The following is a 114,455-nucleotide window of genomic DNA, read 5'->3' as shown; positions in this document are numbered from 1 at the left end:
GGTTGACGCGGCTGCGCCGATTGCGCGGATTGAGCCGTTTCAGAGGACCGAAGGCGCGCGCTGAAGCCCGGGAACCTTTCACCACATTCGGTCGACAGAGCCGCCGGGTTAGGCCGGCCGCGCCTCGGTGTGACCCTGCTCAGCGGCAGCCGGGGGATCGACGCGCTGCGATTGCACCGGCGTGGGGGTCTCGATGGCCGCGTCGGTCTTGTTCTCGCTCTGCATCTCGCGGACCTCGGATTTGAAGATCCGCAACGACTTGCCCAGCGAACGCGCCGCATCAGGGAGCCGCTTGGCACCGAACAGCACGATCACCACAACGGCCAGGATCAGCCAGTGCCACGGTTGAAGACTGCCCACTTTGATTACCTCCAGACGTTCGCCCCGATGTTACCGCAGGACAGGCCGCCCACCGGACCACGCGCACCGCGCGCCGCCGGCCACGGCGCTGTCAGCCCAGTTCAGCGGCCTGGTAGGCGTCCAGCGCCGCTGCCGCGGCCGCACGCACCCGCTGCGCGAGCGACTCGGGCGCCAGCACCGTCACCTCCGACCCGAATCCGAGCACCAACCGCGTCATCCAGTCGTCGGAGGCATAGGTCATCGTCGCCTCGCAGGACCCGTCGGGCAGTTCACGCACCTCACGCATCGGGTAGTACTCGAACATCCACGACACCGACGGCGCCACCAGCAGCGTCGCCGACGGCAACGACGGATCCCCGTCGAACAGCGACGTGTCCGGCGGCGACTGCAACGCCGGTTCGGGCGCGCGGGCGGCTTCGCCCAGGTCGGTGGCGTCGACGATGCGGTCGAACCGGAACAGCCGGACTCCCTCGGCTTCGCGTGACCACGCCTCCAGGTAGCTGTGGCCGCCGATCAGCAGGACCCGGATCGGGTCGACGACCCGCTGGGTCAGTGAATCGTGGGAGGCGGCGTAATAGTCGATGGTCAGCGCGTGCTGGTCGCGCACGGCGGCCCGCACCGCAGCCGCAGCGCGGCTCTCGATCGGTGCCGGTTCGTCGACGGCGGCGACGTTGGGTTCGTGCCCGACGGCTCCGGCGCCGGCCGCCGCCGCGATCTTGGCGATCGCGCTGCGCGCGGCCTGCGGATCGACCACACCGGGAATGTCGGCCAGCGCACGCAGCGCCACCAGCAAACCGGTCGCCTCGGGCGAGGTCAGCTTCAACGGCCGGTCGATGCCCGCCGAGAACGTCACTTTGACTGTGTCACCGGAGAACTCGAAGTCGATGAGATCGCCGGGAAGGTAGCCGGGCAGCCCGCACATCCAGAGTTGGTCGAGGTCAGTCTGGAGTTGCTTCTCGGACACACCGAGCTGGGCGGCGGCGTCGGCTTTGGTGATGCGCGGGTTGGCCAGCAGGTAGGGCACCATGTTGAGCAGCCGGATCAGGCGTTCGGAGATGGCCGTCATTCGTCGCCACCCCTCCCGGTCTGCGCCCGCAACCGGACCAGCACGTCTTCGCGCAACGACGCCGGCTCCAACACGATCGCGTCGGCTCCGTAGCCGGTGATGTCGCGCGCCAACCGGTCGCTGAACACGATGTCGATCTCGATCACGTCGCCGTCGCGGCCGGCCAAGCGGCGCTGCCCCACCAACCTGCCGGCGCGGCGCAACGCGGTGGCGCGGCCGTCGGCAACCCAGACGGTGGCGTGCGCGCCGGTCGGCGCTTCGGCGACGGCGGCGGCGACGATCCCGGGGAGGTCGACACCGTCGGGCACGGCCACGTCGCCTGGTTGCCCGATGGTCGTGACGCCGGGGCCGATGCGCGACAGTCGAAAGGTCCGGGTGGCGTCGCGGTCGCGGTCATGGCCGACGAGATACCAGCGGCCCCTGTCGGTGACGACGCCCCACGGTTCGACGGTGCGGGTGGCGTAGGGTTCGGCGCGCGACGGCCGGTGCGGGAATTGGACAGCCTGCCGAGATTCGATGGCGGACAACAGGATTCCGAGCACATCCTCCGAGCCGCGAAGTCCGGTGACGCCGGCCGGGCTGGCGATCGCCACCGGCACTCCCTTGTCTACGGGGTCGACGTCGACGCCGGCTGCACGCAGCTTGAGCAGCGCGCCCTGGGTGGCGGTGACCAGTTCCGGCGACTCCCACAGCTGCGTGGCCACCGCGACCGCGGCCGCCTCGGCGGGGGTCAGTTCGACTTCGGGCAGTGCGTAGGCCTCGCGGTTGATCCGGTACCCCTCGGTGGGGTCCAGGTTGGATACCCGGCCCACTTCGAGTGGGATGCCGAGGTCGCGCAGTTCGTTCTTGTCGCGCTCGAACATCCGGGAGAACGCCTCAGCGGTGGGGCTGTCGGAGTAGCCGGCGACGCTTGACCTGATCTTTTCGGCGGTGATGTACCCGCGCGTGGACAGCAGGGCGATGACGAGATTGACCAGGCGCTCGACTTTGGAAGTGGGCATCCGGTTAAGGGTTACATACTCGCGATCAGCCGCTTGACCCGCTCGTCGACCGCCCGGAACGGGTCCTTGCACAACACCGTGCGTTGCGCTTGGTCATTGAGCTTGAGATGCACCCAGTCCACGGTGAAGTCACGCCCGGCGGCCTGTGCTGCGCTGATGAACTCGCCGCGCAACCTGGCGCGGGTGGTCTGCGGCGGATGGTCGACGGCGTCGGCGATCTCCTCGTCGGTGGTCACCCGCGCGGCCAGACCCTTGCGCTGCAACAGGTCGAACACGCCGCGGCCGCGTTTGATGTCGTGGTAGGCCAGGTCCAGCTGCGCGATCTTGGGGTCGGACAGCTCCATGTTGTAGCGGTCCTGGTAGCGCTGGAAGAGCTTGCGCTTGATCACCCAGTCGATCTCGGTGTCCACCTTGGCGAAATCCTGGCTCTCGACGGCGTCGAGTTGGCGACCCCACAGGTCCACGACCTGCTCGATCTGCGCGTTGGGCTCGCGGGTCTGCAGGTGCTCGACGGCGCGGCTGTAGTACTCGCGCTGGATGTCCAGCGCACTGGCCTGACGGCCACCGGCCAGCCGGACCGGTCGCCGCCCGGTGACGTCGTGACTGACCTCGCGGATCGCGCGGATCGGGTTGTCCAACGAGAAGTCACGGAACGCCACGCCGGCTTCGATCATCTCCAGCACCAATGCGGCGGTGCCGACCTTGAGCATCGTGGTGGTCTCGGACATGTTGGAGTCGCCCACGATGACGTGTAGCCGTCGGTACTTCTCGGCGTCGGCGTGCGGCTCGTCGCGGGTGTTGATGATCGGACGGGATCGGGTCGTCGCGCTGGAGACGCCCTCCCAAATGTGTTCGGCGCGTTGGGAAAGGCAGAAGGTGGCCGCCTTCGGCGTCTGCAGCACCTTGCCGGCCCCGCAGATCAGCTGACGGGTGACCAGGAACGGCAGCAGCACATCGGAGATGCGCGAGAACTCGCCGGCGCGCACGATCAGATAGTTCTCGTGGCAGCCGTAGGAGTTGCCCGCCGAGTCGGTGTTGTTCTTGAACAGGTAGATGTCGCCACCGATGCCTTCGTCGGCGAGGCGCTGCTCGGCGTCGACCAGTAGGTCTTCGAGCACCCATTCCCCCGCGCGGTCGTGGGTGACAAGTTGCACCAAGCTGTCGCATTCGGCGGTGGCGTACTCGGGATGGCTTCCCACGTCGAGGTAGAGACGGGCGCCGTTGCGGAGGAACACGTTGGAGCTGCGCCCCCACGACACCACCCGGCGGAACAGATAGCGGGCCACCTCGTCCGGGCTGAGTCGACGATGCCCGTGGAAGGTGCAGGTGACACCGAACTCGGTCTCGATGCCCATGATTCGTCGCTGCACAGTTCGAGGGTACTTGCTGTCCGACAGCGACGGTGAGCAAGCCGCGCAGTGCAGCCACGGGTTTTGTCTTGCCCGGCGCAAATTGCCGCGGTTTCCGGTGGCGGTAGGTATCGTGATGCCGAATCGAAAAGTTCGGCTCCTCGAAAAATCTCCGTCCACGGCCCGGTCGGGAGGTGCTGTTTGATTGTCAGCACCGGGTGCCCGGTGACTGCCCCGTTGTTCATATCCGCGCCGCCGGAGGTGCACTCAGCGCTGCTGAGCGAGGGCCCGGGGCCCGCGGCGTTGCTGGCGGCGGCGGCGGCATGGAATTCGCTGAGCGTCGAATACGCCACGGCCGCCGAAGAACTGACCGGGCTGATCGCATCGCTTGCCTGGGATGGGGCGGGCGCCCAATCCTGCGTGGCGGCTCACGTGCCCTATGCGGCGTGGTTGCTGGACGCGAGCGTCGACAGCGCAGCGATCGCCGCGCAGCACGAGACGGCGGCCACGGCCTACGTCGCCGCGCTGGCAACGATGCCGACCCTGGCCGAGTTGGCCGCCAACCACGTCACCCATGCCGCGCTGGTCGCGACGAATTTCTTCGGGATCAACACGATCCCGATCGCGTTCAACGAGGCCGACTACGTGCGGATGTGGATCCAGGCCGCCACCACGATGACCGTCTACCAGGCCAGCGCGGAGGCGGCGCTCACCTCGACTCCGCAGCCGGTCCCGGCGCCGCGAATCCTGGCAGCACCGGCAGCGACGCTGGATCCCGGGCGAATGTTCTTCAACGCGTTCCAATCGTTCCTGCTCGACCTCGGAGTCAACCCGCTGTTCCGTAACCCGTTGGTTTCCAACGCACTTACCGATCTCATCGCGGACCTGCTGGAGAACTTCGGCATCTACTGGGACCCCGCGACCGGCATGCTCAACGGTCTGGGCTACGAGTACTACGCCGACGCGACCCAGCCGATGTGGTACGTCGCCCGGGGACTCGAACTCATCGGGGACTCGATGCAGATGACGCAGAACCCCGCCCAGGCGCTGCAGTATTTCGTCGCCCTGTCCGTGTTCGACTGGCCCACTCACATCGCCCAACTCGGAAACGCGCTGACCCAAGCCCCGCTGCTGCTGGCAGCTGTCGGGGGTGCGATGACGGTCCCCGCGACGGGCGCGGGCGCGCTCACGGGTCTCGCCGGGCTGGCGGGCTTATCGCACCCGGCCACCGCGGCCGCGCCGGTGCCCATCAGCACGGCGCCGGACTCCTGGCCGGTCGCAGGCATGAACTCTCCCGTGACGGCATTCGCGTCGGCTCCTGGAACCGCGCCCACACCCGGTCCGGCCCCTTCGACCGTGTCGACCGCCGCTTCCCCACCGCCGGCGCCGCCGTCGCCTCCGGCGGGTTTCATGGCGCCCTATGCAGTGGGTCCGCCCGGCATCGGCTTTGATTCCGGGATGGCCTCTGGCCTGAGCGCTCAGGCCAAGAGGAAGGCACCCGAGCCCGACACCGCAGCCGTCGCGGCGCAGTCACCGGCCGCGAGTCGCCGGCAGGCCCGGGCGCGACAGCGCAAGCGGACAACGCAGCGTCATTACGGCGACGAGTTCATGGATATGGATGTCCCGGTCGATCCCGATTGGGCGGGGCCAGAGCGCGACGAACCCGACACACCCACGGCCTCACACCAGGGTGTCGGCCACCTCGGATTGGCTGGGACAGTAAGCCGTGATACCGGGGCCGACGTCGCGGGATTGACGACGTTGACCGGCGACGGATTCGGCGGCGGGCCCACTGAGCCGATGGTGCCGAGCACTTGGCGGTGACGGCGGTTGCGCGGCGTCCGGCCGTCAGTTGCGGGGAACTCAGTCCGCCGAATCGCCCTCGGACTCGGATCCCTCTGCTGGCCCATCCGAATCGTCCGAAGCGGGTTCCTGCAGCAGTGATTCCAGCGTCGAACGGTTGATCCGGCGGAACGCGCGCCGAGGCCGGTTGGCGTCCAGGATCGCCACTTCCAGGCTGGCCACGCCGACGCTGGACTGGCCGTTGCTGCTGGCGTCCGCGCTGCCCGCGCGCAACGCCTCGACCGCGATCCGCAGCGCGTCGGGCAGGTCGGCGTTCTCGGTGAAAGACTCCTTGAGCGCGTTGGTGATCGGCTCGGTGGTGCCGCCCATCACCACGAAGTGCGGCTCGTCGGCGATCGACCCGTCGTAGGTGATCCGGTAGAGCTCGGGGGCCTTCGTCTCGCCGTAGTGCGCCACCTCGGCCACACACAACTCGACCTCGTAGGGCTTGGCCTGCTCGGTGAAGATGCTGCCCAGTGTCTGGGCGTAGACGTTGGCGAGCTGGCGGCCGGTGACGTCGCGACGGTCGTAGGCGTAGCCGCGGGTGTCGGCGAACTGGATTCCGCCGCGGCGCAGGTTGTCGAACTCGTTGAATTTGCCGGCGGCGGCGAACCCCACCCGATCGTATAGTTCGCTGATCTTCTGCAGTGAGCGTGACGGGTTTTCCGCGACGAACAGCACGCCGTCGGCGTAGGCGAGCGCGACCACGCTGCGCCCCCGGGCGATACCTTTGCGCGCGAGCTCGCTGCGCTCGCGCATCGCCTGTTCCGGCGAGATGAAATACGGAAAGCTCACTTCTCACCACCATCGGGGCCGAAAGTGTCGGCGCGCGAGCGGCTCTCGATGACCTCGCGGGCCAACTCGGCGATGCGTCGCTCCGGGATGTCCAGCGCACCGTCGGCGTCGATGGTGACCGCGGTCGGATAGATACCGCGCACCAGATCCGGTCCGCCGGTGGCCGAGTCGTCGTCGGCTGCGTCGTAAAGCGCTTCCACGGCCACCCGCAACGCCGAATCGGCGTCGGCGACTTGCGAATACAGCTTCTTGATCGACGACTTGGCGAAGATCGAGCCCGAGCCCACCGACTGATAGCCCTCTTCCTCGATGTTCCAGCCGCCGGCGGCGTCGAAGGAGACGATGCGACCTGCCGATTCGGGGTCGCCGGCGTGGATGTCGTAGCCGACCAGCAGCGGCAGGGCCACCAGACCCTGCATCGCGGCGGGCAGGTTGCCGCGCACCATGATCGCCAGCCGGTTGACCTTGCCGGCGAACGTCAGCGGCACCCCTTCGAGCTTCTCGTAGTGTTCGAGTTCGACGGCGTAAAGACGGGCGAACTCGACGGCGATCGCCGCGGTGCCCGCGATGCCGGTGGCGGTGTAGTCGTCGGTGATGTAGACCTTGCGCACGTCACGGCCGGCGATCATGTTGCCCTGCGTCGAGCGGCGGTCACCGGCGATCAGGACGCCGCCGGGGTATTTCAGGGCGACGATGGTGGTGCCGTGCGGCAGCTGGTCGCCGACGGTCGCGCCGCTGATGCTGGCCGGAAGCAACTCCGGAGCCTGGCGCCGTAGGAAGTCGGCGAAAGACGACAGGTCTACACCTGATGTACCGGAGAGTGCTGGGTTGATGGGTAGGCGGTCGGGCAACTGCCAGGTCACTGGCCGCCCTTTTGGACGTATGCCCGCACGAAGTCCTCGGCGTTCTCTTCCAGGACGTCGTCGATCTCGTCGAGCAGATCGTCGGTGTCTTCAGTCAGCTTCTCCCGGCGCTCCTGGCCCGCGGCCGCCGCGCCGGTGATGTCGTCGTCATCGCCGCCGCCACCGCCACGTTTGGTCTGCTCCTGCGCCATCGCCGCCTCCTGCTCCCTCACGGGCAGTCGCCCGTTGGCTTTTTTCTACCCTACCGGTCACGACCGACATCTCGTCGGCCTAACAACCCTCAGCTGGTCAGTTGTTCCACCAGTTCCGCGGCGCTGTCCACCGAATCCAGCAGTGCGCCCACGTGCGCTTTACTGCCTCGCAGCGGCTCCAAGGTCGGGATCCGCACCAGCGAATCACCACCCAGATCGAAAATCACCGAATCCCAGCTGGCCGCGGCGATGTCGGCGCCGAACCGGCGCAGGCATTCGCCACGGAAGTACGCGCGGGTGTCGGTCGGCGGGTTGTCGACCGCTTCGAGCACCTGGTGCTCGCTGACCAGACGCTTCATCGATCCTCGCGCCACCAGGCGGTTGTACAGGCCTTTGTCGAGTCGCACGTCGGAGTACTGCAGGTCCACCAGGTGCAGGCGGGGTGCCGACCAGCTCAGGTTTTCGCGCTGCCGGAAACCTTCCAGCAGCCGCAGCTTGGCCGGCCAATCCAGCAACTCGGCGCACTCCATCGGGTCACGCTCGAGCAGGTCCAGGGCGTGCGCCCAGGTCTCCACGACATGCGAGGCGCGCGGATCCGGGTCGCGGCTGTCGACCAGTTTGGCCACCCGGTCGAGGTAAATCCGTTGCAGCGCAAGGCCGGTGAGTTCCCTGCCATCGACCAGCGCCACGGTTTGACGCAGCGACGGGTCCCGGCTGATCGCGTGCACCGCATGCACCGGGCGCGCCAGCGCGAGGTCGCTGAGGTCGACACCTTCCTCGATCAGGTCGAGCGCCAGCGCGGTGGTGCCCAACTTCAGATAGGTCGAGGTCTCGGCGAGGTTGGCGTCGCCGATGATGACGTGCAGTCGCCGGTACCGGTCGGCGTCGGCGTGCGGTTCGTCGCGGGTGTTGATGATGCCGCGTTTGAGGGTGGTCTCCAGGCCCACCTCGACCTCGATGTAGTCCGAGCGCTGCGAGAGCTGGAAACCGGGCTCGTCGCCGGACGGGCCGACGCCGACGCGACCGGATCCGGTCACCACCTGCCTGGAAACCAGGAACGGGGTCAGGCCCGCGATGATCGCCGAGAACGGTGTCTGGCGGCTCATCAGGTAGTTTTCGTGCGACCCGTACGAGGCGCCCTTGCCGTCGACGTTGTTCTTGTACAGCTGCAGTTTCGCGGCGCCGGGCACGCTTGCGACATGCCGGGCGGCGGCCTCCATCACCCGCTCGCCCGCCTTGTCCCAGATCACCGCGTCCATCGGATCGGTGCATTCGGGCGCGGAGTACTCCGGATGCGCGTGGTCGACGTAGAGCCGCGCTCCGTTGGTCAGGATCATGTTGGCCGCGCCGACCTCGTCGGCGTCGACCACCGGCGGGGGGCCGGCCGAGCGGCTCAGGTCGAAGCCGCGGGCGTCGCGCAGCGGCGACTCGACCTCGTAGTCCCAGCGGGTCCGCTTGGCGCGCTGGATGCCGGCGGCCGCGGCATAGGCCAGAACGGCCTGCGTCGATGTGAGGATCGGGTTGGCGGTCGGGTCCGACGGCGAGGAGATGCCGTATTCGACCTCCGTCCCGATAATCCGTTGCATGCCTTGAGCTTAGGCGGGTCGACGATGCAGCCCCGGCCGGGGCTGCTGAGGAGGCCGCGGCTGGGGTGCTCGATTAGCGGGCTGGGCGCTCGATTAGCGGGCTGGGCGCTCGGTTAGCGGGCTGGGCGTCGAGTGTGAACTCAGGGACTCGAGCGTGAACTCAGGGACTTGAGCGTGAACTCAGGGACTTGAGCGTGAACTCAGGGACTTGAGAGTGCAGCTACGGTGGCCTGGGGGGCGAAATCCCGCCCAGGCTTCACCCGCAAAGCCTGGGCTTCACCCGCAACGCCCAGGCTTCACCCGCGGAAGCCCCGCGTTCAAACTGGAGACGCTGAGCGCCACACTCCACCGGACTAATTCGCGGATCGGCGAGCGTCCCGAGGTTAAGGTGAGCCGTCATGGGCCCCTCATCGGCCACGGACGAGGCGGAAAGCTGGTTCTTGGCGCGCGGTCTGCCGTCGGTGCTCACGACACGCGGCCGGTGGCGCCGACTGTGGTCGCGGTCGGCCCCGATGTTGACTGCCAACGCGACGCTGCACTGCTGGACCGTGCCGGTCCTGCTTGTCACCGAAGGCAAAGACGTCGTGATCGACGGCGCGCCGTCACCGCGGGAATGGGTCCTCCTGCTGCTCATCGTGCTCGCTCCGATAGCAATGACGACCATCGGGTGGCTGGTATCCCGCATATCGAACGGTCGTTATCGGGCATTGGCGTCCACGGTGGCGATGACGATCATCGGTGTCGTCATCGTCGTCGGAGCGAACCCTGCACACCTTTTGAATGCCGTCGGCGCCGCGGGGGTCCTGATGCTGCTGACCGGCTGCGGCGTCGGGTCGGTGGCGGGCTGGTCGGCGCGCATGACGCTCAGTCACTTCGCGACCATCGGGGGTCTTGCCGTCCGGGCATTACCGGTGGTGCTGTTGACCACGTTGGTGTTCTTCAACGGCAACGTCTGGCTGATGTCGGCCACGATCAGCGCCGAACGCCTGGCGTTGGCGATGCTGTTCCTGGTCGGTATCGCGGCCGCGTTCGTCGTGTCGGCGACGGCCGAGCGGGTCAGACCGATGCTGCGGACGCATGCGGCGGGTCCTACCGCATCGGAGTACCTGGTCGACACACCTTTCGAGACCATGCCGGACCCGCCGAGCAGTCCCCCGCTGAGCCGCACAGAGCGCGCCAATGTGGTCTTCGTGCTGGCGGCCTCACAGCTGGCGCAGATCACGGTCGTTGCGGTGCTGACTGCGGCAATATACGTGACACTCGGGCTCATCGTGCTCACGCCACAGCTGTTGAAGGAATGGGCGCACACCGCCTCGGACAACGCCACCATCTTGGGCCTGACCGTCCCCGTCCCGGACGCCTTGATCCATCTGTGCCTGTTCCTGGGCGCGCTGACGTTCATGTACATCAGCGCCCGCTCGGCCGGTGACGACGATTATCGCTCCACGTTCGTCGACCCGCTGATCGACGATCTGCGCGCGACGCTGACGGCCCGCAATCGCTACCGTAGCCGCGTGCGAACGCGCCGGTGACCATTGTTGACGCCGCTGACCTGGGTGATTAGGTTCACCCTGGTGTCAGCCCCTCAGTCGAGCTCCCCCCGCCACCAGAAGGCGGACGATTTGTCCGGGAAACGTTATGGCGAAGTACTTCTCGTCACTCCCGGCGAGGCGGGGCCCCAAGCCACCGTCTACAACAGCTACCCCCTCAACGACTGTCCGGCCGAGTTGTGGTCGGCCCTCGACGCCCACACCATCGCGACCGAAAACGGCGCTGCCACAGCGCTTCTCAACGGTCCGCGCTACTGGCTGATGAACCGGATCGAAAAGACTCCGAAGGGCCCGCAGATCGTCAAGAATTTCGGCGGCATCGACATGTTGCTGCAGGCCACCGTGCTGCTGTCGTCGATGAATCCGACGCCCTACACCGTCAACCAGGTGAGCCGGAACACCGTCTTCATCTTCGACGCCGGCGAGGAGATCTACGAACTTCAGGACCCCCACGGCCGGCAATGGGTCATGCAGACCTGGAGCCAGGTCACCGATCCCGCCCTGTCGCGGGCCGACCTGCCAGGGCTCGGCGACCGGCTCAACCTGCCAACCGGATGGGCCTACCGCTCGCGCGTGCTGACCGAAGAGTTGCGCGTCGACACCACGACTCAGGCGGCCCAGGTGCTGCAGGACGACCTGACGAACAGCTATTCGCTGGCAACCTAGTCCCTGCGGTTCGCCATCCAGCTGCGATGCTTGATGGCCGCCTTACGCGCGGCCTTCGAAAGCGCCTTGTCCGACAGGTGATGCCCTAGCGCATCGAGCACCACGGCGGTCTCGGGCGCGGCATGACGCCACAGGTCCTCGAGCACCTGCAACGGTTCGTCCAGTTTGGCGAAAAAGCTGCGGAGTTTCTCCGGGTTGTCCACCTCGATTGCCAGCGAGTCAACCAATACCGTGACGTCGATGAAGCTGCCGAGGGTCGCCGCGTCGGCGCGCTCGCGGGAGATCAACCACAGCGCCGCATGTCCGGCGACCGCAGTGTCCAAGAGTTGACGAATGATCGGCTCGGATGTCTCTACGTCGAACGAATCCAGCGCCGCGAAGCCCGTAATCCGACTCGCCGCGTCATCGGAAGCCACGATGGCCTGGGTAAGCATCTGCACCCGCTCGGCCGGCGACCGGGACGGTTGCCAACCGGCCATCAAGGCGTCGCAGCTGTCCGGCATCGACACCATCGCGGCGAGCAATGTGCTGGCGTCGCTATCGGCTACGTCCTCCGCCTGCCGCAGGACGTAGCCGGCCTGGTCGAGAAAGTCGGGCAACACATGACGACCAAGCGCGGTCAGTGACACGGTGCCATCAGTCCAATAGCCCCCATACCGATGCGGTACCTCCACGCGGTCGGCCCACCGCACTGCGCCGGTTTGCTCGAGAATCTCGAAAATGCGGCTCATACAGTCCCCGACGAACCTGTCCATCAGGTTTGCATCGTCCTGCAACTGATCGTCGGTGACGGAACGGGCCCACTGCAGAATCGAATCGAACGAAAGTTGGGAGTTCCCAGGTGCGAGCAGCGGGGCCAGCCAATGCACGACCCCGTCGTCGAGCAACTCGTGGAGGTCGTCGAAATACGGATAACCGCCGGCATAGCGCAACTGCAGGGGCCCGAACTCGATGATCGTCGCAACGAGTGTCTTCGCTCGCTGCAGGATCGAGTGGGCGTTCCACGCCTTGACTGGAACCAAACGGCGCTGATGCACCCGGACCGCCCCGACGACTTTCGCGATGTCCAGGACGAAATTCAACCCGGGCAAATTGGCCGTAGTGTGTGTCCGCCAGGTCTTGTCGCCGATCTGCGGGTCCATCTCGTCGCCGGTGTCGAGCAGTTCTATCAACGCCCGACCATCGGCTAACTTCAGATTTCCTTTGGCCGTCAAGGCTTTTCCGCCCGGGCCGAGATAGTCGCGCAGCGCATCGAGCTTGGCCATCAGTGGCGCCGCCGCGGCAGCAGCCTCCACGTCGGCCATTGGCGGCGCGACGTAGACGAACGGCAACTCGTATGGCTCGGCCGGAGCCGCTTCGGGCTCTTCGCCCTCGAAGAATCTGTCGGTGAGCGCTCTGCGCTGCTCGAACGGCAGCGCGTTGAACTCGTTCATCCGCGCGTCCAGCGCGGCCTGCACCTCGGACTCGGACAGTTCGGACAGATCCAAACCATCCAGTAATGATTTGCCCATGCCGAAGTTGGCGGGATCGCTCATCTCTTCTCGCATACTCGCGACGAGATCTACGGCCAAGCGCCCGAGTCGGTTCGCCCGATCCACACCGCCGACCAACCGGCCACTGCGGGCCATGAAGTCGAAGTAGACAGAGACCGCTTCGCACAACTCGTGGGCGCTGTCGGCTGCACGAGCGACCTTGCGGGGACACCACTCGAGCAGAAATTCAGTGACGTCGCTGGCGGAGAACTCGTCGAGCTTGCGGTTGGAGTAGTGGTAGCGCCAATCCAGGAAGAGCTGGATGTCGGACGTCAGTCCGTCCGGCACGTCTCCAGAACCGCCGAGTTCATAGAGCAACTCGTCCCGGACCGCGTAATAGGCATCGTCGTCCCCGGCCTCGAAACGCAATCGCACCGCTGCGACATTAGTCGCACAGGCCGCCGGATGCTTAAAGGTACTGACCCAAGTTCGACTCGGTGTCGATGGCCCGCGACGCGCTCGACGACTTACCCGTGACCAGCGTGCGGATGTAGACGATCCGCTCGCCCTTCTTGCCCGAGATCCGTGCCCAGTCATCCGGGTTGGTGGTGTTGGGCAGGTCCTCGTTCTCGGCGAACTCGTCGACGATCGAGTCGAGCAGGTGCTGGATGCGCAGACCCGGCTGCCCGGTCTCCAGCACAGATTTGATCGCGTTCTTCTTCGCGCGGTCGACCACGTTCTGGATCATCGCCCCGGAGTTGAAGTCTTTGAAGTACATGACCTCCTTGTCACCGTTGGCGTAGGTGACCTCCAGGAACCGGTTGTCGTCGATCTCGGCGTACATCCGCTCGACGACCTTTTCGATCATCGCGGCAATGCAGGCCGACCGGTCGCCGTCGAACTCGGCCAGATCGTCGGCGTGCACCGGCAACGTCTCCACCAGGTACTTGGAGTAGATGTCCTGTGCCGCTTCGGCATCCGGGCGTTCGATCTTGATCTTGACGTCGAGACGGCCGGGCCGCAGGATCGCGGGGTCGATCATGTCCTCCCGGTTGGAGGCGCCGATCACGATGACGTTCTCGAGCCCCTCCACGCCGTCGATCTCAGACAGCAGCTGCGGGACCACGGTGGTCTCGACGTCCGACGAAACGCCGGTGCCGCGGGTGCGGAAGATCGAGTCCATCTCGTCGAAGAACACGATGACGGGTGTGCCCTCCGAAGCCTTCTCCCGCGCACGCTGGAAGATCAGCCGGATGTGGCGCTCGGTCTCACCGACGAACTTGTTCAGCAGCTCGGGACCCTTGATGTTGAGGAAGTAGGACTTCGCCTCGCGGGCGTCGTCGCCGCGCAAATCAGCCATCTTCTTGGCCAGCGAGTTGGCAACGGCCTTGGCGATCAGCGTCTTACCGCAACCGGGCGGGCCGTAGAGCAGCACACCTTTGGGCGGCCGCAGCGCGTACTCCCGGTACAGATCCTTGTGCAGGAACGGCAGCTCGACGGCGTCGCGGATCTGCTCGATCTGGCGGGTCAGGCCGCCGATGTCGGAGTAGCTGACGTCGGGAACTTCTTCGAGCACCAGGTCCTCGACCTCGGCCTTGGGGATGCGCTCGAACGCATAGCCGGCTTTGGTGTCGACCAGCAACGAGTCGCCGGGCCGCAGCCGGCGCGGCCGGCTGTCGTCGTTGAGGGCGTCGGGGTGGCCTTCTGGCAGATCCTCGGCGACGAGCGGCTCGGCCAGCCACACGATGCGCTCCTCGTCGGCGTGACCGACCACCAACGCGCGGTGACCGTCGGCGAGCACCTCGCGCAGCGTGGAGATCTCGCCGACGGATTCGAACGTCCCGGCCTCGACGACGGTGAGGGCTTCGTTGAGCCGGACCGTCTGCCCCTTCCGCAGCACGGTGGTGTCGATGTTCGGCGAGCAGGTCAGGCGCATCTTGCGACCCGAGGTGAACACGTCGACGGTTTCGTCCTCGTGAGTGCCGAGCAGGACGCCGTAGCCGCTGGGCGGCTGCCCCAACCGGTCGACTTCCTCCCGCAACGCCAACAGTTGTTGGCGGGCCTCTTTAAGAGTTTCCATTAATTTGGAATTGCGCGCGGCAAGGGAGTCGATTCGGGCTTCGAGTTGGTGCACATCGCGGGCAGAACGCGCCGAGCCTTGATGCGCGACCGCGTTGTCCAACTGTTCGCGCAGAACGGCGGCCTCGCGGCGCAGCTGTTCTAGTTCGGCAGCATCGTCGCTGGACAGGGGAATATCGCGGGATGTCTTGAAGGCTTCAGAACGCTCTGAGTCACCCATGTTGCGCTCCTTTCCCGCACCAGGAATGGCGTGGCGGATACATCCAAGCTACCGGCCAACGGCGTTCGATGTGCGCAGTCAAATGCCGTTGAAAAGTTACAAGTTGGGTCACGCTGGTAATCTCTGCTTCTACTCGGGCCGAGCGAAAGGACTTCTGTGACCGTGAAATCCCTAGCCACAGGCATTCTGATCGGCACGGCACCGGGCGTTGCGGGCCCGGGTGTGACTTACGTTGCATTCCGCTGTTTACCCACTTTTTGCGGCTAATCGCGACGGTCGCCGGGATGTCCCGAAACGTCTGCGTAACAGTAGGTGCCGCGATCGTCGTGGCCGCGCTGGGGGTCGTTGGATGCTCACGTGACACGGCGAAGACGATGGACTCGGCAAACACGCCGCCTCCGCCCCCGATGTCGAGCACCGCGGCAGCCCAGCCCAACGCCCCCCTGCCGACGCCCGAGAACCTCTCCGACGTGTTGTCCCGCCTGGCCGACCCGGCGGTGCCGGGCAGCAACAAACTGGACTTGGTGCAGGGGTCGGGCCCGGAGACCGTCGGCGCCCTCGACCGGTTCACCAACGCCGCCCGTGACGGCGGCTACCTGCCGATGACGTTTGTCGCGAACAACATCGCCTGGTCGAGTCAGAACCCATCCAACGTCATGGCCACCGTCGTGGTCACGACCGCCAATCCGCAGCACCGCGAGTTCACCTTCCCGATGGAGTTCACCGCCTTCCAGGGGGGTTGGCAGCTGTCCCGCAAGACCGCCGAGATGTTGCTGGCGATGCAGAATGCGGGGACGTTGCCACCGACGTCACCGCCGCCACCGACGTCACCGCCGCCGCCGACGTCACCGCCGCCGCCCAGCCCAGAACCTAGCCCGTCGCCGACGCCCTGATCCTCGGATGTGGATCGGGTGGCTGGAATTCGACCTGTTGCTTGGTGACGTGCGCTCGCTCAAGCAGAAGCGCTCGGTCATCCGTCCAGTGGTCGCAGAACTGCAACGCAAGTTCAGTGTGTCGGCCGCCGAGATCGGAACGCAGGATCTGCACCGGCGGGCGGGCATCGGCGTGGGCTTGGTGTCGGGCGACCGGTCTCATGTGGTCGACGTGCTCGATCGGGCCGAGCGGTTGGTGGCGGGGCATCCGGAGTTCGAGTTGCTGTCGGTGCGGCGGGGATTGAACCGCAGCGACGATTAGCCGTCGCGCCCAACCCGTTTGCGCCCCAACGGAGCCGGGGCCACCGCACCGGGCGCCAACCGGCGCATGGCGATCAGGAACGCGGTGTGCCCACGCATCGAATGCTGGGGCCGCACCGCCAACCCGACCACGTTCCAGCCGCGCTGCAACGTCTCCCAGGACCGGGGTTCGGTCCAGCACTGCTGGGCCCGCACCGCTTCCACCACTTTTGAGAGCTGGGTGACGGTGGCGACGTAGATGATCAGCACACCGCCGGCGACGACCAACCGCGCCACGGCGTCCAACACCTCCCACGGCGCCAGCATGTCCAGCACCGCCCGGTCGAAGGAGCCGTCGGGCAGGTCGGAGTCGGCCAGGTCGCTGATGACCAGTTCCCAGTTGTCCGGGGGTTGGCCATAGAACGTGTTGACGTTGCGGCGGGCATGTTCGGCATGGTCGGCGCGCTGCTCATAGGAGACGACCCGTCCCTGCGGCCCGACCGCCCGCAACAACGACAATGTCAACGCACCGGAACCGGCGCCGGCTTCCAGCACCCGTGCTCCGGGGAAGATGTCGCCTTCGTGCACGATCTGCGCGGCGTCCTTGGGGTAGATCACTTGCGGGCCGCGGGGCATGGACATGACGTAGTCGACCAGCAGCGGCCGTAGCACCAGGAACAGCGCGCCGTTGCTGGATTTGACCACGCTGCCCTGGTCCAGTCCGATGATCGCGTCGTGGGCGATGCGGCCCCGATGCGTGTGGAATTCGCCGCCCGGGGTCAGCGACATCGTGTAGTGACGGCCCTTGGCATCGGTGAGCTGGACGCGCTCGCCGGCGGTGAACGGACCGGTTGCTGACACGCCGTCCAGCGTGCCAGTCGACTCGCCGACGCGAGTGCTCGGGGCCATTTGTCGGTGTCCGGTCTTAAGCTGCGGATATGACCGAACAGCTGGCGGTGGCACCACCGGTTGCGCACAGCCCGCGACCGGCGTTGTCGCCGTCGCGGGCCGCGGATTTCAAGCAGTGCCCGCTGCTGTACCGCTTCCGGGCGATCGACCGGTTGCCCGAAGCGCCGTCGACGCCACAGCTGCGCGGTTCGGTGGTGCACGTCGCGTTGGAGCAGCTCTACGGGCTGCCCGCCGGTCAGCGCGGCCCGGACACCGCATGTTCGCTGGTAGAGCCGGCGTGGGAGCAGGTGTGCGGTCGCGACCCTGCCCTGGCCGGTGATCTGGACGCCGAGCAGCGAGCGCAGCTGCTCGACGAAGCACGCGCGCTGTTGTCGGGCTACTACCGTCTGGAGGACCCGACCCGCTTCGATCCGCAATGCTGCGAGCAGCGGGTCGAGGTCGAGCTGGCCGACGGCACCTTGTTGCGCGGCTACATCGACCGGATCGACGTCGCGGCCACCGGTGAGCTGCGCGTCGTGGACTACAAGACCGGCAAAGCCCCGCCGGAGGCGCGCGCGCTGGCCGAGTTCAAGGCCATGTTTCAGATGAAGTTCTATGCGGTGGCGCTGCTGCGCTCACGCGGGGTGCTGCCCACCCGGCTGCGGCTGATCTACCTCGCCGACGGTCAGCTGCTGGATTACACACCCGACCATGACGAGTTGCTGCGGTTCGAGAAGACCTTGATGGCCATCTGGCGGGCTATCCAATCCGCCGGCCAGACAGGCGATTTCCGACCCAGCCCGTCGCGGTTGTGCGACTGGTGTTCCCATCGGGCGCTGTGCCCGGCGTTCGGCGGCACGCCACCGCCGTACCCGGGTTGGCCGACCGAACCGGCGGCATGAGCGGAAGCTTCTATCGTCGTCTGCCCGCGGCCGGCGACGGTTACCAGCGGTTCGATTCGACCGAGTTCACCCGCAGCAACTGGGGGCCCGACCTGCAGCACGGCTCCCCGCCGTTGGCGCTGCTGACCAAAATGATCGAGGAACTCGCAGCCGGGACTGGTTTGCGGATCGGCCGGCTCAGCCTGGACATCTTGGGCGCAATCCCGGTCGCGCCGGTACAGGCCCGAGCCTGGGTGGAACGACCGGGATCGCGGGTGGCGATGATGTCCGCCGAGATGCACGCCGAACGCGCCGACGGCTCCACCCGCGCCGTGGCGCGGATGTCCGCCTGGCTGATCGCGGTCTCCGACACCTCCGACGCTTCCTCCGACCGCTATCAACCGTTGCGGGAAGGCCCGGCCCAGCCGGTCCCGGACGTCTTCGCCGACGCCGGCGGCTATTTCGACGCGATCAACTGGCGGCCGCAACGCGTCGACGACGGCGCCCCGGCGGTGTCCTGGTTCAGCCCGACGGGATTCATCGTCGACGCCGAGGAGACGACGCCGCTGCAGCGGCTGGCCGCGGTGGTGGACTGCGCGAACGGCGTCGGCAAGATCCTGGACCCGAACGAATTCGCCTTCATGAACACCGACACCGTCGTGCATCTGCATCGACTGCCCGTCGGCAACGACTTCGCGCTGCGCGCCCGCGCATCCGTCGGCCCGGACGGTGCCGGGGTGACGACGGGCGAAGTCTTCGACACCGACGGCTTCGTCGGAACCTCGGCGCAGACGCTATTGATCCAGCGGCGCTAACTCCTGAAGCACAGTCGGAATCAGCTCGCTGACCGTCGGATGGATGTGCATCGTCCGCGACAGTGTCGGGTACGGAGCTTTGGCCGACATGACGTCCAGAATGCAGTGCACGGACTCGTCGCCGCCGACACCGAAGATCGCAGCGCCGAGGATCTCCTTCGTGTCGGCGTCGACCACGACCTTCATGAAGCCTTGCGTCTCACCCTTTTCCACGGCACGACCGACCCTGGTCATCGGCCGCTTGCCGACCAGCACTGTGCGGCCGGAGTCGCGGGCCTCCTTGACCGTCATGCCGGCCCGCCCCAGCGGCGGATCGATGTAGAGCGCGTAGGTGGTGATGCGGTCACTGACCCGGCGCGGGTCCCCGTCCAGCAGGTTGGCTGCCACGATTTCGAAGTCGTTGTAGGAGGTGTGGGTGAACGCGCCTTTGCCGTTGCAGTCCCCCAACGCCCAGATGTGGTCGACGTTGGTTCTGAGCTGGTCGTCGACCTCGATGAACCCTCGGGAGTTGGTCTGCACTCCGGCCGCTTCTAAGCCCAGGTCGTCGGTGTTGGGTTGCCGCCCGACCGCGATCAGCAGGTGGCTGCCGGTCACCGGGTCGGCACCGGCACTGGGAGTCAGTTGAATGTTGTTGTCGCGCTTGGCAACTCGTACATCGTCGGCGCCGGTGACGATGTCGATCCCCTCGCCTTCCAGGATCTCGCGGATGGTCGTCGAAACGTCTTCGTCCTCACGCGACGCCAGTCGCGGTCCACGCTCGACGACGGTCACACCGGCGCCGAAGCGGCGATACATCTGCGCGAACTCCAGCGCGATGTAGCTGCCGCCGACGATGATCAGATGCTCGGGCACCGTGTCGAGATCCAGGATCGACACGTTGGTCAGGTAGTCGACCTCGGACAGACCCGGAATATCGGGGACCACGGCACGGCCACCGACGTTGAGGAAGATCCGGTCGGCTTGCAGCACGTCGTCGCCCACCCGGATGGTGTGCGGATCCTCGAAACGTGCGTGCCCACGATAGAGGGTGCAGCCGTCCATGCCGTTCAGCCAGGATTGGACGCCGCTGCGGTCTTTGAGCATGATCTCGTCTTTGCGGGCCTTGACCTTGCCCATGTCGACGCTGACGTCGCCGGTACCCACGCCGTACTCGGCGCCGCGGCGCGCCAGGTGAGCGGCGTGGGCGCTGGCCACCAGCGTCTTGGTGGGGATGCATCCGTAGTTGACGCAGGTACCGCCGACGTGCTGACGCTCGATGACCGCGACCCGCTGCCCGGCGGCGGTCAGGCGCCCCGCCAGTGGTGGTCCGGCCTGGCCGGCGCCGACGACGATCGCGTCGAAGCGTTGGGTCACAAAGCCGCTGCCGCGGCGACGATCGCGAACGCGCCCAGCACCGCGACGGCGTCTTCGAGCAGGGCGATCGGCAAATCATGACCGCCGTTCTTGGCCACCAACGCCCGTCGTGCCTGGTAGCCGCCGATAGTGCCCAGCACCGCGCCGATGACACCGGCTCCGAGTGCCTCCCATTTGTGGCCCCACGCGGTGCCGATGACCGCGCCGGCGAATCCGCCCATGATCAGCCGGACCAGGAACACCGGCGTCGCGGTGCGCGGCGGGGTCTTGGGAAGCTTGTCGTTGACCAGTTCTGCGACCGCCAGCAAACTCAAGATCACCACGGTCACCAGGTTGCCCACCCAGGACGCCCAAGTGCCGGTCAGGTTGAGCCAGCTGAGGAAGACGGCCCAGGCGACGGCGGACGGAGCCGTCAGGGAGCGCAGACCAGCAACCACTCCGATTAGCAAGGCCAACAGCAGGACGAGAACTTGCGTCACAGCATCCCTCCTGGGACAGACGTAGAGCCTGGCGACGGTCATGGGAATGCCGTGGATGCACGGGTCCCAGCGGGACGTTAACACAGCTAACCGCTTGAGAGCGGATCAGAATCGGCAGAACCTGATGTCGGAGGCCAGGATCGCCTTGGCGCCGATCACGGCGAGTTGATCCATGATGCCGTTGATATCGCGGCGCGGTACCAGGGCGCGTACCGCGACCCAGTCCGGATCGGCGAGCGGGGCGATGGTAGGCGACTCCAGGCCCGGGGTAATGGCGGTCGCCTTCTCCAGTACTGAACGCGGACAGTCGTAATCGAGCATCAGGTACTGCTGGCCGAACACCACACCCTGGACCCGAGCGACCAGTTGATCGCGCGCCGCGGAGGGTTGGCCGTCGGCGCGTTCTATCAGCACCGCCTCCGAATCACACAGCGGCTCACCGAAAGCCACCAGATCGTGCAAGCTCAGGGTGCGGCCAGAGCCCACGACGTCGGCGATTGCGTCGGCAACGCCGAGCTGCACCGAAATCTCAACTGCGCCATCGAGTCTGATGACGGTCGCGTCGATTCCGCGGTGGGCCAGGTCTTTTCGCACCAGGTTGGGGTAAGCGGTGGCGATGCGTTTACCGGCCAGGTCTGCGATCGTCCAGTCCCGGCCGGCCGGGCCGGCGTAGCGGAACCTGGACGACCCGAAACCCAGCGCCAGTCGTTCACATACAGGTGCATCGGAATCCAGCGCCAAGTCGCGTCCGGTGATGCCGAAGTCAAGTTCTCCCGAACCGACATAGATGGCAATGTCTTTGGGCCGCAGAAAGAAGAACTCGACGTTGTTGACGGGATCGATGACGGTCAGGTCTTTGGGATCGGTTCGACGGCGGTATCCGGCCTCCGACAGGATCTCGGTGGCCGGCTCGCTCAACGCGCCCTTGTTGGGCACCGCGACGCGCAACATGCTCACAGCTTCCGGTAGACGTCGTCGAGGGACAGGCCGCGCGAGATCATCAGCACCTGGGTCCAGTACAGCAATTGGCTGATCTCCTCGGCCAGCGCCTCGTCGGGCTCGTGCTCGGCGGCCAGCCACACTTCGCCGGCCTCCTCCAGGATCTTCTTGCCCAGGGTGTGCACGCCGGCGTCCAGTGCCGCCACCGTGGCGCTGCCCGGGGGTCGGGTGCGGGCACGTTCACCGAGCTCGGCGAACAGATCCTCGAAGGTCTTCACGGCCAGCGATTGTTCCATGCGCCGGCCAGCAAAGTCATATTGATATCACGCCGAGCAGACGCAAAAGCCCCTCATTTCGGCACGAAATGGGGGCTTTTGCGTCTGCTCGCGCAACCCTGGCGTCAGTCCTCGGGGTTGTAGCCCAGGTTGGGGGCCAGCCAGCGTTCCGCCTCCTGCAACGTCCAGCCCTTGCGCTTGGCGTAGTCGGCGACCTGGTCCTGGGCCATCCGGCCGACGACGAAGTACTGCGACTGCGGATGGGAGAAGTACCAGCCGCTGACCGCCGCACCAGGCCACATCGCCATCGACTCGGTCAGCTCGATGCCGGTCCGTTCGCGGACGTCCATCAACTTCCAGAGCGTCACCTTCTCGGTGTGCTCCGGGCAGGCCGGGTAACCCGGCGCGGGACGGATGCCGACGTACTTCTCGCCGATGAGTGACTCGTTGTCGAGATTCTCTTCGGGCTGGTAACCCCAGAATTCCTTGCGGACCCGTTCGTGCATCCGTTCGGCGAACGCCTCGGCCAACCGGTCGGCGATCGACTCCAGCAGAATCGCGCTGTAGTCGTCCAGGGCCGCCTTGAACTCCATGATCTTGTCCTGGCTGCCCAAGCCGGCGGTGACGGCGAACGCTCCGACGTAGTCAGTCAGACCTGTGTCCTTGGGCGCGACGAAATCGCCCAGCGACCGGTTCGGGATCCCTTCGCGGTGCTCACCCTGCTGACGCAGATTGTGCAACGTGGTCAGCACCTCGGTGCGACTGTCGTCGGTGTAGACCTCGATGTCGTCCCCCACGGCGTTCGCCGGGAAGAACCCGATCACCCCGTTGGCAGTCAGCCACTTCTCCTTGATCAGGGTGTCGAGCATCTCCTGGGCGTCGTCGTACAGCTTGCGCGCCGCCTCGCCGGTGGCGGGGTTGTTGAGGATGTCGGGGAACCGGCCCTTCATCTCCCAGGCGTTGAAGAACGGTTGCCAGTCGATGTACTCGCGCAGCTCGGCCAGGTCGTAATCCTGGAATTCTCGTACTCCAGCACCGATCGCCGGCACCGGTGGCGTGTAGCCGTCCCAATCGACCGGCGTCCGGTTGGCGCGCGCCTTCTCCAGCGTCAGCATCGGCCGCTCGTTCTTCTGGGCGTGCCGTTCGCGCAGCGACGCGTAGTCCTTCTCGGTCGCCTCCAACAGCGCCGGACGCTGCTTGTCGTCGAGCAGTGCGGCGGCCACCGGCACCGAGCGGGACGCGTCCTTCACCCAGACCACCGGACCGCTGCGACGCGGCGAAATCTTCACCGCCGTGTGGGCGCGCGAGGTGGTCGCGCCACCGATCAGCAGCGGGATCTCCAGGCCCTCGCGTTCCATCTCGACGGCGAAGTTCGCCATCTCGTCCAGCGACGGGGTGATCAGCCCGGACAGCCCGATGATGTCGGCGTCGTGCTCTTTGGCCGCGTCTAGGATCTTGCTCGCGGGCACCATCACCCCGAGGTCGATCACCTCAAAGTTGTTGCACTGCAGGACGACGCCGACGATGTTCTTGCCGATGTCGTGGACGTCGCCCTTGACGGTCGCCATCACGATGGTGCCGTTGGTGTCCTTGGAATCAGCTGTCCCGTTCTCGGCCTTCTCCTCTTCGATGAACGGCAACAGGTACGCGACGGCCTTCTTCATCACCCGGGCCGACTTCACGACCTGGGGGAGGAACATCTTGCCCGAGCCGAAGAGATCGCCGACGACGTTCATGCCGTCCATCAGCGGTCCCTCGATCACCTCGATCGGGCGGCCGCCCGCACCGGCGATCTCGGCGCGCAACTCCTCGGTGTCGGCGTCGACGTGGGCGTCGATGCCCTTGACCAAAGCGTGCGTGATCCGTTCGCGGACCGGCAGGCTGCGCCACTCGGCCGCCTGCGGATCTTCGCCCTTCTCGGACTTGTTGAACCGTTCAGCGATCTCCAGCAGCCGCTCGGCGGCATCCTCGCGACGGTTCAGGACGACGTCCTCGATGCGGTCCCGCAACTCGGGATCGATCGAGTCGTAGGGCACTAGCGCGCCGGCGTTGACGATGCCCATGTCCAGGCCGGCCTTGATGGCGTGGTAGAGGAACACCGCGTGGATCGCCTCGCGGACGGGGTTGTTGCCGCGGAACGAGAACGACACGTTCGAGATACCGCCGGAGATGTGCACCCCGGGCAGGTTTTCCTTGATCCAGGCGCAGGCTTCGATGAAGTCGATGCCGTAGGTCGCGTGCTCTTCGATGCCGGTCGCCAGCGCGAAACAGTTCGGGTCGAAGATGATGTCCTCGGCGGGGAAGCCGACCTGTTCGGTCAGGATCCGGTAGGCGCGCCCACAGATCTCCTTGCGGCGCTCCAGGTTGTCGGCCTGCCCCTGCTCGTCGAAAGCCATCACGACGACGGCGGCGCCGTATTTGCGGCACAGCTTCGCCTCGCGGATGAACTTCTCCTCGCCCTCCTTCATCGAGATCGAGTTGACGATCGGTTTGCCCTGCACATTTTTCAGCCCCGCCTCGATGACCTCCCATTTCGAGGAGTCGATCATTACCGGCACGCGGCTGATGTCGGGCTCGGCGGCGATCAGCTTGGTGAACCGGTCCATCGCGGCGACGCCGTCGATCATGCCCTCGTCCATGTTGATGTCGATCACCTGCGCGCCGACCTCGACCTGCTGCAGGGCGACCGAGAGCGCGGTGTCGTAGTCCTCGGCCTTGATCAGGTTGCGGAACCGGGCCGAGCCGGTGATATTGGTGCGCTCACCGATGTTGACGAACAGGGAGTCGTCGTCGATGTTGAGCGGCTCCAGGCCCGAAAGCCGGGTGGCCACCGGGATCTCGGGCAGCTCGCGCGGCGGCTTGCCCTCGACGACCTTGGCGATCTCGGCGATGTGCGGCGGCGCCGTTCCGCAGCAACCACCGACCAGGTTGACCAGGCCGGCCTCGGCGAACTCGGCGATGTAGGTGGCCTGACGCTCCGGGGACTCGTCGTATTCGCCGAAAGCGTTCGGCAGCCCGGCGTTCGGGTAGCAGGAGACGAAGGTGTCCGCGATCCGCGCGACCTCGGCGATGTAGGGCCTCATCTCCGGAGCACCCAGGGCGCAGTTGAGGCCCACCGCGATCGGCTTCGCGTGCCTGATCGCGTTCCAGAACGCCTCGGTCACCTGACCCGACAACGTTCGTCCCGACGCGTCGGTGATGGTGCCCGAGATGATCACCGGCCAGCGGCGTCCCCGGTCCTCGAAGAGCGTCTCGACGGCGAACACCGCGGCCTTGGCGTTCAGCGAGTCGAAGATCGTCTCGATGATCAGCAGGTCGGCACCGCCGTCGACCAGGCCGTTGGCAGCTTCGAGGTAGGCGGCGACCAACTGGTCGTAGGAGACGTTGCGGGCGCCGGGGTCGTTGACGTCCGGCGAAATCGACGCGGTCCGCGTTGTGGGTCCCAGCGCCCCGGCGACGTAGCGGGGCTTTTCCGGGGTGCTGAACTCGTCGGCGGCCTTGCGGGCCAGCGCAGCGCCGGTGTAGTTCAGCTCGTAGGCCAGCTCGGCCATGTCGTAGTCCGACAGCGAAACCGCGTTCGCGTTGAAGGTGTTGGTCTCCAGGATGTCGGCGCCGGCCTCGAGGTACTCGCGGTGAATGCCCTCGATGATCTGCGGCTGGGTGAGGTTGAGCAGATCGTTGTTGCCGACGAGATCGCTCGGCCAGTCCTTGAACCGCTCGCCGCGGTAGCCGGCCTCGTCGGGCCGGTCCCGCTGGATCGCCGTGCCCATCGCGCCGTCGATCACCATGATTCGCCGGCCGAGAGCGGCCGTGAGTTCCTCGGTGCAGTCGGGGCGGATGTTCGGCGCGAAAGTGTTCTGATCAGCGGCGTTCACGTACGTTCCTTCCGTAGCGGAAGGCGTCCTTGACTCTGCCGAGCGTGGCGGATACCAGGGGAACCCAAACCCCCCGATAGCCGTTGCAACGCCTCTCGACCAGCAAAGTCTACGTCGTCACCCGACGCCTGGACGCCCAGTGCTCGACCCGACCCACGTGGCGGTCGCGGGGCCGTTTACGCGCCCGCTCGCGGATCTGGTCGGCAATGTCGTAGTTATCAAGGTCAACTGGTTTGCAGCCGAACATATTTCGCCTCGCCCGCGTCGGTCTGCATCGGATAGCCGGGTCCTGGGGACACCGTCGTCCACCACCACGCGCCGCCGCGACAGAACGCCGGCGAGGTCGGTGTCGTACTGGTGTCGGTCAGGGTCGACCACATGCCAAGGATAGTCGGCCTATCGATCTGCAACAGGCGTTACGCCACACCGCACATGCGCATCCGGGTGGGGTCGCCACACCGTAGGCTGGCTAGGTGACTTTGCCGGATGGCGGGCCGAGCGGCGGCGACGAAACGCTGCCACGACTGCAGAACACCATCGTCGTTGCGGCCTTCGAAGGCTGGAACGACGCCGGCGACGCCGCCAGCGACGCGGTGTCACACCTGTTCGACATCTGGGACGCCACCCCGATCGTGGAGATCGACGACGAGGCCTACTACGACTACCAGGTCAATCGGCCGGTCATCCGCCAGGTCGACGGCGTCACCCGGGAGCTGGAGTGGCCGGCGATGCGGATCTCACATTGCCGACCGCCCGACAGCGAGCGCGACGTGGTCCTGATGTCCGGGGTCGAGCCGAACATGCGTTGGCGCACCTTCTGCGACGAGCTGCTGGCCGTGATCGACAAGCTCAATGTCGACACCGTGGTGATCCTCGGGGCGTTGTTGGCCGATACGCCGCACACCCGGCCGGTGCCGGTCTCGGGGGCGGCCTATTCGTCGGAGTCGGCGCGCCTGTTCGGGTTGGAGGAAACCCGCTACGAGGGACCTACCGGCATTGCCGGGGTCTTCCAATACGCCTGTGTGGCGGCCGGTATCCCGGCGGTGACATTCTGGGCGGCGGTGCCGCACTACGTGTCGCACCCGCCCAACCCGAAAGCGACGGTGGCGCTGCTGCACCGCGTCGAGGAAGTGCTCGACGTCGAGGTGCCGCTGGCCGACCTGCCGACCCAAGCCGAGGCCTGGGAGCAGGAGATCACCGAGATGGCCTCCGACGACCAGGAGCTGGCTGAGTATGTGCAGTCGCTCGAACAGCACGGCGACGCGGCCCTCGACGTCAACGAGGCGCTGGGTCAGATCGACGGCGACGCGCTGGCCGCCGAGTTCGAGCGTTACCTGAAACGCCGCCGACCGGGATTCGGTCGCTAGTCGTCTGCGCTGCCCTCGCGCAGCATGGCGATCACCGCGGGATGCTCGCCCACCAAAGCTTTGATGATGCGCCGGTTCACCGCGGGCAACCGAGCCATCCGCAGCGCGGCGCGGCGGGTCCACAGCTGGAACTTCGACGACGGCAGGAAACGCTCGGCTGCGTCGCGCCCGGCCCGCTGCTTCTCCTCGATAACCGGCCGCCACAGCCGCTCGTAGAAATCCAGCGCCCGCTCCACCGACGACGTCCGGCGCAGTTGCTCGGCCAGCACGTACGCCGCGCCGATGGCCAGCGATGCGCCCTGACCGGCCAGCAGCGACACCGCCGAGCAGGAATCGCCGATCAGCACCACCCGGTTGGAGCTCCAGCGGGGCATCCGGATCTGGGCGACCTGGTCGTAATAGATGTGTTCGGATTCCGGGCAGCGCTGCAACGCCTCGGGCACCACCCAGCCCATGCCGGCGTAGCCGTCCTGAATCGCCGCCCGCACGTCATCGGGCAGCTGTGGATCGGGTGTGCGGTGCACCGCGAACACCGCGACCCGCCCGTCGCGCAATGCGTAGAAACCCAGCTGCCGACCGATCGTGTCGGTGAGCACGACGCGGTCGGCAGTGGCGTCGCGGATCTCTGGTGACGCGAATACCCAAGCCGCAGTGTGGAATTCAAGATAATGCAGGTAGCCGGCTTCCGGTCCGAAGGCCAGTGTGCGCACGGTCGAGTGAATGCCGTCGGCGCCGATCAGCAGGTCGGCGTCCAGCTTTGAGCCGTCGTCGAGGGTGACGGTGACTCCGTCCTCGCGGTTGTCGAGGCCGACCACCGAAGTGCCGAACCGGAGCGCGACGGCCTCGGGCAGATTGTCGCGCAACACTTTTTCCAGGTCGGGCCGCATGACACTGCACAACCGGCCGCCCAATGCCCGGTCCATGTTCGCATAGGACAACACCGCGCGTTGTCGGCCCGTTTCGTCGACGAAGGCGGCCTCGTCGAAGTTGTAGCCGACGTCGCGGATCGCCGGCAGCACGCCGATCGCTTCGGCAGCGTCGTAGCCGGCGCCGAAGAAATCGATCATGTACCCCTGAGCGCGTGGCCCGCGGGCCCGCTCGAGCAGCACGACTTCGGCATCGAGGGTCGTCATGCGCTCGGCGGCGGCGAGTCCGGCGATCCCGGCGCCGCAGATGATCACCTTCACGGCATCAGGTACTCGGCGGCTTTTCCAGGCCCTGGGTGTAGGCGCTGGTGTACCGGCCGAGCGCGGCGACTTGCGCGTCCATCTTCGGCACGACCTCGGTGGCCGCCCGGGCGGTGGGCAGGGTCCCCAATTTCGTGCTCAGTACCGGCTTGAGCCATCGGAACCCGGCAACCCAGTCCGGGCAGTAGATGTGGTCCTTGCGGCCCTCGATGCCCTTGACGAACGCCGCGGCGCACTTGTTCACCGACGTCGTCTGGTTCAGCGGGAACGGCAGCTTGGACAGCAGTTCGGTGAAGGCGGGCAGATCTTCCTTGGTGTCGCGGACCAGCGCGGTGTCGATCCAGGACATGTGCGCCGAGCCGACGCCGACACCGAGCGGCGCGACCTCCAGCCGCAACGCGTTGGCCAGGTGTTCGTTGCCGGCCTTCGACATGTCGTAGGCCGCCATCCCCGGCGCGGCGGCGAACGCTGCCAGCGAGGAGACGACCAGGACATAGCCGCGGCGGTCGATGATGGCCGGCAATGCGGCGCGCACGGTGTAGAAGACTCCGAGCAGGTTGACGTCGATCACCCGCTTGAACGCCTCGGGGTCGATGTTGAGTACCGAACCGTAGCTGGCGATGCCGGCATTGGCCACGACGACGTCGAGGCCGCCGAACTTTTCGACGGCCTGGGCCACCGCGGCCTGCATGGCCGGCAGGTCGCGCACGTCGGCGACCGCGGTCAGCACCCGCCCGTCGCCGCCGAGTTCGGCAGCGATCGACTTCAGCTCCGCGTCACCGAGGTCGGTCAGGAGCAGCTTGGCGCCCTTGTTGTGCAGCCGGCGCGCTACCTCCGCGCCGATCCCCCGCCCGGCTCCCGTGATGAAGACGACCTTGTCCTGCACTGTGCCGCGCGCCCCTGTCATGGCCGAAAACGTACCACCGCGGGTTTACAGCTTCACTCCCAGCAGGGCGTCGATCGCGGTGCCCACCAATTTCGGCGCGGCCTCGTCGTGGCCGCCGTACTCCAGCGCATCAGTAGCCCAACCATCCACTGCGGCAAGGGCTTTGGGTGTGTCCAGATCGTCGGCCAGGTACCGGCGCAACCGGGCCAGCACGTCGGCGGCGTCGGGACCGGCGGGCAGCGTGGTCGCGGTGCGCCAGCGGTGCAGGCGCTCGCTCGCCTCGTCGAGCGTGGCCTGGCTCCAGGATCGGTCGGCGCGGTAGTGCCCGGCCAGCAGACCTAGCCGGACCGCAGACGGGTCGACGCCCTGGGTTCGCAGTTGCGAGACCAGCACCAGGTTGCCGCGACTCTTGGACATCTTGTACCCGTCCCAGCCGATCATTCCGGCATGCACGTAGTGGCGGGCAAATCTGCGTTCACCCGAGACGCATTCGGCGTGCGCGGCGGTGAACTCGTGGTGCGGGAAGATCAGATCGCTACCGCCACCCTGGATGTCGAGTTCGCTGCCGATGCGGCTGAGCGCGATCGCCGCGCACTCGACATGCCAGCCCGGACGGCCGGGTCCGAACGGTGACGGCCAGGACGGCTCCCCCGGGCGGTTGGCCCGCCACAACATGGCGTCGAGTTCGTCGGTCTTGCCGGGGCGGTGCGGGTCGCCGCCGCGCTGTTCGAACAGATCAAGCATGGTGTCGCGGTCGTAGCCGGACTCGTAGCCGAACTGCAGCGTGGCGTCGGCGCGGTAGTAGACGTCGGGATATTCGTCCTCGAGGACGTATGCCGCGCCGGAAGCGACCATCTTCTCGACGAGTTCGACCATCTCCGCGACGGCTTCGGTGGCCCCGACGTATTCCTGCGGCGGCAATACCCTTAGCGCGGTCATGTCCTGGCGGAACAGTTCGGTTTCCCGGTCGGCGAGGTCGCGCCAGTCGATGCCGTCGCGCTCGGCGCGTTCGAACAGCGGGTCGTCGACGTCGGTGACGTTCTGCACGTAGTGCACGTCGTGACCGAGATCCAGCCACAGCCGGTGGATCAGGTCGAACGCGAGGTAGGTGGCGGCGTGGCCGAGATGCGTGGCGTCATAGGGGGTGATGCCGCAGACGTACATGCTGGCTTTTGCGCCGGGAGTGACCGGGCGCACCTGGCGGTCGGCGGTGTCGTAGAGCCGTAGCTCGGGGCCGCGTCCGGGTAGTCCCGGGACGGGCGGAGAAGACCACGACCGCATGCGATGACTTTAGGCCGGGCGAGGAGAAGGCGGGCACTCGGTTCGACACCCGAGGGCGTAGCGCAGGCGAATGCTTTGGCTGTGAAGCCTGGGCTTTGGGTGTGAAGTCTCGGCTTTGGGTGTGAAGCCTGGGTTTTGAGCGTGCAGCCTGGGCGGAAAAAATCGCCAATCTCCGCCCTGGTTACACCCGCAACGCCACAGCTTCACACTCAAGCCGCCGACGACCGACGCCGACTCACCACCACGCCTGACGAATGGCGTCCAGCAGGATCGGCGCCACGTCCTTCCGGCACATGAGCAGGTCGGGCAGGTAGGGGTCCAGCTGGTTGTACAGCAACGGCGAGCCGTCCAGGCGCGACGCGTGCATCCCGGCGGCCAGCACCACACCCGCCGGCGCGGCCGAGTCCCATTCCCACTGACCGCCGGCGTGCACGTAGGCGTCGGCGATCCCGTCGACCACCGCCATCGCCTTGGCTCCGGCCGAGCCGATCCGGACCAGTTCGATGTCGATGAGCTGCCGCATCCGGTACAAGATGGCGGGCGGCCGGGTGGCGCTCGCGGCGACCCGGATGACGCCCGGGACGCCGACGGGCGCCGCGTCGGAAGTGACGGTGTCGCTGCGGTACACGACGTTGCCGCGGGCCGGCAGTGACACTGCGGCGTCGGTGATCTGAGTTGGCCCGTTGCCGGGGCCCCCATTGGTACGTTGCCACAGCGCGATGTGCACCGCCCAGTCGTCGCGGCCGCGGGTGGAGAACTCGCGGGTGCCGTCCAGCGGGTCGATGATCCACACCCGGTCGCACTTGAGCCGGTTCAGGTCGTCGTGAGCTTCCTCACTGAGAACCGCGTCGCCGGGGCGCTCGACCGCCAGGCGTTTCAGGATCAGCGAGTTGGCGCGCCGATCGCCGGCGTCGCCGAGCTCCCACGGATAGTCGAATCCGACCTCGTCGCGGACCGCGAGCAGCAACTCCCCGGCATCCGCGGCCAGGTCGGCGGCCAGCGCAGCGTCGGTCAGCTCACCAGCGGCCGAATTCACCGACCCAGTATCGCCGTTCAGAACGCCGGCCACGGAATCGGGCGGTGCCGATTGGGTCCGGGCATGACGGGATCGTCGAGCAGCGCGTGCGCGCGCCGGGTCAGCGCGGCGATCTCCGCACTGGTGATCCGGCCACGCAGCTGTTCGGCCAGCGGGCCGCGCAGCGCGCCGACCAGTCCGGCGACGGCTTCCAGGGTCTCGTCGTCGATCGGCTTGCCGGCCCAACCCCACAGCACAGTGCGCAGCTTGTCCTGCACGTGCAGGCTCACCCCGTGGTCGACGCCGTAGACGTTGCCGTCCAGTCCGTACAGGATGTGGCCGCCCTTGCGGTCGGCATTGTTGACAAGGATGTCGAACACGGCCATCCGGCGCAGTCGGGTGTCGTCGGCGTGCATCAGGACGACCTCGTCGCCGGCGTAGTCGTAGGCGCGCAGCACCGGCAGATATCCCGGTTGCGGCTTGCGGGCAGGAAACAGGTCCACCAGGTCGGGGTCCGCCGGCGGGTCGGAGTCGGCCGCGTCGCCGGGTTGCTGCACCCACCGCTGCAACATCCCGGGACCGGCGGGGCCGTCGCGAATGATGGTGTACGGCACGATGTTCCAGCCCAACGACTCTGACACCAGGTACGCGCCCAGCTCGCGTCCGGCCAGGGTGCCGTCGGGAAAGTCCCACAGCGGTTGCTCGCCGGCGACCGGCTTGTACACACAGTGGACGGTCTGGGCGCCCGACGATGCCTCGCAGAGAAAAGTGGCGTTGCTCGCCGAGCGGATCCGACCCAGGACGGTCAGCTCGCCGTCGCGCAACGCCGTATTTTCGTCATTCCTCGGGTTCATCGGTGGACCCGAAGAGCGCGTCGCGCCGGTAGCCGTTGGTGCGTGCGCAGATGTGTCCCTCGGGATCCAGCGGTTCGTCGCACAACGGGCACGGCGGACGGCCGGCCGAGATGACGCGGTTGGACCGGGTCGCGAACTGTCGAGCGGACTCAGGTGTCAGGAACACCCGCACCGCGTCGGGCCCTTCGTCGGTGTCGTCGAGCACCACTGAGGCATCGAACTCCGCGTCCGTGACGGCCAACAACTCGACCACCACGGTCTGCGCCTCGGAATCCCACCCCAGCCCCATCGTCCCCACCCGGAACTCGGCGTCGACCGGCATGATCAACGGGTTCAAGTCGTCGACTTCGGTGGGTTCGGGCGGCACCGGAGTGCCGAAACGCCGGTTGACTTCGAGCAGCAGGGCGCCGATGCGTTCGGCCAGCACCGCGACCTGCTGCTTCTCCAAAACCACCGAGACCACCCGGGAGTCGTGTGCGGCCTGGATGTAGAACGTGCGATTTCCGGGCTGCCCGACGGTCCCGGCCACGAAACGGTCGGGTGTGCGGAAGACGTGAATTGCGCGGGCCATGGCTCTTTCAAAATACCGTGCAGACGTTGTCGCTGTGCGCTTCGTATCCCCACGCGCAGGCGGTTCTAACCGGTGGAGCCGCCGACGACGGCGTCCCCGGAAGGCACCTCGCCGTCGGGAGCGGCTGGGGTCTTTTCTTCAGGCTGAGCCGGTGGCGCAGCGCGCAGCCCGGCCGTCAGGCGCGCGCCGGTATGGTTGACGTGCAGCACGAACGGTCGCAGCGGGGTGTAGCGCACCACGCTCACCGAGGCGGGGTCGGCGTTGACCCGCTGGAAGCTGTCCAGGTGCATGCCGTAGGCGTCGGCGATCACCGCCTTGATGACGTCGCCGTGGGTGCAGGCGATCCACAGCGCGTCGCCGCCGTGCTGTTCGGCCAGCCGCTGGTCGTGCTCGCGGACGGCGGCCACCGCGCGGGCCTGGACCTGCGCCAGTCCTTCGCCGCCGGGAAACACCGCCGCGCTCGGATGCGCCTGGACCACCCGCCACAGCGGTTCGTTGACCAAATCGCCCAGTTTGCGGCCGGTCCATTCGCCGTAGTCGACCTCGGCGATCCGGTCCTCGACCACAGGTTCCAGGCACAGCGCCTCGGCCAGGGGGGCCACGGTGCGACGACAGCGCAGCAGCGGGGAGGTGACCACCGCCCGGATCGGCAGGTCACCGATGCGGTCGATGAGCCCGGCGGCCTGCTCGCGTCCCTTGTCGTCGAGGTCGACGCCCTCGGAGCGGCCGGCCAACACGCCCGCGGTGTTGGACGTGGACCGGCCGTGGCGCAGCAGCAGGACGGTCATGTCGCGGCGACCGTCCCGCCGGCCAGCAGGAGCAGCACGACCGCGCCGGCCAGCACCCGGTAGCCCACGAACCAATACATGTTGTGCCGCACCAGGAAACGCAGGAACCACGAGACCGCGGCCAGTCCGATACCGAAGGCGATCAGCGTCGACACCAGCAACTGCGGACCGGTCGCGCTCATGCCCTCGGTGACCGGGTGAAAGGCGTCGGGCAGCGAGAACAAACCGGAGGCGAATACCGCCGGGATGGCCAGCAGGAAGCCGAACCGGGCGGCCAGTTCGCGTTCCAGACCGAGGAACAGTCCGGCGCTGATGGTCGCTCCGGACCGCGAGACGCCGGGAACCAGGGCCAGGCATTGTGCGGCGCCGACGACGACGGCGTCACGCCAGTTGAGTCGTTCGACGTCGCGGGTCTGCCGTCCGACGTACTCGGCCAGGGCGATCACCGCCGAGAAGACCACCAGCGCCGTGGCGACCACCCACAGGTTGCGCACTCCGGATCGGATCACGTCTTTGAACAGCAGTCCCAGCACGCAGATCGGGATGGTGCCGATGATGACGTACCAGCCGAGCCGGTAGTCGGCGTTGCGCTGCGACTTCACCACCAGACCGTTGAACCACGCCCGGAGGATCCGCGCGATGTCGCGGGCGAAGTACACCAACACCGCGGCCTCGGTGCCGAGCTGGCTGACCGCGGTGAACGACGCGCCGGCGTCACCTCGGAAGAAGATGCGCGAGACGATCGCCAGGTGCCCGGAGGAGGAGACCGGCAGGAATTCGGTCAGGCCCTGCACCACGGACAAGACGACGACTTGCCCCCAGGACATCGGCGCGACCGCAGACACGACGACGACCGTACCCGGTCGGTCAGGAACTGGTTCAGCGTGAGACGGGCACCGCGTGGGCGACCGAGTCGCGCACGGCGGCAGCTAGGCTGCGCTCGTCGGTGAGGTCGATGTAACGGATGCTGTGTACGGCGCGGGCGACCACGTCTTCGTCTTGCGGAACGGGACCCGACAACCGCGGCCGGTAAACTTCGACGACCAGCGAGTGATGTTCGATATGGAAGGAAAAACTGCGCCCATCTCCGACTTGTCCGTAGCCGCTGGCGAAAATTCCCGCGCACATGTCTTCGATAGCAAACTCGTTGTTTGCGATATGCCGGTCGACGATGACGGTCATGGCGTGAGAATACCTCTCCGGCGGGTTTCTAATCAGCCAACATGGCCAAATTGAGCGCGATAGCGTTCCTTAGAGTTTTCTATGTGCCACTGAAGGGTCTGGAGCGCAGATTTGCTGTTGAGGTCTCGTAAGCGGTGCCATCAGTGCGTGGTGGCCCTGACGGCTTTGCTGCTGCTCGCGACCGGGTGTTCCTCGAATCCGCTGGTCGCGCCGCCACCGACCATCGAACCCGCCCGCCCGGCAGTCGCACCGCCCGCCCAGCAGCCTCCGCCCGGCGCGGTGCAACCCGTGGATGGGCGACCGCAGGAGGCCTTCTTCGATGACGGGACCCGCCAGTTGGTGGTGCTGTCCCCCGGCCGCGAGGCGGGCGCACCTGCCACTCTCACCGTGCTGGGTCCGCAGTCCGCACCGCGTGTCCTCACTCTGCCGGCGCCCGCGACGTCGCTGACCGGCGACGGACGCGGAACCGTCTACCTGGCGACCGCAGGTGGCTTCCTGGCGGTGGACGTGGCGCGCGGCGCGAGCACCCCGGTGACGGTTGCTCAGGGCGTGGACTTCACCGCGATCGCCCGGCGCGCCGACGGCAAACTGGTACTGGGCAGCGCCGACGGCGCGGTGTACACGCTGGCCGCGGACAACTCGGTGGCCAGTCGCAACAAGATCTTCGCACGGGTCGATGCTCTTGTGACGCAAGGCAATACGACAGTCGTGCTGGACCGCGGTCAGACGTCGGTGACGACGATCGGAGCCGACGGGCGCGCCGAACAGGCGCTGCGCGCCGGTGAGGGTGCGACCACGCTGGCCTCCGATCCTTACGGCCGGGTGTTGGTCGCGGACACCCACGGCGGCCAGCTGCTGGTCTACGGGGTCGACCCGCTGATCTTGCGGCAGGCTTTCCCGGTCCGGCAGGCCCCGTACGGACTGGCCGGATCCCGGGAGCTCGCGTGGGTGTCCCAGACGGCGTCCAACGTCGTCGTTGGTTACGATCTGAGCACCGGAATACCCGTGGAAAAGGTGCGATACCCAACCGTGCAGCAACCCAACGCGCTGGCCTTCGACGAAGCCTCGGACACGCTTTACGTGGTGTCGGGTTCGGGTGCCGGGGTTCAGGTGATCGAGCACGCGGCGGGCAAGCAGTGACCGCGCCGCGCTGGAGTCGCCTGCCGGCGGGCTGGGAAGCCGACATGTCCGACGAGTACGAGTGGGCGCCGCTGCGCCTGCCCCCGGACGTCACCCGGCTCAGCGCCTCCACCCGGCTGTCGATCGAGGCGGAATACCGCGGCTGGGAGCTGACCCGGGTGCGGCTCTACACCGACGGCAGCAGGCGAGTTCTGTTGCGCCGCAAGAAGACCCGCATGTCCGATCAGCCCGAACCATGACGGTCACCGAACCGCTCGCCGAGCGTCATCAGCTGTACGGCCTACTGCGAAACCTGCTGTTCATGGTGCCCGCGGAACGGGTGCACACCCTGGTATTCGCCGCGCTGCGCGGTGCCACTGCGGGGGCGCCGGCCCGCCGGGCGCTGAGCCGACGGCTGGGTCCCACAGACCCGATCCTGGCCAGCACGGTGTTCGGGGTGCGGTTCCCGGCACCGCTCGGGCTGGCGGCCGGATTCGACAAGGACGGGACCGGCCTTTCCGTCTGGGGCGCAATGGGTTTCGGCTATGCCGAGATCGGCACCGTCACCGCCCACGCCCAACCCGGCAATCCGCCGCCGCGGCTGTTCCGGCTACCCGACGACCGCGCGCTGCTCAACCGGATGGGCTTCAACAACCACGGCGCCGGAGCGCTGGCCGCGCGACTGGCCCAGCACGTGCCCGAGGTGCCGCTGGGAGTCAACATCGGCAAGACCAAGAACACCCCGGCTGAGGAGGCCGTCGAGGACTACCGGGCCAGCGCCCGGTTGTTGGCGCCGCTGGCCTCCTATCTGGTGGTGAACGTCAGCTCCCCCAACACTCCGGGACTGCGCGATCTACAGGCGGTCGAGTCGCTGCGGCCGATCCTGTCCGGGGTCCTGGCCGAAGCATCCGGCACCCCGGTCCTGGTCAAGATCGCACCGGACCTCTCCGACTCTGACGTCGACGAAATCGCCGATCTGGCAGTGGAATTGGACCTGGCCGGCATCGTGGCCACCAACACCACGGTGTCGCGGGACGGACTGCGCACCCCGGGGGTCGACGAGTTGGGCGCGGGCGGCATTTCCGGGCCGCCGGTGGCGCGGCGCGCTGTGGCGGTGCTGCGTCGGCTGTATCGCCGCGTCGGGGATCGGTTGACGCTGATCAGCGTGGGCGGCATCGAGACCGCCGACGACGCTTGGGAGCGCATCACCGCGGGTGCCTCACTGCTGCAGGGCTACACCGGCTTCGTCTACGGCGGAGGGCTGTGGGCCAAGGAGATTCACGACGGGATTGCCCGGCGGTTGCATGACGGCGGGTTCGATTCGCTCAGTGACGCCGTCGGCACGGTCGTCTGACGTCAGGCGGAGCCGCTCGGCGCAGTGAGGCTCTCGGCAATGAAATCGGCAGTGCGACTGTGCCATTCGCGCCACCGACGGACCATGTGGTGACCAACGCCCTTGATGCCCACCCACTGCGCGTCCACCCCACGCTGCTGCGCACGCTCGGTCTGAATGCGGGAGACGTCCGGATCGGTGCGGGTGTCGGCGGTGCCGTGAATGACCAGCAACCGGGTACCGACCGGGATCAGGTCGCCCTTGTCGCCGTACCACCACGGTGCCAGCGCCACCAAGACGTCGATGTCATTGTGGGCGGCGAGGTGCGCCGCCACCCGTCCCCCCATCGAATGTCCCACCAGTGCAACGTGTTTGGGCTCATACTGGGCCCGCACCCGGTCCAGCACTGCCTGCGCGTCGCGAACCGGGTCCTGCCGGGGGCTGTTCCACCCACGCAGCCGATAACGGACGCTGACGACTTTGACGTCGGGCCCCAACCGGCGACGTAACGCGTGCGCCAAGGCGGCTGCCCGCACGCCCGCCGGCTGCCACCATCGGTAAGCCTGCTCACTGCGGATCATGCCGCCGGGCAGGACTAGCACGCAGGCGAGCATCCGGCTGCCCCGGCGCCTAAGTCTGCTCGTAGGTGGCGTGGATGACGGCGCGGGCGATCGCGTGCTGGAACAGGTTGAAGCCCAGGTATGCCGGTGTGGCGTCCTCGGGCAGATCCAGCTTGTCGACGTCCACCGCGTGCACGGCGACGTAGTAGCGGTGCGGGCCGTGTCCTTCAGGGGGTGCGGCGCCGATGTAACGCCGCTGCCCGGCGTCGTTGGCCAGCGTCAGGGCCCCACCCGGCAGGTCGCTGCCGTCGCCGGCGCCGGCCGGCAGCTCGGTGACGTCGGCGGGCAGGTTGGCCACCGCCCAGTGCCAGAACCCGGACGCGGTCGGGGCGTCGGGGTCGTAGACGGTGACCGCGAAGCTACGCGTCTCGTCGGGGAAACCCGACCAGCTCAGCTGCGGGCTCTCGTCGTCGCCGCCGGCCCCCATGATCCCGCTGACCTGTGCATTGGAGAGCGACTGCCCGTCGGTGATCGACTCCGAGGTCAACGTGAACGACGGCAAGTCGGGCAGCGCATCGTAGGGGTTGGGCACACTCATGGTCTGTCCTCTCGTGTGATCAGCAGTGGGTGAGAAAGTGGGCCAGCACCTGCGTGCCGAACCGCAGCGCTTCGATGGGTACCCGCTCGTCGACCCCATGGAACAGCGACGAGAAATCCAGGTCCGGCGGCAGTCGCAGCGGGCTGAACCCGAAGCAGCGAATTCCCAACCGCGCGAAGGCTTTTGCGTCGGTGCCGCCGGAAAGCATATAGGGCACCGTGCGCCCGTCCGGGTCGACGGCGAGCACCGCGGCGTTCATCGCGTCCACCAGATCGCCGTCGAAAGAGGTCTCGTACGAATCCAGGCTGCGGATCCATTCGCGGGTCACGTCGGGTCCGAGCAGGGCGTCCACCTCGGCCTCGAAAGCGGCCTGTCGCCCGGGCAGCACCCGGCAGTCGATCACCGCTTCCGCCGTCGCGGGCACCACGTTCGCTTTGTACCCAGCTTTGAGCATGGTGGGGTTGGCGGTGTCGTGCAGCACAGCCTTGAGCATGCGGGCCATCGGTCCCAGCTTGTCGATCACCCCGTCCAAGTCAGGCGAGTTGACGTCGAGGCTCAGGCCGGTCTCCTCACTGACCGCAGCCAGGAACTGAGCGACGGTGTCGGTGACCACCAGCGGGAACTGGTGACGACCGAGCCGGGCGACGGCCTCGGCGAGAACGGTGACCGCGTTGTGGTCGTGCACCATCGACCCGTGCCCGGCCCGGCCCCGCGCGGTCAGCCGCATCCACTGAATGCCCTTCTCCGCGGTCTCGATCAGATACAGGCGGCGCTCGCCGCCGTCGCGGCGCGGCACGGTCAACGAGAAGCCGCCGACTTCACCGATGGCTTCGGTGACCCCGGCGAACAGATCGGGGCGGTTGTCGACCAGCCACTGTCCCCCGTATTTGCCGCCGTTTTCCTCGTCGGCCAGGAACGCGAAAACCAGATCGCGGGGCGGCACGATGCCCGCGCGGCGCAGGTGCCGGGCCAGCACCAGGGTCATGCCCACCATGTCCTTCATGTCGACCGCGCCGCGGCCCCAGACGTAGCCGTCCTCGATGGCTCCGGAGAACGGGTGCACGCTCCATTCGGCCGGTTCGGCCGGCACCACATCCAGGTGGCCGTGGATCATCAGGGCGCCGCGGGATGGGTCAGCGCCGGGTAGCCGGGCGAAGACGTTGCCGCGGCCGGGCGCACCGGATTCGACGTATTCGGGCTGGTAGCCGACTTCGGCAAGTTGCTCGGCGATCCAGTGGGCGCACTCCGCCTCGCCCTTGGTCGTCTCCAGTTCACCGGTGTTGCTGGTGTCGAACCGGATCAACCTGCTGACCACCTCGGCCACGTCGTCGCCGAAAACGCTGTCCGACCGAGGAAGGGTCACAGTCACCTTTCCTACCACTACACCGGCAGCCGCGACCCGGGCCGGGCCGATTGGGCGGTCGCCCGCCGATCCGATAGCCTTAGCTGCCAACTCTGTTGGTCTGGTCCGAGTGGCGGAATGGCAGACGCGCTAGCTTGAGGTGCTAGTGCCCTACTAATGGGCGTGGGGGTTCAAGTCCCCCCTCGGACACGTCCGGCGACACGACTTAAGTCGGCAGTCGCCGTGACTCGCTGAAGATGCGGGTCGTAGTCGAGGCGCAGGCCCAGGCTTGCGTATACCTGAGCGCGTTCCGCCCCGGTTGCCTCACCAAGCACTGCTGACAGCCCGCCCAATTCCTCAACCAACTCGCTGATTTGTGCGGCAGTCATGACGCGAGGTCGCTCCGCTTGCTCAAGACGGACCTTCAGCTCGTCGCGCTCGGCGGTGCGGCGGCGCAATGCAACAGTCAAATCCTCAACGGCCACACCAGACTCCACGGCGGTAACCAGAGCAGCAACCTTCGCATTCGCCTCGCTGAGCTGGCGCCGCAAGGCCGCGTAGCCAGCCCCTGCTACCGGGTCCGCGTCTTGCCCGCGTGCCAAGTCGGCCGGATCGGCCAGGGTGGCGATCCATTCGTCAAGTCGCGCAGTCACCTCATCTTCACGGAGGTAGACGGTGCGCGGGTGATCACTCAGGTCCGCGGGTACCGAACGCGACTTACCGAGCTCACAACGGTAGAGGATGCGTGTTGTTCGCTTCCCGGCGCGGGCAGCGCCCTGCATCCGCCGTCCACATGCGGCACAGAACAGCAGCCCACGCAGTGCATATGGCACTGTTGACTCTCTGCTGCAAACAAGACCGGGACCCCGCCGCGCCTGCATCCGAAGACGAACAGCCTGCGCTAGTTCGTCACGGATCAGCGCTTCATGCGTGCGGCGTTCTGGTGCGATCCAGTCGGCCTCATCACGCCACCGCATACGAGTCTCATACCCCGCAGCGACATCATCGGGGTTGACCAGAACCTCGTATTTCTCCTGCTTGCCCCAAACACGGATACCGCGGTACGCCGGGTTGTCGAGTATCGCGCGGATCGCCGAATGGGACCATCCTCGTGGGTCACGATGCCGATTCCGTGCCGGGTCGTACTGGCTCGGTGACGGTACACCATCGTCGGTGAGCCGTTGCGCGATATAGCGCAGGCCCGCTCCGTCGGCGTACATGCGGTAGATCCGCTCGACGACCGAAGATGTCGCGGGGTCGGGTTCGAGGCGGTGAAGCCGCTGCCCAAGATTGGCCTTGGCAGGGTTTGGATGCGGGCCGGCATCGACGAGCCGGTAACCGTAGGGTGGTCGACCACCGAGATATCTGGCGGTGTCGTGCGCGAGTGCTGACATCGCCGTACGGACGCGCATCTGGATTCGAGCGCGCTCTCCCTTGCTCATGCCGCCGAACAGAGTCATCACCAGGTCGTGTGCCTCGGAGCCGGGATCGACCGCTCCGCCGACCTCGGGTACCCACAGGCCAACTCCGTAGTGCGTGAGGACAGGGAAGGTGAGCGCGAACTGCGGCCCGTAGAACGCACGGGCGGGTTCCCCAATCACTACGGCATCAAAGCTACGGTCCCGACAAGCGACATCAGCAAGCAGACGTGACGCCTCTGGCCTGCGCTTCCACGGCAGTGAACGGCTCTGTCCCACATCGAAGTAGTCGGCGGCGATGAATCCGCCGTGCGGAGTGATCAGGTCCATGGCACGCCGCTTCTGCCAGCTGCGGCTCGCCTCCGGGTCTTGAGCGTCCTCCGTGCTCACTCGGCCATAGAAGGCGAACCTCAGGCTCACGCCACTCCCCTCCCTGATCCAAGCATCCGGTCCCGCACAGCCATTATCACGTGTACCAGCGCGCGGTTGGCCTCGGACGGAAGTCGATATTGGTTGGGCACAACAATTTCAACACCCCCCTCTGACACCGTCGGCGCATCGGGACGAGCGTCACACCCGGAGCGAGCACGTGCTGCTCGGGACCTGTCAGCCATCGCTTCCCCCTGGCGGATCCCATTGTTGATTGCGGGCTTGGCCACGGACTTCGATCAGTCCGATGCGGCGGGTGTGGATGTGTTGGACGGCCGCGGAGTAGATGAGGGTCCGGTCGCCGAGGCTGGTGGGGCCGGCACGATCGAATTCCCATGCCACCAGATCATCGCCATCGGTGGAGTCGAGGCCGAGATCATGTTGGTGCGCAGTGCTTTTTAAACGTTGTTCACGGGTCCAGGCCGCGCGACGTTCGCGCAGCGCGGTCATCGTGGTGGAATAGCGGCGGGATTTGCTGGTGATGTGGCCCCGGTAGCCCAGGGTGTGCAGCCACCGACCGACACCGGCCAGTCCCTTATCGGCGAGTTGGCTGATGGCGGTCAGGATCGCCCGAACGTGGTCGCAGACATCGAGGTCAGCGATGGCCTCGGTGGAGATGCGTCGCGCGCTGATCCCGACGTCAGCTAAGGATTTGGTGACGTATTTCGCGAGGTAGCGAGCTACGCGGCGGCCTGGAAGAACCCCGCCGTGTGGTGAATCCTCCTGCACAGCAGAGCCGTCCGTGCCGGCGTGCCGGTTGTCGATGGGTTGGGTGTCGACTTGTGTGCCGAACCTGATCACCCGTGTCGCTGTATTTGAGGATGAGTCGGTGACCGTCACGGCCACGGTTCGAACGGCCTGTTGGATGATGGTGGCCAGTTCGGTTGCCGCAAGGGGCGCATGCCAGTCATGACCGCCAGAGTCATCGCTGTCGGGCGGGTCGAGGCGGATCAGGGCATGAATGTGCGGGATGAGCCGGGCTTGCAGTTCGACGACTTTGATGAAGCTGACCTGCACCGCATCCGGGTCGGCGCCCGAAGCACGTAGCTCTCGGCGCAGTGTGCGTCGCAGGGTGATGGTGAAGCGTCGCCACAGTTCGGGCAGGTGCCATGTGAACAGGACATGCCCGGTGTAGTCGTAGCAGTCCGCGCAGATCGGCTGTCCCGCATAGATATCACCTTCGCCGTGGGTTGTGCTGCACCACAGTGGTTTTCCATGCGGGCATCGGCGGTAGCCGCCAGTGTGGTGGTGGTCGCGACACACACGCTGCTTCTTGTCGCCTGCACGCGCGGCGGCGTGAACAGGCCCGTAGCTAGGTGCGGTGAGGGTGACGAACACCTGCGGACGATCGGCCACTGCTGCGGGGATGTTGTGGTGGCCGCCGGCGGTGCCAGCGTGCACGAGCTGCCACGTGTCGCGGGCGTACAGGTCTGAGCACGATGGGCATACCTGTGCGCGGCGGTTGTTGCACCGTGTCCACACCACCCGATCGCGGCCTATCTCGTCGGTACCTCTGAGTTGGATGGGGTGGGCGCAGAAGCCAACAGATTCCGCGCGCCGCCACCACGATTCGAACCCCGTCGAGGACGCGCGGCGCACCATCTGATCCACCACCGCATTGGTGTCGATCGAGCCGGGAACCCCGGGCAACACCAGCGTGGGGGCTGTCGTTGCAGTAGTCACCGTTGACCCCGGGCGGTGTCGGTGCGCCCGCTGTTGGACTGGTTGGTTCGGGTCGCGGCACGAGGTGGCCGGAATCGTGCTGCCAGAGTGGCGATGTCGTGGTCGGCGACGTGAAATGCCCGTACCCGCACCGGTTGGGCCGTGCCATCGATCATCATGTAGCCCACACCGGGAGTGGTGTCGGGGATGTGATCGCAGTCGGCCCCCGCGTCGCGGGCGCCCTGGCCCAAAACCATGGTGGTTTGGGTGGCTTCGGTCAACCGCAACCCGATTCGCACGGTAAACAGCTGCCGCACCGGCAGGGTGTCTTTGGCCGGATCTTGCACCGCTGCCACCACCGAAATGCCGACGGCCCGGCCTTGGGAGAGCAGCAGGCCCAACAGCTGTTCAATTTCGCTGCGCACCTTGCGGTCGGTCACATACGCAGTCAGCGCGGCGATCTCATCGATCACCACCACGAATAACGGCTCAGTCGGAGTCGGGGTGTGCATGCGCGTCTTGCCCCGTAACCGATTGGCGCGGGCGTGCATCACCTCCACTAGTTGCCGCAGCAGGTACAGGGTGGTGCCAGTGGCGTCGTGGGTGAACACCGTGAACATGGGTGCTCCGGCGCCCAGTTCCATGCCGCCTTTCGGGTCGATGACGCAGAGCCGCACTTGTCCGGTTTTCACGGCGGGGGCGAGGCCAGCGATCAGTGACCACAACACTGAACCTTTCCCCGCGCCGGTCGCGCCAGCCACGAGCAGGTGGTGGCCAAGCAGAGGTAGGTGCCACCAGTGGCGGGTTTCGGTGATCCCGACCCGCACCGACCCCACATCCACCGCAGTCGCCGTCGTGGGCATGGGCAGGGCAATCGGGTCGGCCAGCACGTCGCCGCGCATCAGGGTGATGCGTAGCTCTCCGGGCGCGGTCGCGCGGATGGCGATCCGGTCGGCACGCCAGGCGGCGGCTAGCGCCTCGGATTGCTTGTGCCAATCAGCCAGGGAGTGGCCGGTGACCACTCGCAGCGCCAGGACGTCGGTCGTCTTGCCGATGCGCACCGACTGCAAGGTCGGCACCAAGGTGCGTTCGCCAAGTGTGGCGGTCAGGCCGTGCAGGGTGCACACCGATTGCCAGGTGCGGGTGTAGCGCGACCAGGTCAACCAGCGCCGCCGCACCGGCTCGGTGACCCATCCGTGAAACGATCGCGGGTCCAGCCACGCCCAGCCCGCATACGCGGCAGCGAAAGCAATACCGATGATCAGACCCGCGCGTGAGCCATGGGTAATGGCCATCGCCACGCTGGCGATGATCGGGATGCTGATGGCCGGGAACAGGACCGCCCACCACAGCAGATACCCGGCCGCTTTGAACAGTGAGAGGATGAGGTCGGTGATCCAGTCGTCGTCGTTGGATTGAGAGTTCTTGCTGTTTTTGTAGTTTGATGCCATGACAGGCGTCCCTCTGGTGAGTGAATGGTCGATAGCAGCTCACGTGCTGGGGCGCGACACCCACGAGCGCCGCGCCCCAGCAAATGGGGTTATTTCTGCGCGCGGGACGCTTGATCGCTCGGCGCAGCCGCGGGGTTGGTGGGGGTGATGGCGTCGGCACGGAACGCCACGCCGCTGCGATCACCTTGAGCCCAAGGGATAGCAACCAGACCCGCGACTGAAACAGGTTGGGTGACTGTCACTTTCGGATCCCCGGCGACGGTGACGTTGAGCACTTCACCACCGGTGTCATCCAACGCCAACAGCTGCGCGGCATACAGTGGCACGCCGGTGGCGGTGTCCACTTTTGGGCTGCCGGTCTCGAAGTTCAGCCGCGGCTCGGCCGCTCGGGTGACGATGAACCGTGTGCCTGATGTGTCGATTCTTAAACGCATTGTCCCGCTGTTCCTTTCGTGATCTGTTTGCGCCCGTTGCGGCGCTGGGCTCAGTTCACGTGGACATCGCGGACGTAGCGAGGGACGTTGGCAGGCATTGCCGACACTGCCGCAGACATTTCGGACACGACAGGGACATGCCCGTGGGCATCGGACGGGCATCACCGCCGCGGGGCGGCGGCAGTCGCATGGCAAACTAGGAACCACGCGCTGAGGATGGACAGGGATGACACGGAAAGATGTGCGCTGAGACGACGGGCGATCAGGACGGCGACGCCGAGGCCGCCACGATCCCCAACGATCGCCTCACCCAACGGCTGCACGCCAAGGGACTCTCCCCACAGAGGTTCGCCACTGCGGTGGGCGTGGATATCAAGACGGTGCGCCGCTGGCTGGCCAACATCGACTACAACGTCCGCGAGGACAACGCCCGCCGCGCCGCTAAGCTGCTTGGCTGCACACCGCACAACCTGTGGCCCAACCAGTATCCTGCCCCTACCGCGAGCGCGCTGGCGACGACGTCGCTGGGTGGTCCGTTCACCGCGACGCTGTATGCCAGCCGCACCCAGCTGCCGATCACGACGTGGCAGCAGCATTTCGGCGACGCCACCACCGGCATCGACATCCTCGTCCTGGCGGCCACGTTCCTGTTTGACACCCTCGACGGCTTCCTCGACATTCTGCTCGACGCCGCCGCCCGCGGTGTGGCGGTGCGGTTTCTCGTCGGGGATCCTGACACTGCCACCACGATCCTGCGCGGCAAGGAGGAAGGCATCGGCGAGGCCGTCATCGCCCGCTGCCGCACGTCCGTGGAGTTGCTCGCCCCGCATGCCGATACCCCGGGGCTGGATATCCGCACCCACGACACCACGCTCTACACGTCGATCTTCCGGGTCGACGACGCCATGATCGTCAACTTCCACATCTACGGCTCACCCGGGCGCAACAACCCCGTGCTTGTGCTGTCGCGCCACCACGAACCACGGCTCTGGGCCACCCTCGAAGACGCTTTCACCCAGGTCTGGGATCGCGCCAGACCGCTCAGCGCGAAAGGCTGAACCCTATGCGAACCGACTACTACAACGACCCCAACGCCCCGCTGCCCAACAGCGTCGTTCCGTCAGCCTCGGCCATCGTCACCGACGAACAGGGTCGTATCCTGCTGATCAAACGCCGCGACAACACCCTGTGGGCGCTACCCGGCGGCGGACACGACATCGGCGAAACGATTGCCGACACCGCCGTCCGGGAAGTCAAAGAGGAAACCGGGCTCGACATTGAAGTCACCGGCCTTGTCGGTGTCTACACCAACCCGCAGCATGTCGTCGCGTTCACCGATGGCGAAGTCCGCCAACAGTTCTCTCTGTCCTTCACCACCAAGGTTCTCGGCGGTACCCTGGCCATCGATCACGAAAGCACCGACATCGCCTGGACCGATCCCGACGACATCCCCAATCTGGACATGCACCCGTCGATGCGACTGCGCATCGAGCACTACCTGCAACACCGCGACAGCCCCTACCTCGGCTAACCGGCTGGGTTTACAGCCAATCGCGTACCCGTCGGACCGCCGCCAACAGTTCGTCGCGCCCCGCGTCGACCGCGCGGTGCACCGGGTCCTCGGGTCCATAGCGGCCCAACACCTCGATCAATCGATCTCGCGGTGATACCGGCGCCCCGTCCGGCCCGGTCGTCAGATCGCAAAAGGTCAACACATCCAGAACATCGCTGGGCGGATCGCTGAACGCCGCTAAACCTGACAAGCCGCGCTCGGCAGCTTCCGCGTGCGCCCCAGTATGGAACGCCACCAGGGAGGCGACCAGCTCCCGAAAACCCGCCGCCCGGGCAAACTCTGCGCCATCGAGCGGATGAAACCCGGTCCGGCGCAACGACGGTGCGTAGCCGATATCGTGCAGCCACGCCGCTGCCACCAAAGAGTCCGCTGTCTGGGCATCGAACCGCCGACTCAGCCGCTCGGCAGTCGTCGCGACACCCCGCACATGCGCCAACCGCCGCAGCTGCCCCACCAGTCGCGTCTCGGCCTCTCGCCGTGCACGCTGCGCCAGCATCCCGCTCACAACCGCCATCCTACGAGTCCCATCGCCATGGCGCAGACCCGCAACTGATGCTCAGCGGAGCCCGGGCCGCCATAGCCCGCGAGGAACCGGCGGCTACCTGCGGGCTTCGCTACACTCCCTCTGCTCCCGTCCGCTGGCGCTCCCGTCCGCGCCGCTCGCTACGCTTCGCCCTCCGTCCGCCGCCACACAAGCTTGCACACGACGACGAGCGCTGTACATCTCAACGGCCACGGCATCCTGGCACCACGACAAGCCAGGACTGTCCTCGCTCCTCGCCGCATCGAGACGCCGCGGGCAGCAGGCGCGACCAACGCCCGCCTGACCGCCGCTGGCCTGCGATGTGAGAACTTTCTTTACTGCTATCAAGTCGATGGCGGCACGTTGCCACCAGCTCGACACCGCAGCCGCCCGACTCGAACGCCACGTCGACACCATCACCGCCACCGCCGCACCCGAGCTACAGCGTCGGGCCCGACACCGCTGCCACGCTGCTGACCGCCCTCGGCGACAACCCCGCTCGGATCGGCAGCGACGCCGCTTTCGCCAAACTCTGCGGGGTCAGCCCACTGGAAGCCTCCAGCGGCAAAACGATCCGCCACCGGCTCAATTGGGGAGGCAATCGCGACGCCAACCGTGCCCTGCACGTCATCCTGGTGGTGCGCATGCGCCGTCACCAGCCCACCCGCGACTACTTCGTTCACCGCCTGGCCGAAGGCAAAACCAAGAACGAGATCATGCGCTGCATCAAGCGTACATCGCCCGCGAGATCTACCACGCCCTCCGCCAACCCAGCAGAAGAACCAACGAACTCATTGCCTGAAGAACTCATTGCCTGAAGATAGGAGCATCTGGTATCAACTCCCGAAGGGCACCCGATCCGCAATGTCCACCCATTTCGTGGCGATATGGCACCTCTGTAGATGCCATCAATCCTCCCAGGTGAGTAATGTGCAGGTGGCTAATCGTTCAGGGTCATAGGGAACGCGAGATGATTTCCTTCATCACCTCATTTGTGCCGGCGTAGATTTTCTGCACGCGCTGGTCCACCCACAATCTCGAGATGGGGTACTCGGTCATGTACCCATATCCGCCGTGGAGCTGCAAACAGTCATCGAGCACCTTCATCGCTCGCTCAGTGGTCCACCATTTCGCCATGGCGACGGTCTGGACGTCGAGTTGGCCCGCGAGGTGTAGGTCGATGCAGTAGTCCAAAAATACTCGTGCGATGCGCGTTTCGGTTGCAGCTTCGGCCAAGATGAATTTCGTGTTCTGGAAGCCGAAGACGGGCCGTCCGAACGCTTCCCGCTCACGGGTGTATTTGAGTGTCTGCTCCACGGCAAGTTCCATCGCCGCGACCGCCCCAACCGCGACGATGAGCCGCTCTTGAGGTAGCTGCGTCATCAGCTGAATGAAACCCTGACCCTCGGTCTCGCCCAGGAGGTGCGAGCGGGGCACTCTTACGTCGTCGAAGAACAACTCGGAGGTGTCTTGTCCGCGTTGGCCGATTTTGTCGAGGACCTTGCCGCGCCGGAATCCGGGTCGATCGGCTTCGGCGACGATCAGCGAGATGCCGGCGGCGCCCTGACTTGGATCTGTCTTGGCGACGACGATGATCAGGTCGGCTTGCTGACCGTTGGTGATGAAGGTCTTTGCGCCGGTGATCACGTACTCGTCACCGTCAAGAATTGCTTTGGTCTTGACACTCTGCAGATCAGAACCGGTCCCTGGCTCCGTCATGGCGATAGCACCGATCATTTCGCCTGAGGCCATCTTGGGCAGCCACTGCCTCCGTAGTTCTTCGGCCGCATACTGGAGGATGTAGTGCGCGACGATTCCGCTGTGCAGCCCTGCGCCCCATGAGCTGTCCCCGACTCGGGCTTGCTCTTCGAGTACGACGGCTTCGTGCGCGAATGTGCCGCCTCCCCCGCCGTATTCTTCGGGTATGGACATGCAGAGCAGGCCTAGTTCGCCGGCTTTGTGCCACAATTCTCGGTCAACTTGGTGCTGGTCTGCGAAACGTTGCGCATGTGGGGCCAATTCGGTCGAGAAGAACTTCGCGGCAAGGTCACGAAGCTCGAGCAATTCGGCGCTCATCCAGGGAGAAATTGATGCTGTCACAGGATTCCCTCTCGGCTGTTCAATATCAATGGGTTTGATTTCTTAGGACGTTTCGATCTGATACTCGCCGGCGGAGTGACGCGCGCGTATGGCCTTCTTGTCGTATTTCCCGACGCTTGTTCGGGGAATCTCAGACACGAAGCTCCACCGCTCCGGGATCCACCACTTGGCGACCTTGTCCAACAGAAACGCGCGCAGTCGGTCGATGTCGACCTCGGCTCCACGGTGAACCACGACCAGGGCGAGCGGTCTTTCCTGCCATTTGTCGTCGGGAACTGCCACCACCGCAGCCTCGTAGATCGCCGGGTGACCAATCAGCGTGTTTTCCAGCTCGACTGAGGAGATCCATTCTCCACCTGACTTGATGACGTCCTTCGCACGATCGGTCAGCGTGAGATACCCGTCCGGGTCGATCCGGCCGACGTCGCCGGTGCGCAGCCACCCTCCGTCGAACTTGTCCGGATCATCGTCGCCGAAGTAGGCGCCGGTGATCCACGGGCCTCGCGCCTGTATTTCACCCGCTGATCGACCGTCCCACGGCACTGTCTTCTTGTGGTCGTCACGCAACCGGATCTCGACACCGCACATCGGCCGACCCTGGCTTTCGCGCATCTCCCACGCACGGGTCTCGCCTACTCCGTGCGCTGCGCGTGCGACGGTAGCCAGCGGCGAGGTTTCGGTCATGCCCCATGCCTGCACGATAGGCACGTTGTACTTGTCTTCGAATGCCCGCATCAGCGAGACGGGGACTGCCGATCCCCCGCAGGCAACCAGCCGAAGTGAGGAGATGTCCCGGGCGGGATTCGATTCCAGGTATCGATCGACATCGTTCCAGATCGTCGGCACTGCACCGGCGATAGTCGGCTGAGTCTCTTCGATGATCGACACCAGCGGCGCGGCTTGCAGATGGCGATCGGGTAATACCAAGTCCGCACCAGACATCAACGCCGCGTAGATCAGTCCCCACGCATTGGCGTGAAACATCGGGACAATGGCCAGGATACGGTCGGCCTCGCTCACTGCCAGGGCGTTCGACGTGCAGGCGGTCAGTGCATGTAGGTAGGTCGAACGGTGGCTGTAGACAACACCTTTGGGATTTCCAGTAGTCCCGCTGGTGTAGCACATGGCCGCGGCGGAACGCTCATCGATCTCGGGCCAATCGAAAGTCTCCGGTTGCTGCGCCAGGATCTCCTCGTAACGCAACACCGTCTTCCCGCATCGCTGCAGCGGAGCGAGGTCGCCGCCCCCGGTGGCGATGACCGTATGCACCGACTCCATCGCTGGTAGCGCACTAGCCAACAATGGCGCAACCGACGCATCCACCAGGATGATCTGATCGCTGGCATGGTTGGCGATGTACGCGAGTTGCTCTGGAGCCAAACGAATGTTGAGGGTGTGCAGCACCGCGCCCATGGAGGGAACCGCGCAGTAGGCCTCGAGATGTTCTTGGTTACTCCACTGAAAAGTGGCCACCCGTTGATCTGCCGTTATTCCGAGCCCGCGCAACGCATTGGCAAGTCGGCCCGCTCGCCCCAGGACGCTACGGTAGGACATACTTCGGTATCCAATTCCGTCGGGGGTGATCACCTCGCTGTTTCCGTGAATGGAGGCGGCATGGCGGACAATTGCCGAGATTGTGAGCTGGACGTCTTGCATCGTGCTGTGCATTACGCATCGGCCCTTCAGGCGAACAGGTCTGGATGGCGACTCGCATCGCCTATGAGCGTCCCGTAGTGGGTTCTGAGCGCTTGCAGGATCTCTGCCAGCGGTAGATCGTCGAAGGCGCCTCGATCCCTCAGATATTCCATGTGTTGTGTGCCGTCACCGGCGAACCCGTGCAGCAGGGCGTCTGTGCGCCCGTCGAAATCAATTGGCGGGACGCCGAACCGTGCGCATAGCTCGCGATTGAACGCCGGAGTTGCCTTGACCCAGACACCGCAGAGATGCATGAGGCTGTATCCGTGGTAGACGAAGACGTCGGTACCGCCCATCCGCTCACGCAATGTCTCGGTCTGAAGGTGGTTTCGGACATCGGCGAACCCCAGCCGCGCTGGGATGCCTGCTGCTCGGCAGGCCGCCGTCAAGAGCACCGCCTTCGGGACGCAGTAAGCGCGGTCTGCAGTTGCGATGGTGCTGGCGCGATACGCATGCGGGTCATCGGTCACGGTGTAGGGGTCATACCAAATCGAGTCGCGGACCGCAGTGAAGATGGCTATGGCCTTCGTGGTGTCGTCGACCGCGCCGCGGGTCGCCGATGCAACGAAGTCGCGTACCGATTCATGTTGCCAATCGAGGAACTCCGTGGGCTCCAGGTAAGGCGAGTTCTCACCGCTCATCGGTGCCGCAACGTCACAGGCAGTCCGTCCACGGGAATGGGCAGCGAGGTGTTGTCCCAACGCACGTGATAGTCGTTTGGGACCGTCCAAGTGTAGGTACGCAACATCTGGTGCAGGATTGCCTTCACCTCGAGTGTGCCGAACTGCATCCCAATGCATTTGTGCGCCCCCCCGCCGAACGGCACCCAGGCGAATCGGTGCTGTTGGTCCTCGCGCCGGGGCTCATCGAAGCGCGACGGATCGAAACGGTCCGGGTCGCTCCATATTCTGCGGTCGAAGTGATTTACGGCGGGTGTGATTGCGCACAAGGTTTCACGGGGGATGTGATAGCCGTCGATGGCGACATCGCGGACGGTCTTGCGCATCACCAGCGGAACGGGCGCCAGCAGACGCAGAGCTTCTTTGAGGATCAGATCGAGGACCGTCATCCGCTCCAGTTCGTCGATATCTGGCGAATCGTGACCGAAGGACCGCGCCTCCGCCGCTGCCTTCTCCTGCCACTCAGGATGTTTAGCGAGGAAGTAGGTGACAGCAGTGGTGGTGATCGTGGAGGTGTCATGGGCGGCCATCATGAGAAAGATCATGTGGTTGATCACATCCTCGTCGGAGAACCGTTCACCGTCTTCTGTGGTCGCCTGGCAGAGGGCGGCGAATAGATCGTCGGTCTCGCCTGCACGCGCGGCCGGCAGGTGTCGGGAGAAGTAGTCCTCCAACACGCGCCGCCCATGCACGCCGGCGCGGAACCTGGTGCCCGGGAGTGGAACTCGCACAAAGGAACTCGCCGCGCGAACAGTGGACACGAACGCCTCGTTGACAGCAGCGCTCTCGTCCTTGCCGCGGCCACCCATGAAGACATCCGTGGCAATATCGAGGGTGAGATTCTTCAACAACGGGTAGATCCGGACCGACGGACCGGTCGGCCACGCGGGCACGGCTGCGCGAACGCACGGGGCCACCTGCCCGACATATCCGGTCAGGCGAGGACGCGTGAACGCCTCCTGCATGATGCGCCGGTGCATCAAATGTTCGTCGAAGCTCATGAGCATCAACCCGCGATGGAAGAAAGCATCGATCAGGAAGGACCAGCCATCTTGAGAAAAGGCCTTGGCTTCGCTTGTGAACGCCTCACGCGTTGCGTCTGGACCGGCGATGACCACCATTTTGGTACCGAATGCGCCCATCCACGACACCGAGCCCAAACGTTCGTAACGCTCCCGACTGAATTCTGAACCAAATCGGATGTAGTCGACAGTGTGCCCCAGCAACGGGAGTCCAGCGTCCCCTAGGACGGCTCTCAGCCCAGATCCGGCGGGGGCCGGCGCAAGTTCCCGGACTCTCCAGTCCCGACTCCACTGTCGCCATTTGTCATCGACGACGCGGGGGGCGGGCGCCAACAGGACAGACGTCAACCGCTCCTTGGGGTGACGCGTGATTGCGAGAAGCTGATTAGCCACGATGCCTCCTGGGCGCTCTGCTGCACGGGTATCTGGTAATAGTTTACATAGATGTGCTGAATGTCAATATTCGAACAGTTAACAGTGAAATGTTAGACACCGCCTGCGACCCGGATCATCTGCGCAGCCTCGCGCGGTTCTCACTCGGGCCGTCTAACTGAAGGCGTTCAACGTGCCTGAATAGATAATCGTGACTGCGTGGTTTGCGGGTGAGGATCCGGTAGGCAAATGTAGGCCCAGGCCAGTTCGTCGGGATCGCGCCACTCGAGGTCGTGTACCAGCTCGCGCAAAGCGCCCACACCGACCTTCGCAGCCGCCGGCTCAATCGTGTGTTGTAGCTTTGCTCGATGTCTGGCCTGACGTCGACCGTACGCCCTGGGTCACTCGCCAAAATCTTGATGAGGGCACCGACATAGCGGACCTGAGACTCGATCATGTAAATGATCGACCCGGAACCGACATTCGTGTTCGGGCCATAGAGGAGAAAGAGATTCGGGAACATCGGGACTGTAATGCCCAGGTATGCGTGCGCCTGCGTCCCCCACACCTCGTCCAGAGTCACTCCGCCCCAGCCGCGAACACGCATCGGGGCGAGGAAGTCGGTAGCGCGGAAACCTGTTCCGTAAATGACGACATCCGCGCGATGGAGTACGCCATCGTCGGTCACGACTCCCTTGTCGCAAAGCTTCGCAACCGCGTTGGTCACCAACGAGACTTCACCGTTGGCAATCGCGGGGTAGTAATCATTCGAGAACAACACCCGCTTGCACCCCGGCGCATCTGATGGCGTGAGTTGCCGGCGCAGCATTGGATCGGCAACCTGCCGATGGAGGTGGTAGCGGGCGACCGCGCCGAGAATGCGTGACAAGGGCTTCGCGTCGACCAACGTCACTGCGAGCACTTCAAAAATCAGCCATACCGCGAAACGCTCAAGACGCAGCCACAGCGGCAGAACCTTAATCAGCTGTTGGTGAAGACGTCCGTACCTGCTGTCCCACTTCGGCAAAATCCAAGGCGCCGTGCGCTGATACAGCGTTACGCGCTGTGCCTCGTGTGCGATCCGTGGCACAAACTGTATCGCGCTTGCGCCTGTCCCGATGACGGCTACTTCCTTGCCGCGCAGCGATACCGAATGGTCCCAACGCGCCGAATGAAAACGCGGCCCCTCGAAGGTGTCTTCGCCGGCAATATTCGGCGTATGAGGTCGCGAGAGCTGCCCCACGGCCGAAATCACGACATCGCACCAGATCGTCTCGCTGGATCCGGTCACCAAACGCCAACGGCCGGCCTGTTCATCGAAGGTCATCTCGACGACTTCGGTCCGCGTGCGCAAATGCAGGTCCATTCCGTCGGCCAGGACGAGTCGGCGAAGATATTGGAGTATCTCGGGCTGTTCTGCATAACGTCTCGACCAACGAGTGTTGGGCTTGTCCGAGAGTGAGTACAACGCTGACGGCACGTCGCAAGCCGCTCCTGGATAGGTGTTGTCGCGCCAGACGCCGCCGATGTCTGCAGCCTTTTCCACCATGGTGAAGTTGGTGAATCCGTCCCTCTTCAGCTGATGGGCCATGGCGATACCCGCGACGCCGGCCCCGATGATCACTATCGACGGATCGTGTCCTCGAGGATCCCTCGCAAAGCCGCCTGTCATGAGACAGCTAAGAAGCAGTTGATGGCGCGGTGGCAGTGGAGCATCCACGGTCCCAACACTTTCACCGGTGGGCCGAAGCTTTCAGGAAGTTTCCAGCGCGGTGGATCGCCTCACGAGCCTCGGGCAGGATTCGGAACATGGCTTGGAACACGTGGATCTGTCCCCGGTACACCTGTATCTCAACGCTTGATCCGGCCGATCGGAGGCGGTCGGCAAGATGCCTCGAGTCATCGATCAACATTTCTCTTCCGCCTACCTGAATCAGGATCGGTGGCATGGACCTGAGGTCTGCGTCGAGCACGCTGATTCGCTCATTGCGGTGATCTGCACCAGCCACGTACAGGTCAAGAGCGCGGGCCGCGGACCGAGCAGAGGCGAAAGGATCACGGCGGCGAAGTTCGCGTGCCCTCGCGAGTTCACATGTCAGATCCAGGACCGGAGACATGAGAAGCATCGAATCCGGCAGCGGCAGTCCGTCACTACGTGCGCCAAGGGCGGTGGCCATCGTGAGCTGGCCGCCCGCCGAGTCCCCGGCCACCGCAACACCGCGTTCGCCGGAAGCCGAAGGCTGCCCTGTGACGAGCCAGCGGTATGCGTTCAGTGCATCGTCGGCGGCAGCGGGAAAGGGATAGCGTGGAGCTAGCCGATACCTCACCGCAAAGATGGGCCGACCGCTCGCGGAGGCAAGTTCACCGAGCAGGCCGCGGTGGGTAGCCGGTGAGCACATGGAGTAGGCGCCGCCATGAATGTAGAGCAACGGAACCGCGTGTGGATCGACTGCAGGAGAAGTGATCCAATCCCCGCGTATCTGATTCCCGGCGAACTCGGTATCTATTGTGCGAACCGCCACGCTTCGGCGGGGCCGCGATCCCACAAGCGCCATCCGGAGTACGCGATCCATCACCGCGAGGCCGTGGGCGCTCGACGGGATGAGTTGCGACAGCGGACGCAGTGTGTTTCGCGAAGTCATTGCCACGAAATGACTTGCAAGACTGGGGCGCCGGTCCGCCGCATCAGTGTTGGTCACCGTGCGCCAACGGATTCTGCGCGACGTTCAAATCGGTAATCGGAGAGCCGGAAGGTGCGGCTACGCCAGTAAGTCTCCAGGGTAGTTGACGGACGCAACGGAACATCGCCGTGTTTGTCGAAATAGTAACTGTTGGCATTGGAACAGCTCGGCTGCCAGAAAACCTGTCGATGTCGGCGGCTAACCATGTCACCGAAGTAGCGATCGTTCGCCTGCTGTCTGACCTCTACGTAATCAGCCTTCAGCGTGCGCGCACGACGAAGACAGCGGACGATATGCCGACTTTGCGCCTCGATGAGTGTGAAGTACGAGGAGCCGTTGTAACCATAGGGACCGAAGATATTGAAGTGATTCGGGAACCCTGGGACGCTCACACCCTCGAAGGCTTGGAGGCGGTGCTCATCCCACCAGGCAGACTGCTCCACTCCACCGCGTCCCTTCAGCACATAAGTCGGCATATTGCCCGACTCCATCACTTTGAACCCGGTGGCCAAGACCATGACATCGATCGGATAACTCTTGCCATCTTCAGTGTGAACCGAGGCATGGTCGACATGGGTGATGCCGCTGGTCTCGAGCGAAACATTGCGACGGTTGTACGTTGCGAGATAGGAATTGTGGAAACTCGGTCGCTTACAACCCAACGAATAGCGAGGAATGAGTTGGTCTCGAGTCACCGGATCGTCGACCGCCCGACGCATATAGCGTTTCGCCGCCTCTTCCATGAGGTCCGACACAGGGATCAACGAGTGAAAATGAGCTGCGATGGGAAATGTGAACTCGACGAACGCCTGACTCGCAGTGCGCGTCATCAGTTGTGCCCCTGGCACCAACCGCATCACTGTCGCGGCCCAGCTCGGTATGGAGAAATCCGGCTTCGGCAAGCAGTAAATCGGCGTTCGCTGGAAGACCGTCAGACTTGATGCGATCTTCGCGACTTCGGGAATCAGCTGCACCGCAGATGCCCCAGTCCCGATCACCGCCACCCGCTTACCGGTGAGATCTTTCGTATGGTCCCATCTGGCCGTATGCAGCGTCACGCCGGCGAAGTCGCGCACTCCTGGAATATCAGGCCACTTCGGCCGACTGAGAACGCCAGAGCAATTTATCACAAAACGCGCGGTCAGATTCTGACCAGAGGAGCAGCTCAGCCGCCATAGTGCGGCGCCTTCGTCGAAACAGGCTTCGTCCACAGTCGTGTTGAACCGGATGTAATTTTGGAGTCCGTATTTTTCTACACACCGCTCTGCATAAGCCTTCAACTCATCCCCGTGAGCGTAAGTACGTGACCAGGATGTTCGCATCTCATAAGAGAACTGGTAACTATAGGACGGAATATCGACCGCTATTCCCGGATACGTATTCCAGTGCCATGTACCGCCGACGCCATCGGCGTCATCGACTATAAGAAAGTCCGCAAATCCGGCCTTCAACAGGCTGATCGCTGTACCAATCCCAGAAAACCCGGCTCCGACTATTACAATTTCGTAGTGCTGCCCAGACTCAGAACCCATTACTTCCTCACGTGCGCTTTGATGTTTACCCTATCCGCTGCTGCAGTTCAGCGTGTTTGTGTCAACTTCAGGTCAGCATCGTCACGCCGAGTGATATCGTAATCCCGCATATCCAGACGGGACAGTTCCCTGGTGAACTGAGTCGCAAAGCCCGGATACATCGTGCCGTTATAGCCATCCTCTGTTAAATACCAGCTGCTGCAACCCGAGTTCCATGTCGTGCGTCGTAACCGCCGCTGAATATTGGAGTGGTACGCGTTTTGGCTATTCTCTTTCACATCCAGGGTATGGACTCCGTTACCTTGGTCGCGCAAGAGCTCGATCGCTTTTACGATGTAATCGATTGCCGCCTCCATATATAGAAGAGCGGAGTTGTGGCCAGGACCGGAATTAGGCCCGAAAGTGAAGAACAAATTCGGATACCCGGCCACACTCACGCTCTTGTAGGCAAATCTCCCCTCAGACCACGCGTCTTCGAGTTTTCGCCCGTCGCGCCCCAGGATCGGAAATGGCGTACCGCGTTTACACACATCGAAGCCTGTCGCGAATACTATGCAGTCCACCTCATGCTCGATGCCGTCGGCGGTTCGAATTCCGTTCGGAGCCAGTGTGGCGATCGGCCAGCTGACGAGTTTGCAGTTATCGGCCTGGAGAGCAGGGTAATAGTCGTTAGTCATAAGCATGCGTTTGCACCCAGGTCTGAACTGCGGTGTTAGCTGACGTCTCAACCAGGTATCCTTCACCTGCCGACGCAGATTCGCCTTCGCGGCCGCTTGGATGACAGATGTGGCAGCGGTATCCCAAACCATGCCCACGGCCATGACCTCATGCGCCCAAAACCACGCACCTCGTAGGGCCTGTTCGGTTGCCGGCATGCGCTTGAAAGTCGAACGCGCCCAGGCCGGATGCCGGAAATTCACCCTCGGTAGGACCCAGCCGGGCGTCCTCTGAAACACCTTGACCGACGCCGCCAACTGGACCAATTCGGGAACGATCTGCACAGCGCTCGCCCCGGTCCCGATAACCGCCACCCTCTTACCGCTCATGTCATAGGAGTGGTCCCACCGAGCACTGTGAATCTTTTTCCCCTCGTACGACTCGATGCCACGAATATCCGGGAAACTGGCGTCAGCAAGTGGTCCGCTAGCCATCACGACTGAACGGCCCCGATACCGCCTGCCGCCGGTCGTGTCGACAACCCACTCTCCGGCATCCTCGTCGAATTCCAGTGCACTCACGTCCGCACCGAAATGAATGAACCTCCCAAGATCGTATTTCGCGACAATCGCGTCGATATAGGCGAGGATCTCTGCGCTCCCCGAGTATGCGCGAGTCCAGCCTGGGTTCGGCTCGAACGAGTAGGAGTACAGCAATGACGGAATGTCGCAGGCGGCGCCGGGGTAAGTGTTGTCACGCCAGGTGCCCCCGACGCGATGTGATCGCTCCAAGATGACAAAGTCGTTAACGCCCGCTTGAAGCATTCTCATCGCCGTACCGATACCCGCGAAGCCGGCGCCGACGATCAAAGTCGTTACCGTGTCCGTCATTTAGCGACCGGTTCATAGGTCAGTTCATCCGTCCATGAAGGCGGTCGCCCGAGTACTTGCACGGGGAAGATGTCGATCGCATTGCCTAAGCGCTGGGAAACGAAGTGAAGGGGTTGGGACCGCTTGATCGAGGAGGACATGTGGGCCTTCAAGATGTGATATCCAGGCACCCTCCGCGTGTGCTCACTGCGGTCCCCGACATTGCCATATCGCGTCACCGCGTTGTACAGCTTCTCTTCGGATAGCCCCATCGCGTTGAGATTCATCAACATGCGCGTGAGAAGCGGTATATACAGCAACGCGCCAGTGAGAATACGGGGGTCCATCACAGCGCCGACCGTTTGGATTGCATGGATTCGCATGGGACTGGCGCCGAGGTCATTCAGGACTTGAAAACCTACTGCAAGGTGCCGCGATTCGTCGCTGTTGACCTTATTGAATACTTCCCCGCAAATTGGGTCGTCGACCTCATCAAGGAGAAATTTCAGCAGGGCCCCGTCCAGCGCGGTCTCCAGTGCGGGAATCGCGGCGCCGATGACAGTCAGAGGAAGAGCCTCAGCGTACCGATCTAGCCACTCGATCACGAGACGGATGTTCTTATTCGGTACAGGCTTTTCGCCTTCCTCGATCATGCCCCAGCGACGCATCAGAGCAAGTTCGGCGTTGGCGTGACGCTGCTCCTCGGCGTGAAAGTAACGGTAAATGTCTCCGAGCGCTTCGAAGGGCGCCTTCGGGGCCATCGCAGCAAAGGCGCGCGCTCCGACATGCTCAATCCACACCACGTCGGACATGAATTGCTTGAGTTTGGGACGCTGTTCGTCGGTGATCAACTCCGCACCAGGGGCGCCCCAATCGATATCGGCGAGAGCCCATTGCTTGTTCTTGATCGTCTCGAGCATGTCGCTATATGCGAACGCCATTTCACTGCTCCCTCTGTTCGGCTGGATCGTTCCATGAGGCCACGCGCTCCACCAGCCCCAACGCCCGCGTAAACTGACCGGGTAAAGCTCTTTTCAGTTGCCACAAAATTTTCGCGTCCAGTTGGGGCACTACATAGATTTGTCCGCGATCGTGCGCGTTCAAGGTCGTTCGAGCCACTTGATCCGGCGAAATGCCGGTCCACCTCATCAGGTTGGTCGCGAGTTTCGCCGCCGACTCCTCAATCTGAGGATTTTTGGCGATGTTCGTCTTGACGAAGGTGGGGCAAAGCACTGTGACATTGACGTTAGTACCGCTCAGTTCGGCCGCCAAGGTCTCGGACAGAGCGAGCACTCCGGCCTTACTCACGTTGTATGCCCCCATTCGGGGCGCCGAGCCGAAACTCGCGGCGGACGCCACATTGATCACTCCGCCACGGCCGTTGCTCCGGAGCCGGGGAACGAAAGTCTCGCACCCGTAGATAACACCCCAAAGGTTGACAGAAATCGCAGCGTTCCAGTCCTCGACCGACGTAGCGCCGATGCGATTGCCGCCCGCACCGATTCCGGCGTTGTTGATCACCAGGCTCGCCGCCTTGCCAAACCAGTCTTCACTGGCATCAGCGAGGTTACGGACCTGCTCAAGGTCGGTGACGTCGCATACGACGTCGAAACCCTCGCCGCCGGCCTGCCTCACCAACTCGGCCGACTCTTTCGCAGTGATGGGGTCTTTGTCCGCACACACAACACGTCCACCTCGGCGTGCAAGCTCAACGGCGAACGCGCGGCCGATACCGCTCCCTGCGCCTGTGACTACTGCGTGGGCGCGGTGGGTTCTACCTGGTGAACTACCGAACGGCAAGAACCTCATCTGCTTGCCTTTCGGATCGCGACACTGATTTCCGGTGCGGGAGACCATTGATTTGGGGGCATCAGCCACCATTGGTGTCGCATGCCACCAGTTTGGTCGTGAGCCCGACGTTTTGTCAAGATGTTTGATGTGCGGTCGAGAAACACGCGCTGGGGTGGTCGGACCGGTGCTGAGCGTCGAGCAGAGCGACGGCAGCAATTGATCGAGGCTGCGACCGAGATTTGGAGTGAGAGCGGTTGGGCCGCAGTGACTATGCGCGGCGTGTGCGCCCGGACAGGGCTCAACGATCGATACTTCTACGAGGACTTCAAGACGCGCGAGGATCTTCTCGTCGCAGCGTGGGATGGCGTTCGCAATGACATGCTCGGCGAGGTTTCCGCGCTCTTCGACGAGCGTGTGGATCGGCCGCCGATCGAAACCATCACCGCGGCGATCGCCATCGTGGTCGACCGGATCGCACGCGATCCTGGCCGGGCGCACATCCTCCTCGCTCAGCATGTAGGTAGCTCACCGCTGCAAGATCGCCGCGCTGTGGCGCTGCAGGAGGCAACGCAGTTGGTCGTCGAGGCAAGCCGGCCACATCTCAGAGAAGACGCCGACGAGACGGCCCTTCGTATGGACACTTTGGTTGCGGTGGGGGGGTTCGTCGAAGTCATCACGGCCTGGCACTCCGGTTTGCTCGCGGTGACCGAAAAGGAAGTGGTCGCGCACACGAGCCGACTGGCTGAAACCTTGGCTCAACGCTACGTCGTCAGCGGCTGAGGCTTAACCTTTCCGTGAGTTTCGAGGCCGACTGCACTTGTCTGTATGACTGTCGCCTTGACCCGCCACCGGGCATCCAATCCGTGACGACAGGCGCGCTGTCGATTGTTTGGAGGAACGACGCAGAAACAGTGTCTTTCTGCGTCGCCCTCCTCACGCACTTTTGCTACCCCGGCTGAGCGATGACCTTCTGTGAGCCGTCTTGGTCGAACAGTTCCTTGCTCCATCGCTCCAGGACCGCGGTGCTGTCCCAATCATCAGGGTGGAAGCCGGGGCGGTTGTACGAACGGAATCGCTGCAGCGCATCGGCGGTGAACATCGGGGTGCGACTGAAGCGACGTAGGCTACGCACCAACGTGACCGGGTTATACGAGGCCTTGTCAGAGGCCATCGACAGCGCAGTCTGCAGAATGAGTTCGCCGAACAGAATTGCAGAGGCGATCCGCATGCCCCGTACGCGGGTGCGCTCGGTGCCTCCAATCAGCCGATAGGCGTCGAAGGCGACGGCTTTGTGCTCCGACTCCTCGAACGCATGCCACAGCAGAATCGGTCGAACCTCTGTCTGTCCGATGAGCTTCTGCGCGTCATCGCTGGTGAGAATGATTTCAGCGAGCGTCGCGGTGTAGTGCTCCAATGCAGAGGTCATCGACAGCCGCATTTCTGGCGAAAAGCGCCGCTCCAATCGCTTGATCAGGCGTGCGACGTGGCGGTCGATCCGCGCGGTCGGATAACCCATGGCCTGGAGCCGTTCGTTGAGGAGCCGATGCTGGTGTCGGTGTGTGGCCTCTTGCCCGATGAAACCCTTGACCGCTGTCAGCAATTGGGGATCGTCGATGGAACTCTGGAAATACTTGACCGAGCGGATGAAGAAGTCTTCCCCTTCCGGGAAGGTCGCAGAAAGCACCGAGATGAAATGGCTCATCACCAGGTCGCCATCCACGAAGTGTCGCCGCTTCGTGGAGGTGGGCATGGGGAAACGAACGCGCCGGGGTTTTGGCAATACACGGCTCTTGGTCGAGGCTCGATCTTCCGGCATCTTGACGGGGTCCTTCCTCCGTTGCGTGATCTGACTTTAGGCCTTGTCACATGAGACTGCCAGAATGTAGGGCATGAGTCCAGCACGTGTTTATGGCGGGCTGTCCGCAACTCAACGCGATGCGCAGCGCCGCGCACTGCTGATTGACGCCGCGGTCGCGCTCATGGGCAAGCAGGGAGCCGCCGCGTGCACCGTGACCGCTGTGTGTACGGAGTCAGGAGTGACGAGCCGGTACTTCTACCAGCAGTTTCGCGACAGAGACGCGCTCCTGCGTGCGATGTTCACCAAGATCTCCACCACCTTCCAAGCCGTGATCACCAAGGCGATACCGGATGACACCGTTGCTCCTCAAGAACTCGCTTACGCTCCGATAAAGGCCCTGGTTCAGATGATCGAGAACGATCCCAGCATGGCCCGCATATTGTTTGTCGAATCGGGCGCTGAACCCCTGCTTCGGCAGCTGCGAAGCGAACTGATGTCCGAATTTGCGGAGCTCGTCCTCAGAGAGGCCCGCCTGCATCTCGATATACCCAGCGAGGTGATTCAGGTCGCAGATCTCGCCGCTACCTACGGTGTCGGGGGCCTGTTCGAGATTCTCCGTCGCTGGATAGACGGACAACTAAACCTATCGACCGAAGTGCTTATCGAGCATTGTGCGGGTTTTCTCGGCAGTCTTGGCCTGTATACCCTCGGCCAGAAACCTGACCCGGCCGCTTCGCACATCCAGGTCGATATCAACTCCCCGGCGGGCCACAACAGATGAGACCGGCGGTATTTTCGCCGACACGCTGCGGCGTCACGCTACCGAAGGCTGGTACACCACGATGTGGTCGAGTACGCGTTTGCTTAGCAAACCCCCTGTCGGCCCCGGTTCAATCCTGAGCAGCCTGCGCCGGTTGAAAAATGAGCAGATTTACGGGTTGAGTCATCCTTCCCAGGGTGGTCGCGCAGTGCAGCGTATTGACGACGCCTTCTGTATGGAGCTAGTGAAGTGATCCAGCGTGACGACGACGAATAACCCGGACGCGGACGCGACCAGCTGGCCGGTGGCTTCCTCGCGCAATTCTGTCCGCACTTCGAGTTTCCGGCCGGTTCTGGACACGAGCTCCGCGCTGACCTCGTAGGGAACCCCCAGCAATACCGGCGCGAAGAACTCGGTGTCGAGCTTACGGGTGACGGCCATCTCACCGACGACGTAGAGCAGCATGCCCACCGTGTCGTCAAGAACCGTCATGACTGCGCCGCCATGTGCGATCCCGGGTGCGCCGCGATGTCGGCCGTCGAAGATATGCCTGGCGCCCACCCCGTCGCCACGCCGACGCGCTCGCAGGCGATGACCGTGCGGATTGTCTGTGCCGCAACCAAGGCACCACGGATGGTGCGCATCGAGGTAGTCGCCGTCGGCGGCGATAACACGATTCTGAAAGTTATGCCACCACGCGATGGCCGAATCTTCTTCCGCTTGCTCGTCGATGACGAAATCCTCCTAAATAGGACCACGCAGTGCATGGACCACCATGCGACTGAAGAACTGCGCCGACGTCGGCTGGGCTGATCGCCCGAAGACAGTATGTAAAGGACTCGTTAGCCCGCCGAGATCATCGCTGCGGTACACCTTCCAGTTCCGTCACTATCAGCCATTTGGTCCTGCCCCGCAATACGCCCTCGACGCTGTCGCCGCATAGCTCGCCCGATAATGCTCGGGGTCGTCGTCGGTGCTATAGGGGTCATACCAAATCCTGTCCCCCACAGCGGTGACGGTCAACCTCGCCTTCTGCACAAGGGTCACGAACGTCACCGACCGCGTTCTGGGCGAAGCGCTGAACATCGTCATGCTGCCAATCGAGAAACCAGTAGTCTTCAGGAAACTCGATTGATTTGAAGTGCCACTCACAGATAGCCTTTCAGATGAGCTTCGATGCCGGTATCGACAGTGCCAACGGATCGACTGGCCGTTTCGAGGGCTTCGACGAGGCGCGTTTCGGCGTCCGGGATCGTCGCGGCGACTTTGGCCGCAGCTAGACTACGACTCCGTAGCGATGTGCCGGCATCCGTGGCTGCGGCCGCAAGCGTAGACCACGCTTTGGAAGCATGTCGGGCCGCGGCAGCCGCTTCGGCAGTGGCGGCGTCATCTAGGAGATCGGCGATGTTCTGGCAACCGTCTGCCTGCAGCGTACGAAAGAGCCCGCCGCCGGTACCGGCTTTCTCGATGAACGCCCCGAGCCCGAACAATGCCGCGGTCAGGGCATCGTCATCGAACAGCGTTGGCCAATGCCCTACGTCATCGGCGAAGTCCTGCACACCCTTCAAACCGGAAGATTCGACTTCAGCTGCCTCGATGCGCAGTAGCGGCGCACCTACGGCACCGCCGCGCATGAACGCTGCGCTCGCGGCGAGTGCAGCGGCCGCGATCGGCCCAAGGTCTGGCACTCGCTCTGGCCAGTCGACGTGATATGTGGTGTGCCGGGTAGGTGTGGGAAACCCGACCGAGGACCGCGCCCGGCGTAGGTCGTCGTAGGCCACCGTCTGGGTTGTCTCGCGGTCATTATCGACCACATAGGCGACCCGTTGTTCGTCATCGTATCCGGTGATGACAATGTCGTGACGGCTCATGTGCAATCGGACGCGCAGGTAAGGAAGTTCGCCGATGTCAGCCCAGACCATGACGGGTCGACCTTTGTCGATTTCGTCGGTCACAAATGCCCATCCCACGTCCGGGTCATCGGTCGATCGCACGACGAACTTTGCGCCAACCCGGGAGAGGTAATCCTGTTCCAGGTCGCTTCCTCGTCCTACCAGGTACACCTGGGGGAACAACTGCGTAGAGCGGACGTACGAGAAGTCCAAGACTCCGCCGAGGGTGAAGACCAATCCTTCACTGAGTGCTTCTGTCCCCCATCCGAGTTGGGCCCATTCAGTAAGGTCACGAAGCGCACCGGAACCACAGTGCCCTCCCCTCCTATGGGGATAGGGAACTTGAATCCTCGTCATCGCCGCTTCCTTCCTTGTCAGTAGCACTGTTGAGACTCGTCAAAAGCTACGTTTCATCACGGCTTCCCGGCTGACAGTAGGTGCCAACACCAACACGCGTGACCGCAGCCAACCTCAGCCGCGCATCTCGACAGCCTATGGCGATGGGGCACATTGACTTTCGATCGCTAGTCCTGCATCAACACGTCAACGGTAAGAGCCACAGACGCGCAGCACTCAACCGTTGTACTCAGCTCGCTTGCTCCCGTGGTCGCGCTCCCGCGCTTCGGCTGCTTTATCAGAATCGGATGAGTCCTCGGATGTTGCGGCCCGATCGCATATCCGCGTAGCCTTCGTTGATCTGATCGAGGGTGTACTCACGGGTGATCAGCTCATCCAGCTTGAGGTGTCCGGCGTTGTAGAGCTCGACGAGCCGCGGGATGTCGTGGGCGGCGTTCGAAGAACCGTACAGAGCGCCGCGGATCTGCTTTTCATACAGCGTCAATTCCAGCAGTGAACCCGACATCGAGGTGTCTTCGGGGTGCCCGATCGCGGTAACGACCACACGGCCGCGTTTACCGACCAAGGACAGCGCCTCGCCGATGTAGGACCCTTCGGCGACATCGGTGGTCAAGACGCAGACATCGGCGAGTTTGCCGCGGGTGATGTCACTGATCAGTGACCAGGCCTCGTCGATCGTGGCAACGGCATGCGTCGCACCGAAACCGCCGGCTTGTTCACGCTTGAACGCCACCGGATCGACAGCCACGATGTTCAACGCGCCCGCGATGCGGGCACCCTGAATCGCATTCATGCCGATGCCACCGGCTCCGATCACCGCCACGGTATCCCCGGCACGCACCTCACCGGTGCGCACCGCCGACCCGTACCCGGTCGTCACACCACACCCGATCAACGCCGCCTTGTCCAGCGGTGTCCCCTGGTCGATTTTGACCAGAGACGCCTTGGGGACCACGGTGTATTCCGAGAACGTGCCCAGCAGGCACATCTGGCCGACGTCCTCACCCCTGGCATGGAAACGGTAAGTGCCGTCGATCTGGGGTCCCATCATGAGCGCGGCACCCAAGTCGCACATGTTCCCCATCCCCCGCGCGCAATAGGAACAGTGCCCGCACGACGGCAGGAACGTCAGGATCACCGAATCGCCCTCGGCGACGTTCTCGACACCCGCACCCACTTCGACCACGGTGCCGGCACCCTCGTGGCCACCGACGACGGGCAGCGGAATGGGCAGGTCGCCGGTCACGAGGTGTTCGTCGGAATGGCACAACCCGGTCGCGGTCAGCTGGACGAGCACTTCATCGGGGCCGGGAGGATCCAACTCGATGTCCTCGACTTCCCACTTTTCTCCTAGGCCCCACAGCACTGCAGCACGTGTCTTCATGTGTGTCTCCTTAACGTCAGTGTTTCGGTCGCAGTGGATTGATGATTCACGCCAGCGTCTCGATGATGAGGTCACCGTCGGCGAACTGGCGGCGCAGCTTCTTCTTGTCGAACTTGCCAGTGGAAGTCAGCGGAATGTCGGTGACGAACGCCCACCGTTCCGGTAGCCACCACTTGGCCACCCGCGCACGCAGAAATTCGGTCAGCTCCGCCGCGGTGGCGGTGCGGGCGGCAGCCAGGACGACCACCGCCAGCGGCCGTTCCTGCCACTTGTCGTCGGGCACTCCAATCACCGTGGCGGTGCGCACCGCAGGGTGAGCGGCCAACTCGTTCTCCAATTCCACCGAGGAGATCCATTCGCCCCCGGACTTGATGACATCCTTGGAGCGGTCGGTCAGCGCGATGAGCGCGTCCGCGCTGATCGTCCCGACGTCCCCGGTACGCAACCACCCGTCCGGCGACGCCGCCGGACTGTCATTCTCGTAATACGACTGAGTGATCCACGGGCCGCGGACTTGAATCTCCCCCACCGATTTTCCGTCCCACGGTTGTTCTGCACCGCTGTCATCGACGATGCGGGCCTGCACACCGGCCACCACCCGGCCTTGGGTTGCGCGCAGGTGAAGCGACCTCTCCGGGGTATCAGAACTCCGCGGCAGAGCGACCGAGGCCAGCGGGGAAGTCTCAGTCATCCCCCAAGCCTGCACAATGCGGATGCCCAGCTCGTCATAGGCGGTCATCAACGACCGCGGAACCGCCGAACCACCGCAGGCCACCATCTTCAGCGAACTCACGTCATGGCCAGGATTGTCGCGCAAGTAATGCAGAACATCGGTCCAGATTGTCGGCACCGCCCCCGCCATCGTCGGCCGCACCGCCTCGATCATCTCCACCAAAGGCCCCGCCTGCAGGAAACGGTCAGGCAGCAGAAGCTGCGCGCCGGCCATCATCGCCGCATACGGCAACCCCCACGCGTTGGCGTGGAACATCGGAACGATCGCCAACACCGTGTCGTCATGACCGATGCCCAAGGCATTCGAGGTGCACGCCGCCTGAGAGTGCAACCACGTCGAACGATGGCTGTAGACAACACCTTTCGGGTGCCCGGTGGTACCGCTCGTATAGCACATCGCTGCAGCCGACCGCTCATCGACATCGGGCCACTCGAACGTACTCGACTGGGCGGCCACCACATCGTCGTACCGTAGGACGTCCTTTCCGCACCCCTCGACCGCGGCAAGATCGCCGGTTCCGGTCACTAGCACCGTGCGCACCGAGGTCATCGACGGCAACGCCGCCGCCAAAAGGGCAAGCACCGTACTGTCGACGATGATCACCCGATCCTCGGCATGATTGGCGATCCACGTCAGCTGTTCCGGCGGCAGCCGCAGGTTCAACGTATGCAGCACCGCGCCCATCGACGGCACCGCCGCGTAACAGTCCAGATGCTCCTGGTTGCTCCATTGCAGCGTCGCGACACGCTCATCTCCACGGATGCCGATCTGGCGCAAAGCATTTGCCAACCGTGCCGCACGCTCACCCACCTCGCGATAGGACACCCCAGAGATCTGCCGGGGTCCGCGCGCAGTCAGCACCTCGCGATCGCCATGGACTGCCGAAGCATGGGCCACGATCGCGGGCACAGTCAACGCAACGTCCTGCATCGTGCTCCTCATCGCACACCCGCCCTACAGCCCGCGGTGAGGCGAGGGTCACGCATCGATGAGGTCCTGCCGATTCTGGCTCTCCAGCATCAACCGGTACTCGGGGAACAGGTTCTTGGCCTGCGGGATCAACTTGATCAACTTCGGCACCGGACCTTTCGCACGTACCGTTCCCTTGGCCATCGCCATCGTCAAGTTCACCTTCCCCAACCAGAACTTGTTCCCCGTGTCTGCCGACATGAACAACTCCACGTTGGGCACCGCGGTACTGGCCGCTCCGGTCTCCACCACCTTGTTCGGCATGTCCACCGTCACAACCGCATCCGGATCTGTGTAATGCACCCGCAACACCACACCCGAATTCGCGAGCTTGTCCGCCAGACCCTCCTTCTCCAAACCCCGCCGAAAGATCCCGCCCAGGAAGGCATAGACCTCGTCCTCGTCCCTAAATACCGCCACCGTCAACCTCAACTAACCTCATTGTCAGAACAGAACAGAACAGAACAGGCACCGACTTCTGACGCTGCTCCTCCGGAAAGAATCGTCATGCTCGTTGGGAAACCCCACTAGGTCCTGATGCGCTGCGCCAAGGCGACCGCCGGGCAGCCGCTAGCGTTCCTTTGCCAGCGGGGCTGGATGGCAATTGTCACTGAAGTACCTCTCCAAGACACGCGTCGCATCCGCCGTCGTCGTTCCCACCGCCTACGCACCGCCGGCACCTCAGTCCGAGCCGGCGAGCACCAGTTCGGCCCGTTCGACGGCGACTTGCTGCGTGATGACCCGCTTGCTGAACATGAAGTCGCGGGGACGGTTGATGCAGTCGGCGGCAAGAAGCTCGCCGGCACGGAGGTAGAAGCAGGTGAAGTCGCGCTCCCGGGTCGGGTCGCCGCTGAGGACGACCTCGTCGTACCCGGTGTTGAGACCGGCGATCTGGAGCTTGAGGTCGTATTGATCTGACCAGAACCATGGAAGGGCCGCTATCTTCTTGGACTTCCCACAGACGGTCGCGGCGGCGACCTTGGCCTGCTCGGCCGCGCTCGGCACGGACTCCAGGCGGATGCGACGGCCGTAACGGGCCATGTCGTGGCTGGCGCAGTCCCCGGCGGCCACGATGTCGGGGTCGCTAGTCCGGGCCTGATCGTCGATCACGACGCCGTTGTCGACGACCAGGCCCGCGGTGGCGGCGAGCTCGGTGTTCGGCTCCACGCCGATGCCGACAATGACGAGGTCGGCGGGAATTGATTCGCCACCGGCCAGGATTACTTCGCGGACCCTGCCGTCGCCGGACAGAGCCTCGACCAGCGTGCCCGTCCGGATGTTGACGCCCTCCTCCCGGTGGATCCGGTCGAAGAACTCCGATACCTCCGGGGCGGTGACCCGTTCAAGGACGCGCCCGGTCGCCTCGAGCAGGGTGACCTCCAGACCCAGTGCACGCAACGAGGCGGCTGTCTCCAGTCCGATGTAGCCGCCGCCGACGATCACCGCCCGACGCCCGGGGCCGGCGGCCTCTCGGATCATCTCGCCGTCCGCGGCGGTGCGTAGGTAGAAGACTCCGGCCAGGTCCGCTCCCGGGGTGGGGAGCCGACGAGGCCGGGCGCCAGTGCACAGCGCGAGCTTGTCGTAGGGCAGTGCGTCGCCGGTACTCAGCACGACATGACCAGCCGAGCGGTCGACCGCCGCCACCGTCGCATCCAGGAGTCGGATCCGCTGCTTGGCGTAGAAATCCGAGTTGCGGATCGCGAGTTCGGCCAGTTCGCATTTGTCGGCCAGGTACGACTTGGACAGCGGGGGCCGCTGGTAGGGCAACGCCGACTCATCGCCGACGAGGACGATTTCGCCGTCCCACCCTTCTCGGCGAAGACTGGCGGCGAGCTGGGTGCCCGCGTGGCTGGCCCCCGCGATGACCGCTCGCTGCACGGTCATGCGCCACCTTTCGGGGTGAGGCGGACCATCAGCTTACTGATCCCCCTCACGAAGTTGGACTGCACGTACTCGGGCTCACCGACGACCTCGATGTTCTCGAACCGCGGAAGCAGCTCCTCCCACAGGATCCGCAACTGCATCTCGGCCAGCCGGTTACCCATACAGCGGTGCACGCCGAAACCGAAGGAGATGTGGTTACGGGCGTTGGCCCGATCGATAATCAGGTCATCGGGCCGATCGAACACGCGCTCGTCGCGGTTGCCCGAGGCGTACCACATCAGGACCTTGTCGCCCTTGCGGATGAACTGCCCGTTGAGCACAGTGTCGGCCTTGGCGATCCGGCGCATATGCGCGAGCGGGGTTTGCCACCGGATGATCTCCGAGACCATGTTGGGGATCAGCTCGGGGTTCGCCTTCAGCTTCTCAAACTGGTCAGGGAACTCGTTCAGCGCCAGAACACCACCGCTCATGGAATTGCGGGTCGTATCGTTGCCACCCACGATCAGCAATACCAAGTTGCCCAAGAACTCCATCGGGCGATCGATCAGGTCCTTGGTGCTCTCGTCGCTCTGCAACATGGTGATCAGATCGAAGCCGGGCAGCTCTCCGGCAGCTGTCCGGGCTGCCTTGTCCCGCCAGTGAGCGCTGAGACCTCTAGCCATATCGACCATGCCGCGAAATATCTCGTCGTTGTCCGAGGGCCCACCGTTGGCTTGCTCCATGGAGGTGGCGAGATCGGACCATTGGACGAGCTTGCGCCGCTGCTCGAACGGGAAGTCCAGCAGCGTGGCCAGCATGCGCGCGGTTAGCTCGATCGAGACGTGCTGCACCCAGTTGAACGGTTCGCCAAGCGGCAGAGCGTCGAGCACGTCTACCACCCGCTCGCGGATGAGGCCCTCCATCTCACGCAGGTTCTTCGGTGCGACCACACCCTGGACAGCCTGCCGTTGCCGGTCGTGTTTTGGGGGGTCCATCGCGATGAACATCGCAATGTCGAGGAAGCGCGGCGGGCTCCCGATGACGATGAACGGCTCGGAGGAGAAGACCTCGTGGTTCTTGTCGACGGCCACGATGTCGGCATGCCGCGTCACCGACCAGAACGGGCCGAACGCGCTGTGGGCCTGATAGTGCACGGGAGCCTCGTTGCGTAGGCGCTCGTAATAGGACTTCCAGCGACCCTGACGATAGAGGAAAGGATTGCTAAGGTCGATGTCGGTCAGTTCAACCTCGTCAGCCGGCGGGATCGGTCGCTCGATGAAGATTTTTTCACCGTTGGTGCCGGTGACCCAGCGCCGCGTTCTGTCGTAGAGGTGGGCGCCCTGGATTATTCGGTCCATCGGAATTGTTGCCTGAGCCTTGGCAGTGACTGCCTCGCGAATATTGCTCACGTCTCACCTCTCTTTCGTCATCACAGTTGGAACTCGGGCAGATGGACGATCAAACCGTCCCACGCCTCAGAGACCTGCATCTGGCAGGACAGCCGGGAGGTCGGCTGACGCTCGGGGTTCATCGCGAGCATCTCCTCTTCATTGGCCCCGGAGAGGCCGACCCGATCGGACCATTGCGGATCGACGATCACATGGCAGGTGCCGCACGCGGCTTCGCCTCCGCAGTCGCCGTCGATGCCGGGCACCGCATTGTTGGTCGCGACCCGCATCAGTGACTGACCTTCCTCGAGAGGCGCCTCATACTTCTCGCCGCCGTGGGAGACAAATGTGACAACTGCCATAGCCAGGCTCCTTGCGTGTCCTCAGTTACTTGACACAAGTCTTGCGCCAGATGAGCGCTGCGGCTATGTTCGCCGGAGTCAGAAACTTGTGATTTCGGCTCAAAGGGGCCATGGTCAGTGAACCCCAATGACGCGGGTGTGCCCCCACTCGCATTCGTGCAAATGCTCGAGAGCCCGGCGTTTGACCCAGACGCCGTCGCGCGGCTTCGCAACATCATGGCTCGCGAAGGAACCGACGAGGCGACGCTGATTCAGCGTGATATCCAGGCCCCGTTACGGTGGTTTCGTGAGGCGTACCCCGGTCTAGACATCGATCAGGCAACGCTGCTCGGATTTGCGTTAGCCGAACAGGCACAGTTGACGTCCTTCGGCCCGCTGAGTGTTCCGCTGGTCAGCGCGGGCTCAGTGGCCGAGATCGTAGAGCTGCTGACTTATCTGCCGTTGATCACGACGGCTGTCAAAGCACAGTTTCATCCAGATGACCAAGGCCTCACCGTCGGGCTCTGGGGACACACCAGCGATCGTGCCCTGGACTGCCTCGCCGTCACGTACGCCGGGTTGGCGTTGTTGCGACTGCTGGACATGCTCGTCCGTGCGGCGCCGACCCTCACACTCCACTTGAGTTGGCCAGCGCCCGCCGCCTTGAAAGATCGCGAGGACGACCTTACCGCCGGGCGCCTGTTCTTCGACGCTCCGATGTCCTTCCTCCATGTTCCCGCGGACACGCTCAACGAGGTGTGCCGGTTCTCCGATCCCGTCGCATACCGACTCGCCATCGTCGATCTGCAGCGAACTCTCGACCAGCGGAGCGAAACCACGTCGTTCTCGGAGAAGGTGAGACGGCTGCTGCAGAAGGAGCCCGGACGCCGAAGTAAACATTGGTTCGCACATGAGCTGTCGATGTCCACCAGCACACTCAAGCGGCGCCTCTCCGAAGAGGAGACCACCTTTCGCGAGTTGCGCCAAGCATTCCTGCGCGAGCGCGCGATGCTGCAGCTACTCGACCGATCCCTATCGGTGAGTGAGATCGCCACGGATCTCGGATACAGCGACCTCGCCAACTTCTCACACGCCTTCAAGCGATGGACCGGCCGCTCTCCGAGCGAGTTTCGGCTCTCACCACATTGAGCTGTCCCGGCGGGTCCGGAGATCCCGACCTTTGCGGCGTCTTTCTGCAGCGTCGCCTCTCCCCGGGTGTTCGATGAAGGCCCGAGCCTGCGCGCCGGGCAGCAGATTCACCCGGTCACACAAGCCGGCCAGATGCTCGGCCAGCACCGAATCCAATTGGCGGGCATAACCGAAAGTGAACTCCCGCAACAGCGTTCCCATCGTTGACGGGGGATACACCCGGCGGAAAAAGGGTTTTTATGCCGCCAGCGCGGACCAGGTCGACATCATCGATGTAATCCGCGCCCGCGTACATGCTCGCGATCAGGGTGGCCAGTTTCGGAGCCGGATTGGCCGACCTCGACTTGACCCTGGGAGCTGCGATGTGAATCTTGTTGGCCAACAACTCCGATAGGCCTGCCTGCTCAGCCAGCGCCATCACCGGCACCAGGCCCGCGCACGACACCAGATGTCCTCATCGAACACATCGGACCGCGGGGTGAACGTGTGGGACACTCGCGCCGGAAGTGCCGTTCTCGAACTGGACCGATTGTTGCCTGAACAATATCAATCTTCCCAGCTCAGAACGCACTTTCCTTATCCCGACACCCCGACAAACAGTCCATTGTCAGTGGATCGAGGCTAAGACCGCTCAAGTCACAGCTATCTATAGCCAACGCCGAGGTAGCGGAGCGCCACCCGCGAGATCCGCGCACCCGTGGTGGCGATGTCCGCGGAGGGAAGGACGACGTGACTCACGGTGAGCCGCACCAGAACGTCTGCGACCTCCTCGACGTCTTCGGAGTCGAGATCGGCGAAGTGGTCGTGAAACCACGCGACCAAAGCCGCGGAGGAGAGCTGGAGCAGGGACGCCGATGTCGGCAGGAGAGGAAGAACGCCCGTCGTCGGCGCACCGGCGCGATCATCCCCTGAGTGGCTGGACGTCAGCACCGACTTCAGGAGCGGACTGGCTTCTGCTTCACGCAGGGTGAACCGCACCGCTGCGGTGATGCCGCCCTGAACGTCGCCGGTGTGTTCGGCGAGGATGGCGTGGATACCCTCCAGGAAGCGCTGACCCTCGGCCACCACGAGCGCGTCACCAAGTCCCTGCTTATCGCCGAACTCCTTGTATAGCGTCGGTCGGGAGACGCCGACAAGTTCGGCGACCTCACTCACTCGGACTTGTTCCCAGCCCTTCTCAATGGTGAGTTCCCGTGTCGCCCTCAAGACCTGCTCGCGGATATGTCGGCGAAACGACATCCGCGCCGAATCAGTTGGCATACGAGCAGAATAGGTGGCGAACTGGGATCTCCCGCGCAGCCCGACGACTGGCGTCAAACGGTACGGTCGAGAAAGTCGACGACCGCCGTCGAGAATGCGTCGTTGTTGTCGCCAGCAACCATGTGGCCCGCGCCCGACACGTCAACGGTTTGCGCGTGGGGAACCAAGGTGAGGAAATCCTTCACTGTCTCTTCGGAGACTATGTCCGACAGCAGGCCGCGGACCAGCAGCGCCGGCGCGGACACCTGTCGCGCGCCATCGACAAGGAATGCGCTCATCATCTCGAACTCCTCTGCGCCGTCGTCTGAATCACTCTGCAGGAACTGAAAATTCGACGTCGCAAACGCCGGATCCCATCGCCAGGCCCAGCGACCGTCTCCACGTCGGCGGAGGACTTTTTGAAGGCCGTCGACGTTTTCGGGGCGAGGGCGGTGCGGGTTGTAGGCGGCGATCACGTCAGCGGCCGACTCTAGGCTGTCGAAACCTTCGGGATGGGCCGACATGAACGATAGGACTCGGCGGGCGCCGTGCATCTGCATTCGCGGAGTGATGTCAACCAGGACGACGGCCTGCCATAGCTCCGATGGGGCGAGCAAGTGCGTGCCGAGGATGGTCAAACCGCCCAACGATGCCCCGATCGCGGCAACTGGGCGGGCGGAGCCGGCGTACGCGCGCACGGCCAACAGGTCGGACCCCAGCCGTTCGATGTCATAGCGTCCGTCTGGATCCCAGTCGCTGTCACCATGTCCCCTTGCGTCGTAGGCGGCAACGGTGTAGCCCCGCTGATGCAATCGTTGGGCGGTGACATCCCAGGCGTGCCGGCTCTGACCACCGCCGTGAAGGAGCAACACGACCGCCCGCGGTCCGTCACAGCGGTAGAAGTCGACCGCCAGCGAGAGCCCATCCACCGTGGGCACGCGCTCGACGACAGGAGCGGACGAATCATGTGCTCTGTTTGCAGACATCAAGAGATGGCCTTCGGTGCGACGACGGTGACGGTGCCCTGCGCCGCACACACCGCTCTGCCGTCGTTGCAGATGTCGATACGTGCCACACCGCTGGTTCTGCCCAGCGAGATGATCTCAGCCGTGGCTACACAGGTTCCGCTGGAGACTGGACGAAGCAAATTCAGTTTGAACTCCGTCGTCGCGACCCAGGATCCCATCGGAATCACGGGATAAAACACCACTCCAAGGCAATGGTCGACCATGGCCGACAAGCAGCCGCCATGCAAGTTGCCGAAAGGCGTCTTCAGGTCGTCGCGTGCGTCCATCTCCGCGACGAGCCGTCCAGCAGTGAATTCAGTGTGCCGGAAGCCGAGGTAACCGGCCAGCCCGCCCGTGGTTTCTGCTGCGCTCTGCAGTTGTTCAGCGACCTGCTGGTTGAACGCGGTGAACTGCACAGACATGTCCGGCCTCCTACCTCAGCTGTGGTTGAGACATTACGCCTTGTCTGTCACATCGGTCGACAATGGTCGCTCGCCAGGATTGCGGGAAGGAGAAACCTTGAAAGAAATGTCCGGAGCCCGTCACGACTGCGCTCCCGCGGTCCTCGAACAGTCAGCAGGCTCAGTATCGTGCGGAGAACCCACTCGGCGGCGTCGTCGACGGAGACGCCCGGTTCTACGTAACTCCAGTGTCTCCTGAAGATGGGACGGAGAAACTCGGTGACGAGTTCGAAGAGTGACGTCGAGGTCCCCGCCGCGAGGCCAACGCCGGCGAGTTCCTCGTCGCTGCCGAACAACAATCCGATGATCTCTTCGCGGCGCGCGGCCTCAACTGTGTATTCCACGAAATCGACGAGAGCGGAGCCCAGATCGGTGTGCTCCGCGATCCGGGGGTTGATGCGATCGAGATAGCGCTCGGCGGCGCGAATGATGACGCCCGACATCACCGCCTCCCGATTAGGGAAGTAGCGATACACCGTTGCCCTGGAGACACCCGCTGTTCTGCCGATGTCCTCCATGGTCGTGCCTACCACGCCGCAACTCTCTAGGCACCGCTCGGCAGCATCTAGCAATCGGTCGCGAGCGGAATCACGATCTGACGGCGCGGCGGCACCCCATCGCACCAACTTCGTCGACACAACAGCCAGTATGCCGCGGGCGCACACCATTGTGGCTTGACTGCAGATATGACACCATCGCATTCGTGTCTCACAACAGCCCGTGGCCCTGAGCGAGTGATCGATTGTCGGTAGAAGCGCGTACTCCGGTGGCGGTCGGCGTAGGCGAAGTCACCCATCGCGGGGACGACGTCGTCACCGGCCTCGGTTGGTATTCGACGAAACATTCGGTCGGTGTGTGGTCGGCCACCCCTCCACCAACCGGGTGGCGACTGATCGACACGGCAGACGAACAAACTCCGATCGATTCATCGCGGCTGGCCGTCGCAGGCGTCGACGAGGCGACCGGTCGCGCGACAGTGGACGGGTACACGGTCGAATACGACCGAGACGGGCGACCTCGATGGACACCGACCATCGCGCACCTGTCCGACGGGCGAAGAGTCGTCGCACGCAGCGACGATCCGCAGATTGCCGAGGCGATGGCGGGCGAGATGTACGTTGGCAGAACGGTTTGCCTCCGAAACACAGGGTCGTCCACGGGATTCGAGCTTCCATGATCGCCGAGGCCATGGTGTTGACCGGACCGCGGAATCTGGAGCGGCGCCAGATGACCATCCCCGACGTCGGTGACCGCGGTGCGATCCTGCGAGTTGAAGCATGTGGTCTATGCGGTACAGATCACGAACAATTCACCGGACACCTGCCTGCCGGCTTCTCATTCGTTCCAGGTCACGAAATCGTCGGCATCGTCGAACATGTCGGCAATGCGGCCAGCGAACGCTGGTGCGTCCGGGCCGGCCAGCGCGTGGCCGTCGAGGTGTTCCGGTCCTGCCGAGACTGCCCGGAGTGTCGCCGCGGCGAATACCGGCGATGTGCGGTGAACGGCATCGCCACCATGTTCGGGTTCGTCGACGTGGAGATCGGCGCCGGGTTATGGGGCGGATACGCCACCCATGTGGAGCTTCCGTGGGACGCGATGCTACTCCCGATTGCCGAAGACATGGACCCCGTTCTCGCCACGTTGTTCAACCCTCTCGGGGCCGGTATCCAATGGGGGAAAACTCTTCCCGACACCAAGGCGGGGGGTATCGTAGCGATACTGGGACCGGGCATCCGCGGGATCTGCGCGGCGGTGGCGGCGAAAGAGGCGGGAGCCGCTTTCGTCGCGATGACCGGCATCGGTCCACGCGACGATCAGCGACTGGCCATAGCCAGATCATTCGGTGTCGACCTGCCCATCGACGTATCGCAGGACGATGCAGTGACAGCGCTCCAGCGTGAGACAGGCGGACAGCTTGCCGACGTGGTCATCGATGTCACCGCCAAAGCACCCTCCGCGTTCGCCGACGCCGTCGCCCTTGCCAGGCCTGGCGGCAGGGTCGTGGTTGCTGGCACCCGCGGCGGAGGCGGCGCGCCCGGCTTTGAACCAGACACGCTGGTGTATAAGGAATTACACATCGCCGGTGCACTCGGCGTGGAGTATCCCGCCTACCGGGCAGCCCTCGAGATTCTGGCCACGCGCCGCTGGCCGTTCGACCGGATCACAAGAGAATCAACCGGATTCGCTGGTCTCGCGCCGCTGCTCAGTTCGCTTGCAGATGAAAATGCCAAATCGAGTGCGGCCCTGCACAACGTCTTCGTGCCCACGCCCTCACAGCATGCGGAGCTTCAACAGAGGAAGGTCACACGTGACGAGAACGGAACGCGTACCGATGCTCGACCTTGAGCAGGCCCGGCTGCGGGCTGCCGAGTGTGGGCTGCCCGCAGAGATGGCAGAACTGTCAGTATTTCGCGTGGCACTTCACCAGCCGAGCCTCGCAGTGGCCCTGTACGGAATGCTTGAGGCGCTGCTATTTAACGGTGTGCTCGACGCCCGGCTACGCGAATTGATCATCATGCGCATCGGCTGGGTAACGGGGTCGGTATATGAGTGGACACAGCATTGGCGAATCGCGACGCTGCTCGGTGTGGCTTCGGATGACCTTCTGGCGGTGCGTGACTGGCAGAGTTCCAATCGTCTGGGCCATGCCGAGCGTGCGGTCCTGGCGGCGACCGATGATGTGGTACGTGACGGGGTCATTGCCGAGGAAAACTGGGCCGCGTGCCACAAGGCATTCAATGGCGATCACGCGGTTTTGGTCGAACTTGTCGGAGCGATCGCCAATTGGCGGCTCTTTTCGATCCTGCTTCGATCCTTGAATATTCCGCTTGAGTCGGGTACCGACTCCTGGCCGCCCGATGGGCGAGCCCCTCGACGTGACGATTGAGTAAAAACGGTTGTTCAGCAATCGCACCCAAGTTGAAGCTCGGTTACCCCTTATGTTCCTAGTCAGTTGTGGGCTATTGAATTTCAAACGGGTAGTTGTGATTTCGGTCTCTTAGCCACGGTCTCGGGGTAATGCCACCAACTGGACATGTGGAGCCAACTGTTCTGGGACGCCTACACCAGCTTGAAGCACGCTCCGTCATACGAATACGATCCAAGGGATGTCGAGGTTCTTCGCGACTCAGGCCAACTGTTACTACTGGGAGAGTCGTTCAATCGGGTCGCTGGCAACAGAACGCCAATGAAGGCGATCGTCGGCAGTCACCGCACACAGCACCTCACGCAGAGAATTCAAGAGCCCGCTGCTGCAAGCTAGACCCGGCGTCCGACACCGAGGCGCTGCCGTCTTCATACAGCTGACCACGAACGCCAGCCGCGCCGAAGTCCCACCGGGGACGGCAAACACCTTCCGCCGCAACACCTTCGGATGCAGCTTGGACGGAAGGCCACCAGCCACCATAATATCGACCGTCTCGGCGTCGCCAGCACCGCGGACGAATCGGTGTACCGGCCCGTTGCCACCTCGCCTCCGGCTTGCGCGGGTCAATCTCTCAGGTCGTCGTTGCCACACTCAGAAGTGACATGTACAAATCACGGTTCAGCGAGTGTACAGTTCACGGTGTGGAGGTATCCGTGACCGAGTTGCGCGCGCACCTTAGCGATTGGCTCGATCGAGTTCGGGCTGGTGATGAGGTCGTCATCACCGACCGCGGGATTCCGGTCGCGCGACTCGCTGCGCTGGACAGCGCAGGCACCTTGGAGCGTCTCACGGCCGAAGGCGTGATTGCCAGGGCCACCGCGCAGCGGCCCGTCGCTGCGGGACGGTCCCGGCCCCGACCGCGGCGGCCGGTGTCTGACCAGGTCAGCGACCAGCGGCGCTGACCGGTGCCGCTCGTCTACTTCGACGCCAGCGCCTTCGTTAAACTTCTCACCACCGAGACAGGAAGCTCGCTGGCATCCGCGCTGTGGGACGGCTGCGACGCCGCATTGTCCAGCCGCCTGGCCTACCCCGAAGTCCGCGCCGCACTCGCTGCAGCAGCCCGCAATCACGACCTAACCGAATCCGAGCTCGCCGACGCCGAGCGTGACTGGGAGGACTTCTGGGCCGCCACCCGCCCAATCGAACTCACCGCCACGGTTGAACAGCACGCCGGCCGCCTCGCCCGCGCCCATGCCTTGCGCGAAGCCGACGCTGTCCATCTGGCCAGCGCGTTGGCAGTCGGCGAACCCGGCCTGATCGTCGCCGTTTGGGACCGACGCCTGCACGCCGGAGCCCAAGCCGCCGGGTGCCGACTCGCCCCCGCCCAACTCGACCCCTAATCCGACCGCTCGACGTCAGAGGTGGGTCGACCCCGGCATGGATGACGATCAGGTACCGATTCGCCAGGTCAGAACCCGTGTCGTAAGTGGCCAAGTCCCCCCTCGGACACGCGACTGAGGCGAGCGAAGTGAATCGCAGCCAACTGATCACACCAGCACCTGCCGCGGCATCACGGTCGGCTTGATCCCGTAGCGCGGACTGGCGCCGTAGCCGCCCCGCCCGGCCGAGGCGTAGGCCGGCATCCCGGCGGCCACGTTGGTCACCCCGGCGCCCTCCTCCACCGGCACCGTCCAGCCCGAACCGGCCACCGGCGCGGTGGACGCGGCGAGCGCGGCCGGGGTGGCCGCTGACCACGCGGTTGGCACCGATAGCTTGCCGACCGTCGCCGCCTGGCCGACAACCGAGGACACCGACGCAGCAGTCGCGCCACCGGAACCCAGACCCGCGGCCATCTGGGCCGGCCCGATACCGATGGCGCCCAGATCCGGCAGGAAGTGGCTGCTGATCAAGCCCGCGTCGAAGGTGTGCGAGTACAGCACCGCGGTGACGATGGCGTTGAAACCGTTCCATGCCGCCATGTCGATAATGCCGTTGGGGATGCTCTGCACCAGGGGGTCGCTGAAGAAATCGCCGACGGGTGACGCCGGCGCCGCCGCCGCCGGATTAGCCAGTGCCTGAACAGCATTCGGTGTACTGGACACCAGCGCGGGTAGCGAGGTGCCAGCGGCCTGACTACCCGCTTCGCTCTGCGCACCGAGGGCACCCGGGCCGGCTACCAGCGTCGGTGCGGTCAGCGGGTCCAGCCGGGCGGCCAGCGCCGACGATGCGGCGTAGCCGTACATCGCGGCGGCGTCCTGGGCCCACATCTCGCTGTAGAGCGCTTCGTTGGCCGCGATCGCCGGCGTGTTCTGACCAAGGATGTTGGTGGCGACGAGCGCCGCGAGCTGGGCGCGGTTGGCCGCGACGACCGCCGGAGGCACCGTCATCGCATACGCAGTCTCGTAGGCGGCCGCCGACGCCATCGCCTGGTCGCCCGCGTGTTGCAGCGACGCCGCGGTGGTCTGCAGCCACTGCACATACGGGGTGGCGGCGGCGGCCATCGCCGCCGAGGACGGGCCACGCCATTCGTCGTCGGTCAGCGTCGAGATCACCGACTCCGCGGCCGTCGCCGTGCTGCTCAGTTCGGCGGCGAGATTGCTGTAGGCCGCGGCGGCGGCCATCATCGGCGCCGCTCCCGGGCCGGTGTACATACGGGTCGAATTGATCTCCGGGGGCAGCGCGCCAAAATCAAAAGCCATCTGTCGGTCCTTTTCTGGTGAAAGTGAATGGGGATTCAGACAACGGTCGGTTTGGGCATCACCATCGGTTTGAGGCCGTAACGCGGCGCCCCGAACCCGGTACTTGAACGCCCGACCGACGCGATGGAGGGCAGGCCGGCGGGCACCGTCGTCATCGGCGCGGAGTTCACCGCGGCACCGGTCCAGCCCGCGCCCGTCAGCGTTGCCGGCGTGACTCCGGCCGCAGGCGCGCCCGCCGCCGCCCAACTCGGCGGCACCGACATCCCGCCGATCGACGCGGCGCCGCCGAGGCTTGCGCCCGCCGGCGGCCCAGCCACGGGCGGTGCCGTCACCGCGGGCGCCGCGCCGGCGCCCAGCGGCGGGAGGTCGGCCATCTCGGGATACCAGCCCACCGAACCCGGCAGGAACTGTCCCTGGCCGAACGCGATGAAGTTCGACGCCGCGGCGCCGACGTTCTGGAACCAATTGAACGGGGTCGCGATGATGGCGCCGTCGGACGTCGTCGGGGCCGCCGGGCTGGCGGCTGCCGCGGATGCCGCGCTGGTCGCGTCGGACAGCGATTGCGAGCCGGCCGCGCTCTGGTTGGCCGCTTCGGTCTCGCCGTACGCGTTCGCATTGGATCCGAGGGTGTTGACCAGCTGTTGATGCACGGCTTTGGCTTGCGCGCTGACCTGCTGATACCAGGAGCCGTAGGCGGCGAACTGTGCGGCCTGTAGCGCGGACACCTCGTCGGCGGCGGCCGGCACGACGCTGGTCGTCGGTGGCGCGGCGGCAGCATCCTCCGCGGCCAATGCCGTCCCGAGGTGTTGCAGTGCACCCGCCGCGGCCATCAAGGCGGCGGGGTACGTGGTCACGAAAGACATGGGGTTCTCCTAACGACAGGACCGACCGGTTCGGGCGTCGGCCGGCGGTGGGTGACCTGTTCATTAAGCGCGCCTGCTCACGCGGGAACCAGGATTTCCGACAATGTCCCGGAAATACGCCGGTAATCCAGATTTAACGAGCGCACCGTACTGGCGCCCAGTTGCTCTCCGCCCGACTCGCCCCGTGCCCGGACCGCCCGGCAACAGGAAGAGTCAGTAGGCTTCTGTAGTTGCGAGCACAGTTTCCGGAGTGCGACTGATGAACCGACGGCGTGGCTTTCTGCGGCGGACGCCGACCCGCGAGTTCCGCGACCGCCGCGAAGCCGGTCGCGTACTGGCCGACGCGCTGGCGTCCTACCGCGCCCAACCCGACCTGGTCGTCCTCGGACTGGCTCGCGGCGGTGTCCCGGTCGGGTGGGAGGTCGCCGCGGCGCTGGGCGCGGAACTCGACGTGTTCCTGGTACGCAAGCTCGGAGTGCCCTACCAACCCGAACTGGCCATGGGCGCATTGGCCAGCGGCGGGCGGGTGGTGATGAACGAGGACGTGGTGGAGCAGTTGGGTATCACCGAACAGCAGGTGCGCTCAGTCATCGACGCCGAGACCACCGAGTTGAGGCGGCGCGAAGGGGCGTATCGGGGCGAGCGACCGGCTGTCGACCCACGCGGCAAGATCGTGATCCTGGTCGACGACGGGATCGCCACCGGCGCCAGCATGCTGGCGGCGGTGCGGGCGGTGCGCGCCGCCGGACCGCAGGCGGTCGTGGTCGCGGTTCCGGTCGGACCGCTCTCGGCGTGCCGGGTCCTGGAGCGCGAAGCCGACGACGTGGTGTGCGCGACCATGCCCGCGGACTTCAGCGCCGTCGGACAGGTCTACGCCGACTTCCACCAGGTCAGCGACGACGAGGTACGGGAGCTGTTGACGACGCCGCCGGGGTGATCGGTCCCCTACTTGGAGCTTTCGGAAGTCTCCTCGTCGGCCTCGTCCGGATAGTCGACGGCCTCCTCGGCGCCCTCGTCGGGCTCGTCCTCCTCGGCGTCCTCGTCGTCGTCGGTGTCGGCGTCGGCGTCACGCTGCTGGCGTTCCCGCACCGCGTCGACGATCAGCAGGATCACGCCCAGCACGCTGGCGGCGATACACACCCACGCCACCAGTTCGTTGCTGGTCACCACCGCGAACACCAGCGCGACGAGACCGATCAGGGCTAATACGAGCGCAATGATCAGCATTGGTCATCCTCCAACCGGCCGAGTGCCGGCGCGCGTTCAGGCGAAGGCTAGTTGTTGCCGCGGTTGAACTGGTCGAACCCACCGGCGTCGGCGCTGGAATCCACCGGAGCCGCCGAACCACGCTGGCCGAGCTCCTCGAGCTGGGATTCCAGGTAGGTCTTCAACCGGGTCCGGTACTCGCGTTCGAACGTCCGGAGCTGCTCGAGGCGGCCTTCCAGCACGGTGCGCTGCTGGTTGATGGTGCCCATGATCTCGGAATGCTTGCGTTCGGCGTCGGCCTGCAGAGCGTCAGCCTTTTCCTGCGCCTGGCGCAACTGGCTCTCGGAGCGCGAGGTGGCGTCGGCCAGCATCGCGTCGGCACGCTGACGCGCCTCGGCAACCGTGGTCTCGGCGGTGTGCCGCGCCTCGCTGAGGATCTGGTCGGCGTTGGTGCGCGCATCGGACAGCAATTTGTCCGACTCCGCCTTGGCGGTGCTGGTCAGCCGGTCGGCAGTGTCCTGGGCCAGGCTCAACACGCGGGCCGCCTTGAGGGCCTGCTCCTCGTTGGACGAGGTAGACGGGGCCGGTGCCGCCACCGGGGCCGGTTTGGCGGGCTCGGGTTCGGGCTCGAATGCCGGGATCGGCTGGGCGACCGTCGGGGCCGCCGCGGCTCCCCCGCCACCGGCGGCCAGCTCCTGATCGAGTTCGGCGATCCGCTGCCGCAGATCGGCGTTCTCGTCGATCAGCCGGGTCAGCTCGTTCTCCACCAGGTCAAGGAAGGCATCGACCTCGTCCTCGTTGTACCCGCGCTTGCCGATGGGCGGCTTACTGAACGCCACATTGTGGACGTCGGCAGGTGTAAGCGGCATTCTTTGTCCCCTCGAGTTCCTGGACGGTCAAACAATCTGGAAAGTGTAGAACGATGCGGTAGCCGTCGCGCAACTGCCGTCCATCCTGTCACACCAGACTCGGCGGTTGCCGATTGGAGTAATAAATAAGGACAGATTTCAATCTCTTTAGAGCTCTGCAGCCAATAAAACACATTCCTTAGATTTCAAAAAACACACGTCAAAGTTGACGCCGAATCGTGGCCGAACCGTCTTCAAATCAGATTCCAACCGAGATGGCGGCGCCCTAGACGGCAGCGCTGAAAGCCAGTTGCATGCCGATGAAGGCGATCAGCAGGAGCACCAGGATGGACAGGTCCAGACGGACGGCGCCGATGGTGATCGGCGGGATCAGCCGGCGCAGCAGCTTCACCGGAGGATCGGTGATCGACATGATGATCTCGAGGATCACCACGGTGATGCCCGTGGGGCGCCAGTCCCGGCTGAACGAGCGGATCCACTCGACGACGACCCGAGCGATCAGCAGCAGCCAGAAGACGAAGAGGGTGAATCCAAGGATCTGAAAGAACAGCGCCAACGAGTGCCCGACCTTATCGATGAGGATGTCTGTCGCCGCCGGCATAGCGGCGACCGCAAGCCTACCGACCTGTCCGTGCCGCACACATCTCGTGGCGGACCGGCATGCGCACAGCCCGCTCGGTCCACTGGGAACCTAACGGGCTGTGTGGCAGCGACTACGCGTTATTGGTAAGCGTAGAAACCGGTTTCGGCGATCCGGCGACGCTCTTCGGGCGACACGTCGACGTCCGCCGGCGACAGCAAGAACACCTTGGTGGCGACCTTGTCGAACGAGCCGCGCAGCGCGAACGCCAGGCCGGCGGCGAAGTCGACCAAGCGCTTGGCGTCGGCGTTGTCCATCGACACCAGGTCCATGATCACCGGCGTGCCGTCGCGGAAACGTTCGCCGATGGTGCGCGCCTCGCTGTAGTCCTTGGGCCGCAGCGTGGTGATCTTCGACAGCGGGTGGCCTTCTTCGAACATCATCGCCATCCGGCGCGGGTCCATCGCCAACGCACCGCGGGTGGCGCCACCGCGCCCCAGCCACGACCCCAGTCGGGGCCGGCTCATGTCGGGCCGTTCGAACCCGCCGGTGGGGAAGCGCGGTTCGTCGGGGTAGCCGCCGCGGTAGCTGCTCGGCGGCGGGTAGTCGGCCGGCTCGCCGCGCAACTCGGCGCGGGGGTCGCGGCGCGGGTCGTCATAATCGCGATCCCGACTTTCATAACGTCCGTATTCGTCGTCGAATCGGGGCCGCGAATAACCGCGGGAGGGTGCGCGGTCGTCGTAGTACTCGTCGTCGTATTCCTCCATCGGAGCCATACCGAAGTAGGCCTTGACCTTGTGCAGTGTGCTCATCTTGCGGCCCCTTCTAGCTTGGGATCTTTGTTATCTGTGATGAAGGTGTTACTTCTGTGACTATTCACGGTGACCGTAACCGCCGTTGCCCCATTAGCGCGGTACCGACACGCACACACGTCGAACCATGTTTCACGGCGACTTCGAGGTCCCCGGACATGCCGGCGGACAGCCCGACCGCCTTCGGAAACCCCTCCAGCACCCGCTGATGCTCGGATTGGAGCCGGTCAAAGGCCTGTTCGGGTTCCCATTCCAGCGGTGGGATGCCCATCAACCCGACCAGTTCCAAGCTCTGCGCGCTGTCCACCTGAGCACAGATCCGGTCCACCTCGTCCGGTGCGTCGACGTCCACGCCGCCGCGCGACACGTCCCCGTCCAGACTGATCTGGACATAGATGCGCAGCGGATTGTCGCGCCGGCGATCGGCCAGCGCGCCCGTCACCGCCCGGTCGAGCGCGGTCACCAACTGCGGGCTGTCGATCGAGTGCGCGGTATGCGCCCAGCGCGCCAATGACCGAGCTTTCTTGCGCTGAATCTGGCCGACCATGTGCCACTGCAAATCACGGGATCCGCCGTGTTGTTCGGCGGCCGCCAGCAATCGCGTGACTTCAGTCACCTTCGCCGACGCTTCCTGTTCGCGCGATTCGCCAACGGCCCGACAACCTAATCGGGACAAAATCGCGACGTCGGTTGCTGGGAAGAATTTGGTAATTGGCAACAGCTCAATTTCTGCGACATTGCGACCGGCCGCATCCGCCGCCGCGGCCAACCGTGATCGCACCGCCGCCAACGCCAACGTCAATTCCGTTTGACGGTCGCCTTCGTGTCCCCGCGCGGGGATCTCGGTGGCCATCGGCGTCATTCCATCCAGACCAACGACGCCAACCGACCGGTCGGCGCGCCGCGCCGGTGGCTGAACAGCGTCGTGTCGGCGATGGTGCAACGCGGGTCGACGTCGATGGACGTCACTCCCAAATCGCGTAGCTGACAAGCGATTCCGGCCCGCAAGTCCAGGCCGGGCGTGCCCGCGGCGGTGGTGGTGCGGCTGCCCGGCAGCGTCGCTTCGACCTCGTCGGCCATCGCGGCGGGTACTTCGTAGCGACTGCCGCCGGCCGCCGGGCCCAGCAACACGGAGATGTCGGCGGGCTGCGCGCCCAGGCCCACCATTGCCTCTACCGCGCGGATCACCACCCCGTGCTGCGCGCCGACCCGACCGGCGTGCACCGCGCCGACGACACCGGCCCGCGCGTCGGCCAGCAGCACCGGCACACAGTCGGCGGTCAGCACGACCAACGCCAATCTCGCCGTGGCCGTTACCAACCCGTCGGTGTCGGCGACGGCTGCCTCACGGGGTTTCTCGACCACCTCCACCCGGACTCCATGCACCTGGTTCATCCAGACCAGCCGTCGCTCCGGCAGTCCCAGGACCGCGGCGAGCCGGGACCGGTTGGCCGCGACGGCGCCGGGATCGTCACCGACATGGTCACCGAGGTTGAAGGTGTCGTAAGGCGGCTTGGACACACCGCCCGCCCGGGTGGTGGTCACCCGGCGGATACGGATGCTCACGTCCTGAGTATCCGTAATCCGTTGCCCCCCAGAGCGCGTCGACACGTGGCCATCATGTTTCGAGGCTGGCTTGTCGCGCAGTGGCAAGCAAATCGAGACCTCAGCGGCGCATGAAGGGCGGCACGTCGACGTCATCGTCGTCGCCACCGATGCTCAGCGTCGCGCCGTTGGTGTGCACCGGGACGCTGACCGCGTCGACCGGCTCGAACAACGTCGAGGTGAGCTTGCCCGCCTTGGCGGTCTCGATGCGATGGGCGCCACCGGTTTCGGTGCCGGTGACGGGCTTGCGGCCCGGTCCGGCGTCGAAGCCCGCCGCGATCACGGTGACGCGCACCTCGTCGCCCAGCGAGTCGTCGATCACGGTGCCGAAGATGATGTTGGCGTCCTGGTGCGCGGCGTCCTGCACCAACGATGCGGCCTCGTTGATCTCGAACAGGCCGAGGTCGCTGCCGCCGGCGATCGACATCAGCACACCCTGCGCGCCTTCCATCGACGCCTCCAGCAGCGGCGAGTTGATCGCGATCTCGGCGGCCTTGAGCGAGCGGCCTTCGCCGCGCGCCGAGCCGATGCCCATCAACGCGGTGCCGGCGCCGGACATGATGCCCTTGACGTCGGCGAAGTCGACGTTGATCAGACCGGGGGTGGTGATCAGGTCGGTGATGCCCTGCACGCCGTTGAGCAGCACCTCGTCGGCGCTGCGGAAGGCGTCCATCAGCGACACCGCCGCGTCACCCATCTGCAGCAGGCGGTCGTTGGGGATCACGATCAGCGTGTCGCAGCTCTCGCGCAGGGCCGCGATTCCGTTCTCGGCCTGGTTGCTGCGCCGCTTGCCTTCGAAGGAGAACGGCCGGGTGACCACGCCGACGGTCAACGCGCCGAGTTTGCGGGCGATGTTGGCGACGACGGGTGCGCCACCGGTGCCGGTGCCGCCGCCCTCGCCGGCGGTGACGAACACCATGTCGGCGCCGCGCAACAGCTCTTCTATCTCTTCTTTGGCGTCCTCGGCGGCCTTCTTGCCGACCTCCGGGTCGGCGCCGGCGCCCAGTCCGCGCGTCGAGTCGCGGCCCACGTCGAGCTTTACGTCGGCGTCACTCATCAACAACGCCTGCGCGTCGGTGTTGATCGCGATGAACTCCACGCCTTTGAGGCCTTGCTCGATCATCCGGTTGACGGCGTTGACGCCGCCGCCACCGATGCCCACGACCTTGATGACGGCCAGATAGTTGTGTGGGGGGGTCATCATTCGTCTTCCTCCCTGAGGGCTCAGTTCCCCTATGTCGTCCTGCGGTGTGTCTCCTTGCAAAACCCTCAACCTCAACCATAGAGTTAGAGTTATGTCAAGTAGTTCCGCGTAACCAGAACCGTATGGGTACGACGGGCGCTAACCCCGCAGGCGCGCCGACGCGCCGCGCGTGAATTTTCCTATGCGCCGAGTGTTGCGCTGGCGTGACGCTCGGCGTCGGCGGCCACGCTAGCGTGACGCTCGCGGAACGCAGGACCGCCGACGCACACTCGACGCGGGAGAAGACCGCGCTACTTGACCGTCGGCAGGTCCGGGCTGGACACGTCGTAGGTGCGGCCAGGCTGAGTCAGCAGCGCCGCGAGCTTTTCGGCCTTCTCCTCCGCGCGGTCGGTGGTCCCCCAGATCACCACCCGGCCGTCGGACAACGTCAGCGTGATCGAGGACACCGACGGCGCGGCAACCCGCCCGACCTGCGAGGCGACCTCGGGACGCAATGCCAGCAGCACCTTGAGCGCGGCCAGCGTCGCCGGATCGGTCGGCCCCGGATTCTCCACCTCGATGTAGGGCAGCGCCGGTGGCGGCGGATCGTTCGCGAAGTCCACCCCGTCGCGGTCAAACAGATGCGGCCCGTCCGGGAAGTCTTTGACCACCACCGGGACCCGCTCGACGATGGTGATCCGCAGCGCCGACGGATACTCCCGCTGCACCCGGGCGCTGGCCACGCGCCGGATCGCCGCCACCCGGTCGGCGACCTGACTGGTGTTGATCTGCAGCAACGGCGTGCCGACCCGCACCTGCGCCGCCTCCAGCACGTCCTCGCGGGTCACCACACCGGTCCCGGTGACGACGATGTTGCGGGCCGACATCGCCGGCGTGAAATAGAGGATCAAACCCAACCCCACGCCGACCACCACCAGGATCACCGTGGCAAGCAGCATCTTCAGGCCCCGGACGACGCCGCGCGCCACGGGTTTCGGTTCGGGCAGGACCGCGCCGCGGGCGCGGCGCTTGGCTTCGCGGCGGGCTTGCTCGATGGCGGTGGCGCGGGCCTGGGCGGCGCGCCGCTCGGCGCGTTCCCGGCGGGCGCGCCGCCGCGGCCCCTCGAAGTCCTCTTCCTCGGCGGGGTCCGTGCCGGCCGGGGCGTCGGTGGCGATCGGCTCGGTAGCCGCTTCGCCGGCGTCTGCCTGGTCGGGAACCGGTTCGGCCGGTCGGGCCTCGGGTTCGCTCACTGCAAAACCCCCGGGCGTCCGGGTGCGCTGCGGTTGGCGCGCGCCCGCAACGCGTCGACGATCTCGGGTCCCAGCAGCGTCACGTCGCCGGCGCCCATGGTGACGATGACGTCACCGGGTCCGGCGGCAGCGGCCACCTCCTCGGCCACCGCCGAGAGATCCGGCACATAACGCACCGGTGCGCTCACATGCTCGGCGACACTCGCGCCGCTCACCCCGGGCAGCGGCTGCTCGCGGGCGCCGTAGACGTCGAGCACGAACACCTGGTCCGCCGCGTCCAGCGCGTGACCGAACTCCTTCGCGAAAGCCTTTGTCCGAGAATATAAATGGGGCTGAAACACCACCATCGCACGACCACTTCCGCGCTGCTGCACCACCGAGCGCACGGCGGCCAGCGTCGCCGCGATCTCGGTCGGATGGTGCGCGTAGTCGTCGAACACCCGGATCGAGTCGGCGGTTCCGACCAACTCGAACCGGCGCCGCACACCTTCGAAACCGGCCAGGCCGTCGAGCACCTCGTCGACCGGCGCCCCGATCTCGATCGCCGCCAGCAGCGCCCCCAGCGCATTGAGCGCCATGTGGCGGCCCGGCACCGACAACCGCATCACCCGTGGCCGGGAATCGGGATCGATTTCGTCAGCCAACTGGATGTGGGCGACCGCCTCGGTGCCCGATTGCTCCCAGGACAGCAACGTCGCTGCCAACGGCGCGTCGACGGCACCCGACGACCCGTAGCGCAGCACCCGGATACCCAGCTCGGCGGTGCGCTGCGCCAGCGCGGCGGCACCCGGGTCGTCGGTGCATACCACCAGCGCACCGCCGGGCGCCAGCCGCTCGACGAAGGAATCGAACACCCCGATGTAGGCCTCGGTGCTGCCGTAGAAGTCCAGGTGGTCGGACTCGATGTTGGTGACGACGGCAACGTTGGGCGTGTATTCGAGCAGCGAGCCGTCGCTTTCGTCGGCCTCGGCCACGAACAGGTCGCCGCTGCCGTGATGGGCGTTGGTGCCGGCCTCCCCCAACTCCCCCCCGACCGCGAACGACGGATCGCGCCCGCAGTGCTGCAACGCCACGATCAGCATCGACGTCGTCGTCGTCTTGCCGTGGGTGCCGGTGACCATCAGCGTGGTGCGCCCCGCCATCAGCTTGGCCAGTACCAGCGGCCGCAGCAGCACCGGAATGCCGCGCCGGCGGGCCTCGACGAGTTCGGGGTTGGTCTTCGGGATGGCGGCGTGGGTGGTGATGACCGCGGTGACGCCGCCGGGCAACAGATCCAGCGAGGACGCGTCGTGTCCGATCCGGATCACCGCCCCGCGGGCCCGCAGCGCATGCACGCCGCGCGACTCCTTGGCATCCGAACCCGACACCATGCCACCCCGGTCCAGCAGGATGCGGGCAATGCCCGACATGCCCGCCCCGCCGATGCCGACCATGTGCACCCGCGCCAACTCGGGCGGCAACTGCGCGGCGGTCAACGCCGTATTCCTGCCGCGCGGGCGATGTCGAGTGCCGCCTGGGCCACCTGCCGTGCCGCGTCGCGGTGCCCGACCTGGGCGGCCGCCATCGTCATCGCCGCCAGCCGGGGCGCATCGGTGAGCAGCCCGGACACCTCTCGGGCCACCAGTTCCGGCGTCAGGGCCGCGTCGGCGACGACCATCCCGCCGCCGGCGTTGACCACCGGCAGCGCGTTGAGCCGTTGCTCGCCGTTGCCGATCGGCAGCGGCACGTAGATGGCCGGCAGTCCGACAGCCGACACCTCGGCGACCGTCATCGCCCCGGACCGGCAGATCACCAGATCGGCGGCCGCGTAGGCCAGGTCCATCCGATCCAGGTAGGGCACCGCGACGTAGGGCGGTTCGCCGGCTTCGGGGGTACGCAGTTCGAGGGTGTTCTTGGGGCCGTGGGCGTGCAGTACAGACACCCCCGCGGCGGCCAGATCGGCGGCCGCACCGGACACCGCGCGATTGAGCGAGACCGCGCCCTGCGAACCGCCGAACACCAGCAGCACCCGCGCGTCGTCGGCGAATCCGAAGTGCGCGCGCGCCTGGGCCCGCAGGCCCGCACGGTCCAGCGCGGTGATGGCCGCCCGCACCGGCACCCCGACCACCTCGGCGCGACGCAGACCCGAATCCGGCACCGCGGACAGGATCCGGTCAGCCGACCGGGCGCCGACCCGGTTGGCCAGCCCGGCCCGCGCGTTGGCCTCGTGGATCACCACCGGGATCCGGCGGCGCCTCCCGACGCCACGGGCGGCGAGGTAGGCGGGCAGCGCGACGTACCCGCCGAACCCGACGACGACGTCGGCGTGCACTCGGTCGAGCACGGCGCGGGTCTCGCGGACCGCGCGCCACACCCGCGGTGGCAGCCGGGCCAGGTCACCGCTGGGTTTGCGGGGCAACGGCACCGGCGTGATCAGCTCGAGGTGATAGCCCCGTTCGGGCACCAGTCGGGTCTCCAGTCCGCGCGCGGTGCCCAGGGCGGTGATGCGGATCTGCGGGTCCAGCGCGGTCAGGGCGTCGGCGACGGCCATGGCGGGTTCCACGTGACCGGCGGTCCCGCCGCCGGCCAACACGACCGAGAACGCGGCACCGGCGGGCAGAGGACTAGCCCCTGGCCCGCCGGTCGGTTCGCTGACCTTGTCGTTCACCCGTAACGCTGACCTTCCAATGCGCGTGCGCGCCGTGTTCGGCGCTGGCCGGCGTACTGCTGGCCAGATCCATGATGCCTCTTCTGCAAGTGCGGGCTTCCCCCAGACCGGCGACCCGCCCGTTCGGCGGTGCGCGGCGCAGCCTGCCGCGGCGGGCCGGCCACGCGCCGTGTCGACGGCTTGGGTTGCGGCTGAGCGCGTTTGCGGTCGCGGAAGGACTCGAGGCGGGTCGGGACGTACGGTTCGGGCAGCGGCAGCCGCAGCAACCGGTTGACCTTGTCGTCGCGCCCCGCGCGCAGCGCGGCCACCGCTTCCGGCTCATGTCGGGCCGCGCTGGCGATGATGCCGATCTGGGTCAGGGTCGCCGCCGTCGACGTGCCGCCCGCCGAGATCAGCGGCAGCTGCAGACCGGTCACCGGCAGCAGGCCGATCACGTAGCCGATGTTGATGAAGGCCTGTCCGAGCACCCACATCGTCGTCGTCGCGGTCAGCAGCCGCAGGAACGGGTCAGCCGAGCGGCGGGCGATGCGCATCCCGGTGTAGGCGAACAGGCCGAACAGGCCGAGCAGACCCACCGCGCCGATCAGGCCCAGTTCCTCGCCGATGATCGCGAAGATGAAGTCGTTGTGGGCGTTGGGCAGGTAGTTCCATTTGGCGACACCCTGACCGAGGCCGTCGCCGAAGATGCCGCCGTGCGCCAGCGCGTATTTGGCCTGTCGGGCTTGATAACCGGAGTCCATCGGGTCGTTCTCGGGATTGAGCCAGGACTGCACCCGGTCGTTGCGGTAACCGGCGGAGACCGCCAGGATGCCGCCGGCAACGAAGATCAGCGAGAGCGAACCCAGGAACACCCGCAGCGGAAGACCGGCGTACCAGAGCAGGCCGAGCAGGATGATGCCCAGCGAGACCGTCTGACCCAGGTCGGGCTGGATGACGATCAGGGTCAGCGCCACCAGCGCGGCGGGCACCAGCGGAATCAGCATCTCGCGCAACGACGCGCGTTCCATGCGTCGGGCGGCCAGCAGGTGCGCACCCCAGATGGCGAACGCCATCTTGGTCAGCTCGGACGGCTGCATCGAGAACCCGGCGATCACGAACCAGCCGCGCGAGCCGTTGGCTTCCTTGCCGATCCCGGGAACCAGTACCAGCACCAGCAACACGATGGTGAACGCAAAGCCGGTGAACGCGATGCGCCGCATGAATCGCACCGACATCCGCAGCGCCAGGTAGCAGCCGACCAGGCCGACGCATGTCCACATGACTTGTTTGCCGAAGATGATCCAGGCCGAACCGTCGTCGTCGTAGGAACGCACGCCCGAGGCGGACAGCACCATGATCAGGCCCAGCGTGGTCAGCAATGCGGCGACGGCGATGATCAGGTGAAACGAGGTCATCGGCCGCCCGAGCCAGGCGCCGAACCGGTTGCGCGGACCGGACGGTGCCGTGGGACTTGTCGGCGCCGGGTTCGCTGCGGTCGACTCCTGCTCGGCGACGTCGGTCACGTCGGTCGCGTCGTCAGGGCTTTCGTCGTCCGTCTTGGCGTCCCGGCGCAGCAGCCGGGTCAGCGTGATACCCATGCCGCCTACCGCAGCGCGGCGCGGACCGCCGCCGCGAAGGCGTCACCACGTGCGCCGTAGCCACTGAACTGGTCGAACGAGGCGCCGGCCGGCGCCAGCAGCACGGTGTCGCCCGGGGTGGCGAGGTCCCGGGCCGCCGCCACCGCTGCGGCCATCACGCGAGTGCCGACGGTCTCCGCGGCAACGTTAACTTGTATCACTTTAGTAACAGGAGCCTCAGCTGTCGCATGCATCACAACATCCTCGCCTGTCACAACCTGTACGACGGGGACATCGGGCGCGTGTCGCGATAACGCCTCGACAACCTCGGTCCGATCCCGGCCGAACAGGACCACCCCCACCAGCCGCGATGCGATGCGGGCCACCTCGGCGTCCACAGAAGCGCCCTTGAGCAGGCCACCGGCCAGCCACACCACCCGGGGATACGCCAACACCGAAGCTTCCGCGGCGTGCGGGTTGGTGGCCTTGGAATCGTCGACGTAGGTGATGCCGTCCGCGACGGCCACCACCTCCGATCGGTGCCGGCCCGGCCGGAAAGCGGTCAGCGCGTCGCTGATCGCCGTCGCGGGGACGCCGACGCTGCGCGCGAGCGCGGCCGCCGCCAACGCGTCCAACACCCCGACCGGACCCGGCACGGGTATCGAGGCGATCGGCGCCAGCGGCAGGTCGCCGGCGAAGGCTCGGTCCACCAGGTATCCGTCCCGCACGCCGAGTTCGCCGGCGGCAGGTTCGCCGAGCCGGAAACCGACCCGCACCGAAGCCGGCGCGGTGTCGGCCAACGCGGCAGCCCGGGCGTCGTCGAGTCCGACGACGGCCACCCGACCGGTGAGCACCCGGGCCTTGGCGGCGGTGTAGTCGGCCATCGTGCCGTGCCAGTCCAGGTGGTCCTCGGCGATGTTGAGCACCACACCCGCCTCGGGCCGCAACGAAGGTGCCCAGAACAACTGGAAACTGGACAACTCCACGGCCAGCACGTCGGACGGCGTAGCCAGCACATCCAGGACCGGGTCGCCGATGTTTCCGCACAGCGCGCTGCGTAGCCCGCCGGCGCTCAACATGTCGTGCAGCATCGAGGTCGTGGTGGTCTTCCCGTTGGTACCGGTCACCACCAACCAGCGCCGCGGCGGCCCGTACTGGCCGGCCGCATCCAGCCGCCAGGCCAGCTCCACATCGCCCCAGATGGGCACCCCCGCCGCCGCGGCCGCGGCCAACACCGGGGTGCTCGGCTGGAAGCCGGGACTGGTGACGACCAGCGCATAGAAGTCGATTCCGGCGATCGCTGCCGCCGGATCCGCGGTCGCCACCCCGGCATCGGCGTACGGGAGCAGCATCGCGGGGTCGTCGTCACAGAGCGTCGGAACGGCACCGAACCGGGTCAGCGCGGCCAGTACCGCCCGGCCGGTCACGCGCGCACCCGCGATCAGCACGGGCGCACCCGACGTCAACGGGCCCAGCACGTCAGGGTCCGATCGTGGACAGGTATTCGCCGTAGAACAGTGCCACCCCCAGACCGCAGGTGATGGCGGTGAGCAGCCAGAACCGGATGATCACCGTGGTCTCGGCCCAGCCGGTCAACTCGAAATGATGGTGGAACGGCGCCATCCGGAACATCCGGCGTCCGGTGGTCCGGAACGTCAGGATCTGCAGAACCACCGAGGTGACTTCGGCGACGAACAACGAACCCAGCACCACGGCCAGGATCTCGGTGCGGCTGGTGACCGACAGGCCCGCGATGATGCCACCCAGCGCCAGCGACCCCGTGTCGCCCATGAAGATCTTGGCGGGCGCGGCATTCCACCACAGAAACCCGATGCAGGCGCCGGCGGTGGCGGCCGCGACCAGCGCCAGATCCAGCGGATCGCGCACGTCGTAGCAGCCCTGCAGAGCTCCCGGCAGTCCCAGCACGGTCGCCGTGGCGCACGCGTTGCGGAATTGCCAGAAGGTGATCAGCACATAGGCCCCGGAGACCATCGCCATGGCGCCGGCCGCCAACCCGTCGAGCCCGTCGGTGAAGTTGACGGCGTTGGACCAGGCGCTGACCACGACGACACAGAACAGCACGAATACCACCGGCGTGAAGGCGATGGTGGCGATGTCGCGCACATAGGACAGGTTGAGGCTGCCCGGGGTCAGGCCGGCGTTGTTGCGGAACTGCAAGACCAGCACCCCGAACAGCACGGCGGCGGCGATCTGGCCGATCGTCTTGGCGGTCTTGTTCAGTCCCAGGTTGCGCGAGCGCCGGATCTTGATCAGGTCGTCGAGGAAGCCGACGCCGCCCAGCGCGGTAGCCAGGCCGAGCACCAACAGACCGGACGCGGTGACCCCGTCGCCGTCGAAGAGCAACCCGAACAGATGCGTGCCCAGGTAGCCGCACCAGATGCCGGCCAGGATCGCCACCCCGCCCATCGAGGGCGTGCCCCGCTTGGTGGCGTGGCTGGGCGGGCCGTCCTCCCGGATCTGGTGGCCGAACCCCTGCCGGGTGAACAGCCGGATCAGCGCCGGGGTCAGCAGGATCGACACGGTCACCGCGATCGCCACCGCGATCAGGATCTGCCTCACGGGCGCGGGCTTTCGCCGTCGGCCACCAGCGCGTCGGCCAACTGACCGAGGCCGGCCGAATTGGAGGCTTTGACCAGGACGACGTCGCCGGGGCGCAGCTCGGAGCGCAACAGCGTCAGGGCCGCCTCACGGTCGGGCACGTCGACAACCTCCGACCCCCACGAGCCCTCCATGACCGCTCCGTGGTGCATGGCGCTCATCAACCTCCCGGTTCCCACGACAACGAGTCGAGACACATCTAAGCGCACCGCGAGCCGACCGATGCGATCGTGCTCGGTTATCGCGTCGTCACCGAGTTCGGCCATCTCCCCCAGTACCGCCCAGCTGCGTCGCGGTTCACCCGCTTGGTCGGCGTGCGCCATCCAGGCCAGCGCCTGCAACCCGGCGCGCATCGAATCGGGGTTGGCGTTGTAGGCGTCGTCGATCACGGTCACCCCGTCGGCGCGGGTGCTCACCTGCATCCGGTGCCGCGACACCGGTCCCGCCTGGGCGAGCGCGGCCGCGACCTGTTGCACGTCGGCACCGCATTCCAGCGCGACCGCGGCCGCGCACAGTGCGTTGCTCACCTGATGGTCACCGGATACGCCGAGCTCGATTTCGGCGTGTGCTTGACCCGCGTGCAGGGCGAACCGTGGTCGCGCCAGTTCGTCCAGGGAAACCGGTCCGGCCCAGACGTCGCCGCTGGCGCGACTCACCCGGACGACGCGGGCCGCGGTCACCTCCGCCATCGCGGCGACCATCGGGTCATCGGCATTGAGTACGACCACCCCGGACGACGGAACCGCTTGCGGCAGTTCGGATTTGGTCTGTGCGATGACCTCGCGGGAGCCGAACTCCCCCAGGTGCGCGGTGCCGACGTTGAGGACGACGCCGATCGCCGGCGGAGCGATCTCGGCCAGCGCGGCGATGTTGCCGGGATGGCGCGCCGACATCTCCAGCACCAGAAAGTCGGTGTCACGGGTGGCCCGCAGCACCGTCCAGGGATGCCCCAACTCGTTGTTGAACGACCCGGGCGGGGCGATCACCTGCCCGAGTGGTTGCAGGACCGCGGCAACCAGGTCCTTGGTCGAGGTCTTGCCCGAGGATCCGGTGATCCCGATGATCGTCAACCCGCCCGCCACCAGGTCGGCGGCCACCGCCTTTGCCAGCCTGCCCAACGCGCCCAGCACCGCCGCGCCGGACCCGTCCACGTCGTGTTCGAGCACGCCGGCCCGGCCGTCGGGTGCCTGCTGTGGGGCCACCACGATGGCCGGCACCCCGACCGGGCGGGCGGCCAGCACCACGGCGGCGCCGGCGGCGACCGCGGAAGCGGCGTGGTCGTGCCCGTCGGCGCGTGCGCCCGGTAACGCCAGGAACAACCCACCCGGCCCGACGGCGCGCGAGTCGAACTCCACGGTCCCGGTGACGTGGATGCTGGCCGCCTGCTCGGCTGTGATGTCAGCCAGGGTGCCGCCGACGATCTCGGCGATCCGGGCGATGGTCAGATCGATCATCGGTGCCGCTCCAAAGCCTGCGCCAATTCGACCCGATCGTCGAACGGGTGCGTTTCCCCGCCTCCGCTCTGCCCGGTTTCGTGCCCTTTGCCGGCGATCAGCACCACGTCACCCGGTCCGGCCCAGGCCACCGCGGCCCCGATCGCCTCGCGACGGTCGCCGATCTCGACCACTTGCGCTTTACCGTCGGCGGTGCCGGCCAGGATCTCCCTGCGGATCGCCGCGGGATCCTCGCTGCGCGGGTTGTCGTCGGTGACGATCACCAGGTCGGCCAGCTCGGCGGCGATGGCGCCCATCGGGGCGCGCTTGCCGGGGTCGCGGTCACCGCCCGCACCGAACACCACCGCCAGCCGTCGGCCGGGGTGCAGCAGAGTGGTCAGCACCGCGCGCAGCGCCTCGGGCTTGTGGGCGTAGTCGACCAGCGCGACGAAGTCCTGGCCCCGGTCGACCTGTTCGAGGCGACCCGGCACCCGGGTCTGTCGTAGCCCCGGCGCCGCCTGCTCCGGGGACACCCCGACGGCGTCCAGAACCGCCAGTGCGACAAGGCAATTGGCGATGTTGTAATGCCCCGGCAAGTCGATGCCGATCCGGTGCCGGCCGCCGGCGGGGTCGATCGCGGTGAACTCCTGACCCGCCGGGCCCCGCGGGGTGATGTCGGCGGCGCGCCACTGCGCGGGGCGGTCGGTGACACTGACGGTGATGGCGGTACCCGCCCGCTCGGCCATCGCGCGACCGCCGTCGTCGTCGACGCACACCACCACGGTGCGGGCGCGCAACGCAGAAGCCGGGTCGAACAGCAGCGCCTTGGCCTCGAAGTAGTCCTGCATGGTCAGGTGGAAGTCCAGATGGTCCCGGGAGAGGTTGGTGAAGGCCCCCACGGAGAACTCGGTGCCGTCGACCCGACCCAGGCTCAGCGCGTGACTCGACACCTCCATGACCACGGTGTCCACCCCGCGCTCGGCCATCGCGGCGAACATCGCCTGCAGAGCCGGAGCTTCCGGGGTGGTCAGCGCGCTGGGGATGTCGGCACCGTCGATGCGGACGCCGATGGTGCCGATCAGCCCGGCGACCCGGCCACCGGCCCGCAGCCCCGCCTCGACCAGGTAGGTGGTGGTGGTCTTGCCCGAGGTGCCGGTGATCCCGACGACCGTCACCCGGCCGGACGGGCGTCCGTACACGGTGGCGGCCAGCCCACCCAGCACGCTGCGCGGCGCCGGATGCACCAGCACCGGCACCTCGAGGTCCCCGCCGCCCAGTTCGGCCACGCCGGCGGCATCGGTGAGCACCGCGACGGCCCCGCGTTCCATGGCCTGCCCGGCGTGACGGGCGCCGTGGGTGGTGGACCCGGGCAGGGCGGCGAACAGGTCGCCGGGACGCACGTCCTGGGCGCGCAGCGTCACCCCGGTGACCGTCAGGTCGCCGAGCACGGTGAGCCGGTCCGGTCCGGCGGTCAGCACGGCGCCTACCTGCGCGGCCAGCGCGGCCAGCGGCACGCCCGCGCCGGTGCTGGGGCGCAGATCCGTTGGCACCGACGCCACCTCCGTCACCACCTCCGTCGGGTCGGCCTGATCGGGATGATCGGCCAAGACACCCTACCTAGCCGCGGCAGCGGACACGCCCGTCCGGGACGGGCAGCGCGCGGCCGGTAGTTACATCGCCTGCAAGGTGAGCGGCGGTCCCGGGTCCGGCGACAGCGGAACGTTCGCGCGCTGCATCAGCCAGCCCGCGATGTTGTGGAACAACGGCGCCGCCGAGTGGCCGGGAGTGCCGTCGGCGTTGCGCTGCGGATTGTCCATCATGATGCCGATCACGTAGCGAGGATTGTCGACGGTGGCCATCCCGGCGAAGGTGATCCAGTAGACGTCGTCGAAATAGCACCCGCAGCCGGGGTTGATCTGCTGCGCGGTTCCCGTCTTGCCCGCCATCTGGTAGCCGGGCACCGACGCGGCCGGCCCGGTGCCCTGCTGGTAACCCATCGGGTCCTGCTGCACCACCGCGCGCAGCATGCCGCGCACCGTCTGGGCGGTCTGCGCCGAGACCACCCGGACGCCGTCGGGACGGGGTTCCTCGGTGCGGGTGCCGTCGGCGGCGATGGTGGCCTTGAGGATGCGCGGCGGGATCCGCACGCCGTCGTTGGCGATCGCCTGGTACATGCCGGCCATCTGCAGCAGGGTCATCGAAACCCCTTGTCCGATAGGCAGATTGGAGAAGGTGCTGCCCGACCACTGGTCGATCGGCGGCACCAGGCCGGCGCTCTCACCGGGCAGCCCGACAGCGGTGCGCTGACCCAGCCCGAACTTGCGCACCATGTCGTAGAAACGTTCCGGGCCCACCCGCTGGGCCAGCATCAGCGTGCCGACGTTGGAGGACTTCCCGAATACCCCGGTGGTGGTGTAGGGCATCACGCCGTGCTCCCAGGCGTCGTGGATGGTGACCCCGCCCATTGAGATGGTGCCCGGGACCTGCAGCACCTCGTCGGGGTTGGACAGTCCGTATTCGATGACCGAGGACGCGGTGATGATCTTGTTCACCGAGCCCGGCTCGAAAGGCGAGGACACCGGCAGGTTGCCCAGCTGCCGGTCGCCCTGGCGCCCGATGTCCTGCGACGGGTCGAAGGTGTTGTCGTTGGCCATGGCCAGCACTTCACCGGTCCTGGCGTCGAGTACGACGGCCGAGACGGTGTGCGCGCCCGATACGTTCTTGGCCTGCTGCACCTGCTGTTGGACGTAGAACTGGATGTCGTCGTCGAGGGTGAGCTGGACGGTCGAACCGTGCACCGCCTTATGCCGGTTGCGATAGCTGCCGGGGATGACGACGCCGTCCGAGCCGCGGTCGTAGGTGACCGACCCGTCGGTGCCGGCCAGCATCGCGTCCAGGGAGTCCTCCAGGCCCAGCAGACCGTGGCCGTCCCAGTCGATGCCGCCGACGATGTTGGCCGCCAGTGACCCGCCGGGGTACTGACGCAGGTCCTGACGCTCCGAGCCGACCTCGGGGAATTTGGCCGAGATCGCTTGCGCGATAGCGGGATCAACGTTGCGGGCCAGGTAGACGAACGTCTCGTTGCTCTGCAGCTTCTTCAGGATTGTCGCGGCGTCCGGCTTGTTGTTCAGCTTGCCGGCGACCTCTTTGGCGATGTCCTTGAGCCGTTCCTGGGGGTCGGGCGCGTGCGGCGACTTCTTCTTGGCGTCCTCCAGCTGCTGACGAACCCGCTTGGGCTGGAAGGTCAGTGCGCGCGCCTCGATGGTGAACGCGAGCCGGTCGTTGTGGCGGTCGACGATGGCACCGCGGATCGCCCGTTCGACGTCGGTGACCTTGAGCTGGCCGGCCGCTTGCGCGTTGAGCTGCGAAGCATTGGACACCTGCAGGTAGAACAACTGCGTGACAGCCACCGCCATCAACACCAGGATGACGGCGTTACCGGCCCGGTGCCGGAAGACGAAGGAGGCGCCGCGACCGACCACCTCGACGGCCTGACGGGTGCGCCGGTCTCGTGCCGAGTGCCCGGCGGGCACCGAATCCGACCGGACGCGAGATACCTTGGCCTCGGTGGCTTTACGAGAGCGCTTCGGATGCTTGGTGTCACGGGCCGGACGGGGGGCGCGGCGCGGGTCGCCGCGGTTCATCGCGCGGCCCCCGGCACCGTCGGGAGCGGGACCGGTTGTTCAGCGGTAGCCGGCGCGGGCAACACCGCCGGTGGCTGCACCGTGGGCACCGTCGGCAACAGGTCGGCGTGTACTGAGTTGGGGGCCGGCACTGTCGCCCCCGGCACGGGTAGCTGAGCACCCGGCACCGTCGCACCCGGCACCGGCAGCTGAGCACCCGGCACCGTCGCACCCGGCACCGGCAGCTGACCGCCCGGCACCGTCGCACCCGGCACCGTTCCCGGAACCGTCGGCACCTGTCCGGGCACCGCCGGCACCTGTCCGGGCACCGCCGGCACCTGTCCGGGCACCCCCGAAGCACCGGGCCCCACCACCGTCGACGCACCGTCCGGCCCGCGCAGCAGCACCTGTGGGCCAGAGTGGGCCGGCACACTCGGGTCGGTGGCACCGGGCGCGACCCGCACCGCGACCTCCGGCGGCGGGGCCGCCGGCCGGGGCGGCGGTGGCGGAGTCTCGTCGGGCAACTTGGCGTTCAACGGCGGCGGCGGGACCCCGTCGGCCGGTTTGGGGTTACCCACCACCACCCAGGTGCCGTCGGGCGCCTGGACCAGATGGGCGGTGTCGCGGGTGGGAATCATGCCCTGTTTGCGCGCCGCCTCGGCCAATGCGGGCGCCGACTCGGCCTCCCGGACATCGCGTTCCAGCGCCTCCTTCTGCTGTTGCAGCATCCGGGTCCGTTCCCGGGCATGGCTGAGCTGGTAGGAGCGCTCGGCGGCGTCGGTGGACAACCACAGGGTCAAACCCAGTCCCACACCGAGTGAACCGATGACGAGCACCACGAAGGGCACCCGACTCAACAGGGTGCTGGGCCGCAGGTCGATCTCGGTCAGGCGGGCGGCCAGCCGCTCGGTCAGTTTGGGCCGAATCACCTTGGGCGCTTTGGCTTTGCGAGCCTTGGCGCGCGCCTTGGCCTGACTGGCGTTCTTGGCCCGGACCGGTCGATCCACCGGGCGGGATATCGGGCTGGTCTGAGGTCCCGAACGGGGCACGCGCGCCTCGCGGCTCGGCGCTGCCGGCGTGCGCGACCGGTTGCGGCGCGACGACACGTCGGCAGCGGTGCGGGCACTGGGCCGGCCCGCGCCACCCCGTCGGGTGTCACGACGTTTGGACGCCTCGCGCTGTGTGCTCATGCATAGCCCTTCCCGCTTGCGTGCTCAATTCGTTGCAGCGCCCGCAGTCGCACCGGGGTGCTGCGCGGGTTGCGCTCCATTTCGGCTTCGTCCGCCCGCTCTGCGCCGTGCGTCAACGACCGGAATCGCGGCCCGTGGCCGGGAAGTTCGACCGGGAGACCCGGCGGTGTACGGGAGGCGGTCGCTTCGGCAAAGGCGCGCTTGACGATCCGATCCTCCAGGGACTGATAGGCCAGCACCACGATGCGACCGGCCAACGCGAGCGCGTCGAGCGCCGCCGGCACGGCACCGCGCAACGACTCCAGCTCGTCGTTGACCGCGATGCGCAATGCCTGGAAGGTGCGCTTGGCCGGATGTCCGCCGGATCGGCGGGTGGCGGCCGGGATGGCTTCGTAGAGCAGGGCCACCAACTCGCCGGTCGACGTGAACGGGGCGCGGGCGCGGCGTCGGACGATCTGTGCGGCGATGCGTCGGGCGAACCGCTCCTCGCCATAGCGATGCAGGATGCCGGCCAGCTCGGCTTCGTCGTAGGTGTTGACGACGTCGGCCGCTGTCAGGGGCGCCGACGGATCCATCCGCATGTCCAGCGGCGCGTCCTTGGCGTAGGCGAACCCGCGCTCGGCACGGTCGAGCTGCATCGACGACACACCCAGATCGAACAGGATCCCGTCAACGGATTCGACTGTGCCGTAACCGGATTCGCCCAGGGCGGTGGCTATGCCGTCATAGCGGGTGTGCACCAGCGTAATCCGGTCGGCGAATGGGGCCAGCCGGTCGCGGGCGATGTCCAGCGCGGTCGGGTCCCGGTCGAGTCCGATCAATCGCAAGCCCGGCAACTCGGTGAGGAATCGCTCGGCGTGCCCGCCGGCGCCCAACGTCGCGTCGACGAGGATAGCACCGGAGCCGTCGGGGTGATAGCGGGTCAGCGCCGGGGTGAGCAACTCCAGGCAACGGTGCGCCAGCACCGGCACATGACCGAAATCGGAAGGGCCGGAAGTCGGTTGGTGTGCCACCGCAAGACCTCCCGGGCTGTATCGGCCTACCGGTGACCGCGCACCGTGGTCTCTGTCCGAAAGCACGCACCTGGCGTTGGGGAAGTACGCCAGGGTCGGTTCGGGCAGAGACCACGGTGCACGGGCATGCACCTCAGAAGATGTCGCCGAGTGCTTCATCGCTGGCCGCGGAGAAGTTCTCTTCATGGATTTGCTGATAGTTGTTCCAGGCCTGGGCATCCCAGATCTCGAGGAAATCGACCGCACCGATCACCACGCAGTCTTTCGACAGGCCGGCGTAGCGGCGATGGTCGGCAGACAGCGTGATCCGGCCTTGGGCATCGGGGTGCTGCTCGTCGGTGCCGGCAGCGAGGTTACGGAGGAAGGCCCGGGCTTCGGGATTACTGCGGGGCGCCTTGCTCGCCCGCCGCGCCAGCTGTTCGAACTCCGACCGCGGGTAGACGGCGAGGCTGTGATCCTGGCTCTTGGTGACCATCAACCCCCCTGCCAACGCGTCGCGAAACTTGGCCGGCAGCGTGAGCCGCCCCTTGTCGTCGAGCTTGGGCGTGTAGGTGCCGAGAAACACTGCGGCACCTCCAACTTGCTTCGCACCCAAACGCTTCGGCTACCATACCCCACAATCCCCCACTTCTCCCCAAAAACACCCCCTCCGCGCGTCCCGAAGCCGCCCACTGCCGATCAGACCGCCGCCCAGCGCGGTCAGCTCCCGCGGAAGGCCCTAGAGCGAAGAGGAAAACGCGCATTTCAGGGGCCTAAACCACCCCGTCGGGAGCGAGGTGGGGCGCAGTGGGGCAGATGGGCACAACTGCGCTACGAATCGGGCACAAGGTGGCGTCGTCCGGCATGGCGGGCGTGTCCGCGGGGCTGCATCTGCGATCGTGGCGGGGCCGGCAAACGAGAACGGGGCAGCCGTCTGGCTACCCCGTCATGTGTTGGCGCGCTGTACTACTCGTCGAACCGGCGGCGGAACCGATCCTCCATACGACTGGTGAACGAACCGCTGCCACCCTTGGGTCGACGCTGACGCGACGCACCCGACGTCGACCCGCCGTGATCCGGCCTGCCGGCCAGCCGGCGGCCGGTGACCGCGTACACCACGCCGCCGAACATCACGACGAACCCCAGCACGCTCAGCACCGGGAAACTTCCGATCATCGTGGCTTTGAATGCCACCCCGGAGACCAGCATCGCCAAACCGACGACGAACAGCGCCGTGCCTTGCAGCCGGCGCCGTGCCGTCGGGGCGCGGAAGCCGCCGCCGCGGACACTCGAAGCGAACTTGGGATCCTCGGCATAGAGAGCGCTCTCGATCTGATCGAGCATTCGCTGCTCATGATCGGAGAGTGGCATTCGTCCCTCCTTGCCGAAACACTGTGGTGTCTTCACCGATAGCACACGTATAGCCCGTTGTGGGGCAATTAACTCCGATGATACGAGGTCATTGTTCGCGGTACCAATGATTCGCAAACGATTCTATCGCCTCGACAGCCGACGCAACGCGATGGTCCGCGGCGGTCGCGGGTGCAACCCGTCACACGATGTCGACAGACTGCCCGTCGCCGCGCGACGACGGCGTCCGATACTGGAACCCGACCGGACCCAACCGAAGCCGAGGAGGACACCGCGCGTTGGCGACCTTCCTCATCGACCTGCCCCCGAAAGACATGGAGCGCCGCCTCACCGACGCGCTGAAGGTCTACGTCGACGCGATGCGCTATCCGCGCGGCACCGAGAATCAGCGGGCCGCGATGTGGCTGGAACACACCCGGCGACCCGGCTGGAAAGCGGTCGCCGCCGTCGAAGTCGCCGACGCACGCCGACCGGCGGGTGACCCTCCGACGGCGGCCGAGTTGAGCAACGCGCCGCTGGTCGGGGTCGGCTACGGCTATCCCGGGGCGCCGGGACAGTGGTGGCAGCAGCAGGTCATCCTCGGTTTGCAGCGCAGCGGCTTCCCCGCCCCGGCGATCGACCGGCTGATGACCAGTTACTTCGAGCTCACCGAGCTGCACATCCACCCCCGCGCGCAGGGTCACGGCCTCGGTGAGGCGCTGGCCCGTCGGCTTCTGACCGGTCGCGACGAAGCCAACGTCCTGCTGTCCACGCCGGAGACCAGCGGGGAGGGCAACCGCGCCTGGCGGTTGTACCGCCGGTTGGGGTTCACCGACGTCATCCGCAGCTACTATTTCGCCGGGGATCCCCGGGCTTTCGCGATTCTGGGGCGCGCGCTGCCACTCTGAACGGGCGGCTCACCCGGTCTGGCACGATGACCTGGTGCCCGCCAGCCTTTCCGCGCTACCGGTCCGGGGATCTCGCCGCATTTCCAGCGACCGCCGTCGTCGGCTGCTGGCCGTCGTGATGCTGCTGATGCTGGTGCCGTTGGCCACCGGATGCCTGCGAGTCCGGGCGTCGATCACGATCTCCCCCGACGACCTGGTGTCCGGCGAGATCATCGCCGCGGCCAAACCCAAGAACAACAAGGACACCGGACCGCAGCTGGACACGAACCTGCCGTTCAGCCAGAAGGTCGCGATCTCGAATTACGAAAGCGACGGCTACGTGGGTTCGCAGGCGGTCTTCGCCGATCTGACCTTCGCCGAACTGCCGCAGCTGGCCCACCTGAACTCCGACGCCGCCGGAGTGAACCTGTCGCTGCGCCGCAACGGCAACCTGGTGATCCTGGAAGGCCGGGCCGACCTGACATCGGTGACCGATCCCGAGGCCGAGGTCGAGCTGACCGTCGCCTTCCCTGGAACCGTGACGTCCACCAACGGCGACCGGATCGAGCCCGAGGTCGTGCAGTGGAAGCTCAAGCCGGGCGTGGTGAGCACGATGAGCGCCACCGCCCGCTACACCGATCCCAACACTCGGTCGTTCACCGGGGCGGGGATCTGGCTGGGCATCGCGTCGTTCGCCGCCGCGGGCGTGGTGGCGGCGTTGGCCTGGGCCAGCCGGGACCGTTCGCCGCGGTTCACCGCGTCCGGCGACCAGTCGTCCAGTTAGGCCGGGGCCGTCGGCGCCCAGTAGGCGAGCATCTCCGCGAAAGTCTCGAAGGCCGGGCCGGACACGCCGTAGGTCGCCTCGAAGTGGATGCTCAGCGGAAAGCCGAGGTCGGCGACTCCGTCGATGACCCGCTTGTAGAGGTCGACCAGCAGCGCACGTTTGTCGGCGGGCTCACTGGCGGCCAAAGTCCTGACGAACTCCTGCTCCCCGGCCACCGCGGCGTTACCCGGGTCCTGGATCAGCCAGTTGATCAGCCCGACCCGGCTCTCGACTTTGGGGACGAACCCGAACGACAACAGAATCTCGGGCCGATGGTCGGTCTGCTTGGCGAAGTCGGCCAAGAACCCCACGATGGCGTCGGAGTAGAGCAGTTGGGTCATGCCGTAGGTGGCACCCTGGTCGCACTTGAAATTGAGCCGGCCGTGTTCGCCTTCCCGGGTCGGGATCACGATCACACCGCGATTGGCCACGGCGTCGCGATAGATCGACAGCGCCTCGGTCGGTGGCACACCGTCGCCTTCCCCGTCGTTCATGGTGCGCGGCACCCCGACGAAGACCACACCCTGCATCCCGGACTCGGTCAGTGCGGTGAGCCGCTGTCCCAGCGCCGACTCGTCCATGAACGCGGTGACCTGGGTGCACAGGCCGTGCAGGCCAGGCAGTTCCGGTTTGATGATCGACCAGAAGTCCAGCACGTCCAGCTTGGCCTTCATCGGCACCGGGCGGTCGTCGTCCTCGGCGATCATGCCCGGGATCATCACGTGCCGGAGCCGACCGTCCAGACCGGACTCGGCCGAGTACCGCACCACTTTGTGCGCGTCTTCCAGCGCCCGCTCCCGACCGTCCTCGACGTTGGGCGGCACCAACTCGAGCGCGATGGTGTTGAGCGTCACGCGATTCCTCATTCTTCAGCTGACTCGTCTGGCGCTGCGTCGCGCAAACCTTGGACAAACCCCCACGACAGCATAGGGGCGCGATTTTCACGCTCATCAGGCGCTGGCGGCAGCCGTTGCGCGGATCGGGCAAACGCCGCGCGGCATACACTGTCGGGCCAGAGGTATGCCGAGTGAGGAAGGGGCGCTGCGCTGAGCCTGGAAGCATCGGCAGCATCGGCAACCGTCGAGGTGGCCGCCGCCGTCACCGACCAGCTGCGACGGTACCTGCACGACCGTCGCGGTGAAGCCGGCTACCTGGAATTTCCGTGCGGCACCGACTTCGCCGAGTTGACCGGCTGGCTCGAGGATTTCGTGCTGAGCGGGGGCAAGCGACTGCGGCCGGTGTTCGCCTACTGGGGATGGGACGCGGTCACCGACCACCGGCCCGATTCCGATGTGCTGCTGCTGTTTTCGGCGCTGGAACTACTGCACGCGTTTGCCCTGATCCACGACGACGTGATCGACGCCTCGGCGACCCGACGCGGCCGGCCGACCGCCCACCAGCACTTCGCGGCCCGGCACCGGGAACGTCGGTGGCGTGGCCCGGCCGAACAGTTCGGGGTATCGGCGGCGATCCTGCTCGGCGACGTCGCGCATACCTGGGCCGCTGACATCGTCTCCCGCGCGCGCCTGTCAGCCGATGTGCGGCCGCGGGTGGAGCGGGTCTGGTCGGCGATCCGCACCGAGGTGCTGGGCGGCCAGTACCTCGACATCGTCGCCGAGGCCGCCGTACCGGGCTCGGTGGACGAATCGGTCACGGCGGCGATGACCGTGGCCACCTACAAGACCGCCTGCTACACAGTGACGCGCCCGTTGCAGCTCGGGGTTGCCGCCGCCGCCGACCGGCCCGAGGTGACGGCGGCCTTCGAGCGATTCGGGACCGACCTCGGAGTGGCGTTCCAGCTGCGCGACGACGTCCTGGGCGTCTTCGGCGATCCCGCGGTGACGGGCAAACCGTCCGGCGACGACCTGCGCTCAGGCAAACGCACCGCGCTGCTGGCCGAGGCAACGCAACTGGCCGCGGAATCGGATCCGTTGGCCGCCAATCTGTTACGCACGTCGATCGGCACCGATCTGACAGAGGACCAGGTGTCCGAACTACGCGAGGTGATCGAGGGGGTGGGCGCACTGACGGCCGCGGAGAACCGGATCACCGAGCTGACCGACCGGGCCCTGGCCACCTTGGCCGCGGCACCGATCAACGCGTCTGCCAAAGCCGGCTTGGCCGAGCTGGCCCAGGCAGCCACCGATCGGTCCGCGTGAGCCGATGACCACTCCGACACCGGCCCCGCAGGCCGCCAGCACTGTTCCGAAAATAACTGTGGGACAACGCATTTCGCGACTGTCCGCGTTCGCCAGAGCGCCGGAGGGCGGTCCGGCGCGGTTGGGGTTCCTGGGTGCTGTCCTGATCACGATCGGCGGCCTGGGCGCGGGTAGCACGCGCCAGCATGACCCGCTACTGGAGTCGATTCATCTGTCCTGGATGCGTTTCGGCCACGGACTGGTGCTGTCGTCGATCCTGCTCTGGGTCGGCGTGAGCCTGATGCTGATCGCGTGGTTGCGGCTGGGGCGGCGGTTGCTCGGCGAGGGAGTCAGCGAGTTCACGATGCGCGCGACCACCGCTTTCTGGCTGGCCCCGCTGCTGTTGTCGGTTCCGGTGTTCAGTCGCGACACCTATTCGTATCTGGCGCAGGGCGCGTTGCTGCGCGACGGCTTCGATCCCTACGCGGTGGGGCCGGTCGGCAACCCGAACCCGTTGCTGGACGACGTGAGTCCCATCTGGACGATCACCACCGCGCCCTACGGCCCGGCGTTCATCCTGGTGGCCAAGCTGGTGACGGTGCTCGTCGGCAACAACGTCATCGCCGGAACGATGCTGCTGCGCCTGTGCATGCTGCCCGGTCTGGCGCTGCTGATCTGGGCCGCCCCCCGGCTGGCGCGCCATATTGGCGCCGACGGCGCCACCGCACTCTGGATCTGCGTGCTGAACCCCCTGGTGCTGATCCATCTGATGGGCGGGGTGCACAACGAGATGCTGATGGTGGGCCTGATGGCCGCCGGCATCGCGCTGACCTTGCAGCGGCACCACGTCGCCGGTATCACGCTGCTCACCGTCGCGATCGCGGTCAAAGCCACCGCGGGGCTCGCGCTGCCGTTTTTGGGCTGGGTGTGGATGCGTCATCTGCGCGACGACCGCGACTGGCGGCCGGTGCAGGCGTTCGCGGTTGCCGCGCTGTCCGCGTTGCTGATCTGTGTCGCGGTATTCGGTGTGCTGTCGCTGGCGGCCGGGGTCGGATTGGGCTGGCTGACCGCGCTGGCCGGATCGGTGAAGATCATCAACTGGCTGACCGTGCCGACCGCCGCCGCGAACCTGATCCATGCCTTGACCAGCGGGTTTTTCGCTGTGCAGTTCTACTCCGTGCTGCGGATCGCCCGGCTGGTCGGCATCGTCGTGATCGCGGTGTCGCTGCCGGTGCTGTGGTGGCGGTTCCGGCGCGACGACCGCGCCGCCCTGACCGGCATCTTCGCCGCGATGCTGGTCGTGGTGCTGTTCGTGCCGGCCGCGCTGCCGTGGTATTACTCCTGGCCGCTGGCGGTGCTCGCTCCGCTGGCGCAGTCGCGTCGCGCGATGGCCGCCATCGCCGGGTTCTCGACCTGGATCATGGTGATCTTCAAACCCGACGGGTCGCACGGAATGTATTCCTGGCTGCACGTCGGGCTCGCGACCGCCTTCGCGCTGGTGGCCTGGCGTTCGATCTACCGCGCACCGGACCCCGAGGAAGACACGCCGGCCGAGGAGCCGCTCGCTAGTACGCCATAGCCTGGGCGCGCCGCACCACTTCGCGCGCCTGATGGGCGTGCAGCGCATCGACCGGGCGGGCGTTGTTCAGGGCGTCGCGCGAGCCGTCGCGGGTGACCGTCAGCGACGGGTCCGGGGTGAACAGCCAACGGACGATCTCGGTGTCGTGGTAGCCGCCGTCGTGCAGGATCGTCAACAGACCGGGCAGGCTCTTGACGACGTGGCCCGAGGTGGTGAAGAAGACCTGCGGCACCACCACGCCGCCGGCGCGGCGCACCGCGACCAGGTGACCTTCGCGCAACTGCTGCTGCACCTTGCTCACCGGAATGCCGAGCAATTCGGCCACCCGGGACAGGTCGAAGGTCGGCTCGTCGGGATCAAGGACATCGTCGCCGGCGGGAATGCTGCCCACCAGGTCAGTCTAGAACTGCCGGGCGGCCACGTCTGCGCCTTCTGCCAGGAAAATATCCCCGTCCACCTACCATTGCCTGCGTGGTTGGGGATCCCTTGCACGGCGCCGTGCTGGACGGCCGCTATCTGGTGCAGGAGAAGATCGCCAGCGGCGGAACCTCGACGGTGTACCGCGGGCTCGACACCCGGCTCGACCGGCCGGTGGCCCTGAAGGTGATGGACCCGCGCTACTGCGACGACCAGCAATTCCTGACACGGTTCCAGCTCGAGGCACGCACCGTCGCGCGGCTGAAGAATCCATGTCTGGTGGCCGTCTACGACCAGGGCCAGGACGGTCGCTACCCGTTCCTGGTGATGGAACTCGTCGAAGGTGGCACCCTTCGCGAACTGCTGACCGAGCGCGGGCCGATGCCGCCGCACGCGGTGGTGGCGGTGCTGCGACCCGTGCTGAGCGGGCTGGCCGCCGCGCACCGGGCCGGCCTGGTGCACCGCGACGTCAAGCCCGAGAACGTCCTGATCTCCGACGACGGCGAGGTCAAGATCGCCGATTTCGGGTTGGTACGCGCCGTTGCGGCCGCGGGCATCACCTCTGCCAGCGTCATCCTGGGCACCGCGGCGTATCTGTCCCCCGAGCAGGTGCGTGACGGCAGCGCCGGTCCCCGCAGCGACGTCTACTCGGTGGGGATCCTCACCTACGAACTGCTGACCGGGGGCACCCCGTTCACCGGCGACACCGCGCTGTCGGTCGCCTACCAGCGGCTGGAGGCCGACGTGCCGCCGCCGAGCGCCGTGATCGACGGTGTGCCAACGCAATTCGACGACTTCGTGGCCTGCGCGACGGCCGCCGACCCGGCGCAGCGTTACGCCGACGCGATCGAGATGGCCGCCGACGTGGAGGCGATCGCCGAGGAGCTGAACCTGCCCGACTTCCGGGTGCCGGCGCCGCGCGACTCCGCCCAACACCGGTCGGCGGCGCTGCACCACAGCCGCGCGGGCGGCGCACCCCGTCCGAACCCGACCCGTCAGTTCACCCGCGAGCCCGAGGCCTGGCCGGAACCGGACCCGCCGGTCGAACCGGCGACGGAGTTCGAGGTCGACGACGGGGTGTTCGCGGGCATCCCGATCGACGAGTTCGTCTGGGAGCGTCAGCACCGGCGCCGCATGGTGCTGATCTGGGTGGTCGTGGTGCTGACGTTGACCGGGCTCGTGGCGACCGGGGCCTGGATCCTCGGAGCGCACCTCAGCGGCCTGCTCTAGGTTGCGCGAGCAGACGCAAAAGCCCCTATTTCGTGCCGAAATCGGGGGCTTTTGCGTCTGCTCGCCCGGGGTGCGGCTAGTCGCGCAACATCTCCGCGACCAGGAAGGCCAGCTCGAGGGACTGCTGGGTGTTCAGCCGCGGGTCGCACGCCGTCTCGTAGCGACCGGCCAGATCGTGGTCGGAGATGTCCTGCGCGCCGCCCAGGCATTCGGTCACGTTCTCGCCGGTGATCTCGACGTGGATGCCACCCGGATGGGTGCCCAAGGCGCGATGCACCTCGAAGAAGCCCTGCACCTCGTCCACGATCCGATCGAAGTGCCGGGTCTTGTACCCCGTCGACGACTCGTGGGTATTGCCGTGCATCGGGTCGCACTGCCAGATCACCTGGTGACCGGCGGCCTGGACCTTCTCGATGATCGGCGGCAGCACGTCGCGCACCTTGTTGTTGCCCAGCCGGCTCACCAGGGTCAGCCTGCCCGGCTTGTTGTGCGGGTCGAGTCGCTCGACGTATTCGACGGCCAGTTCCGGCGTCATCGTCGGGCCGATCTTGACGCCGATCGGATTGGCGATCACCTCCGCGAAGGCGATGTGCGCGCCGTCGAGCTGACGGGTGCGCTCCCCGATCCACACGGTGTGCGCCGACAGGTCATAGAGCTGCGGTTCGCCGTTCTCGCCCTCGGAAAGCCGCAGCATGGACCGCTCGTAGTCGAGCACCAACGCCTCGTGGCTGGCGTAGATCTCGGCGGTCTGCAGGTTGCGGTCGGCCACCCCGCAGGCGCTCATGAACCGCAGCGCGCGGTCGATCTCGGCGGCCAACGCCTCGTAGCGGGCGCCGGCCGGCGAGGTACGCACGAATTCGCGGTTCCAGTCGTGCGCCAGGTGCAGCGACGAGAACCCCGACGAGGTGAGCGCACGCACCAGGTTCATTGCGGCGCTGGCGTTGGCGTAGGCGCGGACCAGCCGCGACGCATCGTGGTCACGGACCGCGGCGTCGGGGGCGAAGCCGTTGATCATGTCACCCCGGTAGGACTTCAAGCCGAGGGCGTCGATGTCGGCCGACCGGGGTTTGGCGTACTGACCGGCGATGCGGGCCACCTTGACCACCGGCATGCTGGCGCCGTAGGTCAGGACCACGGCCATCTGCAGCAGGGTACGGATGTTGCCCCGGATATGCGGTTCGGTGTTGTCGGTGAAGGTCTCCGCGCAGTCGCCGCCCTGCAGCAGGAACGCCTCACCCCGGGCGACCTGGGCAAGTTGTTCCTGCAGACGGATGATCTCCGAGGACACCGTCACCGGCGGCACGCTCTCGAGCACCGTGCGCATCGCCGCCGCCTGGTCCTCGTCCCAGCTGGGCTGCTGCACGGCCGGCTTGGCCAGCGCCGCGTCCAGCCGGGCCCGCAGATCCGCGGGCAACGGCGGCAACGGCGGCAGCTGGTCGATCGGAATGTCGACGGTCCAGTTCATCGGTCCATCGTAACCGTGGCCGCCTGCACCCGGCTGATCAGGGCGAACGCTACTCCCCGCTGATAATTCGGAAGCGGCGCAACTGATCCCGGGCATCCACCAGCGCGTCGTGCACGTCGCGGGAACGCGGTGGCAACCGCGGACAACCGCGGTCTTCCCACAACTGGCGCAGCTCTCGGGTGAATCGGGGTATCGCCTTGGGCAGCGCCGGCATCGCACCCCACAACTGGCACAGCGCGACGTGGTCGTAGGCGGCCACCCAGGCCCACAGCTCGATCGGGTCCGGGCCGTCGACGCGGAGGAACTCTTCCAGGTCAGCACGGATCCGACTGCGCGAACGCCACAGCTGGGAGGCCGGTGACGGCAGCTTGGGCAGGACGTTCTCCCGCACCCAGGTCCCGGCCCGCCCCGGATCGAATTCGGTGGACACCGCGTAATACTCGCGGCCGTCTTCGGCGGCCACGCCGATCGAGATCAGCTCGATGGTGCGGCCGTCCTCGATGAACTCGGTGTCGTAGAAGTACCGCACCGCCGCAGCCTAGT

109 protein-coding genes, 1 tRNA gene and 5 pseudogenes are annotated in these 114,455 nt (G+C 65.9%); 31 read left to right on the top strand and 84 right to left on the bottom strand.

Annotated features, from left to right (window positions below; all coding sequences use genetic code 11):
- Positions 1-108 precede the first annotated feature (108 nt).
- The 4 genes from tatA to pafA all read right to left on the bottom strand — a co-directional run bounded on the left by tatA (position 109) and on the right by pafA (position 3,797).
- A complete protein-coding gene (tatA, locus tag AC5Y47_RS16265) occupies positions 109-360 on the bottom strand; it encodes a Sec-independent protein translocase subunit TatA (protein ID WP_499945103.1) in 252 nt (83 codons plus the stop codon).
- A gap of 91 nt (positions 361-451) precedes the next feature.
- Positions 452-1,426 carry a helix-turn-helix transcriptional regulator gene (locus AC5Y47_RS16260; RefSeq protein WP_499945101.1) on the bottom strand — a complete coding sequence of 325 codons (975 nt, stop codon included), beginning with the start codon at positions 1,424-1,426 and terminating at the stop codon, positions 452-454.
- Positions 1,423-2,427, bottom strand: a complete 1,005-nt coding sequence (locus AC5Y47_RS16255) for a helix-turn-helix transcriptional regulator (RefSeq protein WP_499945100.1) — start codon at positions 2,425-2,427, stop codon at positions 1,423-1,425. The genes AC5Y47_RS16260 and AC5Y47_RS16255 overlap by 4 nt, the downstream gene beginning before the upstream one ends.
- A gap of 11 nt (positions 2,428-2,438) precedes the next feature.
- Entirely contained in the window at positions 2,439-3,797 is a 1,359-nt protein-coding gene (gene pafA, locus AC5Y47_RS16250) for a Pup--protein ligase (RefSeq protein WP_499945096.1), read from the bottom strand.
- Positions 3,798-4,001: 204 nt separating this feature from the next.
- Between pafA and AC5Y47_RS16245 the strand changes: the two genes are divergently transcribed.
- The gene (locus tag AC5Y47_RS16245) at positions 4,002-5,600 is read left to right on the top strand and encodes a PPE family protein (RefSeq protein WP_499945094.1); all 1,599 of its coding nucleotides are present in this window, start codon (positions 4,002-4,004) and stop codon (positions 5,598-5,600) included.
- A gap of 39 nt (positions 5,601-5,639) precedes the next feature.
- Here the strand turns inward: AC5Y47_RS16245 and prcA are convergent, their stop codons facing one another.
- From prcA to dop, 4 genes are all read right to left on the bottom strand, one after another.
- The gene (gene prcA, locus AC5Y47_RS16240; RefSeq protein ID WP_499945092.1) at positions 5,640-6,413 is read right to left on the bottom strand and encodes a proteasome subunit alpha; all 774 of its coding nucleotides are present in this window, start codon (positions 6,411-6,413) and stop codon (positions 5,640-5,642) included.
- Positions 6,410-7,276, bottom strand: coding sequence for a proteasome subunit beta (gene prcB, locus AC5Y47_RS16235; RefSeq protein WP_499945091.1), 867 nt, complete (start codon positions 7,274-7,276; stop codon positions 6,410-6,412). Before prcB ends, prcA begins: the two co-directional genes overlap by 4 nt.
- Positions 7,273-7,467 carry a ubiquitin-like protein Pup gene (locus AC5Y47_RS16230; protein ID WP_499945090.1) on the bottom strand — a complete coding sequence of 65 codons (195 nt, stop codon included), beginning with the start codon at positions 7,465-7,467 and terminating at the stop codon, positions 7,273-7,275. Before AC5Y47_RS16230 ends, prcB begins: the two co-directional genes overlap by 4 nt.
- Before the next feature lie 89 nt (positions 7,468-7,556).
- Complete coding sequence (gene dop, locus AC5Y47_RS16225) at positions 7,557-9,053, bottom strand: pup deamidase/depupylase (RefSeq protein WP_499945088.1); 1,497 nt, start codon at positions 9,051-9,053, stop codon at positions 7,557-7,559.
- A gap of 398 nt (positions 9,054-9,451) precedes the next feature.
- Here dop and AC5Y47_RS16220 point away from each other — a divergent pair.
- Together AC5Y47_RS16220 and AC5Y47_RS16215 are read left to right on the top strand one after the other, a co-directional pair.
- Positions 9,452-10,617 (top strand): annotated as a pseudogene (locus AC5Y47_RS16220) (hypothetical protein).
- Between the two features lie 10 nt (positions 10,618-10,627).
- Complete coding sequence (locus AC5Y47_RS16215) at positions 10,628-11,269, top strand: hypothetical protein (RefSeq protein WP_499945087.1); 642 nt, start codon at positions 10,628-10,630, stop codon at positions 11,267-11,269.
- On the opposite strand, the gene AC5Y47_RS16210 is transcribed toward AC5Y47_RS16215, so the two are convergent.
- On the bottom strand, positions 11,266-13,176 hold the full coding sequence (locus AC5Y47_RS16210; protein WP_499945085.1) for a hypothetical protein: 1,911 nt from the start codon (positions 13,174-13,176) through the stop codon (positions 11,266-11,268). The two genes, AC5Y47_RS16215 and AC5Y47_RS16210, sit on opposite strands and share 4 nt — an antisense overlap.
- 34 nt (positions 13,177-13,210) lie before the next feature.
- Positions 13,211-15,040, bottom strand: coding sequence for a proteasome ATPase (gene arc / locus AC5Y47_RS16205; RefSeq protein WP_499945084.1), 1,830 nt, complete (start codon positions 15,038-15,040; stop codon positions 13,211-13,213).
- A gap of 284 nt (positions 15,041-15,324) precedes the next feature.
- Here arc and lppK point away from each other — a divergent pair, with 284 nt between their 5' ends.
- Together lppK and AC5Y47_RS16195 are read left to right on the top strand one after the other, a co-directional pair.
- Positions 15,325-15,933 (top strand): lipoprotein LppK, encoded by a 609-nt coding sequence (gene lppK / locus AC5Y47_RS16200; RefSeq protein ID WP_499945083.1) that lies wholly within the window; start codon positions 15,325-15,327, stop codon positions 15,931-15,933.
- A gap of 7 nt (positions 15,934-15,940) precedes the next feature.
- Entirely contained in the window at positions 15,941-16,234 is a 294-nt protein-coding gene (locus AC5Y47_RS16195; protein WP_499945082.1) for a DUF503 domain-containing protein, read from the top strand.
- Here the strand turns inward: AC5Y47_RS16195 and trmI are convergent.
- Complete coding sequence (gene trmI / locus AC5Y47_RS16190; RefSeq protein ID WP_499945080.1) at positions 16,231-17,073, bottom strand: tRNA (adenine(58)-N(1))-methyltransferase TrmI; 843 nt, start codon at positions 17,071-17,073, stop codon at positions 16,231-16,233. The genes AC5Y47_RS16195 and trmI overlap by 4 nt on opposite strands.
- A 77-nt stretch (positions 17,074-17,150) precedes the next feature.
- Here trmI and AC5Y47_RS16185 point away from each other — a divergent pair, with 77 nt between their 5' ends.
- Positions 17,151-18,002 (top strand): RecB family exonuclease, encoded by an 852-nt coding sequence (locus tag AC5Y47_RS16185; RefSeq protein ID WP_499945079.1) that lies wholly within the window; start codon positions 17,151-17,153, stop codon positions 18,000-18,002.
- Positions 17,999-18,796, top strand: a complete 798-nt coding sequence (locus tag AC5Y47_RS16180; RefSeq protein ID WP_499945077.1) for a thioesterase family protein — start codon at positions 17,999-18,001, stop codon at positions 18,794-18,796. Before AC5Y47_RS16185 ends, AC5Y47_RS16180 begins: the two co-directional genes overlap by 4 nt.
- On the opposite strand, the gene AC5Y47_RS16175 is transcribed toward AC5Y47_RS16180, so the two are convergent.
- The 6 genes from AC5Y47_RS16175 to AC5Y47_RS16150 all read right to left on the bottom strand — a co-directional run bounded on the left by AC5Y47_RS16175 (position 18,776) and on the right by AC5Y47_RS16150 (position 26,097).
- Positions 18,776-20,149, bottom strand: a complete 1,374-nt coding sequence (locus AC5Y47_RS16175; RefSeq protein WP_499945075.1) for an FAD-containing oxidoreductase — start codon at positions 20,147-20,149, stop codon at positions 18,776-18,778. The two genes, AC5Y47_RS16180 and AC5Y47_RS16175, sit on opposite strands and share 21 nt — an antisense overlap.
- On the bottom strand, positions 20,146-20,628 hold the full coding sequence (locus AC5Y47_RS16170; protein ID WP_499945073.1) for a glycine zipper 2TM domain-containing protein: 483 nt from the start codon (positions 20,626-20,628) through the stop codon (positions 20,146-20,148). Before AC5Y47_RS16170 ends, AC5Y47_RS16175 begins: the two co-directional genes overlap by 4 nt.
- Positions 20,629-20,733: 105 nt before the next feature.
- Complete coding sequence (gene hisG, locus AC5Y47_RS16165) at positions 20,734-21,579, bottom strand: ATP phosphoribosyltransferase (RefSeq protein WP_499945072.1); 846 nt, start codon at positions 21,577-21,579, stop codon at positions 20,734-20,736.
- Between the two features lie 2 nt (positions 21,580-21,581).
- Positions 21,582-21,863: a phosphoribosyl-ATP diphosphatase gene (locus AC5Y47_RS16160; protein WP_499945070.1), complete on the bottom strand. Its 282-nt coding sequence runs from the start codon at positions 21,861-21,863 to the stop codon at positions 21,582-21,584.
- A 104-nt stretch (positions 21,864-21,967) separates the two neighbouring features.
- Positions 21,968-25,717, bottom strand: coding sequence for a methionine synthase (gene metH / locus AC5Y47_RS16155; protein ID WP_499945068.1), 3,750 nt, complete (start codon positions 25,715-25,717; stop codon positions 21,968-21,970).
- 224 nt (positions 25,718-25,941) lie between these two features.
- The gene (locus AC5Y47_RS16150; protein WP_499945066.1) at positions 25,942-26,097 is read right to left on the bottom strand and encodes a hypothetical protein; all 156 of its coding nucleotides are present in this window, start codon (positions 26,095-26,097) and stop codon (positions 25,942-25,944) included.
- Between the two features lie 93 nt (positions 26,098-26,190).
- Here AC5Y47_RS16150 and AC5Y47_RS16145 point away from each other — a divergent pair, with 93 nt between their 5' ends.
- Entirely contained in the window at positions 26,191-27,084 is an 894-nt protein-coding gene (locus tag AC5Y47_RS16145) for a PAC2 family protein (protein WP_499945064.1), read from the top strand.
- On the opposite strand, the gene AC5Y47_RS16140 is transcribed toward AC5Y47_RS16145, so the two are convergent.
- The 9 genes from AC5Y47_RS16140 to AC5Y47_RS16100 all read right to left on the bottom strand — a co-directional run bounded on the left by AC5Y47_RS16140 (position 27,081) and on the right by AC5Y47_RS16100 (position 34,848).
- Positions 27,081-28,271 carry an FAD-dependent monooxygenase gene (locus AC5Y47_RS16140; protein WP_499945063.1) on the bottom strand — a complete coding sequence of 397 codons (1,191 nt, stop codon included), beginning with the start codon at positions 28,269-28,271 and terminating at the stop codon, positions 27,081-27,083. The two genes, AC5Y47_RS16145 and AC5Y47_RS16140, sit on opposite strands and share 4 nt — an antisense overlap.
- Before the next feature lie 4 nt (positions 28,272-28,275).
- Positions 28,276-29,178 (bottom strand): SDR family oxidoreductase, encoded by a 903-nt coding sequence (locus tag AC5Y47_RS16135; protein WP_499945062.1) that lies wholly within the window; start codon positions 29,176-29,178, stop codon positions 28,276-28,278.
- A 24-nt stretch (positions 29,179-29,202) separates the two neighbouring features.
- Positions 29,203-30,438 (bottom strand): cysteine--1-D-myo-inosityl 2-amino-2-deoxy-alpha-D-glucopyranoside ligase, encoded by a 1,236-nt coding sequence (mshC, locus tag AC5Y47_RS16130; protein WP_499945060.1) that lies wholly within the window; start codon positions 30,436-30,438, stop codon positions 29,203-29,205.
- Between the two features lie 235 nt (positions 30,439-30,673).
- On the bottom strand, positions 30,674-31,474 hold the full coding sequence (locus AC5Y47_RS16125; protein ID WP_499945058.1) for a 3'(2'),5'-bisphosphate nucleotidase CysQ: 801 nt from the start codon (positions 31,472-31,474) through the stop codon (positions 30,674-30,676).
- A 17-nt stretch (positions 31,475-31,491) separates the two neighbouring features.
- The gene (locus AC5Y47_RS16120) at positions 31,492-32,307 is read right to left on the bottom strand and encodes an SCO1664 family protein (RefSeq protein ID WP_499945056.1); all 816 of its coding nucleotides are present in this window, start codon (positions 32,305-32,307) and stop codon (positions 31,492-31,494) included.
- A complete protein-coding gene (locus tag AC5Y47_RS16115) occupies positions 32,291-32,878 on the bottom strand; it encodes a DUF3090 domain-containing protein (RefSeq protein ID WP_499945054.1) in 588 nt (195 codons plus the stop codon). The genes AC5Y47_RS16120 and AC5Y47_RS16115 overlap by 17 nt, the downstream gene beginning before the upstream one ends.
- 65 nt (positions 32,879-32,943) lie before the next feature.
- On the bottom strand, positions 32,944-33,666 hold the full coding sequence (locus AC5Y47_RS16110) for a histidine phosphatase family protein (RefSeq protein ID WP_499945053.1): 723 nt from the start codon (positions 33,664-33,666) through the stop codon (positions 32,944-32,946).
- Entirely contained in the window at positions 33,663-34,493 is an 831-nt protein-coding gene (locus tag AC5Y47_RS16105) for an undecaprenyl-diphosphate phosphatase (protein ID WP_499945151.1), read from the bottom strand. The genes AC5Y47_RS16110 and AC5Y47_RS16105 overlap by 4 nt, the downstream gene beginning before the upstream one ends.
- A 52-nt stretch (positions 34,494-34,545) precedes the next feature.
- Complete coding sequence (locus AC5Y47_RS16100; protein WP_499945051.1) at positions 34,546-34,848, bottom strand: hypothetical protein; 303 nt, start codon at positions 34,846-34,848, stop codon at positions 34,546-34,548.
- Between the two features lie 111 nt (positions 34,849-34,959).
- Between AC5Y47_RS16100 and AC5Y47_RS16095 the strand changes: the two genes are divergently transcribed.
- Genes AC5Y47_RS16095 through AC5Y47_RS16085 form a run of 3 tightly spaced genes read left to right on the top strand, consistent with a single transcriptional unit; the run spans position 34,960 to position 37,321 of the window.
- Positions 34,960-35,988 carry a YncE family protein gene (locus AC5Y47_RS16095; RefSeq protein WP_499945050.1) on the top strand — a complete coding sequence of 343 codons (1,029 nt, stop codon included), beginning with the start codon at positions 34,960-34,962 and terminating at the stop codon, positions 35,986-35,988.
- Entirely contained in the window at positions 35,985-36,227 is a 243-nt protein-coding gene (locus AC5Y47_RS16090; RefSeq protein ID WP_499945048.1) for a DUF5703 family protein, read from the top strand. Before AC5Y47_RS16095 ends, AC5Y47_RS16090 begins: the two co-directional genes overlap by 4 nt.
- Positions 36,228-36,259: 32 nt before the next feature.
- Complete coding sequence (locus AC5Y47_RS16085) at positions 36,260-37,321, top strand: quinone-dependent dihydroorotate dehydrogenase (RefSeq protein ID WP_499945150.1); 1,062 nt, start codon at positions 36,260-36,262, stop codon at positions 37,319-37,321.
- A gap of 2 nt (positions 37,322-37,323) precedes the next feature.
- On the opposite strand, the gene AC5Y47_RS16080 is transcribed toward AC5Y47_RS16085, so the two are convergent.
- From AC5Y47_RS16080 to AC5Y47_RS16070, 3 genes are read right to left on the bottom strand one after another with little or no spacing between them, the layout of a single operon-like run.
- Positions 37,324-37,902 carry an alpha/beta fold hydrolase gene (locus tag AC5Y47_RS16080; RefSeq protein ID WP_499945046.1) on the bottom strand — a complete coding sequence of 193 codons (579 nt, stop codon included), beginning with the start codon at positions 37,900-37,902 and terminating at the stop codon, positions 37,324-37,326.
- Between the two features lie 28 nt (positions 37,903-37,930).
- Positions 37,931-38,458, bottom strand: a complete 528-nt coding sequence (locus AC5Y47_RS16075; protein WP_499945044.1) for a YbhB/YbcL family Raf kinase inhibitor-like protein — start codon at positions 38,456-38,458, stop codon at positions 37,931-37,933.
- Positions 38,459-38,477: 19 nt separating this feature from the next.
- Entirely contained in the window at positions 38,478-39,821 is a 1,344-nt protein-coding gene (locus AC5Y47_RS16070; RefSeq protein WP_499945042.1) for a M20/M25/M40 family metallo-hydrolase, read from the bottom strand.
- Positions 39,822-39,924: 103 nt separating this feature from the next.
- On the opposite strand from AC5Y47_RS16070, the gene AC5Y47_RS16065 reads away from it, so the two are divergent.
- Positions 39,925-40,010 (top strand) — tRNA-Leu (locus AC5Y47_RS16065).
- Here the strand turns inward: AC5Y47_RS16065 and AC5Y47_RS16060 are convergent.
- The 4 genes from AC5Y47_RS16060 to AC5Y47_RS16045 all read right to left on the bottom strand — a co-directional run bounded on the left by AC5Y47_RS16060 (position 39,992) and on the right by AC5Y47_RS16045 (position 45,194).
- Positions 39,992-41,638, bottom strand: a complete 1,647-nt coding sequence (locus tag AC5Y47_RS16060; RefSeq protein ID WP_012394803.1) for a recombinase family protein — start codon at positions 41,636-41,638, stop codon at positions 39,992-39,994. The two genes, AC5Y47_RS16065 and AC5Y47_RS16060, sit on opposite strands and share 19 nt — an antisense overlap.
- A gap of 186 nt (positions 41,639-41,824) precedes the next feature.
- On the bottom strand, positions 41,825-43,330 hold the full coding sequence (locus AC5Y47_RS16055; RefSeq protein ID WP_012394804.1) for a replication initiator: 1,506 nt from the start codon (positions 43,328-43,330) through the stop codon (positions 41,825-41,827).
- On the bottom strand, positions 43,327-44,760 hold the full coding sequence (locus AC5Y47_RS16050) for an FtsK/SpoIIIE domain-containing protein (protein WP_012394805.1): 1,434 nt from the start codon (positions 44,758-44,760) through the stop codon (positions 43,327-43,329). Before AC5Y47_RS16050 ends, AC5Y47_RS16055 begins: the two co-directional genes overlap by 4 nt.
- An 89-nt stretch (positions 44,761-44,849) precedes the next feature.
- Complete coding sequence (locus AC5Y47_RS16045; protein WP_011893911.1) at positions 44,850-45,194, bottom strand: SCO3933 family regulatory protein; 345 nt, start codon at positions 45,192-45,194, stop codon at positions 44,850-44,852.
- Between the two features lie 239 nt (positions 45,195-45,433).
- On the opposite strand from AC5Y47_RS16045, the gene AC5Y47_RS16040 reads away from it, so the two are divergent.
- Positions 45,434-46,252 carry a hypothetical protein gene (locus tag AC5Y47_RS16040; protein WP_012394806.1) on the top strand — a complete coding sequence of 273 codons (819 nt, stop codon included), beginning with the start codon at positions 45,434-45,436 and terminating at the stop codon, positions 46,250-46,252.
- 5 nt (positions 46,253-46,257) lie between these two features.
- Positions 46,258-46,725 carry an NUDIX hydrolase gene (locus AC5Y47_RS16035; RefSeq protein ID WP_012394807.1) on the top strand — a complete coding sequence of 156 codons (468 nt, stop codon included), beginning with the start codon at positions 46,258-46,260 and terminating at the stop codon, positions 46,723-46,725.
- Positions 46,726-46,735: 10 nt separating this feature from the next.
- Here the strand turns inward: AC5Y47_RS16035 and AC5Y47_RS16030 are convergent, their stop codons facing one another.
- Positions 46,736-47,272, bottom strand: coding sequence for an HD domain-containing protein (locus AC5Y47_RS16030; RefSeq protein ID WP_012394808.1), 537 nt, complete (start codon positions 47,270-47,272; stop codon positions 46,736-46,738).
- A gap of 356 nt (positions 47,273-47,628) precedes the next feature.
- On the opposite strand from AC5Y47_RS16030, the gene AC5Y47_RS16025 reads away from it, so the two are divergent.
- Positions 47,629-48,108 carry a transposase gene (locus tag AC5Y47_RS16025; protein WP_078321963.1) on the top strand — a complete coding sequence of 160 codons (480 nt, stop codon included), beginning with the start codon at positions 47,629-47,631 and terminating at the stop codon, positions 48,106-48,108.
- 136 nt (positions 48,109-48,244) lie between these two features.
- Here the strand turns inward: AC5Y47_RS16025 and AC5Y47_RS16020 are convergent, their stop codons facing one another.
- From AC5Y47_RS16020 to AC5Y47_RS15975, 10 genes are all read right to left on the bottom strand, one after another.
- The gene (locus AC5Y47_RS16020; RefSeq protein WP_016889182.1) at positions 48,245-49,366 is read right to left on the bottom strand and encodes an acyl-CoA dehydrogenase family protein; all 1,122 of its coding nucleotides are present in this window, start codon (positions 49,364-49,366) and stop codon (positions 48,245-48,247) included.
- Between the two features lie 66 nt (positions 49,367-49,432).
- Positions 49,433-51,058 carry a fatty acid--CoA ligase gene (locus tag AC5Y47_RS16015; protein WP_016889183.1) on the bottom strand — a complete coding sequence of 542 codons (1,626 nt, stop codon included), beginning with the start codon at positions 51,056-51,058 and terminating at the stop codon, positions 49,433-49,435.
- 14 nt (positions 51,059-51,072) lie between these two features.
- Positions 51,073-51,726, bottom strand: a complete 654-nt coding sequence (locus tag AC5Y47_RS16010) for a transglutaminase-like domain-containing protein (protein WP_012394811.1) — start codon at positions 51,724-51,726, stop codon at positions 51,073-51,075.
- The gene (locus AC5Y47_RS16005) at positions 51,723-53,180 is read right to left on the bottom strand and encodes a cytochrome P450 (protein ID WP_012394812.1); all 1,458 of its coding nucleotides are present in this window, start codon (positions 53,178-53,180) and stop codon (positions 51,723-51,725) included. The genes AC5Y47_RS16010 and AC5Y47_RS16005 overlap by 4 nt, the downstream gene beginning before the upstream one ends.
- A 115-nt stretch (positions 53,181-53,295) precedes the next feature.
- The gene (locus AC5Y47_RS16000) at positions 53,296-54,831 is read right to left on the bottom strand and encodes a flavin-containing monooxygenase (RefSeq protein ID WP_012394813.1); all 1,536 of its coding nucleotides are present in this window, start codon (positions 54,829-54,831) and stop codon (positions 53,296-53,298) included.
- 61 nt (positions 54,832-54,892) lie between these two features.
- Positions 54,893-55,858, bottom strand: coding sequence for an alpha/beta hydrolase (locus AC5Y47_RS15995; protein WP_012394814.1), 966 nt, complete (start codon positions 55,856-55,858; stop codon positions 54,893-54,895).
- Positions 55,855-57,372, bottom strand: a complete 1,518-nt coding sequence (locus AC5Y47_RS15990) for a flavin-containing monooxygenase (protein ID WP_012394815.1) — start codon at positions 57,370-57,372, stop codon at positions 55,855-55,857. The genes AC5Y47_RS15995 and AC5Y47_RS15990 overlap by 4 nt, the downstream gene beginning before the upstream one ends.
- 47 nt (positions 57,373-57,419) lie before the next feature.
- Positions 57,420-58,919: a flavin-containing monooxygenase gene (locus tag AC5Y47_RS15985; RefSeq protein WP_012394816.1), complete on the bottom strand. Its 1,500-nt coding sequence runs from the start codon at positions 58,917-58,919 to the stop codon at positions 57,420-57,422.
- A complete protein-coding gene (locus AC5Y47_RS15980) occupies positions 58,916-59,839 on the bottom strand; it encodes a hypothetical protein (protein WP_012394817.1) in 924 nt (307 codons plus the stop codon). Before AC5Y47_RS15980 ends, AC5Y47_RS15985 begins: the two co-directional genes overlap by 4 nt.
- A gap of 1 nt (position 59,840) precedes the next feature.
- Entirely contained in the window at positions 59,841-60,707 is an 867-nt protein-coding gene (locus AC5Y47_RS15975; protein ID WP_012394818.1) for an SDR family NAD(P)-dependent oxidoreductase, read from the bottom strand.
- Between the two features lie 129 nt (positions 60,708-60,836).
- Between AC5Y47_RS15975 and AC5Y47_RS15970 the strand changes: the two genes are divergently transcribed.
- Entirely contained in the window at positions 60,837-61,469 is a 633-nt protein-coding gene (locus AC5Y47_RS15970) for a TetR/AcrR family transcriptional regulator (RefSeq protein ID WP_074319847.1), read from the top strand.
- Between the two features lie 166 nt (positions 61,470-61,635).
- Here the strand turns inward: AC5Y47_RS15970 and AC5Y47_RS15965 are convergent, their stop codons facing one another.
- Positions 61,636-62,505, bottom strand: a complete 870-nt coding sequence (locus AC5Y47_RS15965; protein ID WP_012394820.1) for a metal-dependent hydrolase — start codon at positions 62,503-62,505, stop codon at positions 61,636-61,638.
- Positions 62,506-62,578: 73 nt separating this feature from the next.
- On the opposite strand from AC5Y47_RS15965, the gene AC5Y47_RS15960 reads away from it, so the two are divergent.
- Positions 62,579-63,268 (top strand): TetR/AcrR family transcriptional regulator, encoded by a 690-nt coding sequence (locus AC5Y47_RS15960; protein ID WP_012394821.1) that lies wholly within the window; start codon positions 62,579-62,581, stop codon positions 63,266-63,268.
- A gap of 162 nt (positions 63,269-63,430) precedes the next feature.
- Here the strand turns inward: AC5Y47_RS15960 and AC5Y47_RS15955 are convergent, their stop codons facing one another.
- Positions 63,431-63,808, bottom strand: coding sequence for a PaaI family thioesterase (locus AC5Y47_RS15955; RefSeq protein WP_016889187.1), 378 nt, complete (start codon positions 63,806-63,808; stop codon positions 63,431-63,433).
- Here AC5Y47_RS15955 and AC5Y47_RS15950 point away from each other — a divergent pair.
- Together AC5Y47_RS15950 and AC5Y47_RS15945 are read left to right on the top strand one after the other, a co-directional pair.
- Entirely contained in the window at positions 63,776-64,060 is a 285-nt protein-coding gene (locus tag AC5Y47_RS15950; RefSeq protein WP_012394823.1) for a hypothetical protein, read from the top strand. The two genes, AC5Y47_RS15955 and AC5Y47_RS15950, sit on opposite strands and share 33 nt — an antisense overlap.
- 199 nt (positions 64,061-64,259) lie before the next feature.
- Positions 64,260-64,382 (top strand): hypothetical protein, encoded by a 123-nt coding sequence (locus tag AC5Y47_RS15945; RefSeq protein ID WP_275941707.1) that lies wholly within the window; start codon positions 64,260-64,262, stop codon positions 64,380-64,382.
- Positions 64,383-64,395: 13 nt separating this feature from the next.
- On the opposite strand, the gene AC5Y47_RS15940 is transcribed toward AC5Y47_RS15945, so the two are convergent.
- From AC5Y47_RS15940 to AC5Y47_RS15910, 7 genes are all read right to left on the bottom strand, one after another.
- Positions 64,396-65,496 carry a BtrH N-terminal domain-containing protein gene (locus AC5Y47_RS15940; protein ID WP_042789224.1) on the bottom strand — a complete coding sequence of 367 codons (1,101 nt, stop codon included), beginning with the start codon at positions 65,494-65,496 and terminating at the stop codon, positions 64,396-64,398.
- 277 nt (positions 65,497-65,773) lie between these two features.
- Positions 65,774-66,880 (bottom strand): NDMA-dependent alcohol dehydrogenase, encoded by a 1,107-nt coding sequence (locus AC5Y47_RS15935; protein ID WP_012394825.1) that lies wholly within the window; start codon positions 66,878-66,880, stop codon positions 65,774-65,776.
- A gap of 46 nt (positions 66,881-66,926) precedes the next feature.
- Positions 66,927-68,543 (bottom strand): fatty acid--CoA ligase, encoded by a 1,617-nt coding sequence (locus tag AC5Y47_RS15930; protein ID WP_081283115.1) that lies wholly within the window; start codon positions 68,541-68,543, stop codon positions 66,927-66,929.
- Between the two features lie 48 nt (positions 68,544-68,591).
- The gene (locus AC5Y47_RS15925; RefSeq protein WP_016889191.1) at positions 68,592-69,002 is read right to left on the bottom strand and encodes an SCP2 sterol-binding domain-containing protein; all 411 of its coding nucleotides are present in this window, start codon (positions 69,000-69,002) and stop codon (positions 68,592-68,594) included.
- A gap of 261 nt (positions 69,003-69,263) precedes the next feature.
- On the bottom strand, positions 69,264-70,466 hold the full coding sequence (locus AC5Y47_RS15920; protein ID WP_012394828.1) for an NAD(P)/FAD-dependent oxidoreductase: 1,203 nt from the start codon (positions 70,464-70,466) through the stop codon (positions 69,264-69,266).
- A complete protein-coding gene (locus AC5Y47_RS15915; protein ID WP_046188902.1) occupies positions 70,463-71,803 on the bottom strand; it encodes a cytochrome P450 in 1,341 nt (446 codons plus the stop codon). Before AC5Y47_RS15915 ends, AC5Y47_RS15920 begins: the two co-directional genes overlap by 4 nt.
- 71 nt (positions 71,804-71,874) lie before the next feature.
- Positions 71,875-72,195 carry a 2Fe-2S iron-sulfur cluster-binding protein gene (locus AC5Y47_RS15910; protein WP_012394830.1) on the bottom strand — a complete coding sequence of 107 codons (321 nt, stop codon included), beginning with the start codon at positions 72,193-72,195 and terminating at the stop codon, positions 71,875-71,877.
- Between the two features lie 162 nt (positions 72,196-72,357).
- Here AC5Y47_RS15910 and AC5Y47_RS15905 point away from each other — a divergent pair, with 162 nt between their 5' ends.
- Positions 72,358-73,323, top strand: coding sequence for a helix-turn-helix transcriptional regulator (locus AC5Y47_RS15905; RefSeq protein WP_046188922.1), 966 nt, complete (start codon positions 72,358-72,360; stop codon positions 73,321-73,323).
- 69 nt (positions 73,324-73,392) lie between these two features.
- Here the strand turns inward: AC5Y47_RS15905 and AC5Y47_RS15900 are convergent.
- The 5 genes and pseudogenes from AC5Y47_RS15900 to AC5Y47_RS15880 all read right to left on the bottom strand — a co-directional run.
- Positions 73,393-73,818, bottom strand: a pseudogene (locus tag AC5Y47_RS15900) (IS1380 family transposase); the annotation flags it as partial.
- 147 nt (positions 73,819-73,965) lie between these two features.
- Positions 73,966-74,544 carry a TetR/AcrR family transcriptional regulator gene (locus AC5Y47_RS15895; protein WP_172827193.1) on the bottom strand — a complete coding sequence of 193 codons (579 nt, stop codon included), beginning with the start codon at positions 74,542-74,544 and terminating at the stop codon, positions 73,966-73,968.
- A 92-nt stretch (positions 74,545-74,636) separates the two neighbouring features.
- Entirely contained in the window at positions 74,637-75,548 is a 912-nt protein-coding gene (locus tag AC5Y47_RS15890; protein WP_012394833.1) for an alpha/beta fold hydrolase, read from the bottom strand.
- The gene (locus AC5Y47_RS15885) at positions 75,548-75,985 is read right to left on the bottom strand and encodes a PaaI family thioesterase (RefSeq protein WP_041325313.1); all 438 of its coding nucleotides are present in this window, start codon (positions 75,983-75,985) and stop codon (positions 75,548-75,550) included. Before AC5Y47_RS15885 ends, AC5Y47_RS15890 begins: the two co-directional genes overlap by 1 nt.
- A 53-nt stretch (positions 75,986-76,038) precedes the next feature.
- Entirely contained in the window at positions 76,039-76,563 is a 525-nt protein-coding gene (locus AC5Y47_RS15880; RefSeq protein ID WP_008256180.1) for a TetR/AcrR family transcriptional regulator, read from the bottom strand.
- A 275-nt stretch (positions 76,564-76,838) separates the two neighbouring features.
- On the opposite strand from AC5Y47_RS15880, the pseudogene AC5Y47_RS15875 reads away from it, so the two are divergent.
- The 5 genes and pseudogenes from AC5Y47_RS15875 to AC5Y47_RS15855 form a co-directional block, all read left to right on the top strand.
- Positions 76,839-77,207 (top strand): annotated as a pseudogene (locus tag AC5Y47_RS15875) (TLP1 C-terminal extension domain-containing protein); the annotation flags it as partial.
- Entirely contained in the window at positions 77,204-78,376 is a 1,173-nt protein-coding gene (locus AC5Y47_RS15870) for a zinc-dependent alcohol dehydrogenase (protein ID WP_012394837.1), read from the top strand. The pseudogene AC5Y47_RS15875 and the gene AC5Y47_RS15870, both read left to right, overlap by 4 nt.
- Complete coding sequence (locus tag AC5Y47_RS15865) at positions 78,339-78,917, top strand: carboxymuconolactone decarboxylase family protein (RefSeq protein WP_012394838.1); 579 nt, start codon at positions 78,339-78,341, stop codon at positions 78,915-78,917. Before AC5Y47_RS15870 ends, AC5Y47_RS15865 begins: the two co-directional genes overlap by 38 nt.
- Positions 78,918-79,403: 486 nt before the next feature.
- Positions 79,404-79,858: pseudogene (locus AC5Y47_RS15860) on the top strand (type II toxin-antitoxin system Phd/YefM family antitoxin).
- 3 nt (positions 79,859-79,861) lie between these two features.
- The gene (locus tag AC5Y47_RS15855) at positions 79,862-80,296 is read left to right on the top strand and encodes a type II toxin-antitoxin system VapC family toxin (protein WP_012394840.1); all 435 of its coding nucleotides are present in this window, start codon (positions 79,862-79,864) and stop codon (positions 80,294-80,296) included.
- A 147-nt stretch (positions 80,297-80,443) separates the two neighbouring features.
- Here AC5Y47_RS15855 and AC5Y47_RS15850 read toward each other — a convergent pair whose 3' ends face one another.
- Positions 80,444-81,595, bottom strand: coding sequence for a PPE family protein (locus AC5Y47_RS15850; protein ID WP_499945039.1), 1,152 nt, complete (start codon positions 81,593-81,595; stop codon positions 80,444-80,446).
- A gap of 35 nt (positions 81,596-81,630) precedes the next feature.
- The gene (locus tag AC5Y47_RS15845; protein ID WP_499945037.1) at positions 81,631-82,458 is read right to left on the bottom strand and encodes a PPE family protein, SVP subgroup; all 828 of its coding nucleotides are present in this window, start codon (positions 82,456-82,458) and stop codon (positions 81,631-81,633) included.
- A 250-nt stretch (positions 82,459-82,708) separates the two neighbouring features.
- On the opposite strand from AC5Y47_RS15845, the pseudogene AC5Y47_RS15840 reads away from it, so the two are divergent.
- A pseudogene (locus AC5Y47_RS15840) lies at positions 82,709-83,395 on the top strand (phosphoribosyltransferase); the annotation flags it as partial.
- Between the two features lie 8 nt (positions 83,396-83,403).
- Here AC5Y47_RS15840 and AC5Y47_RS15835 read toward each other — a convergent pair.
- From AC5Y47_RS15835 to AC5Y47_RS15740, 20 genes are all read right to left on the bottom strand, one after another.
- On the bottom strand, positions 83,404-83,685 hold the full coding sequence (locus AC5Y47_RS15835; RefSeq protein WP_499945036.1) for a hypothetical protein: 282 nt from the start codon (positions 83,683-83,685) through the stop codon (positions 83,404-83,406).
- Between the two features lie 47 nt (positions 83,686-83,732).
- Positions 83,733-84,533: a DivIVA-like cell division protein Wag31 gene (wag31, locus tag AC5Y47_RS15830; protein ID WP_499945034.1), complete on the bottom strand. Its 801-nt coding sequence runs from the start codon at positions 84,531-84,533 to the stop codon at positions 83,733-83,735.
- Positions 84,534-84,798: 265 nt separating this feature from the next.
- Positions 84,799-85,089 carry a YggT family protein gene (locus tag AC5Y47_RS15825; RefSeq protein WP_499945149.1) on the bottom strand — a complete coding sequence of 97 codons (291 nt, stop codon included), beginning with the start codon at positions 85,087-85,089 and terminating at the stop codon, positions 84,799-84,801.
- Between the two features lie 164 nt (positions 85,090-85,253).
- The gene (locus AC5Y47_RS15820; protein WP_499945032.1) at positions 85,254-85,925 is read right to left on the bottom strand and encodes a cell division protein SepF; all 672 of its coding nucleotides are present in this window, start codon (positions 85,923-85,925) and stop codon (positions 85,254-85,256) included.
- A gap of 64 nt (positions 85,926-85,989) precedes the next feature.
- Positions 85,990-86,787, bottom strand: coding sequence for a YggS family pyridoxal phosphate-dependent enzyme (locus AC5Y47_RS15815; protein WP_499945031.1), 798 nt, complete (start codon positions 86,785-86,787; stop codon positions 85,990-85,992).
- Entirely contained in the window at positions 86,784-87,491 is a 708-nt protein-coding gene (gene pgeF, locus AC5Y47_RS15810) for a peptidoglycan editing factor PgeF (RefSeq protein ID WP_499945030.1), read from the bottom strand. Before pgeF ends, AC5Y47_RS15815 begins: the two co-directional genes overlap by 4 nt.
- Before the next feature lie 100 nt (positions 87,492-87,591).
- Positions 87,592-88,731, bottom strand: a complete 1,140-nt coding sequence (gene ftsZ, locus AC5Y47_RS15805; RefSeq protein WP_180919026.1) for a cell division protein FtsZ — start codon at positions 88,729-88,731, stop codon at positions 87,592-87,594.
- Positions 88,732-89,024: 293 nt separating this feature from the next.
- On the bottom strand, positions 89,025-89,963 hold the full coding sequence (locus AC5Y47_RS15800) for a cell division protein FtsQ/DivIB (protein WP_499945028.1): 939 nt from the start codon (positions 89,961-89,963) through the stop codon (positions 89,025-89,027).
- Complete coding sequence (gene murC, locus AC5Y47_RS15795; RefSeq protein WP_499945027.1) at positions 89,960-91,438, bottom strand: UDP-N-acetylmuramate--L-alanine ligase; 1,479 nt, start codon at positions 91,436-91,438, stop codon at positions 89,960-89,962. The genes AC5Y47_RS15800 and murC overlap by 4 nt, the downstream gene beginning before the upstream one ends.
- Positions 91,435-92,610, bottom strand: a complete 1,176-nt coding sequence (gene murG / locus AC5Y47_RS15790; RefSeq protein WP_499945025.1) for an undecaprenyldiphospho-muramoylpentapeptide beta-N-acetylglucosaminyltransferase — start codon at positions 92,608-92,610, stop codon at positions 91,435-91,437. Before murG ends, murC begins: the two co-directional genes overlap by 4 nt.
- Positions 92,607-94,187, bottom strand: coding sequence for a putative lipid II flippase FtsW (gene ftsW, locus AC5Y47_RS15785; RefSeq protein WP_499945024.1), 1,581 nt, complete (start codon positions 94,185-94,187; stop codon positions 92,607-92,609). The genes murG and ftsW overlap by 4 nt, the downstream gene beginning before the upstream one ends.
- A gap of 5 nt (positions 94,188-94,192) precedes the next feature.
- Complete coding sequence (gene murD / locus AC5Y47_RS15780) at positions 94,193-95,644, bottom strand: UDP-N-acetylmuramoyl-L-alanine--D-glutamate ligase (RefSeq protein ID WP_499945022.1); 1,452 nt, start codon at positions 95,642-95,644, stop codon at positions 94,193-94,195.
- Position 95,645: 1 nt separating this feature from the next.
- Positions 95,646-96,746: a phospho-N-acetylmuramoyl-pentapeptide-transferase gene (gene mraY / locus AC5Y47_RS15775; protein WP_499945020.1), complete on the bottom strand. Its 1,101-nt coding sequence runs from the start codon at positions 96,744-96,746 to the stop codon at positions 95,646-95,648.
- A complete protein-coding gene (locus tag AC5Y47_RS15770; RefSeq protein ID WP_499945018.1) occupies positions 96,743-98,239 on the bottom strand; it encodes a UDP-N-acetylmuramoyl-tripeptide--D-alanyl-D-alanine ligase in 1,497 nt (498 codons plus the stop codon). The genes mraY and AC5Y47_RS15770 overlap by 4 nt, the downstream gene beginning before the upstream one ends.
- Positions 98,236-99,825 carry a UDP-N-acetylmuramoyl-L-alanyl-D-glutamate--2,6-diaminopimelate ligase gene (locus AC5Y47_RS15765; protein WP_499945016.1) on the bottom strand — a complete coding sequence of 530 codons (1,590 nt, stop codon included), beginning with the start codon at positions 99,823-99,825 and terminating at the stop codon, positions 98,236-98,238. The genes AC5Y47_RS15770 and AC5Y47_RS15765 overlap by 4 nt, the downstream gene beginning before the upstream one ends.
- Before the next feature lie 63 nt (positions 99,826-99,888).
- Entirely contained in the window at positions 99,889-101,862 is a 1,974-nt protein-coding gene (locus AC5Y47_RS15760; protein ID WP_499945015.1) for a peptidoglycan D,D-transpeptidase FtsI family protein, read from the bottom strand.
- On the bottom strand, positions 101,859-103,031 hold the full coding sequence (gene ftsL / locus AC5Y47_RS15755) for a cell division protein FtsL (RefSeq protein WP_499945013.1): 1,173 nt from the start codon (positions 103,029-103,031) through the stop codon (positions 101,859-101,861). The genes AC5Y47_RS15760 and ftsL overlap by 4 nt, the downstream gene beginning before the upstream one ends.
- Positions 103,028-104,176, bottom strand: coding sequence for a 16S rRNA (cytosine(1402)-N(4))-methyltransferase RsmH (gene rsmH, locus AC5Y47_RS15750; protein WP_499945148.1), 1,149 nt, complete (start codon positions 104,174-104,176; stop codon positions 103,028-103,030). The genes ftsL and rsmH overlap by 4 nt, the downstream gene beginning before the upstream one ends.
- A gap of 1 nt (position 104,177) precedes the next feature.
- Positions 104,178-104,609 (bottom strand): division/cell wall cluster transcriptional repressor MraZ, encoded by a 432-nt coding sequence (mraZ, locus tag AC5Y47_RS15745; RefSeq protein WP_499945011.1) that lies wholly within the window; start codon positions 104,607-104,609, stop codon positions 104,178-104,180.
- A 380-nt stretch (positions 104,610-104,989) separates the two neighbouring features.
- Positions 104,990-105,394 carry an SCO2097 family morphological protein gene (locus tag AC5Y47_RS15740; RefSeq protein WP_499945009.1) on the bottom strand — a complete coding sequence of 135 codons (405 nt, stop codon included), beginning with the start codon at positions 105,392-105,394 and terminating at the stop codon, positions 104,990-104,992.
- Positions 105,395-105,672: 278 nt separating this feature from the next.
- On the opposite strand from AC5Y47_RS15740, the gene AC5Y47_RS15735 reads away from it, so the two are divergent.
- Both AC5Y47_RS15735 and lppM read left to right on the top strand, forming a co-directional pair.
- Positions 105,673-106,281, top strand: coding sequence for a GNAT family N-acetyltransferase (locus AC5Y47_RS15735; protein ID WP_499945007.1), 609 nt, complete (start codon positions 105,673-105,675; stop codon positions 106,279-106,281).
- A 79-nt stretch (positions 106,282-106,360) separates the two neighbouring features.
- Positions 106,361-107,044, top strand: coding sequence for a lipoprotein LppM (gene lppM / locus AC5Y47_RS15730; RefSeq protein ID WP_499945147.1), 684 nt, complete (start codon positions 106,361-106,363; stop codon positions 107,042-107,044).
- Here lppM and AC5Y47_RS15725 read toward each other — a convergent pair.
- A complete protein-coding gene (locus tag AC5Y47_RS15725) occupies positions 107,041-107,937 on the bottom strand; it encodes a mycobacterial-type methylenetetrahydrofolate reductase (protein WP_499945005.1) in 897 nt (298 codons plus the stop codon). The two genes, lppM and AC5Y47_RS15725, sit on opposite strands and share 4 nt — an antisense overlap.
- A 231-nt stretch (positions 107,938-108,168) precedes the next feature.
- On the opposite strand from AC5Y47_RS15725, the gene AC5Y47_RS15720 reads away from it, so the two are divergent.
- Both AC5Y47_RS15720 and AC5Y47_RS15715 read left to right on the top strand, forming a co-directional pair.
- Positions 108,169-109,242, top strand: coding sequence for a polyprenyl synthetase family protein (locus AC5Y47_RS15720; protein ID WP_499945003.1), 1,074 nt, complete (start codon positions 108,169-108,171; stop codon positions 109,240-109,242).
- Positions 109,243-109,246: 4 nt separating this feature from the next.
- Entirely contained in the window at positions 109,247-110,800 is a 1,554-nt protein-coding gene (locus tag AC5Y47_RS15715) for an alpha-(1->6)-mannopyranosyltransferase A (protein WP_499945002.1), read from the top strand.
- Here the strand turns inward: AC5Y47_RS15715 and AC5Y47_RS15710 are convergent.
- The gene (locus tag AC5Y47_RS15710; RefSeq protein ID WP_499945000.1) at positions 110,787-111,191 is read right to left on the bottom strand and encodes an Rv2175c family DNA-binding protein; all 405 of its coding nucleotides are present in this window, start codon (positions 111,189-111,191) and stop codon (positions 110,787-110,789) included. The two genes, AC5Y47_RS15715 and AC5Y47_RS15710, sit on opposite strands and share 14 nt — an antisense overlap.
- 71 nt (positions 111,192-111,262) lie before the next feature.
- Between AC5Y47_RS15710 and AC5Y47_RS15705 the strand changes: the two genes are divergently transcribed.
- Complete coding sequence (locus tag AC5Y47_RS15705) at positions 111,263-112,447, top strand: protein kinase domain-containing protein (RefSeq protein ID WP_499945146.1); 1,185 nt, start codon at positions 111,263-111,265, stop codon at positions 112,445-112,447.
- 76 nt (positions 112,448-112,523) lie between these two features.
- Here the strand turns inward: AC5Y47_RS15705 and AC5Y47_RS15700 are convergent, their stop codons facing one another.
- Positions 112,524-113,912: a class II 3-deoxy-7-phosphoheptulonate synthase gene (locus AC5Y47_RS15700; protein ID WP_499944998.1), complete on the bottom strand. Its 1,389-nt coding sequence runs from the start codon at positions 113,910-113,912 to the stop codon at positions 112,524-112,526.
- 49 nt (positions 113,913-113,961) lie between these two features.
- Entirely contained in the window at positions 113,962-114,441 is a 480-nt protein-coding gene (locus AC5Y47_RS15695; protein ID WP_499944996.1) for a polyadenylate-specific 3'-exoribonuclease AS, read from the bottom strand.
- Between the last annotated feature and the right edge of the window lie 14 nt (positions 114,442-114,455).

The sequence above is a fragment of the Mycobacterium sp. NGS22 genome (assembly GCF_059813095.1).
This window is presented reverse-complemented; position numbering and strand designations above follow the sequence as displayed.

Bases quoted from the DNA above. Each gene is read 5' to 3' on its own strand.
- AC5Y47_RS16260 (WP_499945101.1), bottom strand. From the start codon at position 1,426: ATGACGGCCATCTCCGAACGCCTGATCCGGCTGCTCAACATGGTGCCC.
- AC5Y47_RS16255 (WP_499945100.1), bottom strand. From the start codon at position 2,427: ATGCCCACTTCCAAAGTCGAGCGCCTGGTCAATCTCGTCATCGCCCTG.
- AC5Y47_RS16230 (WP_499945090.1), bottom strand. From the start codon at position 7,467: ATGGCGCAGGAGCAGACCAAACGTGGCGGTGGCGGCGGCGATGACGAC.
- dop (WP_499945088.1), bottom strand. From the start codon at position 9,053: ATGCAACGGATTATCGGGACGGAGGTCGAATACGGCATCTCCTCGCCG.
- arc (WP_499945084.1), bottom strand. From the start codon at position 15,040: ATGGGTGACTCAGAGCGTTCTGAAGCCTTCAAGACATCCCGCGATATT.
- lppK (WP_499945083.1), top strand. From the start codon at position 15,325: ATGTCCCGAAACGTCTGCGTAACAGTAGGTGCCGCGATCGTCGTGGCC.
- AC5Y47_RS16195 (WP_499945082.1), top strand. From the start codon at position 15,941: ATGTGGATCGGGTGGCTGGAATTCGACCTGTTGCTTGGTGACGTGCGC.
- AC5Y47_RS16185 (WP_499945079.1), top strand. From the start codon at position 17,151: ATGACCGAACAGCTGGCGGTGGCACCACCGGTTGCGCACAGCCCGCGA.
- AC5Y47_RS16180 (WP_499945077.1), top strand. From the start codon at position 17,999: ATGAGCGGAAGCTTCTATCGTCGTCTGCCCGCGGCCGGCGACGGTTAC.
- hisG (WP_499945072.1), bottom strand. From the start codon at position 21,579: ATGTTGCGCGTCGCGGTGCCCAACAAGGGCGCGTTGAGCGAGCCGGCC.
- AC5Y47_RS16160 (WP_499945070.1), bottom strand. From the start codon at position 21,863: ATGGAACAATCGCTGGCCGTGAAGACCTTCGAGGATCTGTTCGCCGAG.
- AC5Y47_RS16150 (WP_499945066.1), bottom strand. From the start codon at position 26,097: ATGTGGTCGACCCTGACCGACACCAGTACGACACCGACCTCGCCGGCG.
- AC5Y47_RS16135 (WP_499945062.1), bottom strand. From the start codon at position 29,178: ATGACAGGGGCGCGCGGCACAGTGCAGGACAAGGTCGTCTTCATCACG.
- mshC (WP_499945060.1), bottom strand. From the start codon at position 30,438: ATGCGGTCGTGGTCTTCTCCGCCCGTCCCGGGACTACCCGGACGCGGC.
- AC5Y47_RS16120 (WP_499945056.1), bottom strand. From the start codon at position 32,307: ATGAACCCGAGGAATGACGAAAATACGGCGTTGCGCGACGGCGAGCTG.
- AC5Y47_RS16115 (WP_499945054.1), bottom strand. From the start codon at position 32,878: ATGGCCCGCGCAATTCACGTCTTCCGCACACCCGACCGTTTCGTGGCC.
- AC5Y47_RS16110 (WP_499945053.1), bottom strand. From the start codon at position 33,666: ATGACCGTCCTGCTGCTGCGCCACGGCCGGTCCACGTCCAACACCGCG.
- AC5Y47_RS16105 (WP_499945151.1), bottom strand. From the start codon at position 34,493: ATGTCCTGGGGGCAAGTCGTCGTCTTGTCCGTGGTGCAGGGCCTGACC.
- AC5Y47_RS16100 (WP_499945051.1), bottom strand. From the start codon at position 34,848: ATGACCGTCATCGTCGACCGGCATATCGCAAACAACGAGTTTGCTATC.
- AC5Y47_RS16075 (WP_499945044.1), bottom strand. From the start codon at position 38,458: ATGAGTGTGCCCAACCCCTACGATGCGCTGCCCGACTTGCCGTCGTTC.
- AC5Y47_RS16050 (WP_012394805.1), bottom strand. From the start codon at position 44,760: ATGGCATCAAACTACAAAAACAGCAAGAACTCTCAATCCAACGACGAC.
- AC5Y47_RS16045 (WP_011893911.1), bottom strand. From the start codon at position 45,194: ATGCGTTTAAGAATCGACACATCAGGCACACGGTTCATCGTCACCCGA.
- AC5Y47_RS16040 (WP_012394806.1), top strand. From the start codon at position 45,434: ATGTGCGCTGAGACGACGGGCGATCAGGACGGCGACGCCGAGGCCGCC.
- AC5Y47_RS16035 (WP_012394807.1), top strand. From the start codon at position 46,258: ATGCGAACCGACTACTACAACGACCCCAACGCCCCGCTGCCCAACAGC.
- AC5Y47_RS16020 (WP_016889182.1), bottom strand. From the start codon at position 49,366: ATGAGCGCCGAATTGCTCGAGCTTCGTGACCTTGCCGCGAAGTTCTTC.
- AC5Y47_RS16015 (WP_016889183.1), bottom strand. From the start codon at position 51,058: ATGCACAGCACGATGCAAGACGTCCAGCTCACAATCTCGGCAATTGTC.
- AC5Y47_RS16010 (WP_012394811.1), bottom strand. From the start codon at position 51,726: ATGAGCGGTGAGAACTCGCCTTACCTGGAGCCCACGGAGTTCCTCGAT.
- AC5Y47_RS16000 (WP_012394813.1), bottom strand. From the start codon at position 54,831: ATGACAGGCGGCTTTGCGAGGGATCCTCGAGGACACGATCCGTCGATA.
- AC5Y47_RS15990 (WP_012394815.1), bottom strand. From the start codon at position 57,372: ATGGGTTCTGAGTCTGGGCAGCACTACGAAATTGTAATAGTCGGAGCC.
- AC5Y47_RS15985 (WP_012394816.1), bottom strand. From the start codon at position 58,919: ATGACGGACACGGTAACGACTTTGATCGTCGGCGCCGGCTTCGCGGGT.
- AC5Y47_RS15980 (WP_012394817.1), bottom strand. From the start codon at position 59,839: ATGGCGTTCGCATATAGCGACATGCTCGAGACGATCAAGAACAAGCAA.
- AC5Y47_RS15975 (WP_012394818.1), bottom strand. From the start codon at position 60,707: ATGAGGTTCTTGCCGTTCGGTAGTTCACCAGGTAGAACCCACCGCGCC.
- AC5Y47_RS15965 (WP_012394820.1), bottom strand. From the start codon at position 62,505: ATGCCGGAAGATCGAGCCTCGACCAAGAGCCGTGTATTGCCAAAACCC.
- AC5Y47_RS15960 (WP_012394821.1), top strand. From the start codon at position 62,579: ATGAGTCCAGCACGTGTTTATGGCGGGCTGTCCGCAACTCAACGCGAT.
- AC5Y47_RS15950 (WP_012394823.1), top strand. From the start codon at position 63,776: ATGTCGGCCGTCGAAGATATGCCTGGCGCCCACCCCGTCGCCACGCCG.
- AC5Y47_RS15940 (WP_042789224.1), bottom strand. From the start codon at position 65,496: ATGACGAGGATTCAAGTTCCCTATCCCCATAGGAGGGGAGGGCACTGT.
- AC5Y47_RS15935 (WP_012394825.1), bottom strand. From the start codon at position 66,880: ATGAAGACACGTGCTGCAGTGCTGTGGGGCCTAGGAGAAAAGTGGGAA.
- AC5Y47_RS15930 (WP_081283115.1), bottom strand. From the start codon at position 68,543: ATGCAGGACGTTGCGTTGACTGTGCCCGCGATCGTGGCCCATGCTTCG.
- AC5Y47_RS15920 (WP_012394828.1), bottom strand. From the start codon at position 70,466: ATGACCGTGCAGCGAGCGGTCATCGCGGGGGCCAGCCACGCGGGCACC.
- AC5Y47_RS15915 (WP_046188902.1), bottom strand. From the start codon at position 71,803: ATGGACCGAATAATCCAGGGCGCCCACCTCTACGACAGAACGCGGCGC.
- AC5Y47_RS15910 (WP_012394830.1), bottom strand. From the start codon at position 72,195: ATGGCAGTTGTCACATTTGTCTCCCACGGCGGCGAGAAGTATGAGGCG.
- AC5Y47_RS15905 (WP_046188922.1), top strand. From the start codon at position 72,358: ATGCTCGAGAGCCCGGCGTTTGACCCAGACGCCGTCGCGCGGCTTCGC.
- AC5Y47_RS15890 (WP_012394833.1), bottom strand. From the start codon at position 75,548: ATGTCTGCAAACAGAGCACATGATTCGTCCGCTCCTGTCGTCGAGCGC.
- AC5Y47_RS15870 (WP_012394837.1), top strand. From the start codon at position 77,204: ATGATCGCCGAGGCCATGGTGTTGACCGGACCGCGGAATCTGGAGCGG.
- AC5Y47_RS15850 (WP_499945039.1), bottom strand. From the start codon at position 81,595: ATGGCTTTTGATTTTGGCGCGCTGCCCCCGGAGATCAATTCGACCCGT.
- AC5Y47_RS15845 (WP_499945037.1), bottom strand. From the start codon at position 82,458: ATGTCTTTCGTGACCACGTACCCCGCCGCCTTGATGGCCGCGGCGGGT.
- AC5Y47_RS15835 (WP_499945036.1), bottom strand. From the start codon at position 83,685: ATGCTGATCATTGCGCTCGTATTAGCCCTGATCGGTCTCGTCGCGCTG.
- wag31 (WP_499945034.1), bottom strand. From the start codon at position 84,533: ATGCCGCTTACACCTGCCGACGTCCACAATGTGGCGTTCAGTAAGCCG.
- AC5Y47_RS15820 (WP_499945032.1), bottom strand. From the start codon at position 85,925: ATGAGCACACTGCACAAGGTCAAGGCCTACTTCGGTATGGCTCCGATG.
- AC5Y47_RS15815 (WP_499945031.1), bottom strand. From the start codon at position 86,787: ATGACGCCGATGGCCACCGAGATCCCCGCGCGGGGACACGAAGGCGAC.
- ftsZ (WP_180919026.1), bottom strand. From the start codon at position 88,731: ATGACCCCCCCACACAACTATCTGGCCGTCATCAAGGTCGTGGGCATC.
- ftsW (WP_499945024.1), bottom strand. From the start codon at position 94,187: ATGGGTATCACGCTGACCCGGCTGCTGCGCCGGGACGCCAAGACGGAC.
- AC5Y47_RS15770 (WP_499945018.1), bottom strand. From the start codon at position 98,239: ATGATCGATCTGACCATCGCCCGGATCGCCGAGATCGTCGGCGGCACC.
- AC5Y47_RS15760 (WP_499945015.1), bottom strand. From the start codon at position 101,862: ATGAACCGCGGCGACCCGCGCCGCGCCCCCCGTCCGGCCCGTGACACC.
- ftsL (WP_499945013.1), bottom strand. From the start codon at position 103,031: ATGAGCACACAGCGCGAGGCGTCCAAACGTCGTGACACCCGACGGGGT.
- AC5Y47_RS15740 (WP_499945009.1), bottom strand. From the start codon at position 105,394: ATGCCACTCTCCGATCATGAGCAGCGAATGCTCGATCAGATCGAGAGC.
- AC5Y47_RS15715 (WP_499945002.1), top strand. From the start codon at position 109,247: ATGACCACTCCGACACCGGCCCCGCAGGCCGCCAGCACTGTTCCGAAA.
- AC5Y47_RS15700 (WP_499944998.1), bottom strand. From the start codon at position 113,912: ATGAACTGGACCGTCGACATTCCGATCGACCAGCTGCCGCCGTTGCCG.